Origin of the sequence: Phytopseudomonas straminea, from assembly GCF_900112645.1 — a bacterium.
GTDB lineage: Bacteria > Pseudomonadota > Gammaproteobacteria > Pseudomonadales > Pseudomonadaceae > Aquipseudomonas > Aquipseudomonas straminea.
Window position 1 is genome coordinate 1 of sequence record NZ_FOMO01000014.1, and the last position, 89,433, is coordinate 89,433.

Consider the following 89,433-nt stretch of genomic DNA (forward strand, 5'->3'; position numbering starts at 1 on the left):
AACCACTTGCGAATCTCTGGCTGAGTGTTTCGAAACGAGTGATGTTGACCGGTCTGCTCGCAATAACTAACCAGTTCAACTTTGGCAACATCGACACCAATGATGAATGGCTTCGCTGGCATTGCCATCAGTTGAGCTCCCACGCTATGGTTTTTAGGCTCGGAGGGGTTCACCAAGAGGCGCTGACTTGCTCCTATCGTCGCTTGCAAACGATGCATTCTTTATCGGCGCTTTGGTGAAGGGGTGGGGCGAGGTCTCCTACCGTCTGTACTGCTGCGAACAGTCAGAATTGGCTTTGTCGTCCCACCACCCCTTCGAGTATCACCATACAAGGGGCTTCAGCCCCGAGCTCTTTGTTTGCCTTGATAAAAAGCTCGGGGCTGAAGCAGATCGCCGCCCGGCCCCTCCTACGGGTTACGCGAACGGCTGCTTCTGCCTTGTAGCAGCCTGTTGATGTCGCTTAAAAAGACCGCAAACAGATCCTTAAAGCAAAATGCCCTTGTCCCGAGCCCGCTCGTGGCAAAGCTGCAGCACCTGACGACGCTCGTCGTTTTCCATGCGGCTCCAGCGGGTGATCTCGTCGACGTTGCGCTGGCAACCGATGCAGATGTCCTCTTCATCCAGCGCACAGACATGCACGCAGGGCGAGGCGACCGGGCGTTCGAGGCTTTGCATCAGTCGTCCTGCTCGGCCAGTTCAGTGGCGTAGCGCTTGGCGTTGTGCACGTAGTGGGCGGCGCCGGCTTCGAGCATCTTCTTCTGCGGTTCGGTGAGCTCACGCACCACCTTGCCCGGCGAGCCCACCACCAGCGAGCCATCGGGAATTTCCTTGCCCTCGGCGATCAGCGCGTTGGCGCCGATGATGCAGTGCTTGCCGATACGCGCACCGTTGAGCACCACGGCGTTGATGCCGATCAGGCTGTAATCGCCTACCGTGCAGCCATGCAACATGGCGTTGTGGCCAACGGTCACGCCGGTACCCAGGGTGAGTGGCGAGCCTGGGTCGGTGTGCATCACCGCGCCGTCCTGCACGTTGCTGTTCTGGCCGATATGAATGAGTTCGTTGTCGCCACGCAGCACGGCGCCGAACCACACGCTGGCGCCCTCGTCCAGGCGCACGTTGCCGATCACCGTGGCGTTGGGGGCGATCCAGCTTTGTGGATGCTGTTCGACGCGGGCTTTGCCCAGGCGGTATTTCATGACGGGAGTCTCGCAGGCAGGTTCACTTGAGGTGAATGTAGTGCTCGGGCGGGCGGCGCATGTCGATGTCAGCGTCGTAAACCAGGTTGACCAGCTCGACCAGCATGATCGCCGTCAGCCCCCAGATCTTGTACTCGCCGTAGCGATAGCTCGGCACGTACCAGCTTTGGCCGAGGTAATCGATGCGGTGAGTAACCTCGCGGGGGTCATTGCGAAAGAACTCCAGCGGCACGGAAAACACCGCGGCGATCTCGCCATCGTTGGCCTGGTAGTCGACGAAATCCGGCACCACGCCGACATAGGGCGTGACCTGAATGCCATGGCGCGACACCAGGGTGCCCAGCGGCCCGACGATCTCTACCAGCCCCGGCGGCAAGCCGATTTCTTCTTCGGCCTCGCGCAGGGCGGTTTCTATCAGGTCATTATCTTCCGGATCACGCCGGCCACCTGGAAACGCGACTTCGCCGCCATGGGTGGACAGGCCGCTGGCGCGCAGCGTGAGCACCACTTCGGGCTCGTCGCTGCGGGTGATGGGCACCAGCACCGCCGCTTCGGGAAAGCCCTCCTGGATTTCCATGAAACGTGGGCTGTAATTACGAACGCGTTGGAGTAACTCGTCCAGCATGGGCATTCTCGGCATTCTTCTGCGCCGGATAATGGCATGAAAGCGTGGCGCTGCCCAACCCTGCGCTGCCAGAGTCAGCGCAGGGCCAGTGCATCAGCTCTTGAGGCGATAACCGGTTTTGAAAATCCACCCTACGGTCAGGATACAGGCCAGCAGAAAGCCCAGGATCATCCCCAGGCTGACCATCACGTTGACGTCCGACACGCCGTAGAAGCTCCAGCGAAACGCGCTGATCAGGTACACCACCGGATTGAACAGGGTCACCGTCTGCCATACCGGCGGCAGCATGCTGATCGAGTAGAAGCTGCCGCCGAGAAAGGTCAGCGGCGTGACGATCAGCGCCGGGACGATCTGCAGCTTTTCCCAGCCATCGGCCCACACGCCGATGATGAAGCCGAACAGGCTGAAGGTCAGCGCCGTGAGCACCAGGAAGGCCAGCATCCACACCGGGTGCAGAATCTCGAAATCGACGAACAGCCGCGCCGTGGCGAGAATGATCAAACCGAGCACGATGGACTTGGTGGCCGCCGCGCCGACGTAACCGACGAGAATCTCCAGGTAGGAAATCGGCGCCGACAGCACTTCGTAGATGGTCCCCGAATACTTGGGCATGTAGATGCCGAACGAGGCGTTGGAAATGCTCTCGGTCAGCAGTGCCAGCATGATCAGGCCGGGAATGATGAAGGCGCCGTAGCTGACGCCGTGCACCTGGGTCATGCTCGAACCGATGGCCGAGCCGAACACCACGAAGTACAGCGAAGTGGTGATCACCGGGGTGGCGATGCTCTGCAGCAGAGTGCGCCAGGTGCGCGCCAGCTCGAACAGGTAGATGGCGCGGATCGCGTAGAAATTCATGCCTGCTCCTTCACGAGACTGACGAAAATATCTTCCAGCGAGCTCTCGCTCGACTGCAGGTCCTTGAAGGCGATGCCATGCTGGGCCAGGGCCTGCAGCAGCTCGGCGATGCCGGTGTCGTCCTGCTGGCCGTCGAAGCTGTAGACCAGCTCATGGCCGTCATCACGCAGTTGCAGGTCATCGCGCTGCAGCGCTGGCGGCAGCTCGGCGAGCGGCTGTTGCAGGTGAAGGGTCAGCTGCTTCTGGCCGAGCTGGCGCATCAGGGTGTCCTTGTCCTGCACCAGGATGATCTCGCCCTTGCGGATCACTCCGATGCGGTCGGCCATCTCCTCGGCCTCCTCGATGTAGTGGGTGGTGAGGATGATGGTCACGCCGCGCTCGCGCAGCTTGCGCACCATGTCCCACATGTTGCGGCGCAGCTCGACGTCGACGCCGGCGGTCGGCTCGTCGAGAAACAGGATCTCCGGCTCGTGGGACAGCGCCTTGGCGATCATCACCCGGCGCTTCATGCCGCCGGACAGCTCCATGATCCGCGCGTCCTTCTTTTCCCACAGCGACAGGTCGCGCAGCAGTTGCTCAAGGTAGGCGTTATCCGGCGACTTGCCGAACAGCCCGCGGCTGAAACGCACGGCCGCCCAAACGCTCTCGAAACCTTCGTTGAACAGCTCCTGAGGCACCAGGCCGATCTTCGAGCGCGCTGCGCGGTAGTCGCGCAGGATGTCGTGGCCGGCGACCATGACCGAACCGCTGCCCGGATTGACGATGCCGCAGATGATGCTGATCAACGTGGTCTTGCCTGCTCCATTGGGGCCGAGCAGCGCGAAGATCTCGCCCTTGCGGATATCCAGGTCGATGGATTTGAGCGCCGGGTGGCCGGACGCGTAGGTCTTGTTCAACTGCTGAATGGAAATGACCGGTTGCACGATACGCCTCGATCCTGAAAACAGCGGCCCATTGTAAAGAAATGTTGCCCTGGGCGCTGCGCCGCCCGGCGATCACGGCCATGCCGACACGAGCTCGGCTGCTGCCTTCAGCAGCCAGGCTGGCGAAAGATGATCGCGGCGCCATGCACCGAATTCGGAACACGGGCACGACAACCGAGTCCGATACACGGCACACTCACCTACTTCACCGCGAACCCTTCACACACAAGGATCATGCAATGGCTTTCAAACACCTGATTGGCGGCGCCGCTCTGCTCGCCCTGCTCGCCGGCTGCAGTTCGACCGACACAGCACCCACCCAGGCGTCGAAACCCGCCAACAACAATGGCAAGTGCAGCGCCGAAGCTGCCCAGAACCTGCTCGGCCAGATGGCCAGCGCCGAAGTGGTCGAAAAGGCCCGTGAACAATCCGGAGCCCGCACCGCCCGCGTGCTGTCGCCTGGCGACATGGTGACCCTGGACTACGATTCCCAGCGCCTGAACATCGACATCACCGAAGCCGAAATCATCGAGCGCATCACCTGCGGCTGATTCGCCACAGCGCCAGGCATCTGCGGCACAATCGGGCCACTTCCATATCACCAGGGATTGGATCTGGCCCATGCAGATCGATGAAGAACTGACGCTCAAGAAGCTGGAAATCTTCCTGGCGTTCATGCGCAGCGGCAACCTGGCCCGTGCCGCCAGTGAGCTCAACACCAGCAACGTCAGCGTGCACCGCGCCATCCACTCGCTGGAAAACGCCCTGCGCTGCCCGCTGTTCAAGCACCAGGGCCGCAACCTGATTCCCCTGGAAAGCGCCTACGTACTCGAAGAAAAAGCCCAGAAGCTGATCCAGGACGCCCAGGACATGGTGCGCCTGGCCCGCGAGGCCGCTGGTTTCAGCGCCGAGCGCTTCAAGCTCGGCTCGCTCTACTCACTGACGGTCAAGACGGTTCCGCAATTGATCATGGGCCTCAAGCTGCGCCGTAGTGAGCTGAATATCGATCTGATCCTCGGCTCCAACGTCGACCTGATGTACAAGCTCAAGAACATGGAGCTTGACGCCATTCTCATCGCCCTCGATGACAGCGTCAGCGACCCGGACTGCGAACAGCTGCCGCTGTTTTCCGACGATATCTTTCTGGCGGCGCCCAACGATTCGCCCTTCGCCGAGCACACCGATGTGGATCTGGCGGCCCTGGCCGACGACACCTTCATTACCCTGACCCAGGGCTACGCGACTTTTCGCGATGGCGAGCGGGTCTTCGAGCAGGCTGGTTTCGAGCCCAAGGTAGCGATGCAGGTGAAAGACATCTTCACCCTGCTCAGCATGGTCAGCTCCGGCGTCGGCTATGCGCTGCTACCGGGGCGTGTGGCAGCGGTCTATGAGAACCGTATGAAGTTGATTCCACTGCAGGCCAAATACCAGATGCAGCAGCACATTGGCGTGGTGTTTCTCAAGACCCGGGAACGCGATCCGAACCTGCTGGCACTGCTCGCCGAATGCCGGATGTACAGCCGCCAGGCCTGATGTGCAGCAGGGCACCCCGATTTGCCGAACCGCGACATCCACCGGAATAAAAAAGCCCGCCATGACGGCGGGCAAACAGCATCAACCCATCAAGCCACGCATCAGGAAGTACAGCAGCGATGGCCCCAGCAGGCAGCCCAGCGCGGTATAGAAGGCCGCGGTCAGGCAGCCATAGGGCACCAGCTTCGGATCGGTGGCTGCCAGGCCACCGGCCACACCGCTGGAGGTACCCATCAAGCCACCGAAGATCACCGCGCTGCGCGGATTGTTCAAACCGATGTAAGGCGCCACGAAGGGCGTGGCCACCATCACCAGAATCGCCTTGATCAGCCCCGCGGCAATGGACAGCGCCATCACGTCGGAGCTGGCGCCCAGCGCCGCGCCAGTCACCGGGCCGACGATATAGGTCACCGCGCCGGCGCCGATGGTGGTCAGGCTGACCACATCGCTGTAGCCGAAAGCCATGGCCACCGCCACACCTGCGACGAAGGACGATCCGACGCCGACGAACAACGCCAGCACCCCGGCAAACCCAGCGCGCTTGAGCTCGTCGACACTGACGCCAAAGGCTGTGGCGACGATGGCGAAGTCGCGCAACATGGCCCCGCCCAGCAGGCCAAGGCCGGCGAACAGGGGAATGTCGACCAGACCCTTCTGCCCACCGGTGTAGATGCCGCCGATATAGGACAGCACCAGTCCGAGCAGAATGGCGATGGCCGAACCATGCAGACGCCCCTTCGTGAGCGTGTTGGAAAGCCAGTAGGACAGCCACATGGTGACGCCGATAATGGCGAAGCTGCTGAGCATGGCGTAGCTGTCGACCACTTTCATCATCGATTCATACATGGAGGTCACCGTGGCGCTTTGTTCAGGGGCTGGGAAACAACCTTCGCCTCGACGGCCTGCGTCGGTTGCTGGCCGAGCCGGCACAGCACGGGCACCAGAGCGAAACCGAGAACGACAGCGAGGGTGCCTGCGATGATCGCCATCGGCCCACCGCTCAGCGCGCCGTAGACGTTCTGCTGGGCCGCCATGGCCACTACGATGGGAATGTAGATGGCGCTCCAGAACTCCACGCCCTGCTCGGACTTGCTACTGAGCAGGCCGCGCTTGCTCAGGTAACTGCCGAGGAATATCAGCAATATCATGGCGATGCCTACCCCGCCGACATTGGCGGGTACACCGATCAGTTTGCCCAGCAGTTCGCCGACGAAGATGCCGGCCAGCGTACAGATCGCCAGGAAGGCGACACCATAGATGATCATTGTTGTTGTCCTCGTTTTACGTGTCGAAGTGTTGTTGTTTTTGTGCTTCGCCAAGCACGCTGGCCCCGTGGTAGAGGCTCACCTCCTGACGCCCGTGGCGCCAACTGGCTGTTGTTGCTCACTCGATTGCTAATGGTCCGAACCACGGCTTACAAGGTGAAGATCAATTGCTCCTGAAAGATAGAAGTGTGTTCACCGGCAGTCCGCTCCCTGCACCTGCAGGTGGCGACCAAAGGCCGCCACCTGCGCGGCTTACATCCAGCCTGGCACCACGAATATCAGCCAGGCCAACAGGGGGCCGAAAGCTACCACCAGCCCGCTGTAGACCAGGAAACGACGGAACAGCGCTTCACGCTCTTCCTTCGCCGCTGAAGCCACCACCAGCGCACCGTTGGTGGAGAACGGACTGACGTCCACCACCGTGGAAGATATCGCCAGCGCGCAGATCACCCCGGCCGCGCCGAGCTGGCCCTGCATCAGGAACGGCACCGCCAGCGGAATGGTGGCGCCCAGCACGGCTGCCGAAGACGCAAAGGCCGAGACAATGCCACCGACATAGCAGACCAGCAGCGCCCCCAGGAGCGGAATGCCGATGGCACTGACGCCATGGCCGACGAAATCCACCGCACCGGCCTTCTGCAACACGGCCACATAGGTCACCACACCGCTGATCAGCAGCACCGTGGACCAGCTGATGCCATCCACCGCACCTTTTTGCGCAGACGGAGAAACCAGCGCGATGGCGACCGCGACGGTGATCGCCACCAGACCGACGTTGAGGTCGTACACCAGCGCCGCGATACCCAGCCCCAGCAGCCCGACCAGGGTGATCAGGTGATCGCGGTTGATGCGCACTTCATCCAGCGCCTGCGGGTTGTTGGAAAGCGTGCCGCCGCCTGCACTGACCACCGCGCCATGACCTTCGATGGCGAACTGCCGCGACGACGCCTGCACACCGGCGATCAACGGCTCATCTGCCACGGCACGGCCACGGCGCAGCAAGGCGATGCCGCCAAAGGCGAAGAAGCAGATGAACGCCATCAGCAGGTTGAAGCCCAGGCTGGTGAGAAATACCGCCATTTCGGTAACGTCCAGCCCCGCCTTCTGCACCACCTGATTGGTGATGCCGCCATACACACTGATCGGCGAGAAGCCGCCCGCCTGAGCGCCGTGGATCACCAGCAACCCCATCATCAGCGGGTTGATTTCGTACTGTTTGGCAAAGCGCAGCGCGACCGGTCCGATGATCGCCACCGCCGCCGGCCCCAGCGCACCGAACGCGGTGAGCACCGCGGTGACGATGAACATTACCCACGGAATGGCCACGATATGGCCGCGCACGCCTTTGACTGCCCAGTGCACCAGCAGATCGATGGTGCCGTTCTTCTGGGCGATGGCGAACAGATAAGTGATGCCGACCAGCGTCAGGAACAGATCAGCGGGAAAGCCTGCGAGAATCTCCTTGCCAGTGGTGCCGACCCAGATGCCGCCCACGATAAAGGCCAATGCAAAGCCGACTGCGCCCATGTTGATGGGCAGCGCCGTGGCCACGATAAACATGATCACCAGACCGACGATGGTTGCGATTTCCGGACTCATACGCCCTCCGAATACACCTGGTTCGGTTGACTCGACGACGACGCACCACTCATGGGTGCTGTCTGCCCTTGCGATTGCGCGCGCCTGCTCATGCGCGCCTCCGGACTACGCCTACTGGTGACACAGGAATCTGCGGAGTACTGAAACCGGCCTGGGGGAATATGGCGAAGGGGATTCTTCGGTAGGTGATCATTGTTCTTATCCTCGTGACGCATCGAAGTTATTGTTCTTGTGCTTCGGCAATCGGACGTTTGTTATCGGCTCTGGCTCACCTCCTGGCGCAACAGCGCCTCCAGGGTATCCAGGCGCGCGCCCTGAAAGGCAACGACCATTGCCGGCTCGAACACACGCCGGGCCAGGCCACTGAGCACGCTGCCGGGCGGCAGTTCGAGGTGCAGCCGCACGCCCCGCTCGAACGCCGTTTGCAAAACGCCAGCCCAGTCGACGATCCGGCACATGTTGTTGGCCAGGTCGTCACGCAGGGCCTCGGGCTCGCTCAACAGCCGCGCGGTACTGCCGCTCAGGTAGCGAACGGCAGGTCGCCGCAGTTCGACATCGGCGAACGCTTCGCCCAGCCTCGCCGCCGGTTCGGCGAGCAGCAGGCAATGCGAGGGCACGCTGACCGCCAGCGGCTTCACCGCCCCAGCCCCGGCCGCCCGGGCGCGCTCCCCCACAGCCTGCATCGCCGTGTGACTACCGGCGATCACCAGCTGGTTTTCGGCATTGATGTTGGCCAGGAACACCGGCGACTGCGGGCCATTCACCTCGGCCAGCAAGCGCTCGATGGTATTCAGGTCGAGGCCGAGAATTGCCGTCATGCCGTAGCCCTCGGGATACGCCTGCTGCATCAGCTGGCCACGCAGGGCCACCAGCCGCAGCGCATCGGCGAAACTCAGGGCCTCGGCGACCACCGCTGCGGCATACGCGCCGATGGACAGGCCCGCGACGTAATCGGCCGCCAGACCACGGGCCTTCAACAGTCGCGCTCCCGCCACCCCGGCAATCAGCAGGCACAGCTGGACGGCGCGGGTGCCTTGCAACGCCTCGGCAGAATCCAGCTCGGCAAGGGGCTGGCCGAGCACTGCTTCGGCTTCCGCGAGGCACGCGGCAACGATGGGGTCAGCCGGCAAGCTGTGCAGCATGCCGGGCTGCTGGGCGCCTTGCCCCGGAAAAGCCCACAGCGCGCTCATGCCGCCACCTGCTCGAGTTGCCACGGGTCGCTGACCAGCAGCGGGCCGTTCTGGGTTTTCAACAACACGCGCGGCGCCTCGCCGGCCCATTCACGCAGCGCCACGGCGCCATGGGGTGTTTCCAGTTGCAGGTCGATACACCCCGGCGCGCCGTCCAGCAGGTGGCACAGGGCACCGGCCCACGCCCGAGACAGAGGGTGGGGGGCGCGCAGCGACAGGTCGAGGTCGCTGTCCGGGTGCGCGGCAGCGATGCCGCTGGCCAGCTCGAAGCCCAGGCTACCAGTGACGCCCCAGGCCAGGCCCTGGGCGTCGAGACGTGGCGCCAATTGGCTGAGAGCCCGCAGCGCCGGCCAATTGGGCTGGGCATGACGGCGCCAGCGCCCGGCCCTGGCCACCGCCTGGGGGCTGACCAGACGACTGATGTCGGTCAGGCGCATCCAGGCCGCATACCGTTGTTCACGCGCAGCGCCGCGTACACCCACCGCGACCCAACCAGGCTCGGCCGGCGCACGACGCACCACCACCGGCACATGCCCGCCCAGGGCAGCGCGAGCCCAGACCGGCGCCTCCTGGGGCAGGTGCTCGGGGCGCAGGCCCCAGAGCAGGTCATGTGGACGGGGGCAATGCATGATCGGCTCCTACCACTGCGCGCGCAGCAATTCGCGGACCTGCGAAGAGGCCGCACGGTTGGTGGCGCCCAGACGGTTGCGCAAGTCACGGGGGCTGGCGGCGATATCGGCCAGCGCGCGGCCCAGGGCACCCTGCACATGGGTCAGGTCGGCAGCCGTAGGCTGCGTAACCTGCTCGACGTCGAGCACTTCGGCGAGCAGGCCGAGCGAGGCGTAGTTATCCAGGTCATAAGCCATTGGCGGCACGCTGGCGGCCAGCGCTTCCAGCTCATCGACGCTGCGCAGGGTGATGCGCGCGGCAGCGGCCTTGCCCATGGCGTGCACCATCACCCCGGCATCGCGCAGGGCGATCAGCCGATTGGCTTGGTAGCCGTGGGCGAGAAAGGCGCCGGACATGGCCTTGCCGACCAGCAAACCGACCACCCCATGGCCGGCCAGACGGGCACGGGCATAGGCGTCCACTGCGCCGGCCAGGGCCTGATGAATGCCGTAGGCTTCTTCGCGGCGGCCATAGGCCTGGCTCGGCACGTCGACGATGGCGATCAGTGCGCGCTTGTACGCCTTGTCGCGATCCGCCTCGATGGCCTCGTCGACCGCCTGGGCCAGGCCCCAGCCTTCGAGCAGGCCGACCTCGCCGTTGCGAGCCCGGGGAAAGGGGTTGCCGGCATCGGCGATCACCGCCAGATAGCGCACCGGCTGGCCGGCCAGCTCGCCGTCGGCTACCCGTAGCGAGGCGGGCAGCCCGGAAATCGGCTGCGCGTTGCCGGCCAAGGCGTTGAACCAGTGCAGGCCGCGTTGTTCCAGTGCAGTGGTCATGGTCATGCTCCCTGGTAGGCGCTGCGCACGGCAGCGGCATCGGCCTGGATCGAGGTGTCGACGTCACGCAGGCGCTGCAGGAACCAGGCATGGCGACGGCTGCGCTCAAGCTCAGGTTTGCCCTTGGCGAACAGCCCATGCAGCTCGCTGCGAATGGCCTCAACGTCATCACTCACGTAGCCATCGACCAGGCCGCTGGCGTGGCGCTGCTCGCCACCGGTCAGGCTCCAGATAAACGGACGGTCGCGCGAATCGTATTCGTCCAGCCCGGCCTCCTGCTCGATCACTTGCGGGCCATTGAGGCCCAGGCGCGCCTCACGGGTGACCAGCAGGTAGCTGCACAGCCCGGCGGCGATGGACATACCGCCGAAGCAGCCGACCGGGCCGGCCACCAGGCCGATCACCGGCTGGTACTGGCGCAGGTCGACGATGGCGGCCTGGATCTCGGCGATGGCGGACAGGCCCAGATTGGCTTCCTGCAGGCGCACGCCACCGGTTTCCAGCAGCAGCACGGCGCGGGTCGGCGTGCCGTTACGGTTGTCTTCGGCGGCCAGTTCCAGGGCGCCCGCGATCTTCGCGCCACCTACTTCCCCCAGGCTGCCGCCCTGGAAGGCGCCTTCGATGGCGATCACCACCGCGGGTTGGCCGTCGAGCGAACCCTTGCCGACCACCACGCCGTCATCGGCTTGCGGCACGATGCCCTGCTTCGGCAGCCAGGGTGACATCAGCCGGGCGAAGGGATCGACCAGCTCACGAAAACTGCCGGCATCGAGCAGCGCGCGCGCCCGCTCGCGGGCACCAAGCTCGGTAAAGCTGCGCTGCGCCAGCAGGCGCTGGATGTTCTGATCAGCCATGGTTGAGTTCCTCCAGGCCCTGCTCCAGACGCAAGCGCACCACGCCGGGAGTAGCGCCGAAATCGTGGATGGCGATGTTCAGCGCCGGCAGTTGCTGCTCGCCGAACATGCGCTCGAACAGCAGTTGCCAACGCGGTGCGCTGCCGTTGACCGAGGTCACCACCTGGATCGCCAGGGTGCCGGCCTGGCCGGGCTCGAGCATCACCTCCAGGTCGCCGGAACCGACGCAGCCCACCAGCGCGCGGCCCTGAGCCGGTTGGCCGGCGGGAAATCGAAAAGACAGGGTTTCCATTTCACAGACTCCCAAGCTGCGCCGGCAGGCCATGCTGCAGGCGGTCGAGGAACAGGGTGGCGGCGAGCAGATCGGCAGCGCCGCCAGGCGATGCGCGCAGATGCAGCATGTCGCGTTCGAGGTCACGCAAATGGCGACGGCCGTCGAGGCTGGCGCAACCGCCGGCAGCGAGCACCGCGCGGGCGCCGCTCTGCACGCTGACCAGCCCGGCCATGCCGGCGCGATAGAGCACGCAGGTGTCGGCCAGCTGGGTCATGATCGCCAGCAGCGCATCGAGACGGGCGTTCTGCTCACCTGCACCGGCGGCACGGCTGCGCGCCAGTTGTGGCAGCGCCTGCTGGATCACCGCAGGGAAACCGAGCTGCGCCTCCTCGCGCGCCCCATGCACGCCGTACAGACGGCAAACCTGGGCACCATGACTATCGCCAGTGACGGGCGCAGCGCGGTCGTTGAGCAGGGCCAGACGCGCAGCGCGCAGGGCGACCTGTGCAGGCGCCAGCTCACTGGGATCCAGCGCGGCGGCAGCACTAAGCAACCCCAGCGCCCAGATCGCGCCGCGATGGGTGTTGACGCCGCCGGTGACGCGCAGCATCTCCACCTCGCCTTCGCGGCCGATGCGGCCGACGTCCTCGCGCAGTTGCAGGCCGATCGCACCGCGATGCTGCGCCGCCTCGGCCATGGCCTTGAAGCTCGGCCACAGGGCCAGCGCCGAGGCATGCATAAGCCCCAGGTGCAGGTCGGTATGGGCGCCGCTGCCACGCCGGTCGACCAGCCCCGGCTTGGGCGACAGGTCGGCCTCGTCGATCAGCGCGTCTACCGCTAAATCAGCCAACCAGTCGCTCACTGAGAGCTTTGGCTGTAATGCATTGAGTGCATTCATCACCAGCTCCTGAACTTGGCGGGCGGGTTGTAGAGGCCACCCGACCATTCGACCAACTCGGCGATGCTCTTGGCCGCGAGCAGTTCGCGGCTGGCATCGGTGCGGCGAATGCCGAGGTCTTCGGGCAGCGCGATCAGCCCTTCGCGGCGCATGCGTGCGGTTTCTTTCGGGTCATGGCGCAGGCCGATGGCGGTGACGCCGGCGACCGCGGCGATCATCGCCTGGCGCTCTTCCAGGGAGCGCGCCTTGTACAGGTAGGCGATGCCTTCCTCGGTGAGCAGATGGGTGACGTCGTCGCCGTAGATCATGATCGGCGCCAGGGGCATGCCGGCCTTCTTCGCCACGTCCACGGCATCCAGACGCTCGACGAAAGTGGGCTTGCCGCCCTCCTGGAAGGTCTCGACCATCTGCACCACCAGCTTCTTGCCGCGTTCGAGCAGGGTCACCGGGCCTTCGCCGCCTGGCGTGGCCATGTCCAGCCAGGCCGGCGTACTGTGGCGACGACCGCGCGGGTCATGGCCCATGTTCGGCGCGCCGCCGAAACCGGCCAGGCGGCCACGGGTGACGGTGGAGGAATGGCCATCGCCGTCCACTTGCAGGGTGGCACCGATGAACAGGTCGACCGCGTACTGCCCAGCCAGCTGGCACATCAGGCGGTTGGAGCGCATCGAGCCATCGCGACCGGTGAAGAACACGTCCGGGCGCTGGGCGATGTAGCCCTCCATGCCCAGTTCGGTGCCGAAGCAGTGCACACTCTCCACCCAGCCGCTCTCGATGGCCGGGATCAGCGTCGGGTGCGGGTTGAGCGTCCAGTTGCGGCAGATCTTGCCCTTCAGGCCCAGGGATTCACCGTAGGTCGGCAGGATCAGCTCGATGGCGGCAGTGTTGAAACCGATGCCGTGGTTGAGCGACTGCACGTTGTGTTTTTCGTAGATGCCACGGATCGCCATCATCGCCATCAGCACGTGCACCGGCTTGATATGGCGCGGGTCGCGGGTGAACAGCGGCTCGATGTAGAACGGTTTGTCGGCCACCACCACGAAGTCGACCCAGGACGCCGGGATGTCGACCCGCGGCAGTTCGTCGACGATCTCGTTGACCTGGAAGATCACGATGCCGTCGCTGAACGCCGTGGGTTCGACCAGCGCGGGGGTGTCTTCGGTACTCGGGCCGGTATAGATGTTGCCGTGGCGGTCGGCCTGGAAGCCGGCGACCAGGGCGACGTTGGGGATCAGATCCACCAACAGGCGCGAGTAGAGCTCGATGTAGGTGTGAATGGCGCCGACTTCCAGCAGGCCGTCTTCGAGCAGCTGGCCGATACGCAGGCTCTGCGGGCCGGCGAAAGAGAAGTCGAGCTTGCGGGCGATGCCGCGCTCGAACAGATCGAGATGCTCGGCGCGACTAACGCTGGGCATGATCATGTGCAGATCGTGGAGGCGACTGGGATCGACCTGGGCCAGCGAGCGGGAGAGGAAATCCGCCTGCTTCTGGTTGTTGCCTTCGAGCACCACGCGGTCACCAGGCGCGATCAAGGCTTCGAGGGCCGCGACGATCTTGTCGCCCGGCAGCACCACACCATCGGCGAGATGACGCACCTGGTCGAGCCGCCGTACTTTCTCGGCTCGGCGCCGCGACCATTGCGGCGGTGGGGATATTGTTGTTGTCATTGAAGACTCCACGAGTTCCGCTGTCGTGGAGGCACCTTAGAAGTCGCGGCGAACGCCATCAATCAAGCCCGACGGTAGATCGTTACGCTCAGATTAACAATCCATGGCGGTTAACAGCCGCGGCGTAGACCGGGCATACTGCGCCACCGTTCTCCCCTCGCCCGGCTCGTCATGCGCATTCACGTCACCTTCATCGATCGCGTTGGAATCACCCAGGAAGTGCTCGCCCTGCTAGGCAGTCGCAACCTCAATCTCGACGCCGTGGAGATGGTGCCGCCCAACGTCTACATCGACGCACCGACGCTCAGCGCCGAAGTGCTCGACGAACTGCGCGATGCACTGTTCAAGGTGCGCGGCGTGCAGGCGGTGACGGTGGTCGACATCCTGCCGGGGCAACGTCGGCGCCTGCAGCTCGACGCCTTGCTGGCCGCCATGAGCGATCCGGTGCTGGCGGTCGATGGCGGCGGCCGTGTGCTGCTGGCCAACCCGGCGCTGATTGCCCTGTGCGGCCGGGAGCCGGAGGGCGAAGCGTTGGGCGAGCTGTTCGCCGACGCCGATCTGCATCAGGCGCTGCTCGACCAGCAGTTTCGCCTGCCGCTGCGCGAGGTGACGCTCAACGGCCAGGCGTTGTTGCTCGACGCCGCGCCGATCAGCGAAACCGCCGAAGCCGGCCAGTTGGCGGGTGCCCTGCTCACCCTTTACGAGCCCAGCCGCATCGGCGCGCGCCTCGCCGCGCTGCACCACGATCATGCCGAGGGATTCGATTCGCTGCTGGGCGACTCGCTGCCCATCCGCACCCTCAAGGCTCGCGCCCAGCGAGTGGCGACGCTCGATGCACCACTACTGATCCACGGCGAAACCGGCACCGGCAAGGAGCTGGTCGCGCGTGCCTGCCATGCCCTGAGCCCACGCCATGGCGCACCGTTCCTGGCACTCAACTGCGCGGCTTTGCCGGAAAGCCTCGCCGAGAGCGAACTGTTCGGCTACGCCCCCGGCGCCTTCACCGGCGCCCAGCGCGGCGGCAAGCCCGGGCTGCTGGAGCTGGCCAATCACGGCACGGTCTTTCTCGACGAGATCGGCGAGATGTCGCCGTACCTGCAGGCCAAGCTGCTGCGCTTTCTCAGCGACGGCACCTTTCGCCGGGTCGGTGGCGACCGCGAAGAGCGCGTGAACGTGCGCATCATCAGCGCCACGCACCGCGATCTGGAACGCATGGTCGCCGAGGGCGAATTTCGCGAGGATCTGTTCTACCGCCTGAACGTGTTGAACCTGCAAGTGCCGCCGTTGCGAGAACGCGGCCAGGACATCGTGCTGCTGGCTCGTCATTTCATGCAGCAGGCCTGCGCGCAGATTCAGCGCACCCAGTGCCGCCTGACGCCGGACACCTATCCGGCCCTGCTCGGCAATCGCTGGCCAGGTAACGTGCGTCAGTTGCAGAACGTGATCTTCCGGGCTGCCGCCATATGCGAAAGCAATCTGGTGCAGGTCGATGATCTGGACATTGCCGGCACGGCAGTGGCTCAGCAGCAATCGGGAGGGGAAGTGATCAGCCTGGAGGCGGCTGTATCGGCATTCGAGAAGGAGTTGCTGGAACGGCTCTACGTCAGCCATCCCTCGACGCGCCAATTGGCGGCACGCCTGCATACGTCACACAGTGCGATCGCCACGCGCCTGCGCAAATACGGAATCAAGGCCACTCGCTAGGGCCTGGCCATGGGCGGGTGTTCCCAACCCCTTGGGGTAGAAACACCCACGCCGATGAGCGCTTACTGGCTGGCGCCGCCGCCAGTGCCACCTGCACCGCCGCTACCACCGGTGCCGCCACCCATGCCGCCGCCGGTGCCGGTACCTGTCCCGGTGCCCGAACCGCCGGTGCCGCCACCGTTGGTACCGGTGCCGCCAGGCATCGGATCGGAACCAGCGCCCGTGCCATTGCCGGTCCCCGTTCCGGTGCCCGGGGTGGTGCTGGTGCCATCGGTACCAGGCGCAGGAGTGCCCGGGGTCATCATGCCGTTATCGGTAGGCGGGGCACCCGGTGTGGTCGACGGCTGCGGCGTAGTGGTGCCCGGGGCCGGCGCGCTGGAATCCGCAACGGCAGGCAGAACGGCACCGGCTAGCAGGCCGCTAAGTACGAGGGCAGGAATCTTCATCTTGTTCATTGTCGTCACCTTTCATCCAGTTGGTGGGCAAGCTCATCCGCTTTCTTCAATGAAAGCGAACGCTCCCTACACCCGACTGGCCGAGGTTCGACAACGTTCGTAAATCAGGATAAACGGTCGTTTTCCTGCAACATCTCGACAAATTCGCCGATCCACGGCTCCGCATCCTGCTCCGGCGTGACGCTTTCGCTGGCATCGATACGCAGCATCGGCAGCACTTCGCGCACGCCCAGTTCGCCATACAGTTCGCGGGCCTGTTCGCCGCCTGCGCAATAGGTATCGCCATAGCTGGAGTCGCCCAGGGCGATCACCCCGCCCGGCAGACCACTCCAGGCCGGCAGCTGATCGCGGATATGGTGATACAGCGGTTGCAGGTTATCCGGCAGCTCACCCATGCCGGTGGTCGACGTCACCACCAGAAAGGCTTCAGGGGCGAAAGCCTTGACCTCATCCAGTGTAGCGCGCGGGTTGTGCCAGGCTTGGATACCGGCCTTTTTGAGCAGCGACTCGGCATGCCGGGCCACTTCTTCAGCAGTGCCGTAAACCGAACCGGAAAGAATCGCGACTTTCATGAAAACTCCATCGATTAGAACTGCGCGCCATTATGCCGTATCACGCGGCGCTGCCGCGCACAGCGAAGCGGCATTAGGAGTACCTCTGATAGACTGGCGAAAATCGACGGGGGCGCTTGTGATGATCAATGCCAACTTGCTGCAACGGGTGGTCGAGGCTTCAAACGACGGCATCGTGGTCGCGGAACAGGAAGGCGATGACCACATTCTCATCTACGCAAACCCAGCCTTCGAAGCACTGACCGGCTACAACGGCGAAGAGATCCTCTATCAGGACTGCCGATTCCTGCAGGGCGAGGAGCGCGATCAGCCCGCCTTAAAGCTGATCCGCAAGGCCATCCACAGCCGCCAGCCCTGCCGTGAGGTGATTCGCAACTACCGCAAGGACGGCAGCACCTTTTGGAACGAGCTGTCGATCACCCCGGTTTTCAACGAAGCCGATCAGCTGACCTACTACATCGGCATCCAGAAGGACGTCAGCGAACACGTCGCCAATCAGCAGCGGGTCAAAGACCTCGAAGCCGAGCTGATGCAGGTGCGCGCCGAACTGGCAACGCTTAAAAACGCTCGGTAGCGGTAACGAAAGGGGTTGCGAGTTGTCACAAGGGAGCCCCACTCCCTTGCGTAGAAGCAGTCATGCAAGACTCGTCGCTGTTAACCCCGCTCGAAATGGAATTCATTCAACAGCTTACGGAAAGCGCTCCCACACCCGCCGAGCCAGAACCGGTTCTGCAGGTCGATGCTGCACGTCAGACCGCTGAGCTGCTGGCCAGTTGCGCTGCCAAGGAGCAGTTGACCATCGAAGCGCACATCGACAATCAACGCCTGACCTTCAAACCGCACCTGGTCACCGATGCCCATAACACACCGCATCTGGAGCTGGGCGTGCCGCAGATTTTCGAGGAAGGTTCCTTCAACCGCGCCTGGCGCCTGCCACTGGACCCGCCGCAGCCGTTACTGCGCCGTGACGGCCAGCCGAGCAGCCTGGAGATTCATGAACTTTCACTGAGCGGCCTGCTGGTGGCGCAAACCGCCAAGGCCTCGCCGCCGGAGCGCTTCAGCCTGGGTTTGGATATCGAGGATATCGAGCCGGTGATCCTGCAGGGCAGCCTGGTGCGCATTACCGACGAGGGTATGCTGGCCTACGAACTGGCGCTCGACGAAGACAGCAGCGAGCGCCTGCAGGCGCACCTGTACCAGCAGCACCGCAAGCTCTACCCCGAAGCGCACAGCCTATAAGAGGCCACTCAGGTATCCAGCCGCCCCGTCAGAAACTGCCGCAGACGGCGTCTGATCAGTCGCCCGTCGCTTCCCAGGCAAGCGATGGCCGAGCCGCGGAAGGTATCCTCCAAGAGATCGGCACCCTCGCCTACGATGGCCAGCGGGCATTCCAGGCTCATCGACAGGCGCTCCAGCTGTTGCGCGGTGTCGGCGGCCGGCGCTTGATTGGAAAACACCACCACCGCCACCGGTTGCATCTTGTCGCATACCTGCGGCAGCTCTTCCAGCGCTTGCCCAATGCCAAGTACATGCACCGCGGCGTCGGCCGGATTGAGCAACAGCCCGGTCACCAGCAACTCCAGCTCGCGGCAGCGCCCCGGCAACGCCACCAGCAACAGGCGACGGCCTGGCTCGTCCCGCAGGTTGTGCAGGCGCTGCAACACCCGGGTGCGCAGGTAGGTGTCGAAGAACAGCCACTCGCTGCCGTAGCCCGGCCGCCCGTAACGCAGCAGCAAACGCTGCCAGAGCGGCATGATGATGTCTTGAAAGGTCACTGCTTGCGGATAGCTGGAAAACACCTGGCCGTAGACCCGATCAAGCTCGGCCTCGTCGAATGCCTGCACAGCCGCCAGCAGTCGCGTTTGCCACTGCGCCCACTCACCCGAGGTGGCCGATTCGTAAGTCGGCGTGATGCTGGCCTGAGTGGTTTCATTGCGCGCCAGGATGCGCCCAACCTTGCTAACCGGCACGCCGCGCTCGATCCACGCCAGTACGCTGCGCACCATTTCCACGTCTGCCGGGGAATAAAGCCTGTGGCCACTGTCGGTGCGAACCGGCTGAATGAGGCCGTAACGCCGCTCCCAGGCGCGCAGCGTCACCGGGTTCACGCCAGTCAAGCGCGCCACCTCGCGGATCGGGAACAAGTCCTCTTCCTTAAAGGCATTGACGTTGAAAGGTGCGGAACCAACCAGATCGGACATAGAAAAAACCGTTGCTGAGGTCAGGATTTCACAAGTCTACTCCAGCTCGGGCCGCCATTGACGTTACTTGTACAAGCCCTGTACAGGCGATAAGAACTCCCGACTGCTGTGCTCCCTAACGAATCCAGACTGCCCAAGCCGGTGCAAAGTTGAAGTGAATCGCGGGTAGCTGACTGGCGAATGCCGCTTTGGCCGACGAACGGCAAATTGCCTCTCGTCCCTGTAGATGCAGGCACCTGGCCATATTTTTCAGTTTGCCCGCAAAGGCCTCTAGCTAATTGGCCGGAAATAGGAATAATCCTTGCTGCAATCACGACGCGGCTCAACACCCCGAACCGCGTCTATCGCCTGGCCCTACCCTGGTCATGTGCTCAGCAGGAGATACACGATGTCTACCGAACCGGTCACCCTCATGGTGGCGCGCCGCGTCGCTGGCGAGCGCTATCACGACTTCATCGCCTGGCTGCGCGAAGGCGAACAACTGGCTACCGACTTTCCCGGCTATCTGGGTTCGGGCGTACTCGCCCCGCCGCCCGGCGACGACGAATTCCAGATGATCTTCCGCTTCACCGACGAGCACACCATGGCCACCTGGGAGCACTCCGCTTCGCGCCGGACCTGGCTGGAGCGCGGCAAGGGCCTGTTCGCCCAACCCCACGAACATCGTGCCCTGGGTCTGGATGCCTGGTTCGGTAGCGGCATGCGCCAGCCGCCGCGCTGGAAGCAGACCATCGCCATCTGGCTGGCGTTCTTTCCGGTTTCGCTATGTTTCAACCTGTTGTTTGGCGGTCTGCTGGCCGATGTGCCACTGGTCACCCGCATATTGCTAAGCACCCTGGCGCTGACGCCGCTAATGACCTACCTGTTCATTCCGCTGGTCACCCGCATGCTCACCCCGTGGCTGCAAGGTACCCGCAGTCCAACAATACCGCGCCGCGCGAGCCCTTCGGCAAACAGTTGAATCAGTACGCCGTCGCCTTACGGTGACGGCATTTCACTTTCACGTAGAAGTCGAAGGGTTGTACAGGTTGTACGGCTGCTATAACGTTGTACAACCTGATTAGCCGGCATGCATTGCGGCGCCTCCTTCGTTCACCTGCGGTCGACTTCTATGAGCGCCAGCAACGCCCCGATTCTGATCACCGGTGCCAGCCAGCGCGTCGGTCTGCATTGCGCCGAACGCCTGCTCGACGACGGCCATCAGGTGATTCTCACCTTTCGCAGCGAAAGACCTGCTCTGCTACGCCTACGCGAGCGCGGTGCGCTGACCCTGCAAGCCGACTTTCGCGACGAAGCCAGCATCCTGGCCTTCATTACCGAGCTGAAAAGCCATACCGATAGCCTGCGCGCCATCGTGCACAACGCCTCGGCCTGGTTCGCCGAGGCGCCCGACGAGGAGGCCTCGGCCTTCACGCAGCTGTTCACCGTGCACATGCTGGCGCCCTACCTGATCAACCTGCACTGCGCCGAGTTGCTGCAGCGCAGCGAGCAGGCAGACATCATCCACATCAGCGATGACGTGGTGCGCAAGGGTTCGAGCAACCGCCCGGCCTACTGCGCCAGCAAGGCCGGCCTGGACAGCCTCACCCTTTCGTTCGCGGCCCGCTTCGCGCCCGGTATCAAAGTCAACGGCATCGCCCCGGCGCTGTTGATGTTCAACGAAGAAGACGACGCCCAATACCGCGCCAAGGCCCTGAGCAAATCCGCCCTGGGTTTCGAACCCGGCCCCCATGTGATCTACCAGAGCCTGCGCTACTTGCTGGACAACCCCTACATCACTGGCACCACCCTGACCGTGAACGGCGGCCGACATCTCAAATGAGCCGCTTTGAGGACCCGACGATGAACCCATTACTGCCCAACCATTACCGTGAAATCCTCGTTGGCCTCGGCGAGAATCCCGAGCGCGAAGGCCTGCTCGACACGCCCAAGCGCGCCGCCAAGGCCATGCAGTACCTGTGCAACGGCTACGAGAAGAGCCTGGAGGAAGTCGTCAACGGCGCGCTCTTCAGCTCGGAAAGCGATGAGATGGTGATCGTCAAGGACATCGAACTTTATTCGCTGTGCGAGCACCACCTGCTGCCTTTTATCGGCAAGGCGCACGTGGCTTACATCCCCACCGGCAAGGTGCTCGGCCTGTCGAAGATCGCGCGTATCGTCGACATGTACGCGCGCCGCCTGCAGATCCAGGAAAACCTCACCCGGCAGATCGCCACCGCCATCGAACAGGTCACCCAGGCCGCCGGCGTGGCCGTGGTGATCGAAGCCCAGCACATGTGCATGATGATGCGCGGCGTGGAGAAGCAGAACTCGGTGATGAGCACCTCGGTGATGCTCGGCGCCTTCCGCGAGTCCTACAATACCCGTCACGAATTCCTGCAACTGATCGGACGGAGCAAGTAAACATGCCCAGACTCGAACCCGGCATGGCGCGCATCCGCGTCAAGGACCTGCGCCTGCGCACCTTCATCGGCATCAAGGAAGAGGAGATCAACAACAAGCAGGACGTGTTGATCAACCTGACCATCCTCTACCCTGCCGTCGACGCGGTGCGTGATAACGACATCGAGCATGCACTCAACTACCGCACCATCACCAAGGCCATCATCGCCCACGTGGAAGGCAACCGCTTCGCCCTGTTGGAGCGACTGACCCAGGAGATTCTCGACCTGGTGATGACCCACGAGGCCGTGCGCTATGCCGAAGTGGAGGTCGACAAGCCCCACGCGCTGCGCTTCGCCGAGTCGGTATCGATCACCCTCGCCGGGCATCGCTGAGCCATCGGCCGCCCGGTTGCCGAGCGGCCTGCCGGCTTCTATCATCGCCGCCATCCCTCCCGGAGAGAGCATCGCCATGAACGACCAACAACGCCTCGAACTGGAAGCTGCCGCCTATCGCCGCCTGGTTCAGCATCTGCGTGAACGCCCGGACGTGCAGAACATCGACCTGATGAACCTAGCCGGTTTCTGCCGCAACTGCCTGTCCAAATGGTACAAGGCCGCAGCCGACGACCTGGAAATCGCCATCACTCCGGATCAGGCCCGCGAAGAGGTCTACGGCATGCCCTACGCCGAGTGGAAAGCCAAGTACCAGACCGAAGCCAGCCAGGAGCAGCAGGCTGCCTTCAACGCCAAGAACCCAAAAGGATCCGCATGAGCCACCTGAACGATTTCCGCACACGCCTGGGCGCCGAGCATTTCGCCTTCGCCGAAACCCTAGCTTTTATTGCTGAGCATTACGACTACCAGCAGAGCGCCTTTCGTAACGGCGAAATGGAAAACGCTGCTGGGCAGAACGAAGGTTCGTGCAAGACCTTGGGCCTGGCCCTGCTCGAAGGCCTGAGCGATCAGGAAGCCCTGCAGTGCTTTGGCGAGCACTACCGCAGCGTTTTGGCCACGCCCGAAGGCAGTGACCATGGCAACATCCGCGCCCTGATGAAGAGCGGCTTGGCCGGCGTTGCGTTCGACCAGCAACCATTGACTCGCAAAGCCTGACGATCTCCCCTCACCCGCCAGCACGCCTGGCGGGCATTCCCCGCCCCAAATCATCACGCCCACAGCCAATCGCCCCTGCCGGCCGTAGAGCCAGAGCGGTGAAAAAGGTGCGGGTGATGGAAACAGAGTCGTGAATCGCACAGCGCAGCCCCGACGAATGCGGGGCTGCGCTGTGAGCGGGATGCCAGCGTTTACAGCAGCTTGCGATCCTTGCCAGCTGCGATGCGCAGGCGCAGGGCGTTGAGCTTGATGAAGCCCGCCGCGTCGGCCTGGTTATAGGCACCGCCGTCTTCTTCGAAGGTGGCGATGTTGGCATCGAACAGCGAATCGTCGGACTTGCGGCCGGTGACGATGACGTTACCCTTGTACAGCTTCAGGCGTACCACGCCATTCACGCTGGCCTGGGAGGCGTCGATCATCTGTTGCAGCATCAGACGCTCCGGGCTCCACCAGAAACCGTTGTAGATCAGGCTGGCGTATTTCGGCATCAGCTCGTCTTTCAGGTGCGCGACTTCGCGGTCGAGGGTGATCGACTCGATGGCGCGGTGACCTTTGAGCATGATGGTGCCGCCGGGGGTCTCGTAGCAGCCACGGGACTTCATGCCGACGAAGCGGTTCTCGACGATGTCCAGACGGCCAATGCCGTTCTCGCCACCGATGCGGTTCAGCTCGGCCAGCACCTGGGCTGGGGTCATTTCCTTGCCATCGATGGCAACGATGTCACCCGCGCGATAGGTCAGCTCGATGTAGGTCGGAACGTCCGGCGCCGCTTCCGGCGACTTGGTCCAACGCCACATGTCTTCTTCGTGCTCGGTCCAGGTGTCTTCCAGCACGCCGCCTTCATAGGAGATGTGCAGCAGGTTGGCGTCCATAGAGTACGGCGACTTCTTCTTGCCGTGGCGCTCGATCGGGATGGCGTGCTTCTCGGCGTAGTCCATCAGCTTCTCGCGCGACAGCAGATCCCACTCGCGCCACGGGGCGATGACCTTGACGCCTGGCTTGAGCGCGTAGGCGCCCAGCTCGAAACGTACCTGGTCGTTACCCTTGCCAGTCGCGCCGTGGGAGATGGCGTCGGCGCCAGTCTCGTTGGCGATCTCGATCAGGCGCTTGGCGATCAGCGGACGGGCGATGGAGGTACCCAGCAGGTACTCGCCTTCGTAGATGGTGTTGGCGCGGAACATCGGGTAAACGAAATCACGCACGAACTCTTCGCGCAGGTCGTCGATGTAGATTTCCTTGACGCCCATGGCCTGGGCCTTGGCGCGGGCCGGCTCGACCTCTTCGCCCTGGCCGAGATCGGCGGTGAAGGTCACCACTTCACAGTTATAGGTATCTTGCAGCCACTTGAGGATCACCGAGGTGTCCAGGCCACCGGAATAGGCCAGAACTACCTTTTTGACGTCCGCCATGCCATCCACTCCACGGGGTTGTTCGAAAGCCCGTGATTCTACTGCCCATGGCCGCCGATTTACAGGGGTGCGACAGGCGATGGCGTCGAAGCGACAGGCTCAGGAGGTGGAAGCCGGAGTTGCCGGCACCGGCGGCGCTGCGGGTGCGGCCTGCTCGGTCGGCTGCACCGGCGTCTCCGGCACCCTGTCCAGGCGCACGGACACCCGGCGGTTCTTGTCACGGTTGGCAGGACTGTTGTTGGGCACCAGCGGATAACGCTCGCCATGAAAACGCATGATGATGCGTTCGTCTGGCACGCCCTGGGCCTTCAGGTAATCCATCACGGCCAGGGCACGGCGGCGCGACAAGTCGCGGTTGGTCAGGCGATTGCCGCTGTTGTCGGAATGCCCGTCCAGCTCGATGCGGTTGACCGTGGGGTCGGCCTTCATGAAATCGAGAATGATCTCAAGCTTGGCCTTGGCCATGGCATCGAGTTCGGTGCCACCGCCAGGAAAACCGATGTTGGACTGGCGCACCTGGTCGAAATTGACCGGCAGCAGCTTGGTCGTGCAGTTGAGGTAATCCTCGTAGGCCTTGCGAAAACGCACCGGCAACAGCCGCACTTCCAGGCTCTCTCCGCCCATGGAAGTGCGATGGCGTACCAGCGGGCTGCGCCCCTCCAGCAGGCCGGTGAGCAGGCGCCCGGCCTGTTCCTGGCTGCTGTTGAACGGCACCTCGCCACTGACCACGCTGACTGCGCCCAGATTGATGTCGCCGCGCCCCGGCTGCCACGGCGCCGCGGCCGCCAGCAAGGTGGCCGAGCCGCTGCCCAGCCAGCGCTCCCGTACCTGCAGGCGGAAGGTGGCCTGCTCGCCAGCGCGCCGCACGAATTCTCCAGCACCGAAATCGGTGATTGGCTGGCTAAGGCGGCACTCGAACTTGTCGCCAGCCACCTGCCACTCGACCTTTTCCAGGCGGGTCTGGAAGCTGATCGCCATGGCAGGCAGGCTCACGCCAGCACTGACGATCAATCCGATGAGAAGGAAAAGAGGCTGACGCACAGCGAGCTCCGGGAAAAACGACCACGTACCCTCTGGGTATCGGTGGCCACCGGGAAAACTTGAGTGCGCAGCCCGCCTATCTGCGGCGTGCCCCCGCCGCCCTTTTCCGGTAGCATTCCGGGCATGTTTTCGCCCCGCCTGGAAGCCTCAATGACCGACCGCATCACCCTGCTGCGTCCTGACGACTGGCACATTCACCTGCGCGACGGCGCCGTACTGCCGCACACCGTTGCCGATGTGGCCCGCACCTTCGCTCGCGCGATCATCATGCCCAACCTGGTTCCGCCGGTGCGCAACGCCGTCGAGGCGGGCGAGTATCGCCAGCGCATTCTCGCCGCACGGCCAGCCGGCAGCCAGTTCGAGCCGCTGATGGTGCTTTACCTCACCGACCGCACCACCGGCGACGATATCCGCGCTGCCAAAGCCAGCGGTTACGTGTATGCGGCGAAGATGTACCCGGCGGGCGCTACCACCAATTCCGACTCCGGCGTCACCAGCCTGGACAACATCAGCGGCGCCCTCGAGGCTCTGGCCGAAACCGGCCTGCCGCTCTTGGTGCACGGCGAAGTGACCCGCTCGGAAATCGACGTGTTCGACCGTGAGAAAGCCTTCATCGACGAGCACCTGTGCCGCGTCGTCGAGCGCTTCCCGACGCTCAAGGTGGTGTTCGAGCACATCACCACCGCCGATGCCGCGCAATTCGTAAAAGAGGCACCGGCCAACGTCGGCGCCACCATCACCGCCCAGCACCTGCTGTACAACCGCAACCACATGCTGGTCGGCGGCATTCGCCCGCACTTCTATTGCCTGCCGATCCTCAAGCGCAACACCCACCAGCAGGCGCTGCTCGATGCGGCCACCAGCGGCAGCCCGAAATTCTTCCTGGGCACCGACTCGGCGCCCCACGCCAAGCACGCCAAGGAAAACGCCTGCGGTTGTGCCGGCTGCTACACCGCCTATGCAGCCATCGAGCTGTACGCCGAGGCGTTCGAGGAGCGTGGTGCGCTGGACAAACTGGAAGGCTTCGCCAGCCACTTCGGCCCGGACTTCTACAACTTGCCGCGCAACACCGACACCATCACCCTAGTGCGTGAACCCTGGGTCGCGCCGGCCAGCCTGCCGTTCGGCGAGCAGACGGTGATTCCTCTGCGCGCCGGCGAACCCCTGCGCTGGCGCCTGCTGGAGGCCGGTCAATGAGTGAAGAACTGTACGACGACGAACAGGACCTGCCGACCAGCAGCGGCGCACGCCACCCAATGGCCGCGCGCTTCCGTGGCTACCTGCCGGTGGTCGTGGATGTCGAGACCGGCGGCTTCAACAGTGCAACCGACGCCCTGCTGGAAATTGCCGCCACCACAGTCGGCATGGACGAAGGTGGCTTCCTGTACCCGGACCACACCTACTTCTTCCGGGTCGAGCCGTTCGAGGGTGCCAATATCGAACAGGCAGCGCTGGATTTCACCGGCATCAAGCTCGACCATCCACTACGCATGGCGGTCAGCGAAGAGCATGCGCTGACGGAAATCTTCCGTGGCCTGCGTAAGTCCCTCAAGGCCAACGGCTGCAAGCGTGCGATTCTGGTCGGCCACAACAGCAGCTTCGACCTCGGCTTCCTGAATGCCGCGGTCGCCCGTTGCGACCTCAAGCGCAACCCCTTCCACCCCTTCTCCAGCTTCGACACCGCGAGCCTCGCCGGCCTCGCCTACGGCCAGACCGTCCTGGCCAAGGCCTGCCAGGCCGCCGGCATCGAGTTCGATGGCCGTGAAGCCCACTCCGCCCGCTATGACACCGAGAAGACCGCCGAGCTGTTCTGCGGCATCGTCAATCGCTGGAAGGAAATGGGCGGCTGGGAAGACTTCGACGAGTGAATGCCATGAAAAAATACCAGATCTTCATCGATGGTCAGGCCGGCACCACGGGCCTGCAGATTCGCCAGCGCCTGGCCAATCACCCGCAGATCGAGGTGGTCACCATCGATCACGACAAGCGCCGCGACGTCGACGCCAAGCTCGCACTGATGCGCTCGGTCGACGTCACCGTGCTGTGCCTGCCTGACGACGCCGCCAAGGAAACCGCCGCCCAGGCCCGCGAAGTCGGCTGCCGTGTGCTGGACGCCAGCTCCGCCCACCGCACCGCCAGCGACTGGGTATTCGGCATGGCCGAACTGGCCAAGGGTCAGCGCGAAGCGATCGCCAACGCCCGCGCCGTCAGCAACCCGGGTTGCTACGCCACCGGCGCCATCCTGCTGCTGCGCCCGCTGATCGATGCTGGCCTGCTGACTGCCGATCGCGAGCTGTGCATCAACGCCGTATCCGGCTATACCGGTGGCGGCACCAAGATGGTCGAGCGCTACGAGCGCGAAGGCGCGCCGGTCTACGCCGCCTACGGCCTGGGCTTCGATCACAAGCACATTCCGGAGATCCAGCACTGGAGCGGCCTCAAGGCGCGCCCGATCTTCCAGCCGGCGGTCGGCAGCTATGACCAGGGCATGCTGGTGATGATTCCGCTGCAGGGCAGCAACGGCGCCGAGCTGCACAAAGCGCTGGCCGCCTACTACCAGGGCGAGCAGTTTGTGCAAGTGCAGCCCTACAACGAGATTGCCGCGGACACCGCACCGTTCATCACACCCCACGGCCTGAGCGGCAGCAACCGTGCCGAGCTGCAGGTGTTCGGTGCGAGCAATGGTCAGCAGGCGCTGCTGGTAGCCAAGCTGGACAACCTGGGCAAGGGTGCCTCGGGGGCTGCGGTGCAGAACCTGAACATCATGCTGGGGCTCGAAGAAGGGCTGTGTACGCAGATCGACTGAGCCCTGCCCGCCGCCCCGAAAAACCGGCCACAGGCCGGTTTTTTTATTGCCTGCGCGTCAGCTGTTCGGCCGATTTTCAAGGCCGTTTGCCGGCGCAGAGTACCGCCTGTCCAAAGTGTGCCAATCAAGAGTCGGTTTATCTTTGACACGCATTCTCATTAACATTAGTATCCTTCGCCATCAGTCTCAGCCAAGCGACGGGCCAAGCCTATGTACGTCTGCCTCTGCGAAGGTGTCACCGACGGTCAGATCCGCGAAGCAATCTACGAAGGTTGCTGCAGCTACCGTGAAGTCCGTGAAACGCTGGGCGTTGCCAGTCAGTGTGGCAAATGTGCGTGCCTGGCCAAGCAAGTGGTGCGCGACACGCTGAGCGAAGTGCAGCAAACTCAGGGCGTGATGGCCTATTCGGGAAATTTTGTTGCGGCTTGAATCGCCCTGTTTTGAAGAACCGGATCTCGCATCCGGTTTTTTTATGCCTGAAATTCAATGAGTTAGCGCCAAGACGCACAACTTAAACACTCTCATTTATATTTATTTTCACTTATATTTCAATAACTTACGTTTGACAGCCGTATTGTGCAAGCCCAGAATTCGCCATCGGTTACTCAATTTCGGTGGGCATGCACATGAAAGGCGACAAGAAAGTCATCCAGCATTTGAACAAGATACTCGGCAACGAGCTGGTCGCGATCAACCAGTACTTCCTGCACGCCCGCATGTACGAAGACTGGGGCCTGACCAAGCTGGGCAAGCACGAGTACCACGAATCCATCGACGAGATGAAGCACGCCGACAAGCTCATCAAGCGCATCCTGTTCCTTGAAGGTCTGCCGAACCTGCAGGACCTGGGCAAGATCTTGATTGGTGAGAACACCCAGGAAATGCTCGAGTGCGATCTGAAGATCGAGCACAAGGCGCATATCGACCTGAAAGAAGCCATCGCCTACTGCGAAAGCGTCGGCGACTACGCCAGCCGCGAACTGCTCGAGGACATCCTCGAATCCGAGGAAGAGCACATCGACTGGCTGGAAACCCAGCTGAGCCTGATCAAGGCAGTTGGTCTGCAGAATTACCTGCAATCGCAGATGGACGAATAATCGTCGACTGCAACGAAAGACGGGAGCCAAGGCTCCCGTTTTTTTTGCCTGCACTGGGCATAAAAAACCGGAGAGCCTTAAGGGCACTCCGGTTTTTTCTACTAGTGACTCAGGGAGCTTGCGAGCTAGAGCCATGCAAGGCGAAAACTGGCGAAAAAGCGGAGTGTACTTTTGTACATGGGCATTTTGAGTCAGTTTTCAACGCAGCAGGGCCGACGCGCAGCTGCTCAACAAATCACTTCTCGACGAAGGCGCGCTCGATCAGATAGTCACCCGGCTCACGCATGCGCGGCGAAATCTTCAGGCCGAAGCTGTCGAGCACTTCGCTGGTTTCGTCGAGCATGCTCGGGCTGCCGCAGATCATCGCGCGGTCGTCCTGCGGGTTGATCGGCGGCAGGCCGATATCGGCGAACAGTTTGCCGCTGCGCATCAGGTCGGTCAGGCGGCCCTGATTCTCGAACGGCTCGCGGGTCACTGTGGGGTAATAGATCAGCTTTTCCTTCAGCGCCTCGCCGAAGAATTCGTTCTGCGGCAGGTGCTCGGTGATGAATTCGCGGTAAGCCACTTCATTCACGTAGCGCACGCCGTGAACCAGGATCACCTTCTCGAAACGCTCGTAGGTTTCCGGGTCCTGAATCACGCTCATGAACGGCGCCAGCCCCGTGCCGGTGCTGAGCAGGTACAGGTGCTTGCCGGGGTTGAGGTCATCGAGCACCAGGGTTCCGGTGGGCTTCTTGCTGATGATGACTTCGTCACCTTCCTTGAGGTGCTGCAGTTGGGAGGTCAGCGGGCCATCGGGCACTTTGATGCTGAAGAACTCCAGATGCTCTTCCCAGTTCGGGCTGGCGATGGAATAAGCACGCATGAGCGGACGGCCATTTTCCTGCTGCAGGCCGATCATCACGAACTGGCCATTCTCGAAGCGCAGGCCCGGGTCGCGGGTGCACTTGAAGCTGAACAGCGTGTCATTCCAGTGGTGAACACTCAGAACGCGTTCGTGGTTCATGTTGCTCATGTACGGTGGCTCCTGAAAAGTCGGGGCGCTGATGTTAAAGCGCAATTGCGCGGCATTCTAATCGCGCCCAGAATATCTGTTAAATGAATTATCAAGATATGGGTTATCGGTTATATAGATATGCGATTTACACTTCGTCAGCTCCAGGTCTTCGTTGCCGTCGCTCAGCAGGAGAGCGTGTCCCGGGCTGCTTCCCAGCTCGCCCTGTCGCAATCGGCCGCCAGTACCTCGATCACCGAACTGGAACGGCAATCGAGCTGCCAGCTGTTCGACCGCGCCGGCAAGCGCCTGAGCCTCAATGCCTTGGGCCGCCAGTTGTTGCCCCAGGCGGTCGCCCTGCTCGATCAGGCGAAGGAAATCGAAGACCTTCTGAACGGTAAATCCGGCTTCGGTTCACTGGCAGTGGGCGCCACCCTGACCATCGGCAATTACCTGGCCACTTTGCTGATCGGCGGTTTCATGAAGGTCCACCCGGAAAGCCAGGTGAAATTGCACGTGCAGAACACCGCGCATATCGTGCAACAGGTGGCCCACTACGAAATTGACCTGGGTCTGATCGAGGGCGACTGCAACCACCCGGACATCGAGGTGCAGAGCTGGGTCGAGGACGAGTTGGTGGTGTTCTGCGCGCCGCAACACCCATTGGCGCAACGCGGCCAGGTGGGCATTCGCGAATTGAGCGGCCAAGACTGGATCCTGCGTGAACAGGGCTCCGGCACCCGGCTGACCTTCGACCAGGCCATGCGCCACCACTCCACATCCCTCAACGTGCGCCTCGAGTTGGAACACACCGAGGCGATCAAGCGCGCCGTAGAGTCCGGCCTGGGCATCAGCTGCATTTCACGGCTGGCGCTGCGCGATGCCTTTCGCCGCGGCAGCCTGGTACCGGTGGAAACACCGGACCTGGATCTGCGCCGGCAGTTCTATTTCATCTGGCACCGGCAGAAATACCAAACTGCCGCCATGCGCGAATTTCTCGACATGTGCCGGGCACTGACCGCCGGCATTCGCCGCAGCGACGAGATCGTATTGCCCGAAGTCCGCTAGCCAAGCAGGATAAGCGCCCACACGCTACCGATCAGCGTCAGGGCCACCAGTTGGGCGGCGCTGCCCATGTCCTTGGCGGTTTTGGACAGCGGATGCAGGTCCAGGGAAATGCGGTCGATGGCCGCTTCGACCGCCGAATTGAGCAGTTCGACGATCAGCGCCAGGAGGCACACGGCAACCATCAGCGCGCGCTCGACGCGGCTTACGTCGAGCAGCAGCGCAACGGGAATCAGCACCACGTTGAGCAGCACCAGCTGGCGGAACGCCGCCTCGCCAGTGAAAGCGGCGCGCAGTCCATCGAGCGAATAGCCTGCGGCGTTGAGGACGCGCTTTAAACCGGTTTGACCTTTGAACGGTGACATGGGCATCGGACTATGACGGGAAAGGCGCGCAGGGTACGCGAGCACACCGTGAAAATCTCGTGAAATGCGCCAGCAACGCGTCAGGCGGCCGGCACGCTCTCCAGTTGCTGCAACAGCAATGCCGCCTGGGTGCGGGTGCGCACGCCTAGCTTGCGGAAAATGGCCGTCACGTGAGCCTTGACCGTCGCTTCGGAAACGCTCAGTTCATAGGCAATCTGCTTGTTCAGCAGCCCTTCGCAGACCATGGTCAGCACACGGAACTGCTGGGGCGTCAGGCTGGCCAACCCGGCGCTGGCGGCCTTGGCCTCGCTGGACAGGCTGACCGCCTCCTCGCTTTGCGGCGGCCACCACACCTCGCCTTCCAGCACCTGGCGCACCGCCTTCTGAATCACTTCGAGGGAGCTGGATTTGGGAATGAAACCGCTGGCGCCGAACTCACGGGCACGTACCACTACCGCTGCTTCTTCCTGAGCGGAGATCATCACCACCGGAATCTGCGGGTATTGCCCACGCAGCAGCACCAGCCCGGAGAACCCGTAGGCGCCGGGCATGTTGAGGTCGAGCAGAACCAGATCCCAATCGGTCTTCTCGGCCAGCCGGGCTTCCAGCTCGGCGATGCTGGCGACCTCCACCAGGCGCGCGCCAGCGCCCAGGCCCATCGTCAGGGCCTGCTGCAGCGCACTGCGAAACAGCGGATGATCATCAGCAATCAGGATTTCGTAAGCGACCATGGCAGATCCTGTTCTTCTTATAGGCATACCGTGCTGCAGACCCCATTTGCCTGACAGCGTGACGTACGGTGCCCACCAGCATGCCCAGCGCAGGCGGGGTGGTCAAGCGCAGCGCTTTGCGGCAAAGTCTGCGCCTTTTTTGCAGGAAGCTTTCGATGCCCAACCACGAACTGCGCGCCGACCTGTTGATGCTGCTTACCGCGCTGATCTGGGGTTCGTCCTTCGTCGCCCAGCGCCTGGGCATGGATGCCGTCGGCCCCTTTCTGTATAGCGGCCTGCGTTTCGCCCTGGCGGTGATCGTGCTGTTGCCGGTGATCATGCTACTGCGCCGCCGTAGCGCCCAGTCGGCCTCGCCCATCAATCGCCCGGTGCTGCTCGGCGGCAGCCTGATGGGTGCGGTGCTGGCCCTAGGCATCAACCTGCAGCAGGTCGGCCTGCTGTTCACCAGCGTCACCAACTCAGGCTTTATCACCGGCCTCTATGTAATCATGGTGCCGCTGCTTGGCCTGCTGCTGGGGCACAAGACCGGGCTGGGCATCTGGCTCGGCGCCTCGCTGGCGGTGATCGGTATGTTCCTGCTCAGCGTCGGCGACGGTTTCCACGTCGCCTCCGGTGACCTGCTGCAACTGGCCGGCGCCTTTGTATGGGGTATCCATGTGCTGCTGGTGAGCTTTTTCGCCACCCGCCATGACGCCCTGGTGCTAGCCCTGGTGCAGTTCATCACTTGCGCTCTGATCAGTCTCGCCCTGGCGCTGCTGTTCGAACCACTGCCCGGCGCCGATATCGCCCGCGCACTGCCGGCCATCGCCTACGGCGGCATCCTCGGTGTGGGCGTGGGCTTCACCCTGCAGGTGATTGCGCAGAAACATGCCATCGCTTCCCACGCGGCGATCATTCTGTCCCTGGAAGCCGTGTTCGCTGCCATCGCCGGCGCACTGTTGCTCGGCGAGGCGTTGTCTTCACGAGGCTATGTCGGCTGTGCGCTGATGTTCGCCGGCATGCTGCTCGCCCAACTGTGGCCCAAGCCGGCTGCGGTCAGAGAAATGGTTTGAGACGCTGGTGTAACGCGTCGTCGAGATCCACCGCGCGCGGCGCCTTGGAGGCCAGGTAATGCGCACTGAACACGTCGAGATAAGCGTTCAAGGCATCGGCGGCGCGCTCATCACCGGCCAACTCCAGGCACATCGCCGCGACCTCGGCAGTGCACAGGTGATCGTCGCGCTTGGAACGCCGTAGCCGGTAGCGCGACAAGGTCTCCGGTTGCAGGCTGAGCACCGGCAGGCTGTCCAGGTACGGGCTCTTGCGAAACATCTTGCGCGCCTGGGTCCAGGTGGCGTCGAGCAGTACGAACAGCGGGCGCTTGCCTTCTGTAGCCTCCACAGAGGTCACCACCCGTTCAGGCTCGGCATATTCGCCGGGAAATACCAGATAAGGCTGCCATTGCTCGTCATCGAGCAGGGCCGGCAGCGCCGGATCGACTTCGGTGCGCGACCAGCCAAAGGCCGAGGTATCGGCCACCACATCGGCGATCAGCCATCCGGTATTGCTCGGTTTCAGCGCCTCGACATCGTGCATCACCAGGCACACGCCCGCGCGGGCAGAAACCTGCGGCTTCCACGCACACAGGCAATGGCTGCTGGCCAGACGGCACTGCTCGCAGCGCGCCGCCCGCGAGCCCCGGGCCAGAAAGGGTTTGACGCTGCGCGCCAGACGCGCGGCGCGCAATGCGTGAACGGCGTGGCTCATGGGCGCACGCTCAGTTTGGTGAAGATCACGCGGTGCAAAGCAGGAGAACACATGATGGGGCGCATCGCCTGACAAAAAGGGCGCGTAGTCTAGCTGTGCCACACCGCTCAATACCACGCCGCGGCGACAACAAGCTTGGTAACATCGGGCATCGGTTGCCGGCCTGGTTCGCCAGAACGAACATAACCAGAAGAGCCCGGTCTATTAACGCTCACTGCCTTCAGGAGTCTGCCCCATGCAGCGTATTGCTCTATCCGTTCTTCTTACCAGCCTGCTCCTGCCCGCTGCCCACGCCGCCTCGCTCAACGATTACGAGCTGACCAAAACCCTGGAAAAAGTGGCCAAGGAAAGCAGCGTCGGCACCCCGCGCGCCATCAACGAGGACATCCTCGACCGCGGCTATACAGTCGAAGGTAACCAGCTGATCAACCACCTCAGCGTACGCCCTGCCCATGGTGCACAGATGCGCAGCAACCCCGATACCGTGCGTGCACAGCTGACCAACAGCGTGTGCAGCAACCCCGGCTTTCGCAAGCTGCTGGCCAGCGGAGCGGTGCTGCGTTACGAGTTCAGCGAGATCCAGAGCAATCGTCCCATCACCACCGAGCAATTCGGCAAGGCCGACTGCCGCCTGTAAGTCATGTGAGCGTGGTAAAACCCAGGGCATTGACGCATTAAGGAGTAGCGCAATGAACGATCACAGCAATGGCACCCTACCGCTAGGCGGCGATGCACTGGCAGCCGAAGTGGATGCCCTGGCGGCGCGGATAACTCCCGCCGGCAGCGTCAACACCGCGCTGTACCGGGAGATGCTCGCCACCGTGGCGCGCATGGCCCAGGCCGACCGCAACCGCTGGGACGCCAAGATCATGCTGCAGACCCTGCGTGAACTCGAGCGCGCCTTCGCCATGCTCGACCGCTTTCGCCATCGCCGCAAGGTCACCGTGTTCGGCTCGGCACGCACCCAGCCCGGCCATCCGGTCTACGCCCTGGCACGGGAACTGGGCAAGACCTTGGCCCGCCATGACCTGATGGTGATCACCGGCGCCGGTGGCGGCATCATGGCCGCAGCCCATGAAGGCGCGGGCCGCGACAACAGCCTGGGCTTCAACATCACCCTGCCCTTCGAGCAATCCGCCAATGCGGTGATGAAAGGCAGCGACAACCTGCTGTCCTTCCACTTCTTCTTTCTGCGCAAGCTGTTCTTCGTCAAGGAGGCCGACGCCCTGGTGCTCTGCCCCGGCGGTTTCGGCACTCTGGATGAAGCGCTGGAAGTCATCACCCTGATCCAGACCGGCAAGAGCCCGCTGGTGCCGGTGATCCTCCTCGACGAACCGGATGGCACCTTCTGGCAGGGTTTGCTCGATTACATCCGGCAAAACCTGGACAGTAACGGCTACATCCTCTCCAGCGATATGAATCTGATGCGCCTGGTACACGACGCCGAGTCAGCAGCCCAGGAAATTGATCGCTTCTACGCCAATTACCATTCCAGCCGCTGGCTGCAGGATCAGTTCGTGGTGCGCATGCGCCATGCCCTAAACGACGCGGCACTGGCGTACCTGAACCTTCAGTTCAGCGATCTGTGCAAGCAGGGCGAAATCCAGCAACAGCAAAGCAGCGACGAACTCGTCGACGGCCCCGAGCTGTGCAAATTGCCAAGGCTGCTGTTCACTTTCAGTGGGCGCAATGCCGGACGGCTGCGCGAATTGCTCGACGTGATCAACAAGCCGGAACACTGGCTGAGCTGATACATCGGGATGGGAAGGGACGTCTAGGCGTCAGGATGGCGAACCGAACGGCTCAACCTTGAAGATCAGTCGTCGAAACCGCCGCGCAGCAGCTGACCGACCAGATCCATCGGATAGCCGCGATACACCAGAAAACGCATCTGCTTGGCCCGTTCGCGCGCATCGCCAGGCAATTGACCGGCAAACTTGCGTTGCCAGGTTTCCCGCAAACCTTCGCGCCAATCGATACCGCTCTCGCGCAGCGCCTGCTCTACATCCGCGCGGGCCAGGCCACGCTGGGAAAGGTCATCGCGGATGCGCTGCGGGCCGAAACCCGAGCGCGCGCGATAGCTGATGAAACTCTCCAGATAACGCGCCTCGGACAACAGCCCTTCTTCGCTCAGGCGATCAAGGGCTGCTTCGATATGCTCGTCGCTGGCGCCGCGCTGGCGCAACTTGCGCGACAGCTCGACACGCCCGTGTTCGCGGCGCGCCAGCAGATCCATGGCGGCATGCCGTACCGCGGCGACGTTATCCAGAACAGCGGGCATCAGAAGTCGGCTTCGGTATCCACCAAGTCAGCAGCTGCGGCATTGGCCTTGGCAGGGCCAGAGACCACCAGCAGTTTGTCACGGATCTGGCCTTCGATTTCGCGGGCTACTTCCACGTTGTCTTCCAGGAACTTGGCGGCGTTGGCCTTGCCCTGACCGATCTTGTTGCCCTTGTAGCTGTACCAGGCACCGGACTTCTCGACCAGGCCCTGCTGCACGCCGAGGTCGATGATCTCGCCGTTACGGTAAATACCCTTGCCATAGAGAATCTGGAACTCGGCCTGGCGGAACGGCGGAGCGACCTTGTTCTTGACGACCTTGACGCGGGTTTCGCTGCCGACCACTTCGTCGCCCTCTTTCACCGCACCAGTACGGCGGATGTCGAGGCGAACCGAGGCGTAGAACTTCAGGGCGTTACCACCGGTGGTGGTTTCCGGGCTGCCGAACATCACGCCGATCTTCATGCGGATCTGGTTGATGAAGATCACCAGGCAGTTGGCGTTCTTGATGTTGCCGGTGATCTTGCGCAGCGCCTGGCTCATCAGGCGAGCCTGCAGGCCGACGTGCATGTCGCCCATCTCACCTTCGATTTCTGCTTTCGGTACCAGGGCCGCCACGGAGTCGACGATGATCACGTCGATGGCGTTGGAACGCACCAGCATGTCGGTGATTTCCAGGGCCTGCTCACCAGTGTCCGGCTGTGAGACCAGCAGGTCGTCGACGTTGACGCCCAGCTTGCCGGCGTAGTCCGGGTCCAGTGCGTGCTCGGCGTCGACGAAGGCGCAGGTTGCGCCTGCCTTCTGGGCTTCGGCGATGACCTGCAGGGTCAGCGTGGTCTTACCCGAGGATTCCGGACCGTAGATTTCCACGATACGGCCTTTCGGCAGGCCACCAATACCCAGTGCGATGTCCAGGCCCAGGGAGCCGGTGGAAATGGACGGAATGGCCTGACGGTCATGATCGCCCATGCGCATGACCGCGCCTTTGCCGAACTGTTTCTCGATCTGGCCCAGGGCAGCCGCCAACGCGCGCTTCTTGTTCTCGTCCATTGTATTCCTCACGTGATCAGAAGGGCCTGACGGCCAATAACTGTATAAGTAGCCAGTATTATTCCACAGGGTTCGGCACTCGCCTACCCCGCAGCGGGATTTTCTTCGACCAGTAGTCGCAACAACCCCTGCAACGCCGCTTCCACAGTTTGCAAACGCACGGCATCGCGGTCCCCGGGGAATTGGAAGCGCCGACTGAACAGGGTGTCGCCATCGCCCCAGGCGATCCAAACGGTACCGACCGGCTTCTCCAGGCTACCGCCGCCCGGCCCGGCGATACCGCTGACCGCCGTAGCGTAGCGCGCGCCACTCTGGGCCTGGGCGCCGCGCACCATGGCCTCGACCACCTCGCGGCTGACTGCGCCTACCGTAGCGAAGTGCGCTTCGGGCACGCCCAGCTGGCGGGTTTTCTGGGCATTGGAATAGGTGACGAAGCCAGCCTCGAACCAGGCCGAGCTGCCCGCCACACGGGTAATGGCTTCGGCAATACCACCACCGGTGCAGGACTCGGCGGTGGTGACCTGGGCACTCTTTTCCAGCAGGGCTTGGCCGAGACGGGCGGCGAGCCCGGTGATGGGCTGATCGTCGATATTCATCTGCGCTCCGGGGTTAAAGCGGGAGGGGTCGATACCGTACACTACGCGCTTTTGCGATTCAGCCGGACACTCGACACGATGAGCCAAAGCGACCTCTCCAGCCACACCCCGATGATGCAGCAGTACTGGAGACTGAAGAATCAGCACCCGGACCAGCTGATGTTCTATCGCATGGGTGACTTTTACGAGATCTTCTACGAAGACGCCAAGAAGGCCGCCAAACTGCTGGACATCACCCTGACCGCCCGCGGGCAGTCGGCGGGGCAGTCGATTCCGATGTGCGGCATTCCCTTCCACTCGGTCGAAGGCTACCTGGCCAAGCTGGTCAAGCTCGGCGAGTCGGTGGTCATCTGCGAGCAGATCGGCGACCCGGCCACCAGCAAGGGCCCGGTGGAACGCCAAGTGGTGCGCATCATCACTCCGGGCACCATCAGCGACGAAGCGCTGCTCGACGAACACCGCGACAACCTGCTGGCTGCCGTATTGGGTGACGAGCGCCTGTTCGGCCTTGCCGTGCTGGACATCACCAGCGGCCGCTTCAGCGTGCTGGAGATAAAAGGCTGGGAAAACCTGCTGGCCGAACTCGAGCGCCTCAACCCGGCCGAGCTGCTGATTCCCGATGACTGGCCCCAGGGCCTGCCGGCCGAGAAGCGCCGTGGCTCGCGTCGTCGCGCGCCCTGGGACTTCGAGCGCGACACGGCCCAGAAGAGCCTGTGCCAACAGTTCGGCACCCAGGACCTCAAAGGCTTCGGCTGCGAAACCCTGACCCTGGCCATCGGTGCAGCCGGCTGCCTGCTGGCCTATGCCAAGGAAACCCAGCGCACCGCCCTGCCCCACCTGCGCAGCCTGCGCCATGAACGCATCGACGATACGGTGATCCTCGACGGCGCCAGCCGCCGCAACCTGGAGCTGGACGTCAACCTCGCCGGCGGCCGCGACAACACCCTACAATCGGTGGTGGACCGTTGCCAGACCGCCATGGGCAGCCGCCTGCTCGGCCGCTGGCTGAACCGCCCGCTGCGCGATCGCACAGTGCTCGAAGCCCGTCAGGAGTCGATTGCCTGCCTGCTGGATCGCTACCGTTTCGAAACCCTGCAGCCGCAGCTCAAGGAAATCGGCGACCTGGAGCGTATTCTCGCCCGTATCGGCCTGCGTAATGCGCGCCCGCGGGATCTGGCGCGCCTGCGCGATGCCCTTGGCGCCCTGCCCGAGCTGCAACAGGCCATGGCCCAGCTCGACTGCGCCCACCTGACCGCGCTGGCAGGCACCATCAGCACCTACCCGGAACTGGCCGAGCTGCTCGCGACGGCGATCATCGACAACCCGCCCGCGGTGATTCGCGATGGTGGCGTGCTGAAAACCGGCTATGACGCCGAACTCGACGAGCTGCAGTCGCTCAGCGAGAACGCCGGCCAGTACCTGATGGATCTGGAAGCCCGCGAGAAGGCCCGTACCGGCCTGGCCAACCTCAAGGTCGGCTACAACCGCGTGCACGGTTACTTCATCGAGCTGCCGAGCAAGCAGGCCGAGTCGGCGCCGGCCGACTATATCCGTCGCCAGACCCTCAAGGGTGCCGAGCGCTTCATCACTCCCGAGCTCAAGGAGTTCGAAGACAAGGCACTTTCAGCCAAGAGCCGCGCGCTGGCCCGTGAGAAGCAGCTCTATGAAGAACTGCTGGAGCGGCTGATCGGCCACCTCGGCCCGCTGCAGGACAGCGCCGCCGCGCTGGCCGAATTGGACGTGCTGAGCAATCTGGCCGAACGTGCCCTGAACCTGGACCTCAATCGTCCGCGCTTCGTCGACGAGCCGTGCATGCTGATCGAGCAAGGCCGCCACCCGGTGGTCGAGCAGGTGCTGACCACACCGTTCGTCGCCAACGACCTGAAGCTCGACGACGCCACGCGGATGCTGATCATCACCGGCCCGAACATGGGCGGTAAGTCGACCTACATGCGCCAGACCGCACTGATCGTGCTGCTCGCCCATATTGGCAGCTTCGTGCCGGCGGCGCGCTGCGAACTGTCGATGGTCGACCGCATCTTCACCCGCATCGGCTCCAGCGACGACCTGGCCGGCGGTCGCTCGACCTTCATGGTGGAAATGAGCGAGACCGCCAACATCCTGCATAACGCCAGCGACCGCAGCCTGGTGCTGATGGACGAAGTGGGCCGCGGCACCAGCACCTTCGACGGCCTGTCGCTGGCCTGGGCAGCTGCCGAGCAGTTGGCCAACCTGCGCGCCTACACGCTGTTCGCCACCCATTACTTCGAGCTGACCGTATTACCGGAAAGCCAGCCGGCAGTGGCCAACGTGCACCTCAACGCCACAGAGCACAACGAGCGCATCGTCTTCCTGCACCACGTTCTGCCCGGTCCGGCCAGCCAGAGCTATGGTTTGGCCGTGGCGCAATTGGCAGGCGTGCCGGCGCCGGTGATCCTGCGTGCCCGCGAGCATCTGGCGCGCCTGGAAACCACCAGCCTGCCCCACGACCTGCCGCCGCAAACTCCGGGACAACCAGCTGCACCGATGCAGAGCGATATGTTCGCCAGCCTGCCGCACCCGGTGCTGGAAGAGCTGCAGCTGGTCGATCCGAATGATCTGAGCCCGCGCCAGGCACTTGAACTGTTATATGCATGGAAGGCGCGGGTCTAACGCCAGAGCCAACTAGCTGATAGAATCCCGCGCGCTCCGGGAGCGCTGCGGCCTTTAGCAGGCCGTTGAAAACGTAGGCGAGGCAGGCAAGACAAGGCAAAAACGGCCGAAAAAGCGCAGTTTACAGGCTGTAAATGAGCATTTTTTGGCCGTTTCTAACGCAGTATTGCCAACGCAGGTAGTTTTCGACGGCTTGTTAGCCTGGCCCGCAGCCCATTCCAGAGCCTAAGAGCGGCCGTTCAAGAAACCGCTCGCTGCCGTAGCCCGAGGAGAAAACTAGAAATGACCTTCGTCGTCACCGACAACTGCATCAAGTGCAAGTACACCGACTGCGTGGAAGTCTGTCCGGTGGACTGCTTCTACGAGGGCCCGAACTTCCTGGTGATCCACCCGGATGAATGCATCGACTGCGCGCTCTGCGAGCCGGAGTGCCCAGCGCAGGCCATCTTCTCCGAAGACGAGATTCCCGATGGCATGCAGGAATACATCGAGCTCAACGCCGAGCTGGCGGAAGTCTGGCCGAATATCACCGAGCGCAAAGAAGCCTTGCCCGATGCCGAAGAATGGGATGGCGTGAAAGACAAGCTTCAGCACCTCGAGCGCTGAGCGAGGCGGCACAAGCCGCTAACAAAAATGCCGCTACCCCAGAGGGTGCGGCATTTTTTATGGGCGCTTGAAAAGTCGCCTGCCGCCGCGCTCGTAACAGCACGGTGACGCCTGGCGGCTATTCAGAATCGCGGATAAGCAACGCGGCTTGAGCACTTTTCTGCAGGCAAAAAAAGGGGCGGTTTTACCCGCCCACTCTTTTGTCCCTATTCCCTGAAACTCCCAACTCATCATCCTGATGAATCGCTTCCCGCGATGTCCTGATCGTTGTCCCTAACGACCTGCGCTTGTCCCTAAGCACGGTTCAGATATTAACGGCCTCGAGATTTATCACAACGCCCTCTCAACCGACGCAGGCAGCCAAGACACTCAAGCATCCAATAAATAAATCCTTTATTTACAATAACTTGAAAATATAGATGGCTCAGCGTCAGTTTCCCAACGCGAAACCGTCACCCAGGCTTACAGGGCTTGTAAGCAATCACTTACATGATCTGGGCGAAAACGTGCGGAACAATGGAAGCGATGCAAGCTCACACCGGTGCGGCGAGCGGATGGAAGCTGAAGTAGTAGCGAAGGGCGTCGACCATCTCCAAGTAATCCTGAGGCGGCGACTGCAGCGTGAAACCCGAATCGAAGCTGCCAGGCGTCACGTCTTCCTGGCACCACAGGCAGGTGGCTGTGAAGTCGATATGGCGAAAGCCGTCGCAACCCGGAATTTTCAGGCGCAGATCGAAGCAGCCCCCCACCAGCACCGGCAGTTGGCTGATCAGCATCAGGCCGTCTGCCGATACATTGCCCAGGTAACCGACCGGTTTGTCGGTAAAGGCATTGAAGACCTTCAGGTAGTAAGGCAGCTGGTGCCGTTCGATATGGCGGTTGGCGTTCATGATGGCAGAGCGCTATGAGTGTGAGGCGAGTATGCCGCCTGCCCAACTGACTGACCAGTGCTCAGTGACAGCGGCCTGACAACTGGTCGCGAAGCTGGCTGCGTGCGGCGTTCAGCTGCTCGTCGCTGTAATAGTGGCGCTCGCCACTGGCGCCTTGATGAAAGTAACGTCGCCCCTCGGGCATCGAAGCCAATTGCGCACGCAACTGAGCGCACTCCTTGACGAGCTGCGCCTGCTGCTCACGGCGGGCTTGAGCAGCCTGGGCCTGTTCGTCGCGGCGCGCCTGGAAGTAGCGCTCGGCACGCTGCTCGCGCTCCTGGGTGGCGGCGTCGCGTTCGATTACCTGGGGCTTTACCTCGACAGTTTGAGCATTGGCAGCCTGGGGCTGCTGACCGAAATGCACCTGACCGTTTTCATCGACCCAGCGATAGACCTGCCCGAAGGCCAGGCAGGGCAATAACAGCAAACCAACCAGAGCACGCGTCACGGCCTTCTCCAGGCAATCAGTCCCGTGCCGTCAAAGCGTGCCGGCAGGCGACACCTTGGCGGGCTCCGAGACGCCTTGATGGCCGAGCTGGCGCAGGGTTTCCAGCCGCGCGCGGGCACGGAAGGCATATTCGCTGGTGGGGTAACGGCCGATGATGAACTGGTAGGTCTGCGCCGCATCGAGGTACAGGTTCTGCCGCTCAAGGCATTGGCCGCGCAGCAGGGAAATCTCTGGCTGTATATAGCTGCGCGAGCGGCTCGAGCGCTCGGCCTGGGACAGATACAGCAGGGCGTCTTCGCAATCGCCCCGGTCGTAGGCCTGATAGGCCTTATTCAGATGGTGATCGAGCGACATGCGGGTGCACCCGCCAACGACCAGGACACAGCACAGCAGCAACAGAATACGCATGGGTTTCTCCTCCAATGAGCAGCGTATCGGCGCGGCCCGCAAAAACTGAACAGTCGCAACATGCTGCATTGGCTTGGACGACTAACGATGGGTAGCGGTCTTCTAGGCTGATTCAGGTCAACGCATGCCCACCGAGGATGGGCTGCAATGCCAGACAACCACTTCGCGAGGTCGCCCCCATGAAACTCGAAACGCTACTGGTCGTGATCGACCCCAGCCAACCCAGCCACCCGGCTCTGGAACGTGCCGCCTGGCTGGCCCGTCGTGCCGGGGCGCGCGTGCATGTGCTGCTGGTCGAGTATAGCCCCGCGCTGGATGGCAGCACCCTGGAGCAGAGCTTGCAGAGCAGAGCCCGGGAAGCCCTTATCGAGCAACGCAGCAGCTGGCTTCAGGAGATGCTGGCGCCGCTGCAAGGCGAAGGGCTGGCCGTGAAGCAGGACGTTCGCTGGGGCAAGCGGCTGCATGAAACGGTGCTGGAAGTGGCCGAACAGCTGCAACCGGATCTGGTGCTCAAATCCGCTGCCCACAACAACCTGCTGCGCCGCTTGCTGCTCACTGACAGCTGCTGGCAACTGATGCGCCACTGCCCTTTCCCGCTATGGTTGGTGCACCACGCGCAGTGGCGCGGCAACAACCTGTGCACCGCCGTCGACCCACTGCACAAGGACGACAAGCCGGCCGCGCTGGATCATCACCTGATCGACACCAGCCAGGCGCTTGCCAAGGACCTCGGCATGCATGCCGATGTCGTGCATTGCCACGCGCCACTGCCGCGCACTCTGCTCAACAACGCCGAGCTGCTGGCCACCTATCAGCAGTACGTCAACGATGATGCGCAGCAGCATCACCAGGCCTTCGAAGACCTGATTCGTCAGCACGGGATCGAGCCGGACGCCGCTCATCTGCTCGAAGGTGCGCCGGAGAACATGCTGCCGCGCTTCGTACGCAAGCACGAAATCGATCTGCTGGTGATGGGCGCCATCGCCCGCGGGCGGCTGGATACCATCCTGATCGGCCACACCGCCGAGCGTCTGCTCGAGTCGGTGGACTGCGACCTGCTAGTGGTCAAGTTGCCGGTGGAAAAGTAGTGCAGTGGAACAATGACTACAGCGCGGCGGCGTAGTAGCCTCGCGGTCTGCTTCAATAAAGGAGTCCGCGCATGACCGTTCGCCGCACCAAAATCGTCGCCACCCTCGGCCCAGCCAGCAACTCGCCACAGATGCTGGAAAAGTTGATCCTGGCCGGGCTGGATGTTGCCCGCCTGAACTTCTCCCACGGCACGCCGGAAGAGCACAAGGCACGCGCCCAGCTGGTACGCGACATCGCCGCCAAGCATGGCCGCCATGTGGCTCTGCTGGGTGACCTGCAGGGCCCGAAGATCCGCATCGCCAAGTTCGCCAACAAGCGTATCGAGCTGGAAGTCGGTGATCGCTTCACCTTCTCCACCAGCCATCCGCTGACCGAAGGCAACCAGCAGGTAGTCGGCATCGACTACCCGGATCTGGTCAAGGATTGCGGCGTCGGCGACGAGTTGCTGCTCGACGATGGTCGCGTGGTCATGCGCGTTGAAAGCACCACCCCCGACACCCTCGAATGCGTCGTGCTGATCGGCGGCCCGCTGTCCGACCATAAAGGCATCAACCGTCGCGGTGGCGGCCTGACCGCCCCGGCCCTGACCGAGAAGGACAAGGCCGACATCAAGCTGGCTGCTGAAATGGACCTGGACTACTTGGCCGTTTCCTTCCCGCGCGATGCCGCGGACATGGAATACGCCCGCCAGCTGCGTGACGAAGCCGGCGGCAAAGCCTGGCTGGTCGCCAAGATCGAGCGCGCCGAAGCGGTAGCCAACGACGAAACCCTCGACGGCCTGATCAAGGCCAGCGACGTGGTGATGGTCGCCCGAGGTGACCTCGGTGTGGAAATCGGCGACGCCGAGCTGGTCGGCATCCAGAAGAAGATCATTCTGCATGCACGTCGCCACAACAAGGCGGTGATCGTCGCGACCCAGATGATGGAGTCGATGATCCAGAACCCGATGCCGACCCGTGCCGAGGTGTCCGACGTGGCCAACGCCGTGCTCGACTACACCGACGCAGTCATGCTGTCGGCCGAGAGCGCCGCTGGCGCCTACCCGCTGGAAGCCGTGCAGGCCATGGCGCGTATCTGCCTGGGCGCAGAGCGTCACCCGACCGGCAAGAGCTCCAGCCACCGCATCGGCAAGACCTTCGAGCGTTGCGACGAGAGCATCGCCCTGGCGGCCATGTACACCGCCAACCACTTCCCAGGCGTGAAGGCGATCATCGCCCTGACCGAAAGTGGTTACACCCCGCTGGTCATGTCGCGCATCCGCTCCTCGGTGCCGATCTACTCCTTCTCCCCGCACCGCGATACCCAGGCGCGCTCGGCGATGTTCCGTGGCGTGTACACCATCCCGTTCGACCCGGCGGCCCTGCCGGCCGGCGAAGTCAGCCAGGCGGCGGTGGACGAGCTGCTCAAGCGCGGCCTGGTCGAGCAAGGCGACTGGGTGATCCTGACCAAGGGCGACAGCTACCACACCATCGGTGGCACCAATGGCATGAAGATCCTGCATGTCGGTGACGTTCTGGTCTGAGGATTGGCGCAGTAACAGGAAGGCCCGCATCGATGCGGGCCTTTTCATTTGTGCAGCGTTCAGGCGTGAGGCAGAAACAGGTCGCTGAACAGCTGGCTGCGCGGCAGGCCAGCCAGGTACAGGCGCCGCGAAAGCGCCTCGACGGTTTGCGGGCCGCCACAGAGCAGCGCTACCGTTTGCCGCGATGCGGGTCGCAGATTGCCCAGAAATGCCGGCAAGGCGGCCGTCTCGATCAGCTCGACCTGTACCTGCGGGTGCCGACTGGCGATGCCCTGCAGGGCGTCGGCCAGGTAATGCTCAGCAGGCGTGCCGGCCACATGCACCACGCGAATCGGCCCCTGATGATCCTGGCGCAGCGCCTCGCGCAATACCGCCCACAGGGGCGCCAGGCCGGTGCCGGCGCCGAGCAGCCACAGCGGTTTTTCCTGCCAGTCCGGGTCGTAGTGCAGGGATGCGCCGCTGAGTGCGCCCAGACGCAGGCTGGCGCCGACCTGCAGTTGGCGCACGGAATCGCAGAAGGCGCCGGGCCGGCCGCAATCGATATGAAACTCCAGCCAGGCATCCTCACAGGGCAAAGAGGCCAGCGAGTACGGCCGGGCGATGCCGTCCGCTGTCCACAGCAGCAGATGCTGACCCGCTCGATAACGCATGGGGTGCTGCGGCAGGAGGCGCAGGCGCACGACGCGCTCGCTCAACCAGTCCAGCGCCTGAATCTGCGCCGGCATGGCATCACGGGTGGGATCGAAAACCTCCAGTTGCAGCGGCTCGATCACGCTGCACTGGCAGGCCAGACACCAGCCCTGCTCGCGGCGCGCCATATCCAGCGCATCGGGTTTGGCATCGTGCGGCTCACCGGCGACGCAGCGTACCAGGCAGGCCTGGCAGCTGCCGGCGCGGCAGCTGTAGGGCACCGGCACACCGGCGGCGAGTAGCCCATCGAGCAGATTGCTGGCCGGGGCGACGTCCCAGCAGCGGTCACTCAGTCGCAGCTGGGGCATCGGTCAGCTGCCAGGTCGAGGCGCTGCGGTTGCGACCGCTACGTTTGGCCTCATAGAGGGCCTGATCAGCCCGGTGCAGGGCATCGTCGAGATCGTCGTACAGGGTCACCAGGGTCATTCCCACGGAAAGGCTGAGGTTGGTCACCTTAACATTAACCGGCTCGCACTCACTGAAGGCCACGCGCAAGCGCTCGCAACAGGCCATGAAAGAGTCGGCATCGGTATCGGGAATCAGCAGCACGAACTCCTCGCCGCCGTAGCGGGCAATCACATCGCCCTCGCGCAGGCAGGCGCTGGCCACCCCGGCAAACGCCTGCAGCACGCGATCACCGGCGGCATGGCCATAGCGGTCATTGATGCTCTTGAAGTGATCCAGGTCGATCAGTGCCAGGCCATGCTGGCTCAAGGGTGTCAGGCTCTCGAGCGCCTGGGCGGCCATGCGCAGGAAGTGGCGGCGGTTAAACAGGCCGGTGAGCTCGTCGGTGGCCACCATGTCTTCCAGCTGGCGCATCATGCCACGCAGGGTTTCCTGGTGCGCCTTCAGCGCGAAGCGCCGATTGCGCATGCGCTGGCGCATCTGCTGCATGTACCAGGCGAACAGGTTCAGCCAGATCAGCACCAGCGCCAGCATGCCGGTCTGCAGCACCGCCAGGCTGACATCGCGCAGGGTACCGGCCTGGTGCTCGTAGAGGTTGATGCCCACGAAACCGACGAACGCCAGGAAGGCGCAGCGAAAGAACACCCAGGTGCGCAGCTGGAACAACCCGAACAGCATCGACATCGGGTAGACCACCAACAGGGCGCCACGCCCATAGTCGATCATGGCTACCAGGGTCGTGGTCAGCACCAGGCTGATCAGCACCTGCGCCTCGGTGAGGCTCGGGTCGTTGAAACGTAGATTGCGGCCACTCAGGAACAAACCCAACAGCAGCGCCTGGGTGGCGAAGGTGGCCACCAGCACAGCGGCGACGGCGATGCCTGGCGCCCGGAACAGATCGCAGAAATAAGCCAGCAGTACCACGACGGAAATCGTCAGGTAGGTGGCGACAGCCAAGGCGAAGCGCTTGATCAGCAGACGCTGCAGGGTCTTTTGATTGAGTGGACGGTTGCTGGAGGTCATGGGCTCCCTCCCATACTGGCAACTGGCCTCTACTGTAACTGGGCGCTCGTAAAAAACCTAGAGATTATGTGGAGTTATCGCAGCCGCCCAACGGGTGTCCCGTGCCCTGCCCGCGCGGTATACTGCGGCGCCTTTTTGAACCAGCCGGCCATGTTCCGGCATTTGAAGTTCCTGCCCTACAAGGGAGCGCCCCACATGACCGTGATCAAGCAAGACGACCTGATCCAGAGCGTCGCCGACGCCCTGCAGTTCATCTCCTACTACCACCCCGTCGACTTCATCAAGGCGATGCACGAAGCCTACCTGAAGGAAGAGTCGCCGGCCGCGCGCGACTCCATGGCGCAGATCCTCATCAACTCGCGCATGTGTGCCACCGGCCACCGTCCGATCTGCCAGGACACCGGCATCGTCACCGTATTCGTCAAGGTCGGCATGGACGTGCGCTGGGACGGCGCCACCATGAGTCTGGATGACATGATCAACGAAGGCGTTCGCCGCGCCTACAATCTTCCCGAGAACGTGCTGCGCGCCTCGATCCTGGCCGACCCGGCAGGTGCCCGCAAGAACACCAAGGACAACACCCCGGCAGTCATCCACTACTCCATCGTCCCTGGTGACAAGGTGGAAGTGGACGTCGCGGCCAAGGGCGGCGGCTCCGAGAACAAGTCGAAGATGGCCATGCTCAACCCGTCCGACTCGATCGTCGACTGGGTACTGAAAACCGTGCCGACCATGGGCGCCGGCTGGTGCCCGCCTGGCATGCTCGGCATCGGCATCGGCGGTACCGCCGAGAAGGCCGCGGTGATGGCCAAGGAAGTGCTCATGGAGCACATCGACATCCATGAGCTGCAGGCCCGCGGCCCGCAGAACAAGATCGAAGAACTGCGTCTGGAGCTGTTCGAGAAGGTCAACCAGCTGGGCATCGGCGCCCAGGGCCTGGGCGGCCTGACCACCGTGCTCGACGTGAAGATCATGGATTACCCGACCCACGCCGCTTCGCTGCCGGTGTGCATGATCCCCAACTGCGCCGCCACCCGCCACGCCCACTTCGTGCTCGATGGCAGCGGCCCGGCCGAGCTGGAAGCGCCGTCCCTGGACGCCTACCCGGAAATCGTCTGGGAAGCCGGCCCGTCGGCGCGCCGCGTCGACCTCGACACCCTGACCCCGGAAGACGTGCAGAGCTGGAAGCCGGGCGAGACCATCCTGCTCAACGGCAAGATGCTCACCGGTCGCGACGCCGCGCACAAGCGCATGGTCGAGATGCTCAACAAGGGTGAAGAACTGCCGGTCGACCTGAAGGGCCGCTTCATCTATTACGTGGGCCCGGTCGACCCGATCGGCGACGAAGTGGTAGGCCCAGCCGGCCCGACCACCGCCACGCGGATGGACAAGTTCACCCGGCAGATCCTCGAGCAGACCGGCCTGTTGGGCATGATCGGCAAATCCGAGCGCGGCCCGACCGCCATCGAAGCGATCAAGGACAACAAGGCCGTGTACCTGATGGCCGTCGGCGGCGCCGCCTACCTGGTCGCCCAGGCGATCAAGAAGTCCAAGGTGCTGGCGTTCGCCGAGCTGGGCATGGAAGCGATCTACGAGTTCGAGGTCAAGGACATGCCAGTCACCGTCGCCGTCGACAGCAACGGCGAGTCGGTGCACATCACAGGCCCTGCGATCTGGAACAAGAAGATCGCCGAAAGCCTGGCGGTGGAAGTGCAGTAAGCATCGCCCTGCGATAAACAAAAGCCCGGCCTAGTGCCGGGCTTTTGCGTTCTGGGATTCGAGCGTCAACCGTCCCCGGGTATCGCTACGCTCAACGCTGGGCTACAGACAGCTCGTAGGATGGGTGAAACCCATCAACGCTCGATGGGTTACACCCATCCTACAGGCCTGTGGTCGAACGCAGCGATACCCAGGTCGGCCATCCAGTCAGAACTCTAGGGTGCTGGAGAGCTGCACCTGGCGCGGCTCGCCGACGGAGACGGCAAGGTTGTTCACCGACGAGCTGTAGTAGGTCTTGTCGAACAGGTTCTTCACGTTGAGCTGCAGCTTGAGCTTGTTGTCGCCCAGGCGCGTGTCGTAGCTGGTGAAGGCATCGGCCACGGTGTAGGACGGCAAGGTGAAGCTGTTGGTCGCATCGCCTTCCCGGTCACCCACATAGCGAGCGCCCACACCGGCACGCACACGGTCGCCACCGAACACCTGACCGAAGTCGTACACGCCGTACAGCGACGCGGTGTGCCGGGCCACGTTCTGCAGGCCATTGCCCTTGAGCTCCGGGTCCTTGGTCACCTCGGCATCGGTAAAGGCGTAAGTGCCAATCAGGCTGAGGTCATCGGTCAGCTGCCCGGTCACATCCAGCTCGACGCCGCGGGAGCGCACTTCGCCGGCGCCAGTCGCCACTGTGAGCCCTGTAGCATTGTCGGTCTGGGTCACCAGCACGTTTTCCTTGACGATATCGAACAGCGCCAGGGTGCCGGTGATGCGTCCGGGCCTATCCAGCTTGGCGCCGATCTCCCAGCTCTTGCCCTCCTCTGGCGGCACACCGTTTATGGAGACCCCATTGGTCAGCGGTGCGATGGTCGAGTTGGGCTTGAACGATTCGGTGTAGCCGCCATACAGCGACAGCTCGTCGTTAAGTTTGTACACCAGGCCGACCCGCGGCACCCAGACCTGACCGTCGATATCGGTGTTCTTGTTGAACGGCCGGCCACGCCCGGCGAGTTGGTCATAGAGCTGATAGCGGGCGCCTGCCACAAAGATCCATTGCTCGTTGAGGTGCACCGAATCCTGGAAGAAGGCGGACTGGGTAACCACGCGATCGGTCTGGTCGCTGTCCGATGCAGCCACGGTGGTGGGCACCGGCACGTTGCCGTAGACTGGGTTGAACGGGTCGAAACGAATGGCGGTGTTCTGGCGCAGCAGGTCCTCGCGGTAGAACTTGCGGTACTCATGGTCCACGCCCATCAAAAGGTCGTGCTGCATGCCGCCGAGTTGCACGGTGCCGTCCAGATCGAAGGTGGCGAAATGCGAGGTGCTGACCGCGCCGCGGGTGCCATCCAGGCGGCGAACATAGGCGTTACTGCTATCGGAGGGCGGCTCGCGAAAGATCCGCGCCTGGTAGTCGTCGTAGGTATCACGGTTGTAGCTGTAAGCGAAGTGGGCTTTCCAGTCTTCGTTGAGCTGGTGCGAGAGGTCGAAGATGGTCAGGTTCGAGCGGCCGTCGGTGACGTTATAGGCCTCGTCCATGCGCCGCTCGGCGGGAATGTCCAGTGGCTTGCCGTGGCGAAAAATGGTGCCGCGGTCGAACGGCACCGAATACTCGCGGTATTCGTGACTGAGGCTGATGGTCGTGTCCTCGCCATACCAGGCCAGCGAGGGCGCGAAAGTCTTGTCACGGTTGTGGCCGAAGTCGCGCCAGTAATCGGCATCGTCATAATCGGCGACCAGCCGGTAAGCCAGGCCGCTTTCGCCCAGCGGGCCGGTGACATCCAGGGTGCCGCCGCTGCCGTTCTTGCCGTGGCCGTAGGTCGAGGCGCGGCCAGTGATGGCGCGGTAACTCTCCAGCTGCGGCTTCTTGCTGACCACGTTGATTACGCCGCCCGGGTCGAGAATGCCGTAGAGCATCGACGACGGCCCCTTGAGCACTTCGACGCGCTCGGCGGTGGCGGTGAAGTTGCGGCCCTGGATGGTACGCATGCCGTCACGCAGGATGGAGCCGTCGCGGTTATCGCCGAAACCGCGCTTCATCACCGCATCCAGGGTGCTGCCCAAGGTGTTGGACTGGGTGATGCCACTGACGTTGACCAGCGCCTCGTCGAGCGTCTGCGGCTGTTGATCCTGCAGTACCTGGGTCGGCACCACCGCGACGGCCTGGGGGATTTCCAGCAGCGGCGTGTCGCTGCGCGTCAGCGAAGTGGTTTCCGGCGGCTGGTAGCTGGAACTCGGCGTGCGCTGCGACTGGATGTTCACCGCACCGAGGTTCACCGCGCCGTCGGCGGGCAGCGCATGCAGGGTAACGGTGGTGGCGCCGACTCGGGCGAAGGTGAAGCCGGAGCCGGCCAGCAACCGGGCCAGCGCCTGCTCGGCGCTCATGCGCCCCTCGAGCGCTGGCGCCTGTAACGCGTAGGGCGCTTCGTCGGTGTACACCACATTGAGGCCGGTGACGCGGCTGAAGGCGTCGAGCGCCCGTGGCAGCGGCTGCGCAGCGATGGCGAAGTCATAGGTCGCGGCCTGATCGGCGCTGACCTGGGCCTGGGCCGGCTGCGCCTGGGGCAGGATGGCCGAGCCCAGCAGGCAGGTGGCCAGACCGATGTGTTTCAAGGAGGCATCCTGCCGGCGCATGGTGCGGTGGTTCATGGTGGTGTTCATCCAGAGGCGGGCTGTCAGTGCGAAAAAGTCGCATTCAAAGCACTACACGAATGCCGCGCGGCTCTACCTCACCCCGGCCTGAAAATATTTTTCAGCGCAGGATGATCAGCCGGCCAAGCACCTTGTGCTGCTCGAAGCCCACCACGCCCTGCAGGGCATCGAGAATCGCTTCGGGATCCTGGCTGGCGAAGCTGCCGCTGACCCGCTTGCCGCGCAGCGCATCGTCGAGCAGCACGATGCGCCCCGGGTAGTAACGGCGCAGCTCATCAAGCACCTCGCCCAGCGGGGCGCGATAGAAACTCAGGCGGCCATCGCGCCAGGCGGTCAGCGCAGCGGTATCGACAGCCAGGGGATTGCCGCTGACGCCATCCCGGTAACTGACCTGCTGATCAGCCGTCAGCACTCGCGGGGCTTCCAGTGGCCCGCCGCGCACCGCCACCCGCCCCTGCTGCACCGAAACCCGCGCGCCCTCGCCCAGGCGCCGCACCTCGAAACGCGTACCGAGCACCCGCGACTCGCCACCGGCCGCGGCAACGGTAAAGGGAATCTCGCCCCGCACCACGCTGAAGTAAGCCGCTCCACGGCGCAGTTCGACGTGCCGCTCAACCGCGCTGTAGCGCACGGCGATGGCGCTGTCGGCGTCCAGCACCACGCTCGATCCGTCGCTTAGCGTCACGGTGCGCACCTCACCCGGCGCCGAGACCATATCCGCGCCCAGGTCATCGACCCAACGTAGCGGCTGCCAGCCGCCGGCCCACACCACTAGCAGCAGGCAGGCGGCCATCGCCAAGGTCGGCGCCCAGTAGCGGCGCTGGCGCTTCGACGCACTCAGGTACTGCTGCAGGGCGGCGTGCTCCTCATTGGCCAGTTGCTGGGCAGCCGGGCGACTGAGGTGCCAGAGCGACTGCATGCGCACGAAGGTATCGACATGCTCGGGCGCAGCGGCCAGCCATTGCTCAAACGCCATCTGCACGCCATCGTCGGGCTGGCCCTGCAGGCGGCCAAGCCATAGCCAGGCGTCCTGCTCGATAGGCGACAGCGGTGGGGATGACTCGAGGCTCATGGCGCAGCGCTTCCGTGTGAATGGCTGGCCGGCGTATCGATGACGCTGGCCTTGCAAGCTTCCAGGGCGCGCATCATATGTTTTTCCACCGCGCTCTGGGAAAGCGCCATGCTGCGGGCGATCTGCCCGTAGGTCTTGCCGTGAATGCGGTTGAGCAGAAAGATGTGCCGGGTGCGCTCTGGCAAGGCGCGCAAGGCGGCCTCCACGCGGCGCAGATCACTGCCGGCTTCCAGAACAGCATCCGGGGAAGCAGCACCGTCATCACACTGTGATGGCAGTAGCCCTGCCTCGCTACGGGAACGGGCGCCCTCGCTACGCAAATGATCGATGGCCAGGTTGTGGGCGCTGCGGATCAGGTAGCTGCCCAGATCTTCGAGGGGGGCGCTGGGCCGCCGCCAGAAGCGCAGGAACAGCTCCTGCAACAGATCAGCCGCCGTGGCCCGACAGCCGACACGACGGCGCAGCACCGCTTCCATCTGTTCTCGCCGGGCAAGAAAGGTGCGCAGGAAATCATCGCGCTGCGGTGCAGGCGCAGCGGCTGGATCCGGTTGGTGGGTATCGGGCAAGGACGGCAGGTCGACCATGAAGGAAAGCGGCTCGTGGCGATGCCGACAGGAGCGTGGCGGCAAGCGGAGCGAATGATAATGCTTATCAAATAAATTCGGTAGTGCCCCAATACGCCGGCGGAACGATCCGTCATCGCCCACGGCCTAAGCCACACGCGCCTATAGGAGTTGCCCATGACCTTTTCCATCGTCGCCCGCTGCCCACGCACCGGCCAGTTCGGGGTTGCCGCCGCCACCGCCATGCCCGCCGTAGGCAAACTGCTTAGCCATGCCGGTGCCGGTGCCGGCGCGGTGGCGACCCAGGCCCAGGTCAATCCGTATCTGGGGCTCGACGGCCTGGCGCTGTTACGTGACGGCCATTCGGCGCCAGCAGCCCTGAAAAAGCTGATGGGCACCGACCCCTGCATGCAGCTGCGTCAGTTGGCGCTGATCGACCGTAATGGCGACAGCGTATGCTGGACGGGCAGCGATTGCATTCCCTGGGCTGGCTCGCTGTCCGGCGAACAGTTCTCCGTGCAGGGCAATCGCCTGGCCGGGCCGCAAGTGCTCGATGCCGTAGCCGATGCCTTTCGCCGCGGCGAGGAACGCCCGCTGGTTGAACGCCTGATCGATGCCCTGGAAGCCGGTGATGACCGCGGCGGCGACCGCGAAGGCGAGTCCTCGGCGGTCATCTATATTGTCGACCGCGAGGAGTATCCGCTGTGGGACATCCGCGTCGACCATCACCGCGACCCGGTCGCCGAGCTGTGGCGCCTGCACGCGGTGTTCGCCCGTGAGGTGTTGCCGGAAATTCTCGATATGCCGACCCGAGAAAACCCAGCGGGCAAGGCGGCCGAAGATTCGGTATGAGATCTCGCGCTAGTGCGCTGGAGCCGCAAAGCGCTTGCGATAGTCACCCGGCGACAGACCGACCAATCGGGTGAACACACCGCGGAAGGCGCCGCTGTCGCGGTAGCCCACCTGCCACGCCACCTGATCGATGCTCTGGCGAGTGAATTCCAGCAGATCCCGCGCCCTGGCCACCCGCAATTGCTGACAGTACTGGGTCGGGTTCAGGCCCGTGGCCGCCCGGAAGCGACGCAGAAAGGTGCGCCCGCCCAGACACGCCCGCTCAGCCATCTCGCCTAGGCTCGCCTCCACCGTGGCCTGCCCCTGCAACCAGTGCTGCACAGCTAGGATCGGTGCATCGCCATGGTCGAAAACCGGCACGAAGTGACTGAAGTGCAGCTGCGAGGTGCGGTTCAGGTCGACCACCAGAAAGCGCGCGGTTTCCGCCGCGATGGTGGCGCCGAGCAACCGGTTGATCAGCGCCAGGCCCAGATCCGTCCAGGCCATCAGGCCGCCGGCGGTGATCAGGTCACCGTCCTCCACCAGCATGCGCTCGGGCAGCACGCGAACGTGCGGGTACTGCTGGGCCAGCTCGTTGCCCAGCGCCCAGTGAGTGGTCACCGAGCGGCCGTCGAGCAGCCCGGCCTCGGCCAGCGCAAAGGCGCCGGCACATACCGAGGTCAGGGTCACGCCCGCCGTATGCTGGTCGCGAAGCCAGCTCAGATAAGGCTCGCCCAGCAAACGCCCCGGCGCCGGCTGCAAGCAAGGCGGCACGATGATCACCCGCAGGTTGCTCTGCTCGTCTGGCCGCCGGCCATGCGGTTGGCTACCGTGAACAGGTCGCCCAGGCCATGCACCGCCGCCAGTTGTACACCGGAGTACAGCAGCAGGCCGATCTCCAGGTAGCGCTTCATTGTCAGTTTTTCCCCGTAGATTGTCGGCCCTGCCCGTGCCGGAAGTGGCGTGCCAGCGCTAAGGTGTAGGCCATATATCCCACGGAGAACACCATGAGCAAGCGTGCCCTGATTCTGATCGACATCCAGAACGACTACTTCCCTGGCGGCAAGTGGTCGCTGCACGAAATGGACGCCGCCACCGCCAAAGCCGCCCGCGTACTGGCCGCTGCCCGCGCCGCCGGTGACACGGTGGTGCATGTGCGCCATGAGTTCGAGAGTATGGACGCGCCCTTCTTCGCCCCCGGCTCCAGCGGCGCGCAAATTCACGCCGAAGTGCAGCCGCTGGCCGGCGAAGCCGTGGTGCTCAAGCACAAGGTCAATGCCTTTCTCGGCACCGACCTCAAAGCGCTGCTCGACAAGGCTGGCGTGGAGCAAATCACCCTGGTCGGCGCCATGAGCCATATGTGCATCGACGCCGCCGCCCGCGCCAGTGCCGATTTCGGTTACGCCACCACGGTGATTCACGATGCCTGCGCAACCCGTGATCAGGAGTTCGAAGGCAAACAGGTGCCGGCCGCCCAGGTGCAGGCCGCTTATATGGCGGCCCTGGCATTTGCCTATGCGACGGTGGTGTCGACCGAGCAGTATCTGGCGGACTGAACACGCGCTCGTAGGAGGCGCTTTAGTCTGTAGGATGGGTCGGGCCGTGTAGGTGCTAACCCATCGGCAAATTGATGGGTTGCCACCCATCCTACATGCGCGCGACGCCACACTCCTTGATGACGCTGCAACTCCGTAGCCTGCGGTTGAGCGCAGCGATACCCAGGGCAATCGCTCCCGGGTATCGCCTCGCTCAACGCCGGGCTATAAACACCTCACGCCAGCTCTCTACGCAGCTGCCGCGCCGCCGCGACCATATTGATCAACGCCGCCTCGGTCTCCGGCCAGCCGCGGGTCTTCAGGCCGCAATCCGGGTTGACCCATAGGCGCTCAGCAGGAATGCGCCGCACCGCCTTGCGCATCAGCTTGACCATCTCGGCGGTGTCCGGCACCCGCGGCGAGTGGATGTCGTAAACGCCCGGGCCGATTTCGTTGGGGTATTCGAAGGCCTCGAAAGCGTCCAGCAACTCCATGTCCGAGCGCGAAGTCTCGATGGTGATCACGTCGGCATCCATGGCGGCGATGGACTCGATCACGTCGTTGAACTCGCTATAGCACATGTGGGTGTGGATCTGGGTGTCGTCGCGCACACCGCTGGCGCACAAGCGGAACGACTCGGTCGCCCAATCCAGGTAGCGCTGCCACTCGGCCTTGCGCAACGGCAAGCCTTCCCGGAACGCCGCCTCGTCGATCTGGATGACCTTGATACCGGCCGCTTCCAGGTCCACCACCTCTTCACGCAGCGCCAGGGCCAGTTGGCGAGCCTGCACCTCGCGGCTGACGTCCTCGCGGGGGAACGACCACATTAGCATGGTCACCGGGCCGGTCAGCATGCCCTTCATCACCTTGCCAGTGAGGCTCTGGGCATAGCGGATCCACTCCACGGTCATGGCTTTCGGGCGGCTCAGGTCACCGTAGATGATCGCCGGTTTGACGCAACGCGAACCGTAGCTCTGCACCCAGCCGAAGCGGGTGAACAGGTAGCCGTCGAGCTGCTCGGTGAAGTACTCGACCATGTCGTTGCGCTCGGCCTCGCCGTGCACCAGTACGTCCAGGCCCAGGCGTTCCTGAATCTCCACCGCATGGCGAATCTCGGCGTGCATGGCATCGGTGTAATCACCCAGCGACAGCTTGCCCTGCCTGAACGCCTGACGGGCCAGGCGAATCGCCGAGGTCTGCGGAAAGGAGCCGATGGTGGTGGTGGGGAATGGCGGCAGGGCCAGGCCAATGCGCTGCTTGGCGATACGCTGGGCGAAAGGCGAACGGCGCTGGCTGTCGCCCGTTTTAACCGCGGCGAGACGCGCCTGCACCTGGGGTTTGTGAATGCGTGGCGACGCCGCCCGGCCGGCCTGCACGGCGCGGCTTTCGGCCAGCGCCTTGTGTACCTCGGGGGCATCGGGCTGGTTGACGGCCCGCGCCAGCACCGCCACTTCGGCGCACTTCTGGGTGGCGAAGGCCAGCCAGCTTTTCAGTTCCGCATCCAGGCCATCCTCACGGGCCAGGTCTACCGGGCTGTGCAGCAGCGAGCAGGACGGCGCGATCCACAGGCGTTCGCCAAGCCGACTGTGGGCATGGCCGATCACCGCCAGGGCCTTTTCCAGATCGCAGCGCCATACATTGCGGCCATTGACCACACCAAGGGACAGCACCTTGTAGGCCGGCAGGCGGTCGAGAATGGTCGGGTACTGCTCCGGCGCGCGCACCAGGTCGATGTGCAAACCGTCCACCGGCAGGTTGGCGGCCAGGCCGAGATTGTCTTCCAGGCCGCCGAAGTAGGTGGCGATCAGCTTCTTCAGTGGCTCGCGCTGCAAGATGTTGTAAGCGCGTTCGAAGGCATTCTTCCAGTCCTGAGGCAAATCGAGCACTAGGATCGGCTCGTCGATCTGCACCCACTCCACGCCCTGCTCGGCCAGGCGCCGGAAGATCTGCCCGTATAGCGGCAGCAGGCGTTCGAGCAGCTCCAGCTTGTCGAAACCCTGAACATCGCCCTTGAGCTTGCCCAGCCACAGGTAGGTCAGCGGCCCGATCACCACCGGCTTGACGTTGTGGCCAAGAGCATGGGCCTCGGCCACTTCCTCGAACAGCTGCTCCCAGCTGAGAGCGAACTGCTGGTCGGCGGTGAATTCGGGCACCAGGTAGTGGTAGTTGGTATCGAACCACTTGGTCATCTCTTGGGCGTGAGAACCACCGCAGCAGGCATCGCCACTGACGCCACGGGCCATGGCGAACAGCGTCTGCAGGGTCGGTTTGCCGCCCGCCGGGCGGAAGCGCTCGGGAATCACGCCGAAGGTCAGCGAGTGCGCCAGCACCCCGTCATACCAGGCGAAATCGCCGACCGGCAGCAGCTCGATGCCGGCGTCCTTCTGCACCTGCCAATGGCGCGCCCGCAGCTCGCGGCCAACGGCGCGCAGGCCGGCTTCGTCCAGTTCAACTTTCCAGAACGCCTCCTGGGCTTTCTTCAATTCACGGTCACGTCCGATTCGGGGGAATCCGAGGCTGTGGGCCAGGGCCATGGTGATCTCTCCACTGCATAAATGATGGCGTGCATTGTCGAGACTCGGCCCAAGTGAAACAAACTCAACGTGCTAACGTTAAAAACAAGTTTCCCTCATGTTTCATCGATATGGCTCATGCGCCTCGCTCAGCGGCTTGAGGTAAACGGTGGAGTTCGGGCAAGCTGGCTGCAGCCCTGTGGACACGACCGGCATGCCTGAGCTTCCCGACGACCCCGCCCAGACCGAGCGCACCCGCGAAACCGTGCTGCGCTATCACTACAGCTGGAAATACCGCGACCTCGACGCGGTGATGGCGCTGTATCACCCCGAGATCGAGTACCACGACTTCTTCCTCAACCGCGCCATGGGCCTGGCCGAGCTGCGCAACTACGTGCTCAGCACCATGCCGCGCCACCCGGACGAGGCGCTGGAACACACCGACCGCATCCGCATCGACGGCCATACCGCGTTCATCCAGTACCGCACCACGCTGCATGGCGGCGAGGGGCTGGTGTCGTTTCGTACCGCCGAGGCCATCACCGTGCGCGACGGGCTGATCTGGCGGGTCAACGAATACGCTTCGCTGGTGCACGAAGGCCCCGATGCGCGGGCTCCGATCCAGAGCAGTGCGGCGATCAGCAAGCTGGGCCTGTCGACCCGCCAGCTGGGCTTCATGGCCCAGGACCTGCAGGATTACTTCCAGCAGCGCCAGCCCTTTCTCGACCCGGCCCTGAGCCTGCAGCAGGTGGCCAGCGCCACCGGCTACAGCCGCAACCAGATTTCCTACCTGCTCAACCAGGTGCTCGGCCAGAGCTTCTACCGCTACGTCAACCAGGCGCGCCTGCAGCACCTGCTAGAACGCCTGCAGGCCGGCAGCGATCTGCGGCGCATGGACGAACTGGCCTTCGAGGCCGGCTTCAACTCCCTGACCGCCTTCTACAGCACCTTCCGCCGGCATACCGGAATGACGCCCAAGGCCTACCTGAAGGACCTGTACGCGCGGGCACGCACGCAAGACAACGCCTGAGTCGGTCACTAGTCTTGCCCCATACATCTTGTGTGGAAGCGGTGCATGAACGACTGGCGCAACATCAGCCTGTGGATGGATCAACTCGATGAGCCCCTGACGCCGCGCCCGTCACTGCCCGGTGATCTGCAGGTCGACGTGGCCATCATCGGCGCGGGCTACACCGGCCTGTGGACGGCCTACTACCTCAAGCGCCAGGCGCCCAATCTGCGCATCGCCATCCTCGAGGCGAAGATCGCCGGCTTCGGCGCTTCCGGTCGCAACGGCGGCTGGCTGATGGGCAACCTGCTCGGCGAGGATCGCCTGCTCGCCGGCCTCGGCCCACAGGCACGGCGGGAATCCTACGACCTGCTGCACGGCATTCCCGACGAGGTCGGCCAGGTGCTGGAACGCGAAGGCATCGACTGCGACTACCGCAAGGGCGGCGTACTGTATTGCGCAGCCCGCTACCCGGAGCAGGAGTTGCGCCTGCGCGAGTACCTGCGCGGCTACCGCGAAGAGGGGCTGAACGACGACGATTACCGCTGGCTGCCCGCCGAGGAGTTGGCCCAGCAACTGCGCATTCCCGGTGCCTACGGGGCGATCCACACACCCCATTGCGCGACCATCCAGCCGGCCCGCCTGGTTCGTGGCCTGGCGCGTTGCGTCGAAGCCATGGGCGTGAGCATCTATGAAGGCACCCCTGCCCTCAGCTGGCAGGCCGGTAGCGTGCGCTGCGAGGCCGGTGAGGTGCGCGCCGACTGGGTGGTGCCGGCCGTCGAGGGCTACTCACCCAAGCTGCCGCCACTGGGCCGCCATCAGATTCCGGTGCAGAGCCTGATCGTCGCCACCGAACCGCTGCCGGCCTCGACCTGGGCGGAAATCGGCCTGGAGCGCGGGCAAGCGTTTTGCGAAGCCAGCCGCCAGGTCACCTACGGCCAGCGCAGCCGCGACGACCGACTGATTTTCGGCGCACGCGGTGGCTATCGCTTCGGCAGCAAGCTGCGCAGCGACTTCAACCTCAACGACGAGGAGCGCGGCCTGCGCCGCTACCTGTTCAGCGAACTGTTCCCGCAATTGCGCAACGTGCGCATTACCCACGCCTGGGGCGGCAACCTGGGCATGGCGCGGCGCTTCCACCCGCACATGCTCTGCGACCGCAGCGCCGGCATCGCCCTGTCCGGCGGTTACGGCGGCGAAGGCGTGGGCGCCAGCAACCTCGGCGGGCGCACCCTGGCCGACCTGATTCTCGGCCACAGCACCACGCTCACCCGCCAGCCCTGGGTACGCCACGACACCCGCGTGCAGGACCTGCCGCGCTGGGAGCCGGAGCCGTGCCGCTGGCTGGGTTACAACGCGATCATCCGCAGCTTCGTGCGCGAAGACCGGTTGCTGGCCGACCCGTCCAGCCGGCCCTGGCAGCGCTACATGGCTCAGCGCATCGCCAGCCTGATGGAAGGCTTCATGAAGTGAACGCCCTCAAAACCTGTTCACGATCTCGCGAGCTAGAGCCATACAAGGCAAAAACAGGCGAGGAAGCGGAGTTTACGAGCTGTAAATGAGCATTCCGAGCCTGTTTTTAACGCAGTAGGGCCGACGCGCAGCAGATCGTGGACGGTTTTCACCCACTAGCAAGGTTAAAGTCATGACCATCACCCACTTCCGTGACACCGCCAGCGTCACCCTCGACGAACACAACCCGGTCGCCGTGCCGCTCAGCGAACCTGCCGCCATCACCTCGGTGACCTGCGTGGAGCGCGACGATGGCGTGGAAACCGGCATATGGGAATGCACCCCCGGCCGCTGGCGCCGGCAGATCGTGCAGCAGGAGTTCTGCCACTTCATCGCCGGGCGCTGCACCTTCATCCCCGACGTGGGCGAGCCCATAGAAATCAAGGCTGGCGACGCCCTCATGTTGCCGGCCAACACCACTGGCGTGTGGGACATACAAGAAACGCTGCGCAAGACCTATGTACTGATTTTCTGACTGCTGCCTCCACAACATCGACAACAACAGTTGAGGTTTCCCATGCTGAAAACGCTTATCCCGCTAATGCTCGTCGCCTCGGTCAGCCAGGCGGCGCAGGACGTGCGCATCTACAACTGGACCGACTACATCGCCCCCGACACGCTGAAGAATTTTCAGCAGGCCAGCGGCGTGACGCCCCACTATGACGTTTACGACAGCAACGAAACCCTCGACGCCAAGCTGATGGCCGGCCGCTCCGGCTATGACGTAGTGTTCCCCTCCAACCACTTCATGGCCCGGCAGATACAGGGCGGTGCGCTCAAGGAACTGGACAAGAGCCAGCTGCCCAACTGGAAGAACCTCAATCCGACGCTGCTCAAGGCCCTGGAAGGCAACGACCCAGGCAACAAGCACGGGTTCCCTTACCTGTGGGGCAGCACCGGCATCGGCTACAACGTCGAGAAGGTCAAGGCCTTGCTCGGCGACGACGTGCCGCTGGACTCCTGGGACCTGATCTTCAAGCCCGAGCTGATGGCCAAGCTGAGCAAATGCGGCGTGGCGATTCTCGACAACGGCCCGGAAATGCTGCCCATCGCCCTGCACTACCTGGGCCTGCCGCACCACAGTCAGAAGCCCGAGGACTACAAGAAGGCCGAAGCGCTGCTGATGGAGATGCGCAAGAACGTCGCCTATTTCCACTCCTCCAAATACGTGGGCGAGCTGGCCAACGGCGACGTGTGCATGGCGGTCGGTTTCTCCGGCGATATCATGCAGGCCAGCGCCCGTGCCAAGGAGGCCGGCAACGGCGTGAACATCGCCTACGTGATCCCCAAGGAAGGCGCGCCGATGTGGTTCGACATGGTCTCCATGCCCAAGGACGCACCCAACGAAAAGGCCGCCTACGCCTTCATGAACTACCTGCTGGAGCCAAAGGTAATTGCCGGCATCAGCGATTACGTGCATTACGCCAATGGCAACAGCCAGGCCGACGCGCTGGTCGACCCGGCGCTCAAGGCCGACACCACCGTCTACCCACCCGCTGACGTCATGGAAAAGCTCTACGCCCTGGAGGCCATGCCGCTGAACATCGACCGCATCCGCACACGGATCTGGACCAAGGTGAAAAGCGGCACCTGACACGCTTGCCAAGGGTTGGCGCTCGCAGGAGCGCCAACCCGGCAGTCAGATCCACAGATCATTGATCGCCGTACGTTCCCCGCCCTCTGCCCCGGTGTTCAGCACGCCGCGCGGCTCGATCAGCAGCAACTTCACCTCCTCCTCGGCATAGGGTTTGTGCTCCACGCCCCTGGGCACCACGTACAGCTCGCCGCTGCCCAGGGTTACCGAACCGTCGCGAAAATCCAGGCGCAACTGGCCGTCGAGCACCAGAAAGGCTTCGTCGGTTTCGGCATGGGCATGCCAGATGAAATCGCCCTGCAGGCGCACCACCTTGAACTGGTAGTCGTTCATTTCCGCAACCACCCGCGGTGACCATTGTTCGGCGATCAGGTCGATCTTGCGGATCAGGTTGATGGATTGTTTGGCAGACGAAACTGGCGGGTTCATGGAGCGTTCCTCGGTTGGTTTTCACCACTCTAGCGAGGGGCCCCAGGCGCTATCTTGTACGATCCTGCAACTTCTGCATGGCCAGCCAGCGCGCCGGGGCCAAGCCGAAGCTGGCCACGAAATGCCGGGTCATATGGCTCTGGTCGAAGAACCCGGCAATCAACGCCGCATCGGCCAGGCCGACACCCGACAGGGCCAGGTCGCGGCAGCGCGCCAGGCGGCGCATGGTCACGTAGCGATAGGGGCTGGTACCGAACAGAGCACGAAAATCCCGCGACAGGCTCCAGCGATCCCGCCCGCTGACGCGCTCCAGCTCGTCCAGGGTCACGCTCGCGCCGTTGCGGCTGTGGATGTACTCGCGCGCCCGTTGCGTGGCGGGATAATCGAAGGCGCGGCGCCCACGGGGCTTGCCGGCAACCGCCTGCAGGGCATGGGCCAGGTCGTAGATCGCGTCGTCTTCCTGCAAGGATTCCAGCGGGTCGTCCATTGTCTGCAGGAAGCGCTGCGTCGCCCGGCGCAGGCGCACGTCATCGCTCAAACCACCCTGGATGAACGGCAGTGGCTGACCGCCCAATACCTGCTGGATCAGCACCGGGTCGATATACAGCATGCGGTAATGAAAGCCGGCGTCGGTGCCGGCCATGCCGTCGTGGAGCTCATCCGGGTGCAGCACCAAAGTGCCGCCGGGCAGGCTGTGACACATGGCGCGCCGGTAACGAAAACTCTGCACACCGGACAGCGTGCAGCCGATGGCGTAAGCGTCATGGCGATGAGGGTCGTACCCATGGCCGCTGAAATACGCCTCGATGCGCTCCACCCGCCCCTGATCAGGGCTGCGCAGCAACCAGTCGCTGCGGCTTGTCGATTTGCCCATGTCGTCTTTCTCCGTGCCGCTCCCAGGCAGACGACACGGTAAACCGTCGGGCGCTAAAAAGCTCGTGGCTCGATAACCCGGGCGACGTCAAGGCATCTGTCGCGCCGCCCTCCTCACTGCGACCACTGCGGGTCCGTGGTGAAGGCGATGGTCAGCCAGCGGTTCGGGCCTTCGTCACCGATGGCCTGGCCGATGACGTCGCGCACGGCGTCCCACTCATCGAGGGTTTGCGCCGGCCAGTCGACCGGTACGATGAAGTACAGCTCGATCTGCCGAGCGCGGCCAACTCGCGCAACATAGGCCTGGTGGCTGATGAAACCGTACTGCTCGACGATGCCCTGGGCCACATCATCCACATGTTGTTTGAGCGTCGGTGGGGTGACCAGCAGGATATCCGCCAGTGCCTGGCGAATGGTCGCCAGCGGCATCGGCAGGATCACCAGGCAGATCAATGCCAGCACCGCCGGGTCGATGTATGGGCCAAGCCAGGCGTATCGCGTCTGCTCGATCAGGTAGCCGACGACGAAGGCAATCAGCAGGGCGAGGGAAATACACCCGGACATCACCCAGCCTTTGGCGTCGAGGGCAAGGAAGTCCGAGCGGATACGCCGGTTGGCGCGAAACTCGTAGCTGGCGAACGCGAAGCAGATCAGCGTGGCGACACCGGCATACAGCGCCGCCAGGCCGAACGCCAACGGCGTACCGCCGGACAGCAGATTGGCCAGAGCGTTGATCAGTGCATAGGCCACCACCCCACACAGCAGCGTACCGTTGAGGGCAAGCACCATCGGCTCCAGGTGCCAGAAGCCCATGTTGAAACGCTCGGCCAGCCGGCGGCTGGCCTCGTTCTGCGTGGTGTGCCGGAGAATCAGCGTGGAAACCACCAGGGCCAGGCCGCTCATGCTGGCGTCGGCCAGGGAGTAGACGCCATCGAAGACGATGGAAAACGACCCCGAGAGCAGGCCGATGACGACGCCGAAGGCCGCCACCAACAACGTCATGGCAATCGAGCCACGCAGGATGCCCTGCTCCGTATTCATCTGCGCCCTCCTGCGTTTCAGGGCTGCAAGGGTACCGCGAGGCGGTAGACCTTGCAGCCGCCCTGCCTCAGACCAGACTGCTGACCGGCTTGTGCAGGTTACGGCGCCCGAAGGTCAGCATGATGACCACCAGGACGCAGCCGACCAGGATCGCACCCGAGGACAGCACGAAGATGCTGAAGCGATCATTGCCTTCAATGAACAGGCTCAGCAGGGTCGGCGCCGCGGCGGCCGATGCCACCTGCACCACACCTACGATCTTGGTGAGGCGGCCGGTCGGGTCGTGGGTGACCACCGAGGACATGTAGTACGACAGCGCCAGGTTCCAGCCGAAGTTCATCAGGAACACGGCGATCGCCAGGTCCGAAGCCACGTGGATACGCGTTGCAAACATGTAGATGGCAGCGAGCACGGCCAGCGAGCCGAGCAGGATCATCGGCATGCGACCCAGGTGGCGACCGGCGATGCTTGGCAGCGCCGCACCCGGCAGGCCGCCGAGCAGACCGATGCTGATCGCCCAGCCAATGTCCACCGGTGCGATGCCCGCCTCGCTGGCGATACCCTCAACGAAACCCCACAGTGAGTAGATAGACAGCTGCAGGAACAGCATGCCGAGCAGCGAGCAGACGCCAATCAGGGTCAGCCCGGACAGCATCGGCTCGCTGGAGACGATCTGGTCTTGCTCACTCTGCTTGGTCGGCAGGCAGAAGCACACCAGGCAGAGCAGCACGAACCAGGCCACCAGATAGTAGATTGCCCCCGTAAACCCCTTCCACTCGGCGATCATTGGCAGAATCACCGCGCTGCTGGCGAATAGCGCGGTCTGCACGAACAGCAGAATGCCGAACGAGCGATCCGGCCCATTCATGCGGCCCAGACAATAGATGGCATAGGAATACAAGATTCCGGAGCAGACGCCGGAGATGCAACGCAGTACCAACAGCATGTCTAGCTCGGTGACGCTGGCGGTGGCTACGTTGGCAAATAGCAGCACGAGAGACGTGCTCAGGGCGATGGTGCGTGGCCCGAGAAAGCGCAGCATCGGCACATACAGCAACGTGCCGACGATGGAGCCGCACATCTCGGCGGACATGGTCCAGCTCTGCTGGAGCAGAGTCAGGGTCAGACGTTCGGTCAACAGACCGATGAAAATCGGCTGCACGCCGATGACGATGATCGAAGCAGCCGCGATGAAAATACAGGCGGCACGTACAAGGTTCTGGTTGGCGGTGTTCATGGTCGTTACCTGCCGGCTGGGCCACCGGGTGGCCTGCCGTTTCAGTGAAATTCAGGAATGGCGAAAAGGAAAGCCGGTCAGGCGAGTCGGTAGCAGTGAATGACCACCTGATCGGCGGCGGGATAAACCACCTTGCCGATCAGCGCACTGCGGGTCAGCCAGTCCAGTCGCCCGCTCGCCACCTGAAAGCGCGGCGAACAGGTGCATTGGTACTTCTGCTCGTCGACCGGCCAGATGCCTTGCGCGTCGAGTTCGCGGGCCTTGTCGCTGAGCACGATCACGCCGACGTTGTGGATGTTGATCCGCTCGCCGCGGTCGCTGAGCAGGCTGTAGCGGGCATCCAGCTCACCCACGCCGTCGCTGCGCTGCAGGTAGAAGTCGGCGCCGCCGGCGAGCACTTCGCCACGTACGTCCAGGCCTTCGAAATGCCCACCGAGGATGGGAAAATTGCTGCGCTGGCCATCCGTGCAAGCGCCCAGCCCTTCTCCTGCGGCGATCAACACATGGATGCTCATTACCCATTCCAGAGTCGGCACGCCGAGCCCGGTTTGCGCTGTGGTTGTCATCACGCACTCCTGCGCCCCAGAGGGCGCTGCTGGCTCGGTTTCAGTAGCGGTAGGTCATGTACAGTTCGAGGGCGCTGAACTGGTCGTCGTCGCCGAAGGCCTGCTTGGCCGCCGACTTGGCGTTCACCCAGTTGTAGGCCACCGAACCGTAGAAGCTCGGGGTGGGCGTCCAGTCGAGGAACACCACGGTCTCGTCGGCGAAGCGGCGATCATCCACGGCGGCACCGCGGAAATTCTTCTCGTCGAGCCAGAACTGGTAATGGATGGTGCCCAGGGCCAGGGTGTCGGTCAGGCGGGTACGGATCGAGAACTGCTGAACCCGTTCGTTGCTGTTGAACAACAGGTAGTTGCCCACCACGTCGCCGACCAGCCAGCTGCTCCAGTCCACGAAGCCCTTGCTGAGCGGATCCCAGGCCTTCTGAGTGTTGTCGGTCAGGTCGTCGTCGCCGGAGAACACCGCGTAGCGGTAGCCCAGCGTCGGGGTCAACGGCAGATCCTGAAACAGATAATCGGCTTGCGCGTACCAGGCATTGGCATCGAATTTCAGCGTGGAGTCGCCACCGCGCTGCACGGCGTATTCGCCGTTGAGGGTCAGGTTCGGCACACCCGGCAGATGACCACGCAAGGCGCGGACGTTGAACACCTCCATGCCGTCGCGGCGTACCGCGTTGCTGCTTTTGCTCGCCTCCGTGTCGACCTTCATGGCCATCGCGCCGAGGGTTACCTGGCCGTCGAGATCGTAGTCCAGGTTGCCACCGGTCATGCGGTAGTCGCCGTAATGATCATCGGTGCGCAGGGTGAACGCCTGGGCCTTCACCGGGCCGTGGCTCCAGTCGAGAATCGCCGAATCCTTGAAGGCCGTGCGCGGGCCGAGCCAGTAGGCGCCATCGCCGAACAGGTCGAGGTTACCGTCCATGACGATGAAGCCGGTGCCGATGGTGTAGTTCTGCCGGCCGGCGGTGAACTTCCAGTCGCCGGCGCGAAAACCGACGTAGGCCTCTTCTGTGTTGATGCGGTTGTCGGAGCTGCGCGTGGTGCCAGCGGCATCGCCGTCACCGAAGGTCCAGGCGCCAACCGCCGAGGCACCGGCCAGCAGGCTGACGGTTTCATTGAGGGAGTAATCGAGGGTGATGCCTGGCTTGAGGTAAGCCTCCTGCCAGTTGATCTTGGTGCCTTTGTCTTCGCCGTTACGGGCGTCAGCCACACCTGCGCCGAAGTTGACGCCGCGGGTGGAGACGGAGGCCGCGCCGAAGGTCAGGTTGAGTTCGCCTTTGAGGTTTCCTTCTTCGAACTGGTAACCCGCCAGAGCCGGTTGGCTGGCCAACGGAATGCCGAGTGCGAGCAACACGCAGGGGATACGCTTGGACGTGTACATATGAAGCTCCTGTGTATTTTTTTTGTATTACAGGGCAGTGAGTGGTGGCCAATTCGACCACCTATTACCTGACGCAGCAGGCAGGAGCGCCGGCGAACCCGCGCTCTTGGATCTTGTTCTGTTGAAGCAGCGTTGAATCAGCCGCGCAGTTGAGCGGTGATGGTCCTGAGCATTTGTACGGTGTCGATATCCAGCTCGGTGACGGCCTCGGGCAGCGACGACTGCTTGACGATCACCACCTCGGAGTCGAAGTCGACGAACAGGTACTGGCCATGGATGCCGCTGGCCATGATGGCCGGGCTGTGGTCGTTGAAGACGTACCACTGGCTGCGGTAGGAGGCGCCCGGGGTCCACTCGGAGAAGTCCTTGTGCACGCCGTAGATAGCCGGATCGGAACCGGCGGCAATCGCCTCGATCACCGCCTTGTCGATGACCAGCTTGCCGTCGACCTTGCCGCCGTTGCCAAGCATCAGGCCGAAACGGCCCATGTCGCGCAGGGTGGCGTTGAAGCCGGCACCGGCGACGCTGCGGCCCCAGGGGTCGGCCATGAAGTAGGCGTCGCGCTCGCAACCCAGTTGCTGCCATACCGCTTGCAGTTGCTCGGCGCAGCCCACGCCACTGGCGCGCTCCATCACCCAGGCCAGCACTTCGGTGGTGGCGGTCACGTAATGGAACAGGCCGCCATGCTCGCAACGCTTACGCAGCGACGGCAGGTACTGGTACAGCGATTCGTACTGGGCATATTCGGGCAGCGCCGGCTTGAAACCGCAGGCATAGCCGTACTGGGAGCTTTCCGAAGCCGGATCGTCGTACATCTCGGTGTAGTGAACGCCAACGGCCATATCGAACAGATGGCGCACGGTGGCGTCGCCAAAGGCGCTGCCGGCCAGCTCGGGCACGTAATGCTGGGTCTGGGCGTTGGGGTCGAGCACGCCGTCGTGGACCAGTTGCTCACCGAGCACGCCAATCAGCGACTTGGTGACGGAGAACATGATGTGGCGGTCGCTGGCGACCTGGCCGTTGAAATAGTTTTCATAGACCACGCGGCCCTTGTGCAGAACCAGGAAGCTGTCGGTCTTGCTGGCGCGCAGGTGGTCGAGCACGCTCACGGTGCGTCCGCAGCTGCTCTGGAATGTCAGACCTTCGACTTCTGCCGGCGCATGGGCCAGTACCGAGCTTGGCCGCGAACCAGCGGCGACCTCGATGGTGGGACGCAGGCGAGCCAGGTTACGGAAGCCCCAGCGGTTGAACGGCGGCGACATCCAGTTGGCCCAGGTCACGCGCTTTTCCGGCTCGGCAGGAAAGCCCTGCATCAGTACGGGCTCTTGTTCTTGTTTGTCGTACATCTCACTGACTTCCGTATTACGGGAAACCAGGGAGCGGTCGAGGATATGGTTCATCTGACTCATCCTGGAAGTGGCCCTGCGTGCGGCAGGTACGGGAAAATAATTAATCCTATTAATTGTTTTAGTCAATAAAATATTTTCGCGAAAAAACCTAGCCAGCTATCATTCCCGCTAACCCCACGAACCCAGGAGCGACGGTGAGCGGATTACGCGAACGTCAGAAGGAATTACGCCGCCAGGCCATCTCGGCAGCCGCCGTGTCGCTGTTCCAGCGCCAGGGTTTTCGCGAGACCACCATCGAGCAGATCGCCCGCGATGCCGGCGTATCGGCGCCCACGGTGTTCAAGTACTTCGGCAGCAAGCACGAGATCATCCTGGAGATGATCAAGGAGTCCGATCGCCGTGCGCTGATCGACGTGCACAAGCGTATTCCCGAGTTCGACGACCCGGTCGACGCGCTCTGCCACCTGGAAAACATCCTTGTCAGCTATGCCCTGGAAATGTTGCCGCCGGCGCTCTGGCGCGAGCTGTTACCACTGGTGCTGGTGGGCGGCGATGGCGGCCTGCCGGAGGCCTACCGGCAGATGAACCGCGGCCTGCAGGGCGAGATTGCCAACGTGGTGCGCGAACTGCAGGAGGCCGGCAAGCTACGCGCCGACCTGGACGTGGAGCTGGCGGCGTTCCTGCTCAACGACTACTCCCATCTGCAACTGCTGCGCCTGACCGCCAGCGACGAGCCGGACATGCAGGCCCACTCGGCCACCGTGCGGGCCTCCACACGGCTGATTTTCGAAGGCATGCGCGCCTGAACCCCGCAGCGCACGCGTCATACCGTGCGCCAACAGCAGTTGCCCAAACACTGAGCCGCGGCCCGCCAATCATCTTCAGACTTCGTTAAGGTTCGGCCCCGATAGTGTCTCCAACGCCTAGTCACTGGAGCGCTGTCGATGATCGATACCCAATGGAACCTTGCCCTGCCGCTGCACATTGGCCCGTATGCCGGGCGCGATCTGTCGCTGTCGCTGGTGCCGCAACAACACGCTGATCGTGAATCGCTGGAGTGGTTCGTGCGCGAGTGCTTCGCCACTGTGCACCACGCCGACATCCGCCATTTCATGCCTACCCTGATGGCCCTGCGCGATTCGCACGGGACCTTCTGCGCTGCCGCCGGCGTGCGCACCGCCGACAGCGGCGCGCTGTTTCTCGAGCAGTACCTGCAGCAGCCGATCGAGCGCGTGGTGTCGCGGCTCGCAGGTGCCCCGGTGGAGCGCCAGCAGATCGTCGAGGTCGGCAATCTGGCCGCGCGCAGTGGCGGCAGCGCCCGACTCATCATCGTGGTTATGACCTGGCTGCTGGCCCATCGCAAGCTCGACTGGGTGGTCTTTACCGGCGCCGCTTCGCTGATCAACAGCTTTCAGCGTCTGGGCCTCAACCCGCTGTTGCTCGGTGATGCCGACCCGCAGCGCCTGGGTAGCGAACAGCACAGCTGGGGCAGTTACTACGCGCAGCGTCCCCAGGTGTTCACCGGCAGCATCCGCGCCGGTCTCGCCCATCTGCAGGTCAGCGGCATGGCCGCACGCCTGGGCCTGCCGGCCTTCGATATGGAGCAAAGTCATGCAGCCTGAACTGACTGACTTCAAGGCCCTGCTACTGCTGCACGCTCATTGCCAACCGTCGTGCGCGGCGCTGCGCGACGACAACGGGAGCATCGACTACGCGCAGCTGTGGAGCGAGATCGAAACCCATAAGGCGCTCCTGCTCGCCCAACCCGGCAAGACCTTCGCGCTGTTGATGAACAACAGCCCGCAGATGCTGCTCTGGGACCTGGCCGCGCTGTTCGCCGGCATTCCCTGCGTGACCCTGCCGCCGTTCTTCACCTGGGCGCAGACCGCCCATTGCCTGGAGCAGAGCGGCGTCGACCTGCTGCTGACCGACGCGCCGCTGGCCGAGCAACTGGGTGATGCAGGCTTCCGCCAAGCCGGCGGTTTCTGGGTACGTGAAACCCCGGCCGGCGAATCATTGCCGGCCGGCACCGCCAAGGTTACCTACACCTCGGGGACCACCGGCACCCCCAAAGGCGTGTGCCTGAGTGCCGAATCCCTGTTGCGTGTGGCCCAGGAACTGTACGCCGCCAGCCGTCCGGCCGCGCCGCGCAATTACCTGGCACTGCTGCCGCTCGCAGTACTGCTGGAAAACCTCGGCACCTACGCAGCCCTGCTAGCCGGCGCCAGCGTCACCCTGCTGCCACAACCAAGTCTGGGCATCGAAGGCGCTACCCGGGTCGACTGGCCGCGCCTGCTCGGCCAACTGGTGCGCCAGCAGGCGCAGAGCCTGATCCTGGTGCCGCAGCTGCTGCTCGGCCTCATCATAGCAGTGGAGCACGGGCAGGTGGACGCCGGGCAATTTCACTTCATTGCGGTCGGCGGTGCGCGGGTCAGCGACGAGCTGCTGGAACGTGCTGCGCAGCTGAATCTGCCGGTCTACCAGGGCTATGGTCTTTCCGAATGTGCCTCGGTGGTGTGCCTTAACACCCCGGCCTATAACCGCCCTGGCAGCGTCGGGCGCCCCCTTCCCCATGTCGAGCTGCGCATCGCCGAGGATGGCGAGGTATGGGTACGCGGCTCGGCGCTGCTGGGTTATCTGGGCGACGCGCCATTCAGCAGCGACTGGCTGGCCACCGGAGATATCGGCGTGCTCGATGCCGACGGTTACCTGTTTCTGAAGGGCCGCAAGAAACATCAGTTCACTACCAGCTTCGGGCGCAACGTCAATCCGGATTGGGTCGAGGCCGAGCTGACCCAACGCGGGGTGATCGCCCAGGCCTTCGTCCACGGTGAAGCCATGGACCACAACATCGCGCTGCTCTGGCCGCTCGACCCGCAGTGCAGCGACGAGGCCCTGGAGAACAGCGTTGCCTGGGCCAACATCGAACTGCCTGACTATGCACGGGTGCACCAGTGGCAGCGCTTGCCCGAACCCTTCACCCCTGCCAACGGCCTGCTCACCAGCAACGGCCGACTGCGCCGCGAGGCCATTCTGGCCCGCTACGCCCATCGTTTTTCCACCCCAGTTGCCCAAAAGGAGCAGCCATGAATTTCTTCGACGAACTGCAGAACACCACCACCGCAGAGCGCCAAGCGCTGTTCGCCACGCCGGTGATCCGCGACGCCCTGGCCGGCCAGGTGAGCCTGGAGGGCTATCGCGCCTTCCTGACGCAGGCCTACTACCACGTGCGCCATACCGTGCCGCTGATGATGGCCTGCGGCGCGCGCCTGCCGGCACGCCTGGAATGGCTGCGCGGCGCGGTGTGCGAGTACATCGAGGAGGAGTATGGCCACGAGCAGTGGATCCTCAATGACATCCGCGTGTGCGGTGGTGATGCTGAGCAGGTACGCGATGGCCAGCCATCTCTTCCCATCGAGCTGATGGTCAGTTTTCTCTACGACCTGATCGCCCGCGGCAATCCGGTCGGCCTGTTCGGCATGGTCAACGTGCTTGAGGGCACCAGCATCGCCCTGGCCACTCAAGCCGCCGGCGCCATACGTGAAGGCCTGCAGCTGCCGCCTACGGCATTCAGTTACCTGGCTTCCCACGGTTCGTTGGACATCGGCCACATGGACACCTATCGCAGCCTGATGAACCGCCTCGACGACCGCGCCGACCAGTTGGCAGTGATCCACGCCAGCAAGGTGGTCTACCAACTCTACGCTGAAATGTTCCGCGGCCTGCCACGCCTTGAAACGGCTCATCGGGAGACCCGCCATGCGGCTGTCTGATTGCCGGGTGGTGCTTACCGGCGCCAGCGGTGGCATCGGCATGGCACTCGCCGAACAGCTGTGCGCCGAGGGTGCCCAGGTGCTGGCCGTAACGCGCCAGCCCCAGGTGCTCGAAGCCCTGCAGCGCCAGTACCCACAGCGCATCCACCCGGTGGAGGCGGACCTGCGTGACGCCGCCGGCCGCCACGCCGTGCTCGATGCCGCGCGGCGCATGGGCGGCGTCAACCTGCTGCTCAACGCCGCCGGAGTCAACCGCTTCGCGCTGTTCGAGCAGGTCGATGACGAGCAGATCGACGACCTCCTGACCGTAAACCTCATTGCCACCCTGCAGCTGACCCGCGCCCTGCTGCCGACCTTGCGCAATCAGCCCCATGCGCTGATCGTCAACGTCGGTTCCACCTACGGCTCCATCGGCTATCCGGGCTACGCGGTGTATTGCGCCAGCAAATTCGCCCTGCGTGGTTTCTCCGAAGCGCTGCGCCGCGAACTGGCCGACACCGAGGTCGATGTGCTCTACGTGGCGCCCCGGGCGACCCGCACCGGCATGAACAGCAGCGCCGCCATGGCCCTCAACGAGGCGCTCAACAGCCGCATTGACGAGCCCCAGCGCGTGGCCATGCAGGTGACCAGCGCCATCGAGCGCAATCTGGCCGAGCTCTATCTGGGCTGGCCGGAAAAACTTCTGGTACGCCTCAACGGCTTGCTGCCGGGCCTGGTCGACCGGGCGATCCGCAAACAACTGCCGATCATCCGCCGTTTTATCCACTCCACCGAGATGCCTCCACGATGAAAAAGACGCTGCTTCATCTCACTTTGGCCCTTGCCGCCCTGAGTGCACAAACCGGCGCCTGGGCGCTGGACGCCGCCGGTACCCAGCAACTGCAGGCCATTCAGCAACGCTGGGCGCAGATCCAGTACGACACCCCGGATGACCGCAAGGAGGCCGAGTTCGAGAAGCTGGCGGTGCAGGCCGAAGCCTTCACAGCCGCCGAACCGAAAGCCGCCGAAGCGTGGATCTGGAAAGGCATCGTCACCAGTAGCTGGGCCGGTGCTCAGGGTGGCCTCGGTGCGCTGGGCAAGGTCAAGCAGTCGCGCAGCGATCTGGAAAAGGCCCTGCAGCTCGACCCCGACGCCCTGCAAGGCTCGGCCTACACCAGCCTGGCGGCGCTATACGACCGGGTGCCCGGTTGGCCCATCGGTTTCGGCGATGCCAAGAAGGCCGATGAGCTACTGCGTCAGGCCCTGCTGATCAACCCGAACGGCATCGACAGCCTGTATTTCTGGGGTGATCATCTGGCCCGCGAAGGCAAATATGCCGAAGCCAAGCAAGCATTGCTCAAAGCTCAGCAGGCCGCGCCACGCCCGGGTCGAGAACTGGCCGACCAAGGACGTCAGCGCGAGATATCTGCTTTACTCAACGACGTCGAGCGCAAGATCGATTGATACCTCCATTGATGGAAGTTGGCTGATTAAGGACACGCATGCGACTGCTCCTGGTTGAAGACGATATCCCCCTTGGCGAGGGCCTGCGTAACGGGTTGCAAGCCGAGGGTTACACCGTCGACTGGCTATACGACGGCGCCAGCGCGGCGCATGCCCTGCTCAGCGAAACCTTCGACCTGTTGGTTCTAGACCTGGGCCTGCCGCGCCTTAGCGGCATCCAGGTATTGCAGCAGCTGCGCAAGAACGGCTCGCAGCTTCCGGTGCTGATTCTCACCGCCCGGGACGAACCTCGTGATCGCGTCGCCGGGCTGGACGCCGGCGCCGACGATTACCTGGCCAAACCATTCGACCTCAACGAACTCAAGGCGCGTATCCGTGCCCTGTTGCGCCGCAGCGCAGGGCGTGGCCAGGCGCTGGTCGAACACGCTGGTATCACCCTCAACCCCGCTAGCCAGCAGGTGCAATACCAAGGCAACCCCGTTGCGCTGACGCCCAAGGAATACCTGCTGCTGCACGAGCTGCTGGCGCATCCGGGCAAGGTGTTCACCCGCGAGCGCCTCGTACAGCTGCTCTACGGCTGGGACGAGGAAGCGGAAAGCAACACCCTGGAGGTACACATCTCGCATCTGCGCAAGAAGCTGTTCAGCGAGCTGATCAAAACCGTACGCGGCATCGGCTACCTGGTGGAGGCCTGAGATGACTTCACTGCGTCGCCGCACACTGGTCTTGGTACTGGGCCTGTTGTTGCTCGGTACCCTGACCATCAGCCTTTACAATTTTCACGACAGCCGCCATGAAATCGGCGAGATTTACGATGCCCAGCTGGCGCAGAGTGCACGGCTGTTACAGGGCGCCATCCGCGCCCAACTGCCGGACGAGCAGCGCCAGGCGCTGTATCGCGCCTTCAATGCGGCCCTGAGCCAGGCTGGCAACCACCGCATCGGCCACCCCTATGAAGGAAAGATGGCCTTTCAGGTGTGGGACAAAGAGGGCAACAGCCTGATTCGCTCCTCCAGCGCACCGGCATTCGAGCGCCCGCTGACCACCCCCGGGTTTTCCGATCAGCGCCTCTACGACGTCAACTGGCACGGTTTTCTGCTACCTGATGAACGCCACGGTCTGCTGATCTGGGTCGGTGAGCGCGAGGATGTGCGCCAGGACCTGGTCAATCGCATCGTGCGCCACACCCTGATCCCCAATCTGATCGGCATCATCGTGCTCTCTGCGCTGATCTGGCTGGCCATCGGCTGGGGCCTGCGGCCCTTGCAGAACATGGCGCAGATCATCCGCAAACGTCACGGCGGCTCTCTTGAACCGCTGCAACTGACACCCCTGCCCCGTGAGTTGGAACCCATGCAGGCGGCGCTCAATCGGCTGCTCTCGCAGATCGAGCAGTTGCTGCAGCGCGAACGGCGCTTTATCGGCGATGCCGCCCACGAAATGCGCACGCCCCTGGCGACCTTGCGCATCCATGCCCAGAACGCCCTGCAGGCCACCCAGGCCGAACCACGAGACAAAGCCCTGAACCATCTGGTTGGCGGCGTTGACCGCCTGACCCGGGTGGTCAACCAATTGTTGACCCTTGCCCGCGTCGAGCCGGAAATCGCCCGCCAGGCCTGGCAACCCGTGGACCTGGAAAGTACCGCTCGCGAGACGCTGGTAGAGCTCACCCCGTGGATGCTCGGCAGGGGCCTGGAGCTGGCCCTGGACGTGAAGCCCGGCAGTTACCTGATTCACGGCAATGCGCAGCTGGTCGCAATTGCCCTGCAGAATCTGGTCACCAACGCCGCCAACTTCTCGCCGCAAGGCGCCGAGGTAGAGGTAACTCTAGCGGCCGACGACGAACAGCAAGTCAGCCTCAGCGTGCGAGATCACGGCCCGGGCATCGACGAACAGAAAATGGAGCGGCTGTTCGAGCGTTTCTACAGCCGCGACAACCCTGGCGGTGCCGGTCTGGGCCTGTCCATCGTGGAGATGATCGCCAGTCATCTGGGCGGTCGTATCAGCCTGAGCAATCACCCTGACGGCGGCCTGCTCGCGACCCTGACATTCGCACGCCATTTGGAGGTGACCTGAAGGCCGAGCACCGTGCTTCTTCAGACTCCCTTAAGGCAATTCACCAAAACTATTTCCACAAGGCCGGACAAGGTTGTCCGGCCAGTCACTCGCAGAGGTCGACATGAACCAACACAACAGCTCATCGCCCCGGCAACTCTCAACTGGCCAGGCCACCTATAGCGCAGCCAGTCGTCATCTGCACTGGCTGATGGCCGCGCTGGTGGTACTCGCCTACATATTGATCAACGGTCGTGGCTGGTTTGAAAAAGGCAGCGCCCTGCGTACGCTGTTTGTCCAGGGCCACTTCTGGGTAGGCTTGCTGGTTCTGGCATTGGTACTACCGCGCCTGCTGGCGCGCTTCTCCAAGCCGGTGCCAGCGATCGAGCCGCCCCTCAGCCCGATGATCAACCTGTTCTCCAAGCTGACCCACGTAGCGCTCTATGCTTTCCTACTGTTGCAACCGCTGATGGGCGTACTGGTGGTCCTGCTCGAGCGCGGCGGCATCCCCTTGGGCAGCATGATGGTGCCCTCGCCTTTCGCACTCGACAAAGCGCTGGCCCACAATATCGAGGAGCTGCACGTGCTGGTCGGCACCGCGTTCTACTACGTGATCGCCCTGCATATCGCCGCGGCGCTCTGGCACCACTTCGCACGCCGCGACAACGTGCTCAAACGCATGCTGTAGACGGGTTGCAAAGGGCTGAGAGGTAGTCTGGCGGCCCTGAGTCAGATTAAAAAAATATGTATTCTTTATGCACCAACTGTTGTTTCTGGATCGATTTTGGCGGTAAATCGCGTCCAGATATTTCAGGTGGCGGGATCGACGCCTGGGCAAGCAGCGTAAAAAGCAGATCCGTGAGCCAAATCGGCTCGCGCTGCGCAGGCGCTTGCTGACCCTCGTGGTACCCCGCCCGCATCGAGTGCACGCTGCCAGGTCTTGCCTGGCAGCGTGCCTTGGCTTTCGACGGGTAGAGAGCATCGCAGGCATGGCACACCGCTTTAGTGCTCACTCCACGACTGCCGGCTGTCAGGCCATACAATCGGTCGACAACGCCCTGCGTTGCCTGGAACAACCCACTTTTTCCTTGAGCCAGACGTAACCCCCCATGTTCGAACTATTCAGCGGGCTTGATGCCTGGTTGGCGCTGAGCCTCGCACTCGCCCTGCTCTTCGTCCTAACCTTCGAATTCATCAACGGTTTCCACGACACGGCCAACGCCGTGGCCACGGTCATCTACACCAAGGCCATGCCGCCAAACCTGGCGGTGATCATGTCCGGCATCTTCAACTTCCTCGGCGTGCTGCTCGGCGGCGTCGGCGTGGCCTATGCCATCGTCCACCTGCTACCGGTGGAGCTGCTGATCAACGTCAACACCAGTCGCGGCCTGATCATGGTGTTCTCACTGCTGGCTGCGGCCATCACTTGGAACCTGGGCACCTGGTATTTCGGCATCCCGGCGTCCAGCTCGCACACCCTGATCGGCTCGATCCTCGGCGTCGGCCTGGCCAACGCGCTGCTCACCGATATTCCCCTGGGTGACGGCGTGAACTGGCAGAAGGCGATCGATATCGGCCTGTCGCTGGTGTTCTCGCCGGTGGCTGGCTTCGTGGTCGCCGCCCTGCTGTTCCTGGCGCTCAAGTATTGGATGCCGACGCCCAAGGTGCACAGCACGCCGGTGGTGCGCAAGGAAACCAAGGGCAAGAACAAGCCGCCGTTCTGGAACCGCCTGGTGCTGATCGTTTCGGCCATGGCGGTGAGCTTCGTGCACGGCTCCAACGACGGCCAGAAAGGTATCGGCCTGATCATGCTGGTGCTGATCGGTATCGTGCCGGCCAAGTTCGTGCTCGACCTGAACAGCACCACCTACCAGATTTCCCGGACTCGCGATGCGGCCGTGCACCTGGGTGAGTTCTATCAGCGCAACGCGCCGACCCTGAGCGAATACCTGGCCCTGGGCCAGGCTGCCAATACCGAGCTGCCCAAGCAGTTCCGTTGCGACCCCAAGCTCACCGAGCCGACCATCAACGGCCTGCTGCGCACCCTCGATGGCGTCAACGACTACCGCGACCTCAACGAAGAGGCGCGCATCGACATCCGTCGCTACCTGCTGTGCCTCGACGACTCGGCGAAGAAGGTCGGCAAGCTGCCGGACCTGCCGGCACGCGAGAAGGCCGACCTCGACAAGCTGCGCAAGGACCTGACCGCCACCACCGAATACGCGCCGTTCTGGGTGATCCTCGCCGTGGCCCTGGCCCTGGGAATCGGCACCATGGTCGGCTGGAAGCGCGTGGTGAAAACCGTCGGCGAGAAGATCGGCAAGCAGGGCATGACCTACGCCCAAGGCATGAGCGCGCAGATCACCGCGGCCTGCGCCATCGGCCTGGCCAACGTGTATAGCCTGCCGGTGTCGACCACCCACGTATTGTCCTCGGGCGTGGCCGGCACCATGGTCGCCAACCGCAGCGGCCTGCAGGGCAGCACCATCAGCAACATCCTGCTGGCTTGGGTGCTCACCCTGCCTACCTCGATGGCCCTGGCCGCCGGCCTGTTCTACGTCTCGACGCTGATCTTCGGCTGATCGAATAAACGAGGCACCCGTTCCGGGTGCCTCGTCCCTTCTCCAATCGTTACTTGCAGCTCCAGCGCATGCTCTGCGCGAGGATATGCGGGTGGCTGTCGATCGGTTCCCACTCGTCGAGGAATTCGAAACCGTGCCGGCGGTAGAACTGCACGGCCCTGATGTTCTCCGGGGCAACTTCGAGAAACAGCGCCTCCAGGCCCAACACCACGGCACGTGCCTTTACCGCTGCCACCAGCCCGTCCGCCACGCCGGAACCGCGAGCAGCCGGCTCGACCCACATGGCGATCAACTCATAGCGGGCTGGGTCGCGAAAACCCGCGCCCACCAGGCCGACCGGCCTGCCCTCGTCGAGAGCCAGCCAGAACCGCGTCCTCTCCCCCGCCGCCCGCACCTGCCAGTGGGCATCGCTGTCGGCCACTGCCGTCTGGTAGCTCACTCCGAACGCGGTAGGCGTGTCCTGCAAGGCGGCCAGGCGGATCCGTTTCAGTAGCTGCCAGTCGTCCTTGTGGGTGGCGCGGATATCCATGGGTCTTCCGATCCTCCAGATTGAAATTCAGATCAGCCAGGCGCTTCACATCGAGCAACCCGCCAGCAGACCTACAATGCCGTACCGACGGCCATCACTGCCAGCAAAAGGCACCAACCGAAGCCGCCAACGGGAAAGAGAGACTCCATGAAGCACAGCCTCAAACAACTGGCGATTGCATTGGCCGTCATTGTCGCAGCGCTGGGTGCGCTGTTCGTCGCCATTGCCTACTGGGCCGTGCCGACCGCCGAGGTGCGCAACGAGTCGGCCGCTGCCGTGCAGGTGGTGGCCCAGTGGCGTAACCAGAGCCACGACCTGGGCGCGATCCGGCCTGGGCAGACCGAGGTTTTCAGGGTGCCTGGCGAGGGCGGTATCACCTTCAGCGTGACCTATGCAGATGGCCGCCAGGTGATCAGCCCGGAGATGTACTACACCCTGACCACCACCGTGCGGGCAGTGGTCAGTGAACAGAGCATCAGCGTCGATAGCGAGCTGGGGCTGGCGACCGCTGACCAGAATCCGCGCAACGCGCCTGGTCAGAAGCGGTAGCGCGCCAAGCCGCGTTGATCAGCCCAGCGATTCGAGCCCCAGTGCCTTCGCGCACTCGGCCAGCGAGCGGCGCTGGGTTTCGGCGTACAGCGCCAACTCGTCGTGCACCGTGGCGCCGAGGGCGGCATGGAAGGCCTGCTGGTTGGAGGTGGCGTCGTAGCTGACCTGGGCGTCGTCACCGAGGTTGGACTGGAAGATGCCAGCAGCGCTCACCGGCAGAAAATCCTCGTAGACCAGCGGCTCGAAATGCACATGGCCGGCCTCGATCAGGGCGTCCAGGCTGCGCGGTGCGGTTTCGTCTCGGCGCGCGGCCTTGCCGGCTTCGGTGACGAAGTAGCGGAAGTAGGCCAGGCCTTCGCGGCGCATGGCCAGGTAGCTATCCGGGAAGGCTTCGAAGCGTTGCTCCAGCAAGTCTGCATAGCGCTGGGCATTGGCTTCGCTGGGGAACACGCCCAGGTCGTCGCGCGCTTCGTTGAGCAGCCGGTCGTACAGCGCGCGACCGGCAGGGGTCAGGGCGGCACCGCGCTGCTCGATCTCGCCAAAGCGCGCGGTGTGGCTGCCGGCCGCGCCGGGCTGGCCGACGAAGGCCACGCGTTCCTGCAGCGCCTTGAAGCTGGTCTGGCGCAGCAGGATCGGGCACTGGCGCCGGGGCGGGCCCTCGACCACCGCCTTGGGCGTGATGCCGCGCCGGGGCATGGCCGCCTGCACTTCATCGATATCTAGTGTGCGCGGCGTCAGGTGATTGATGTGCGGCCCCTTGAAGGCCACCACGTCGGCGATCAGGCGGTGCTGGCCGTGCAACCTGTCGTACTCGGCGGCGCTGACGGTGGCCTCGGTGTGCCAGCGAAAGGTCTCCAGGGCTTGCTTGACGAACTCCTCGGCATCGGCGGCATTCAGGCCGCCCTGGGCTTCGCATTGTTCGATCAGCGCCCGCGCGCGCGGGGTGAAGATGTCGCGCTTGGCGAGAATCTCGGCGGCCAGGGCACGCAGTGCTTCGTCCTCGATCAGCTCCAGACGCAACAGCGAGGTGAACACGCGAAACGGGCTGACCTGCAGGTCGGTTTCATGCACAGCGCGAAAGGCGGTGGAATGCACCGGCACGCCGGCCGAGCTAAGGTCGTAGTAGCCCACCGGCTGCATGCCCATGACCGCGAACAGGCGGCGGATGGTCGACAGCTCCTCGGCAGTGCCGACGCGAATCGCGCCGTGGCGCTCCATGGCGAGGCGCTCGATTTCACCGGTCCACTCCAGCTGCTGCTTCAGCGCTGTAGAGCCCGCCAGCACCTGGGCGTTGGTGTCTGCCACCAGGTCGAGCAGGTCGCCATACAGCGGCACTTCGGCGCGGTACATGGCGGACATGGCGCTGGAAAACTGCGCACGGATTTGCGAGGGATCGACGAATCCTGAGGTGTTCATAGCGGGCGAATCTCCTGTCGCGCTTGTCGGTTGGCCCTGGCGGCGCTCGCGGGCCCTGAAGGTGGCGAATGCGCTCAGCCGAGGTTGGCCAGGCAGTGTTCGATGATATCCAGGCCATGCTCGAACAGCGCCGGCTCGATGGTCAGCGGTGCCAACAGGCGCACGATATGGCGGTTCTTGCCGCTGGGCATCAGCAACAGGCCCCTGGCCCGCGCTGCCTCCAGCAGTTCGGCCAACTGCGTAGTGCCGGGCTGGCCGTCGCGGGTGAGCAGCTCGATACCGCGCATCGCGCCAACCCCGGTAAGCCGGCCCAGGTACGGCGACAGGCCCGTGGCGCGCCACTGCTCGTAGCGGCGCAGCAGCGCCTGTTCCTGGGCCTCGCCCCAGGTGGCCAGGTTGGCGTCGGTCATCTGCCGCAGGCTGGCCAGGGCCGCCGCACAGGCGATGGGGTTGCCCGAGTAGGTGCCGCCGAGCCCGCCTTTGGGCAGCGCGCCCAGCAGCTCGGGGCGGCCAACCACGGCGCCCAGCGGCAGACCGCCGGCGATGCTCTTGCCGAGCAGCAGCAGGTCGGGCTCGATGCCCAGGCGGGTGAAGGCGAAGCGCTGCCCGGTGCGGCCGAAGCCGGACTGGATTTCATCAAGCATCAGCAGCACACCGTGCTCGTCGCACCAGCGGCGCAGGCGCTTGGCGAAGTCCGCATCCAGAGCCAGAAAACCGCCCTCGCCCTGCACCGGCTCGATGATGAAGCAGGCAACATCGTTGACGTCCACCTCGACGCTGAACAGCCGGTCGATGGCCTTGAAGGCTTCGTCCGCGGTCACGCCGGTGTCCGCGCTCGGGTACGGCACGTGATAGACGGGCCCCGGCAGCACACCGACTTTCTGCTTGTACGGCGCCACCTTGCCGTTGAGGTTGAGGGTGGCCAGGGTGCGACCGTGGAAGCCGCCGTCGAAGGCGATCACCACGCTACGGCCGGTCGCCGCGCGCACCACCTTCAGGGCATTCTCGGCGGCTTCGGCGCCACTGTTGGTGAGCATGCCCGCCAGCGGATAGCTGACCGGCACGAAGGCCGCCAGCGCGTCCATCAGCTCCCGGTAGCCCTGGTGCGGTACGGCGTTGAAGGTCGAATGGGTCAGCCGCCCGGCCTGCTCGGTGATGGCACTGACCACCTGAGGGTTGCAGTGGCCGAGGTTGAGCACGCCGATGCCGCCGACGAAGTCGATATACGACTTGCCCTCGGTGTCCCACACTTGGGCGTTAAGGCCATGGGACAGCGTGATGGGATGCACCACGGAAAGGGACGAGCTAATGGGCGAGTGACTCATGAATTACCTACCTGGGCCGCCATCACCGGGGCGCGATGACAGGCAGCAGTGCCTGGAAACGATGCCCCTATAAAAGCGATTCAGGCGCCCATGCCACAAGCGAAATAAAGTGCTGCCGTCATTCCTTAAATTCAGGAACTTGCTGAACACCGCCCTTACCGTCCCTGGCCTTTTCCAGAATCCAGTCGATCAACGCCCTGACCTTCGGCACCTCGGCGGACTGCTCGGCGAAGGCGATGAAGTGCGCCCCCTGACTGGGTTTGTAGTGCTGCCAAGGGATCACCAGCTTGCCTTCCTGCAGCTCGTCCAGCACCAGAAAGCGCGGCACCAGGGCCACACCACAGCCGGACTCGGCCGCGCGGATGCACATGTAGAAGGTATCGAAGCGCGGCCCGTGGTAGCTGTTTTCGGTGCTGATGCCCTGCTCCTCGAACCATTCGTGCCAGGCACCGGGGCGCGAGGTGCATTGCAACAGCACCAGGCTGGCCAGGTCGCCAGCGTCGAATAGCGGCTCGCTGGGCAGCAGATCCGGCGCGCACACCGGGATCACGTCCTCGCCGAACAGCTCGATGCAGATGGCGCCCGGCCAGGAGCCGGTGCCATAGAAGAACGCCACATCGGCCTTGGCCTGCACCAAGTCGAAAGGCTCCAGTTCGTTCTTGATGTCCAGATGGATGTTGGGGTTGCGCCGGGAAAAACCCTTCAGGTTCGGCACCAGCCAGCGCGCCCCGAACGTCGGTTGGGTAGCGACCTTGAGCACCTCGGTCTCGCCACCGTAGGAGAGAATGTAGCGGCTGGAGATATCCACCTGGGTGAGGATCTTGTTGACCTCGGCCAGGTAAAGCTCGCCGGCCGGCGCCAGTTGCAGGCGGCGGCGCACGCGATGAAACAGCGGGTGCTGGAGCATGTCCTCGAGCTGCGCCACCTGCTTGCTCACCGCGCTCTGCGTCAGGTGCAATTCCTGGGCGGCGCGGGTGAAGCTCAGGTGCCTGGCTGCGGCCTCGAAACATTGCAGGGCGGTCATGGTTGGCAGCAGGCGTTTGGACATGGGTTTCTCGAGGTCAGACGGGGCGACTTGATTCCATGACGGAATGATATGGTGCGTAAACGTCGTTTGTTGAGCGCAGATTCGGGATTAATACTGATCCTCATCCCGGATTTCAACTTCACGACTCAGGAGATCGTCATGGTCAACTCGCTACTCGAACGTCTCGGTGTCAGCGCCAGCGCCTACCAGAACGGCAGCCACGCGGTTTACACGCCGATCGACGGCAGCCAGATCGGCAGCCTGACCCTTGAGGGCGCCGATGCCGTGCGCGCCAAGATCACCGCCGGCCACAACGCCTTTCTGGCCTGGCGCAAGGTGCCGGCGCCGCGCCGTGGCGAGCTGGTACGCCTGTTCGGCGAGGTGCTGCGCGAGCACAAGGCCGACCTCGGCGAACTGGTGTCCATCGAAGCCGGCAAGATCACCCAGGAAGGCCTGGGCGAAGTGCAGGAAATGATCGACATCTGCGACTTCGCCGTCGGCCTGTCGCGTCAGCTCTACGGCCTGACCATCGCCTCCGAGCGCCCCGGCCACCATATGCGTGAAACCTGGCACCCGCTGGGCGTGGTCGGGGTGATCAGCGCCTTCAACTTCCCGGTCGCCGTGTGGGCGTGGAACACCACCCTGGCCCTGGTCGCCGGCAACGCGGTGATCTGGAAACCGTCGGAAAAGACCCCGCTGACCGCCCTCGCCTCTCAGGCGCTATTCGACAAGGCTCTCGCCCGCTTCGGCAACGACGCTCCGCAAGGCCTGGCGCAACTGGTCATCGGTGACCGCGAAGCCGGCGAATTGCTGGTCGACGACCCGCGCGTGCCGCTGATCAGCGCCACCGGCAGTACCCGCATGGGCCGTGAAGTCGCCCCTCGCGTAGCCGCCCGCTTCGGCCGCAGCATCCTGGAGCTGGGCGGCAACAACGCCATGATCCTCACTCCCAGCGCCGACCTTGACCTGGCCGTGCGCGGCATCCTGTTCAGCGCCGTGGGCACCGCCGGCCAGCGCTGCACCACCCTGCGCCGCCTGATCGTCCATCGCTCGATCAAGGACGAGGTAGTCGCCCGCGTCAAAGCCGCTTATGCCAAGGTACGCATCGGCGACCCACGCCAGGGCAACCTGATCGGCCCGCTGATCGACAAGCAGGCGTTCAGCGCCATGCAGGACGCCCTGACCAAGGCCCGCGACGAAGGCGGCCAGGTGTTCGGTGGCGAGCGTCAGCTGGCCGACACCTTCCCCAACGGCTACTACGTGAGCCCCGCCATCGTCGAGATGCCGGGCCAGACTGCAGTGGTGCGCCATGAAACCTTCGCGCCGATCCTCTACGTGCTCGCCTACGACGACTTCGAGGAAGCGCTGCGCCTGAACAACGAAGTACCCCAGGGCCTGTCCTCGTGCATTTTCACCACCGACGTGCGCGAGGCCGAAGCCTTCCAGGGCTCGGCCGGCAGCGACTGCGGCATCGCCAACGTCAACATTGGCACCAGCGGTGCGGAGATCGGCGGCGCCTTTGGCGGCGAGAAGGAAACCGGTGGCGGTCGCGAGTCCGGCTCCGATGCCTGGAAGGCCTACATGCGCCGCCAGACCAACACCGTCAACTACTCCCGCGAACTGCCGCTGGCCCAGGGCATCGTGTTCGACTGATTGGCACCCGCCATGTCGATCTGGATCGGCATGGCGTTTCCCACAAAGACGGATAACCAGTAGCTGTTGACCGTTACACAGCGGCCCCTGCCTGCGTGCAGCAAAGGCAGAGGAGCCAGTGACTGCAGCCCAATAAAAACAAAAGAGGCTCGCGATGCGCACTCCCCCCTTTTCGCGTACTGCCCCAAAAACAAAGGAGTTTGACCTTGGACGCCCGTAAGGAAGTGACCAGGGAGGCGCCGTCCTTTGCTGTGGCAGTGGCTCCCCTGATAATTACCGCCATCTTGCTGATGGTTCAGTTCTTCCTCTTCGAGGATTTCACCCCCCATGTACCGCTCGCCTTGGGTGTGCTGCTGTGCGGACTGTTCGCAGTAGGCCGGGGCATGCCCTGGTTCAGTATCGAAGCCTCGATGTTCAAGGTGGTGCGTATCGGCATCCCGGCCATCTTCATTCTGATGTGCATCGGCATGCTGATCGGCTCGTGGATCGCCTCCGGTACCGTGCCCACGCTGCTCTATTACGGTTTCAGCTACCTGTCTGGTGGCAGCTTCCTGGTGGTGACGTGCCTGCTCTGTTCGTTGATCTCACTGATGACCGGAACCTCATGGGGCACCGTGGGCACGGTAGGCCTGGCACTGATGGGCGTAGGCGAAGGGCTGGGCGTACCGGCCTACCTGACCGGCGGTGCGATCGTCTCCGGCGCCTTCTTCGGCGACAAGATGTCACCGCTTTCGGAAACCACCAACCTGACCCCGGCCGTGTGCGGTACCGATCTTTGGAGCCACATCAAGGGCATGCTGCCGACCACCGTACCGGCCATGCTGATTTCCCTGGTGCTCTACGCCTGGATCGGTTCCGGCTACGCAGCTCAGGCGGAGGATGCCAGCGGTATTGAGCTGATGCGTTCTGGCGTAGAGCAGCATTACCGTATCGGCCTGTTGACCATGCTGCCACCGCTGGCGGTGATCATCCTGGCCATGCGCAAAGCGCCGGCCCTGCCAGTGATGTTCGCTGGCGTAGTGCTGGCCGCCGTTGTGGCGGTGTTCTACCAGGGTGTCAGCCCCAAGGAGCTGACCAATATCCTGCATAACGGCTTCGTCAGCCAGACAGGGATCGCCTCAGTGGACAAGCTGCTGTCCAAGGGCGGCATCATGTCGATGACCTGGGTCATCACCCTGACGCTGATCGCACTGGCTTTCGTCGGCGCCCTGGAGGCCCACGGCACGCTCGACGCCCTACGCAAGAAGCTCGATCAGGTGATCAAGAATCGCTTTGGCCTCGTGCTGAGCAGCTACACCAGCGTACTGGGCGTTGGCACCCTGGTCGGTGATGTCTACACCTCGCTGGTACTACCCGGGCAACTGCTCAAAGACAAGTACGCCGCCATGGGCTACAAGCCGACGGTACTGTCGCGCAGCATCGAAGATTGCGGCACGCTGTGTTCACCGCTGATTCCCTGGAACATGGGCGGGGCATTCGTCTCATCCTCGCTGGGCATACCGACCCTGCTGTATGCGCCAGTCGCGTTCGCTTGCTGGCTGTCGCCGGTGATCGGACTGATCTGGGCGGCCACCGGAAAGTTCATACCTAGGGTCGAGCCGCAGGCACCAGTTCAAAGCAATACCGATGGTCTTTTCAGTCCAATCCGGGTACTGGAAAAATAACGGCCCCAACCTGGGCGGGCTGCCACACCAAAACGTAAGAGAGCAGGTCCTTTCGCAGCGTCGCCGGAAATGGGCCTGCTACCGCGCTAACCGATGTTGAAGGGAGTGGGTGAAATGACAGTTTTCCAGCAACAGTGCCTCTGGGAAGTGGCAACGCCAGCGCCCATTGACGCCGGTGTAATGGTTGGCGAGGTTAAAGTCGATGTCTGCGTGATCGGCGGCGGAATCACCGGGCTGTCGGCGGCGTTGCAACTACTTGAGGCAGGCAAGCGCGTGTGCGTGCTGGAGGCCTTCGAAGTCGGCCATGGCGGTTCGGGGCGCAACGTCGGGCTGGTCAACGCCGGCACCTGGATCAAGCCCGACGACGTGGAAGCCACGCTGGGCGAAAAGGTCGGTAGCCGCCTCAATAAGGTATTGGGCGATGCGCCGGCCAAGGTGTTCGAAGCCATCGCTCGCTACCAGATCGACTGCCAGGCACGCCATCAAGGCACCCTGCACATGGCCCACAACGCCGCAGGCCTGGAAGACCTCAAGGCCCGCGAATCGCAGTGGCGCCGCCGTGGCGCGGATGTCGAGCTGCTGACCGGCGCCACCTGTGTGGAGCATTGCGGCACCGACAAGATCACCGGCGCCCTGCTGGACCGTCGCGCCGGCACCATCAACCCCATGGGCTATACCAAGGGCCTCGCCGGTGCCGTGCTGCGCCTGGGTGGTGTGCTGCACCAGCAATCGCCGGTGAGCGAGCTGCACAGGCAGGCCGATGGCTGGCTGGTGCGCACGGCCCTGGGCACGGTCACGGCCGAGAAGATCGTGATTTCCACCGGTGCCTACACCGAGGGCGACTGGACCGAGGTGCAGCGCAACTTCTTCCGCGGCTATTATTATCAGGTCGCCTCGAAGCCGCTGAGCGGCACGGCGGCCGACAGCGTGCTGCCCCACGGCCAGGGCTCGTGGGACACCCGCACGGTGCTCAGCAGCATACGCCGTGATGACCAGGGCCGCCTGCTGCTGGGCAGCATGGGCAAGTCCAACAACAAGCCGGACTGGTTCGTGCGCAGTTGGGCGGACCGCATCCAGGGCCATTACTTCCCGCAGCTCGGCAAGGTCGATTGGGAAATGCACTGGACCGGTTGCATCGACTTCACCCCGGATCACCTGATGAAGCTGTTCGAACCGGCGCCTGGCGTGGTCGCGGTGACCGGCTACAACGGCCGCGGCAACACCACCGGCACCGTGGTGGGCCACGCCCTGGCCGACTACCTGCTCAAAAGCGACACCAGCGTGCTGCCCATTCCGCTGTCGCGGATGAAAGCGCTGCGTACCGCCGCGCTGCGCGCCTGCTACTACGAAGCGGGCTTCTCGCTGTACCACGCCGGCCAGTGTCTGCGGGTGATCCTCTAGAACCTGTTCACGGTTTCTCTAGGCGACACTGATGAGGCTGCTACAAGGCAAAAGCGGCCATCTAACGATCCGGTAGGAGGGGCTTTAGCCCCGAGCTCTTTGCGCCCTAATACAGCTCGGGGCTAAAGCCCCTTGTATGGTGATACTCGAAGGGGTGGTGGGACGACAAAGCCAATTCTGACTGTTCGCAGCAGTACAGACGGTAGGAGACCTCGCCCCACCCCTTCACCAAAGCGCCGATAAAGAATGCATCGTTTGCAAGCGACGATAGGAGCAAGTCAGCGCCTCTTGGTGAACCCCTCCGAGCCTAAAAACCATAGCGTGGGAGCTCAACTGATGGCAATGCCAGCGAAGCCATTCATCATTGGTGTCGATGTCGCCAAAGTTGAACTGGTTAGTTATTGCGAGCAGACCGGTCAACATCACTCGTTTCGAAACACTCAGCCAGAGATT

General features: G+C 63.6%; 94 protein-coding genes and 2 pseudogenes. 45 read left to right on the forward strand and 51 right to left on the reverse strand.

Going from position 1 to position 89,433, the window contains the following annotated elements; genetic code table 11:
- The 6 genes and pseudogenes from BM279_RS23475 to BM279_RS21910 form a co-directional block, all read right to left on the reverse strand.
- A pseudogene (locus BM279_RS23475) lies at positions 1 to 218 on the reverse strand (hypothetical protein); the annotation flags it as partial.
- A 265-nt stretch (positions 219 to 483) separates the two neighbouring features.
- On the reverse strand, positions 484 to 675 hold the full coding sequence (locus BM279_RS21890) for a DUF1289 domain-containing protein (RefSeq protein ID WP_093507356.1): 192 nt from the start codon (positions 673 to 675) through the stop codon (positions 484 to 486).
- The gene (locus BM279_RS21895; RefSeq protein WP_093507358.1) at positions 675 to 1,199 is read right to left on the reverse strand and encodes a gamma carbonic anhydrase family protein; all 525 of its coding nucleotides are present in this window, start codon (positions 1,197 to 1,199) and stop codon (positions 675 to 677) included. Before BM279_RS21895 ends, BM279_RS21890 begins: the two co-directional genes overlap by 1 nt.
- A gap of 22 nt (positions 1,200 to 1,221) precedes the next feature.
- Complete coding sequence (locus tag BM279_RS21900) at positions 1,222 to 1,824, reverse strand: CoA pyrophosphatase (protein WP_093507510.1); 603 nt, start codon at positions 1,822 to 1,824, stop codon at positions 1,222 to 1,224.
- Positions 1,825 to 1,917: 93 nt separating this feature from the next.
- A complete protein-coding gene (locus BM279_RS21905) occupies positions 1,918 to 2,679 on the reverse strand; it encodes an ABC transporter permease (RefSeq protein WP_013790475.1) in 762 nt (253 codons plus the stop codon).
- Entirely contained in the window at positions 2,676 to 3,602 is a 927-nt protein-coding gene (locus BM279_RS21910) for an ABC transporter ATP-binding protein (RefSeq protein WP_093507360.1), read from the reverse strand. The genes BM279_RS21905 and BM279_RS21910 overlap by 4 nt, the downstream gene beginning before the upstream one ends.
- Before the next feature lie 239 nt (positions 3,603 to 3,841).
- On the opposite strand from BM279_RS21910, the gene BM279_RS21915 reads away from it, so the two are divergent.
- Together BM279_RS21915 and BM279_RS21920 are read left to right on the forward strand one after the other, a co-directional pair.
- Positions 3,842 to 4,153 carry an I78 family peptidase inhibitor gene (locus BM279_RS21915; RefSeq protein WP_013790473.1) on the forward strand — a complete coding sequence of 104 codons (312 nt, stop codon included), beginning with the start codon at positions 3,842 to 3,844 and terminating at the stop codon, positions 4,151 to 4,153.
- 70 nt (positions 4,154 to 4,223) lie between these two features.
- Positions 4,224 to 5,135 (forward strand): LysR family transcriptional regulator, encoded by a 912-nt coding sequence (locus BM279_RS21920; RefSeq protein WP_093507362.1) that lies wholly within the window; start codon positions 4,224 to 4,226, stop codon positions 5,133 to 5,135.
- Positions 5,136 to 5,216: 81 nt separating this feature from the next.
- Here the strand turns inward: BM279_RS21920 and madM are convergent, their stop codons facing one another.
- From madM to mdcA, 10 genes are all read right to left on the reverse strand, one after another.
- Complete coding sequence (gene madM, locus BM279_RS21925) at positions 5,217 to 5,981, reverse strand: malonate transporter subunit MadM (protein WP_093507364.1); 765 nt, start codon at positions 5,979 to 5,981, stop codon at positions 5,217 to 5,219.
- 5 nt (positions 5,982 to 5,986) lie between these two features.
- Positions 5,987 to 6,400, reverse strand: a complete 414-nt coding sequence (gene madL / locus BM279_RS21930) for a malonate transporter subunit MadL (protein WP_093507366.1) — start codon at positions 6,398 to 6,400, stop codon at positions 5,987 to 5,989.
- 252 nt (positions 6,401 to 6,652) lie between these two features.
- Positions 6,653 to 7,999, reverse strand: a complete 1,347-nt coding sequence (locus BM279_RS21935) for an SLC13 family permease (RefSeq protein ID WP_093507368.1) — start codon at positions 7,997 to 7,999, stop codon at positions 6,653 to 6,655.
- 254 nt (positions 8,000 to 8,253) lie between these two features.
- Positions 8,254 to 9,189: a malonate decarboxylase subunit epsilon gene (gene mdcH / locus BM279_RS21940; protein ID WP_093507370.1), complete on the reverse strand. Its 936-nt coding sequence runs from the start codon at positions 9,187 to 9,189 to the stop codon at positions 8,254 to 8,256.
- On the reverse strand, positions 9,186 to 9,818 hold the full coding sequence (locus BM279_RS21945; protein ID WP_093507372.1) for a malonate decarboxylase holo-ACP synthase: 633 nt from the start codon (positions 9,816 to 9,818) through the stop codon (positions 9,186 to 9,188). The genes mdcH and BM279_RS21945 overlap by 4 nt, the downstream gene beginning before the upstream one ends.
- A gap of 9 nt (positions 9,819 to 9,827) precedes the next feature.
- Positions 9,828 to 10,634 carry a biotin-independent malonate decarboxylase subunit gamma gene (mdcE, locus tag BM279_RS21950; protein WP_093507374.1) on the reverse strand — a complete coding sequence of 269 codons (807 nt, stop codon included), beginning with the start codon at positions 10,632 to 10,634 and terminating at the stop codon, positions 9,828 to 9,830.
- 2 nt (positions 10,635 to 10,636) lie between these two features.
- Positions 10,637 to 11,488, reverse strand: a complete 852-nt coding sequence (locus tag BM279_RS21955; protein WP_093507376.1) for a biotin-independent malonate decarboxylase subunit beta — start codon at positions 11,486 to 11,488, stop codon at positions 10,637 to 10,639.
- On the reverse strand, positions 11,481 to 11,780 hold the full coding sequence (locus tag BM279_RS21960; RefSeq protein ID WP_093507378.1) for a malonate decarboxylase subunit delta: 300 nt from the start codon (positions 11,778 to 11,780) through the stop codon (positions 11,481 to 11,483). The genes BM279_RS21955 and BM279_RS21960 overlap by 8 nt, the downstream gene beginning before the upstream one ends.
- Position 11,781: 1 nt before the next feature.
- Positions 11,782 to 12,660: a triphosphoribosyl-dephospho-CoA synthase gene (locus BM279_RS21965; protein WP_093507380.1), complete on the reverse strand. Its 879-nt coding sequence runs from the start codon at positions 12,658 to 12,660 to the stop codon at positions 11,782 to 11,784.
- Positions 12,660 to 14,327 carry a malonate decarboxylase subunit alpha gene (gene mdcA, locus BM279_RS21970; protein ID WP_093507382.1) on the reverse strand — a complete coding sequence of 556 codons (1,668 nt, stop codon included), beginning with the start codon at positions 14,325 to 14,327 and terminating at the stop codon, positions 12,660 to 12,662. The genes BM279_RS21965 and mdcA overlap by 1 nt, the downstream gene beginning before the upstream one ends.
- Before the next feature lie 171 nt (positions 14,328 to 14,498).
- Here mdcA and BM279_RS21975 point away from each other — a divergent pair, with 171 nt between their 5' ends.
- Positions 14,499 to 16,031: a sigma-54-dependent transcriptional regulator gene (locus tag BM279_RS21975; RefSeq protein ID WP_093507384.1), complete on the forward strand. Its 1,533-nt coding sequence runs from the start codon at positions 14,499 to 14,501 to the stop codon at positions 16,029 to 16,031.
- A 62-nt stretch (positions 16,032 to 16,093) separates the two neighbouring features.
- Here BM279_RS21975 and BM279_RS21980 read toward each other — a convergent pair whose 3' ends face one another.
- Positions 16,094 to 16,486, reverse strand: a complete 393-nt coding sequence (locus tag BM279_RS21980; RefSeq protein ID WP_093507386.1) for a hypothetical protein — start codon at positions 16,484 to 16,486, stop codon at positions 16,094 to 16,096.
- 104 nt (positions 16,487 to 16,590) lie between these two features.
- Complete coding sequence (locus BM279_RS21985) at positions 16,591 to 17,058, reverse strand: flavodoxin (RefSeq protein ID WP_093507388.1); 468 nt, start codon at positions 17,056 to 17,058, stop codon at positions 16,591 to 16,593.
- 121 nt (positions 17,059 to 17,179) lie between these two features.
- Between BM279_RS21985 and BM279_RS21990 the strand changes: the two genes are divergently transcribed.
- Both BM279_RS21990 and BM279_RS21995 read left to right on the forward strand, forming a co-directional pair.
- On the forward strand, positions 17,180 to 17,632 hold the full coding sequence (locus BM279_RS21990) for a PAS domain-containing protein (protein WP_093507390.1): 453 nt from the start codon (positions 17,180 to 17,182) through the stop codon (positions 17,630 to 17,632).
- A gap of 62 nt (positions 17,633 to 17,694) precedes the next feature.
- Positions 17,695 to 18,297 carry a hypothetical protein gene (locus BM279_RS21995; protein WP_093507392.1) on the forward strand — a complete coding sequence of 201 codons (603 nt, stop codon included), beginning with the start codon at positions 17,695 to 17,697 and terminating at the stop codon, positions 18,295 to 18,297.
- Positions 18,298 to 18,305: 8 nt separating this feature from the next.
- Here the strand turns inward: BM279_RS21995 and BM279_RS22000 are convergent, their stop codons facing one another.
- Positions 18,306 to 19,259, reverse strand: coding sequence for a MerR family transcriptional regulator (locus BM279_RS22000; protein WP_093507394.1), 954 nt, complete (start codon positions 19,257 to 19,259; stop codon positions 18,306 to 18,308).
- Between the two features lie 388 nt (positions 19,260 to 19,647).
- Between BM279_RS22000 and BM279_RS22005 the strand changes: the two genes are divergently transcribed.
- From BM279_RS22005 to BM279_RS22030, 6 genes are all read left to right on the forward strand, one after another.
- Entirely contained in the window at positions 19,648 to 20,220 is a 573-nt protein-coding gene (locus BM279_RS22005) for a putative antibiotic biosynthesis monooxygenase (protein WP_093507396.1), read from the forward strand.
- Between the two features lie 150 nt (positions 20,221 to 20,370).
- Entirely contained in the window at positions 20,371 to 21,081 is a 711-nt protein-coding gene (gene folM, locus BM279_RS22010) for a dihydromonapterin reductase (protein ID WP_093507398.1), read from the forward strand.
- 20 nt (positions 21,082 to 21,101) lie between these two features.
- Complete coding sequence (gene folE / locus BM279_RS22015) at positions 21,102 to 21,662, forward strand: GTP cyclohydrolase I FolE (protein WP_093507400.1); 561 nt, start codon at positions 21,102 to 21,104, stop codon at positions 21,660 to 21,662.
- 2 nt (positions 21,663 to 21,664) lie between these two features.
- Positions 21,665 to 22,036, forward strand: coding sequence for a dihydroneopterin triphosphate 2'-epimerase (folX, locus tag BM279_RS22020; protein WP_070885581.1), 372 nt, complete (start codon positions 21,665 to 21,667; stop codon positions 22,034 to 22,036).
- A 76-nt stretch (positions 22,037 to 22,112) separates the two neighbouring features.
- A complete protein-coding gene (locus tag BM279_RS22025; RefSeq protein ID WP_093507402.1) occupies positions 22,113 to 22,415 on the forward strand; it encodes a DUF1244 domain-containing protein in 303 nt (100 codons plus the stop codon).
- Positions 22,412 to 22,753, forward strand: coding sequence for a HopJ type III effector protein (locus tag BM279_RS22030; RefSeq protein WP_093507404.1), 342 nt, complete (start codon positions 22,412 to 22,414; stop codon positions 22,751 to 22,753). The genes BM279_RS22025 and BM279_RS22030 overlap by 4 nt, the downstream gene beginning before the upstream one ends.
- Before the next feature lie 191 nt (positions 22,754 to 22,944).
- Here the strand turns inward: BM279_RS22030 and BM279_RS22035 are convergent, their stop codons facing one another.
- The gene (locus BM279_RS22035) at positions 22,945 to 24,162 is read right to left on the reverse strand and encodes an argininosuccinate synthase (protein WP_093507406.1); all 1,218 of its coding nucleotides are present in this window, start codon (positions 24,160 to 24,162) and stop codon (positions 22,945 to 22,947) included.
- Between the two features lie 99 nt (positions 24,163 to 24,261).
- Positions 24,262 to 25,203, reverse strand: coding sequence for a flagellar protein MotY (locus BM279_RS22040; protein ID WP_093507408.1), 942 nt, complete (start codon positions 25,201 to 25,203; stop codon positions 24,262 to 24,264).
- Positions 25,204 to 25,353: 150 nt separating this feature from the next.
- Here BM279_RS22040 and pyrC point away from each other — a divergent pair, with 150 nt between their 5' ends.
- The 5 genes from pyrC to bfr all read left to right on the forward strand — a co-directional run bounded on the left by pyrC (position 25,354) and on the right by bfr (position 29,106).
- Positions 25,354 to 26,400 carry a dihydroorotase gene (pyrC, locus tag BM279_RS22045; RefSeq protein ID WP_093507410.1) on the forward strand — a complete coding sequence of 349 codons (1,047 nt, stop codon included), beginning with the start codon at positions 25,354 to 25,356 and terminating at the stop codon, positions 26,398 to 26,400.
- Entirely contained in the window at positions 26,397 to 27,071 is a 675-nt protein-coding gene (gene rnt / locus BM279_RS22050) for a ribonuclease T (RefSeq protein WP_013790446.1), read from the forward strand. The genes pyrC and rnt overlap by 4 nt, the downstream gene beginning before the upstream one ends.
- A gap of 5 nt (positions 27,072 to 27,076) precedes the next feature.
- A complete protein-coding gene (gene argC / locus BM279_RS22055; protein ID WP_093507512.1) occupies positions 27,077 to 28,009 on the forward strand; it encodes an N-acetyl-gamma-glutamyl-phosphate reductase in 933 nt (310 codons plus the stop codon).
- A 210-nt stretch (positions 28,010 to 28,219) separates the two neighbouring features.
- A complete protein-coding gene (locus BM279_RS22060; protein WP_093507412.1) occupies positions 28,220 to 28,438 on the forward strand; it encodes a bacterioferritin-associated ferredoxin in 219 nt (72 codons plus the stop codon).
- A 197-nt stretch (positions 28,439 to 28,635) separates the two neighbouring features.
- Entirely contained in the window at positions 28,636 to 29,106 is a 471-nt protein-coding gene (bfr, locus tag BM279_RS22065; protein ID WP_027909810.1) for a bacterioferritin, read from the forward strand.
- A gap of 235 nt (positions 29,107 to 29,341) precedes the next feature.
- Here the strand turns inward: bfr and fpr are convergent, their stop codons facing one another.
- Entirely contained in the window at positions 29,342 to 30,121 is a 780-nt protein-coding gene (gene fpr / locus BM279_RS22070; protein ID WP_013790442.1) for a ferredoxin-NADP reductase, read from the reverse strand.
- Positions 30,122 to 30,241: 120 nt separating this feature from the next.
- Here fpr and BM279_RS22075 point away from each other — a divergent pair, with 120 nt between their 5' ends.
- Positions 30,242 to 31,168: a LysR family transcriptional regulator gene (locus BM279_RS22075; protein ID WP_093507414.1), complete on the forward strand. Its 927-nt coding sequence runs from the start codon at positions 30,242 to 30,244 to the stop codon at positions 31,166 to 31,168.
- Here BM279_RS22075 and BM279_RS22080 read toward each other — a convergent pair.
- Together BM279_RS22080 and erdR are read right to left on the reverse strand one after the other, a co-directional pair.
- Complete coding sequence (locus BM279_RS22080; protein ID WP_093507514.1) at positions 31,165 to 31,530, reverse strand: diacylglycerol kinase; 366 nt, start codon at positions 31,528 to 31,530, stop codon at positions 31,165 to 31,167. The genes BM279_RS22075 and BM279_RS22080 overlap by 4 nt on opposite strands.
- Before the next feature lie 80 nt (positions 31,531 to 31,610).
- Complete coding sequence (gene erdR, locus BM279_RS22085) at positions 31,611 to 32,261, reverse strand: response regulator transcription factor ErdR (protein ID WP_027909811.1); 651 nt, start codon at positions 32,259 to 32,261, stop codon at positions 31,611 to 31,613.
- 155 nt (positions 32,262 to 32,416) lie between these two features.
- Here erdR and BM279_RS22090 point away from each other — a divergent pair, with 155 nt between their 5' ends.
- Complete coding sequence (locus tag BM279_RS22090) at positions 32,417 to 33,313, forward strand: DMT family transporter (protein WP_093507416.1); 897 nt, start codon at positions 32,417 to 32,419, stop codon at positions 33,311 to 33,313.
- On the opposite strand, the gene BM279_RS22095 is transcribed toward BM279_RS22090, so the two are convergent.
- Positions 33,297 to 34,007, reverse strand: coding sequence for a tRNA-uridine aminocarboxypropyltransferase (locus tag BM279_RS22095; RefSeq protein ID WP_093507418.1), 711 nt, complete (start codon positions 34,005 to 34,007; stop codon positions 33,297 to 33,299). The genes BM279_RS22090 and BM279_RS22095 overlap by 17 nt on opposite strands.
- Before the next feature lie 235 nt (positions 34,008 to 34,242).
- Here BM279_RS22095 and BM279_RS22100 point away from each other — a divergent pair, with 235 nt between their 5' ends.
- Both BM279_RS22100 and BM279_RS22105 read left to right on the forward strand, forming a co-directional pair.
- Positions 34,243 to 34,644 carry a quorum-sensing-regulated virulence factor family protein gene (locus BM279_RS22100; RefSeq protein WP_093507420.1) on the forward strand — a complete coding sequence of 134 codons (402 nt, stop codon included), beginning with the start codon at positions 34,243 to 34,245 and terminating at the stop codon, positions 34,642 to 34,644.
- A 52-nt stretch (positions 34,645 to 34,696) separates the two neighbouring features.
- Positions 34,697 to 35,758 carry an LOG family protein gene (locus BM279_RS22105; protein WP_093507422.1) on the forward strand — a complete coding sequence of 354 codons (1,062 nt, stop codon included), beginning with the start codon at positions 34,697 to 34,699 and terminating at the stop codon, positions 35,756 to 35,758.
- 65 nt (positions 35,759 to 35,823) lie between these two features.
- Here the strand turns inward: BM279_RS22105 and recX are convergent, their stop codons facing one another.
- The 3 genes from recX to BM279_RS22120 all read right to left on the reverse strand — a co-directional run bounded on the left by recX (position 35,824) and on the right by BM279_RS22120 (position 37,933).
- Positions 35,824 to 36,288 carry a recombination regulator RecX gene (gene recX / locus BM279_RS22110; RefSeq protein WP_093507424.1) on the reverse strand — a complete coding sequence of 155 codons (465 nt, stop codon included), beginning with the start codon at positions 36,286 to 36,288 and terminating at the stop codon, positions 35,824 to 35,826.
- Complete coding sequence (recA, locus tag BM279_RS22115; protein WP_093507426.1) at positions 36,288 to 37,337, reverse strand: recombinase RecA; 1,050 nt, start codon at positions 37,335 to 37,337, stop codon at positions 36,288 to 36,290. The genes recX and recA overlap by 1 nt, the downstream gene beginning before the upstream one ends.
- An 83-nt stretch (positions 37,338 to 37,420) precedes the next feature.
- On the reverse strand, positions 37,421 to 37,933 hold the full coding sequence (locus BM279_RS22120; RefSeq protein WP_093507428.1) for a CinA family protein: 513 nt from the start codon (positions 37,931 to 37,933) through the stop codon (positions 37,421 to 37,423).
- A gap of 78 nt (positions 37,934 to 38,011) precedes the next feature.
- Between BM279_RS22120 and mutS the strand changes: the two genes are divergently transcribed.
- A complete protein-coding gene (gene mutS / locus BM279_RS22125; protein ID WP_093507430.1) occupies positions 38,012 to 40,585 on the forward strand; it encodes a DNA mismatch repair protein MutS in 2,574 nt (857 codons plus the stop codon).
- Positions 40,586 to 40,867: 282 nt separating this feature from the next.
- The gene (gene fdxA, locus BM279_RS22130; RefSeq protein WP_013790430.1) at positions 40,868 to 41,191 is read left to right on the forward strand and encodes a ferredoxin FdxA; all 324 of its coding nucleotides are present in this window, start codon (positions 40,868 to 40,870) and stop codon (positions 41,189 to 41,191) included.
- A gap of 533 nt (positions 41,192 to 41,724) precedes the next feature.
- Here the strand turns inward: fdxA and BM279_RS22135 are convergent.
- From BM279_RS22135 to BM279_RS22145, 3 genes are all read right to left on the reverse strand, one after another.
- Positions 41,725 to 42,081, reverse strand: a complete 357-nt coding sequence (locus tag BM279_RS22135; protein ID WP_013790429.1) for a PilZ domain-containing protein — start codon at positions 42,079 to 42,081, stop codon at positions 41,725 to 41,727.
- A gap of 61 nt (positions 42,082 to 42,142) precedes the next feature.
- On the reverse strand, positions 42,143 to 42,568 hold the full coding sequence (locus BM279_RS22140) for a DUF4124 domain-containing protein (protein ID WP_093507432.1): 426 nt from the start codon (positions 42,566 to 42,568) through the stop codon (positions 42,143 to 42,145).
- A 30-nt stretch (positions 42,569 to 42,598) separates the two neighbouring features.
- Entirely contained in the window at positions 42,599 to 42,976 is a 378-nt protein-coding gene (locus BM279_RS22145; RefSeq protein ID WP_013790427.1) for a tetratricopeptide repeat protein, read from the reverse strand.
- 179 nt (positions 42,977 to 43,155) lie between these two features.
- On the opposite strand from BM279_RS22145, the gene BM279_RS22150 reads away from it, so the two are divergent.
- Positions 43,156 to 44,064, forward strand: a complete 909-nt coding sequence (locus BM279_RS22150; protein WP_093507434.1) for a universal stress protein — start codon at positions 43,156 to 43,158, stop codon at positions 44,062 to 44,064.
- 71 nt (positions 44,065 to 44,135) lie between these two features.
- Positions 44,136 to 45,587, forward strand: coding sequence for a pyruvate kinase (gene pyk / locus BM279_RS22155; RefSeq protein WP_027909819.1), 1,452 nt, complete (start codon positions 44,136 to 44,138; stop codon positions 45,585 to 45,587).
- Between the two features lie 59 nt (positions 45,588 to 45,646).
- Here the strand turns inward: pyk and BM279_RS22160 are convergent, their stop codons facing one another.
- Together BM279_RS22160 and BM279_RS22165 are read right to left on the reverse strand one after the other, a co-directional pair.
- Entirely contained in the window at positions 45,647 to 46,585 is a 939-nt protein-coding gene (locus BM279_RS22160) for an iron-sulfur-binding ferredoxin reductase (RefSeq protein ID WP_093507436.1), read from the reverse strand.
- The gene (locus tag BM279_RS22165) at positions 46,563 to 47,705 is read right to left on the reverse strand and encodes a GGDEF domain-containing protein (RefSeq protein WP_093507438.1); all 1,143 of its coding nucleotides are present in this window, start codon (positions 47,703 to 47,705) and stop codon (positions 46,563 to 46,565) included. Before BM279_RS22165 ends, BM279_RS22160 begins: the two co-directional genes overlap by 23 nt.
- 195 nt (positions 47,706 to 47,900) lie before the next feature.
- On the opposite strand from BM279_RS22165, the gene BM279_RS22170 reads away from it, so the two are divergent.
- The gene (locus BM279_RS22170) at positions 47,901 to 49,424 is read left to right on the forward strand and encodes a fumarate hydratase (RefSeq protein WP_093507440.1); all 1,524 of its coding nucleotides are present in this window, start codon (positions 47,901 to 47,903) and stop codon (positions 49,422 to 49,424) included.
- A gap of 207 nt (positions 49,425 to 49,631) precedes the next feature.
- Here BM279_RS22170 and BM279_RS22175 read toward each other — a convergent pair whose 3' ends face one another.
- From BM279_RS22175 to BM279_RS22185, 3 genes are all read right to left on the reverse strand, one after another.
- A complete protein-coding gene (locus tag BM279_RS22175; RefSeq protein WP_093507443.1) occupies positions 49,632 to 52,061 on the reverse strand; it encodes a TonB-dependent siderophore receptor in 2,430 nt (809 codons plus the stop codon).
- Positions 52,062 to 52,164: 103 nt separating this feature from the next.
- Positions 52,165 to 53,136 carry a FecR family protein gene (locus BM279_RS22180; protein WP_093507446.1) on the reverse strand — a complete coding sequence of 324 codons (972 nt, stop codon included), beginning with the start codon at positions 53,134 to 53,136 and terminating at the stop codon, positions 52,165 to 52,167.
- Positions 53,133 to 53,720, reverse strand: a complete 588-nt coding sequence (locus tag BM279_RS22185; RefSeq protein WP_093507448.1) for an RNA polymerase sigma factor — start codon at positions 53,718 to 53,720, stop codon at positions 53,133 to 53,135. Before BM279_RS22185 ends, BM279_RS22180 begins: the two co-directional genes overlap by 4 nt.
- 156 nt (positions 53,721 to 53,876) lie before the next feature.
- Here BM279_RS22185 and BM279_RS22190 point away from each other — a divergent pair, with 156 nt between their 5' ends.
- Positions 53,877 to 54,551 carry a DUF1028 domain-containing protein gene (locus BM279_RS22190; RefSeq protein ID WP_093507450.1) on the forward strand — a complete coding sequence of 225 codons (675 nt, stop codon included), beginning with the start codon at positions 53,877 to 53,879 and terminating at the stop codon, positions 54,549 to 54,551.
- A 9-nt stretch (positions 54,552 to 54,560) separates the two neighbouring features.
- On the opposite strand, the pseudogene BM279_RS22195 reads toward BM279_RS22190, so the two are convergent.
- Positions 54,561 to 55,444, reverse strand: a pseudogene (locus BM279_RS22195) (GlxA family transcriptional regulator).
- Between the two features lie 93 nt (positions 55,445 to 55,537).
- Here BM279_RS22195 and BM279_RS22200 point away from each other — a divergent pair.
- Positions 55,538 to 56,086, forward strand: coding sequence for a cysteine hydrolase family protein (locus BM279_RS22200; RefSeq protein ID WP_093507452.1), 549 nt, complete (start codon positions 55,538 to 55,540; stop codon positions 56,084 to 56,086).
- A gap of 215 nt (positions 56,087 to 56,301) precedes the next feature.
- On the opposite strand, the gene metE is transcribed toward BM279_RS22200, so the two are convergent.
- Positions 56,302 to 58,599, reverse strand: a complete 2,298-nt coding sequence (metE, locus tag BM279_RS22205) for a 5-methyltetrahydropteroyltriglutamate--homocysteine S-methyltransferase (protein ID WP_093507454.1) — start codon at positions 58,597 to 58,599, stop codon at positions 56,302 to 56,304.
- A 193-nt stretch (positions 58,600 to 58,792) separates the two neighbouring features.
- On the opposite strand from metE, the gene BM279_RS22210 reads away from it, so the two are divergent.
- From BM279_RS22210 to BM279_RS22225, 4 genes are all read left to right on the forward strand, one after another.
- Positions 58,793 to 59,608: an AraC family transcriptional regulator gene (locus BM279_RS22210; RefSeq protein WP_093507516.1), complete on the forward strand. Its 816-nt coding sequence runs from the start codon at positions 58,793 to 58,795 to the stop codon at positions 59,606 to 59,608.
- Positions 59,609 to 59,653: 45 nt separating this feature from the next.
- The gene (locus BM279_RS22215; RefSeq protein ID WP_093507456.1) at positions 59,654 to 61,060 is read left to right on the forward strand and encodes an NAD(P)/FAD-dependent oxidoreductase; all 1,407 of its coding nucleotides are present in this window, start codon (positions 59,654 to 59,656) and stop codon (positions 61,058 to 61,060) included.
- Between the two features lie 172 nt (positions 61,061 to 61,232).
- Positions 61,233 to 61,574, forward strand: coding sequence for a cupin domain-containing protein (locus tag BM279_RS22220; RefSeq protein ID WP_093507458.1), 342 nt, complete (start codon positions 61,233 to 61,235; stop codon positions 61,572 to 61,574).
- A gap of 42 nt (positions 61,575 to 61,616) precedes the next feature.
- Positions 61,617 to 62,693, forward strand: a complete 1,077-nt coding sequence (locus tag BM279_RS22225) for a polyamine ABC transporter substrate-binding protein (protein WP_093507460.1) — start codon at positions 61,617 to 61,619, stop codon at positions 62,691 to 62,693.
- Between the two features lie 45 nt (positions 62,694 to 62,738).
- Here BM279_RS22225 and BM279_RS22230 read toward each other — a convergent pair whose 3' ends face one another.
- The 7 genes from BM279_RS22230 to BM279_RS22260 form a co-directional block, all read right to left on the reverse strand.
- Positions 62,739 to 63,122, reverse strand: coding sequence for a cupin domain-containing protein (locus tag BM279_RS22230; RefSeq protein ID WP_093507462.1), 384 nt, complete (start codon positions 63,120 to 63,122; stop codon positions 62,739 to 62,741).
- 49 nt (positions 63,123 to 63,171) lie between these two features.
- Positions 63,172 to 63,996: an AraC family transcriptional regulator gene (locus BM279_RS22235; protein WP_093507464.1), complete on the reverse strand. Its 825-nt coding sequence runs from the start codon at positions 63,994 to 63,996 to the stop codon at positions 63,172 to 63,174.
- A gap of 113 nt (positions 63,997 to 64,109) precedes the next feature.
- Positions 64,110 to 65,036 carry a cation diffusion facilitator family transporter gene (locus BM279_RS22240; protein ID WP_093507466.1) on the reverse strand — a complete coding sequence of 309 codons (927 nt, stop codon included), beginning with the start codon at positions 65,034 to 65,036 and terminating at the stop codon, positions 64,110 to 64,112.
- Between the two features lie 67 nt (positions 65,037 to 65,103).
- A complete protein-coding gene (locus BM279_RS22245) occupies positions 65,104 to 66,273 on the reverse strand; it encodes an MFS transporter (RefSeq protein ID WP_093507468.1) in 1,170 nt (389 codons plus the stop codon).
- Between the two features lie 77 nt (positions 66,274 to 66,350).
- Positions 66,351 to 66,839, reverse strand: a complete 489-nt coding sequence (locus tag BM279_RS22250) for a DUF3237 domain-containing protein (protein ID WP_093507470.1) — start codon at positions 66,837 to 66,839, stop codon at positions 66,351 to 66,353.
- Between the two features lie 40 nt (positions 66,840 to 66,879).
- A complete protein-coding gene (locus tag BM279_RS22255; protein WP_093507472.1) occupies positions 66,880 to 68,214 on the reverse strand; it encodes an alginate export family protein in 1,335 nt (444 codons plus the stop codon).
- 137 nt (positions 68,215 to 68,351) lie between these two features.
- Entirely contained in the window at positions 68,352 to 69,614 is a 1,263-nt protein-coding gene (locus BM279_RS22260) for a serine hydrolase domain-containing protein (RefSeq protein ID WP_093507474.1), read from the reverse strand.
- A 143-nt stretch (positions 69,615 to 69,757) separates the two neighbouring features.
- Between BM279_RS22260 and BM279_RS22265 the strand changes: the two genes are divergently transcribed.
- From BM279_RS22265 to BM279_RS22305, 9 genes are all read left to right on the forward strand, one after another.
- Positions 69,758 to 70,369 carry a TetR/AcrR family transcriptional regulator gene (locus BM279_RS22265; protein WP_093507476.1) on the forward strand — a complete coding sequence of 204 codons (612 nt, stop codon included), beginning with the start codon at positions 69,758 to 69,760 and terminating at the stop codon, positions 70,367 to 70,369.
- A 138-nt stretch (positions 70,370 to 70,507) separates the two neighbouring features.
- On the forward strand, positions 70,508 to 71,185 hold the full coding sequence (locus tag BM279_RS22270; RefSeq protein ID WP_093507478.1) for a thermostable hemolysin: 678 nt from the start codon (positions 70,508 to 70,510) through the stop codon (positions 71,183 to 71,185).
- Positions 71,175 to 72,653, forward strand: coding sequence for an AMP-binding protein (locus BM279_RS22275; RefSeq protein ID WP_093507480.1), 1,479 nt, complete (start codon positions 71,175 to 71,177; stop codon positions 72,651 to 72,653). The genes BM279_RS22270 and BM279_RS22275 overlap by 11 nt, the downstream gene beginning before the upstream one ends.
- Entirely contained in the window at positions 72,650 to 73,336 is a 687-nt protein-coding gene (locus tag BM279_RS22280; RefSeq protein WP_093507482.1) for an iron-containing redox enzyme family protein, read from the forward strand. Before BM279_RS22275 ends, BM279_RS22280 begins: the two co-directional genes overlap by 4 nt.
- Positions 73,323 to 74,126 carry an SDR family oxidoreductase gene (locus BM279_RS22285; protein ID WP_093507484.1) on the forward strand — a complete coding sequence of 268 codons (804 nt, stop codon included), beginning with the start codon at positions 73,323 to 73,325 and terminating at the stop codon, positions 74,124 to 74,126. The genes BM279_RS22280 and BM279_RS22285 overlap by 14 nt, the downstream gene beginning before the upstream one ends.
- Complete coding sequence (locus BM279_RS22290; protein WP_093507486.1) at positions 74,123 to 74,779, forward strand: tetratricopeptide repeat protein; 657 nt, start codon at positions 74,123 to 74,125, stop codon at positions 74,777 to 74,779. The genes BM279_RS22285 and BM279_RS22290 overlap by 4 nt, the downstream gene beginning before the upstream one ends.
- Before the next feature lie 38 nt (positions 74,780 to 74,817).
- A complete protein-coding gene (locus tag BM279_RS22295; RefSeq protein ID WP_093507488.1) occupies positions 74,818 to 75,474 on the forward strand; it encodes a response regulator in 657 nt (218 codons plus the stop codon).
- A gap of 1 nt (position 75,475) precedes the next feature.
- A complete protein-coding gene (locus tag BM279_RS22300; RefSeq protein ID WP_093507490.1) occupies positions 75,476 to 76,855 on the forward strand; it encodes an ATP-binding protein in 1,380 nt (459 codons plus the stop codon).
- A 103-nt stretch (positions 76,856 to 76,958) separates the two neighbouring features.
- Positions 76,959 to 77,522, forward strand: a complete 564-nt coding sequence (locus BM279_RS22305; RefSeq protein WP_093507492.1) for a cytochrome b — start codon at positions 76,959 to 76,961, stop codon at positions 77,520 to 77,522.
- 46 nt (positions 77,523 to 77,568) lie between these two features.
- Here the strand turns inward: BM279_RS22305 and BM279_RS23285 are convergent, their stop codons facing one another.
- Complete coding sequence (locus BM279_RS23285) at positions 77,569 to 77,910, reverse strand: hypothetical protein (RefSeq protein WP_143103631.1); 342 nt, start codon at positions 77,908 to 77,910, stop codon at positions 77,569 to 77,571.
- A gap of 33 nt (positions 77,911 to 77,943) precedes the next feature.
- Here BM279_RS23285 and BM279_RS22310 point away from each other — a divergent pair, with 33 nt between their 5' ends.
- Positions 77,944 to 79,416, forward strand: a complete 1,473-nt coding sequence (locus BM279_RS22310; RefSeq protein ID WP_093507494.1) for an inorganic phosphate transporter — start codon at positions 77,944 to 77,946, stop codon at positions 79,414 to 79,416.
- Between the two features lie 49 nt (positions 79,417 to 79,465).
- Here BM279_RS22310 and BM279_RS22315 read toward each other — a convergent pair whose 3' ends face one another.
- A complete protein-coding gene (locus tag BM279_RS22315) occupies positions 79,466 to 79,945 on the reverse strand; it encodes a GNAT family N-acetyltransferase (protein WP_093507496.1) in 480 nt (159 codons plus the stop codon).
- Positions 79,946 to 80,092: 147 nt separating this feature from the next.
- Between BM279_RS22315 and BM279_RS22320 the strand changes: the two genes are divergently transcribed.
- The gene (locus BM279_RS22320; RefSeq protein ID WP_093507498.1) at positions 80,093 to 80,494 is read left to right on the forward strand and encodes a hypothetical protein; all 402 of its coding nucleotides are present in this window, start codon (positions 80,093 to 80,095) and stop codon (positions 80,492 to 80,494) included.
- Between the two features lie 18 nt (positions 80,495 to 80,512).
- Here the strand turns inward: BM279_RS22320 and hglS are convergent, their stop codons facing one another.
- The 3 genes from hglS to BM279_RS22335 all read right to left on the reverse strand — a co-directional run bounded on the left by hglS (position 80,513) and on the right by BM279_RS22335 (position 84,283).
- The gene (gene hglS, locus BM279_RS22325) at positions 80,513 to 81,910 is read right to left on the reverse strand and encodes a 2-oxoadipate dioxygenase/decarboxylase HglS (RefSeq protein ID WP_093507500.1); all 1,398 of its coding nucleotides are present in this window, start codon (positions 81,908 to 81,910) and stop codon (positions 80,513 to 80,515) included.
- A gap of 74 nt (positions 81,911 to 81,984) precedes the next feature.
- A complete protein-coding gene (locus tag BM279_RS22330; protein WP_093507502.1) occupies positions 81,985 to 83,235 on the reverse strand; it encodes a 2-aminoadipate transaminase in 1,251 nt (416 codons plus the stop codon).
- A gap of 118 nt (positions 83,236 to 83,353) precedes the next feature.
- Positions 83,354 to 84,283 carry a LysR substrate-binding domain-containing protein gene (locus tag BM279_RS22335; protein WP_093507504.1) on the reverse strand — a complete coding sequence of 310 codons (930 nt, stop codon included), beginning with the start codon at positions 84,281 to 84,283 and terminating at the stop codon, positions 83,354 to 83,356.
- A gap of 138 nt (positions 84,284 to 84,421) precedes the next feature.
- Here BM279_RS22335 and amaB point away from each other — a divergent pair, with 138 nt between their 5' ends.
- From amaB to amaA, 3 genes are all read left to right on the forward strand, one after another.
- The gene (gene amaB / locus BM279_RS22340; protein WP_093507506.1) at positions 84,422 to 85,915 is read left to right on the forward strand and encodes an L-piperidine-6-carboxylate dehydrogenase; all 1,494 of its coding nucleotides are present in this window, start codon (positions 84,422 to 84,424) and stop codon (positions 85,913 to 85,915) included.
- Positions 85,916 to 86,121: 206 nt separating this feature from the next.
- Entirely contained in the window at positions 86,122 to 87,579 is a 1,458-nt protein-coding gene (nhaC, locus tag BM279_RS22345) for a Na+/H+ antiporter NhaC (protein ID WP_244154203.1), read from the forward strand.
- Between the two features lie 114 nt (positions 87,580 to 87,693).
- Positions 87,694 to 88,980, forward strand: coding sequence for an L-pipecolate oxidase (gene amaA / locus BM279_RS22350; RefSeq protein ID WP_093507508.1), 1,287 nt, complete (start codon positions 87,694 to 87,696; stop codon positions 88,978 to 88,980).
- A 225-nt stretch (positions 88,981 to 89,205) separates the two neighbouring features.
- Here amaA and BM279_RS23480 read toward each other — a convergent pair.
- Positions 89,206 to 89,433: hypothetical protein (locus tag BM279_RS23480; protein ID WP_208604559.1), on the reverse strand; the 228-nt coding region annotated here is incomplete at its 5' end.

Coding starts and splice junctions, on each gene's coding strand:
- BM279_RS21890 (WP_093507356.1), bottom strand. CDS start 675: ATGCAAAGCCTCGAACGCCCGGTCGCCTCGCCCTGCGTGCATGTCTGT.
- BM279_RS21895 (WP_093507358.1), bottom strand. CDS start 1,199: ATGAAATACCGCCTGGGCAAAGCCCGCGTCGAACAGCATCCACAAAGC.
- BM279_RS21900 (WP_093507510.1), bottom strand. CDS start 1,824: ATGCTGGACGAGTTACTCCAACGCGTTCGTAATTACAGCCCACGTTTC.
- BM279_RS21905 (WP_013790475.1), bottom strand. CDS start 2,679: ATGAATTTCTACGCGATCCGCGCCATCTACCTGTTCGAGCTGGCGCGC.
- BM279_RS21915 (WP_013790473.1), top strand. CDS start 3,842: ATGGCTTTCAAACACCTGATTGGCGGCGCCGCTCTGCTCGCCCTGCTC.
- BM279_RS21920 (WP_093507362.1), top strand. CDS start 4,224: ATGCAGATCGATGAAGAACTGACGCTCAAGAAGCTGGAAATCTTCCTG.
- madM (WP_093507364.1), bottom strand. CDS start 5,981: ATGTATGAATCGATGATGAAAGTGGTCGACAGCTACGCCATGCTCAGC.
- madL (WP_093507366.1), bottom strand. CDS start 6,400: ATGATCATCTATGGTGTCGCCTTCCTGGCGATCTGTACGCTGGCCGGC.
- BM279_RS21935 (WP_093507368.1), bottom strand. CDS start 7,999: ATGAGTCCGGAAATCGCAACCATCGTCGGTCTGGTGATCATGTTTATC.
- mdcH (WP_093507370.1), bottom strand. CDS start 9,189: ATGAGCGCGCTGTGGGCTTTTCCGGGGCAAGGCGCCCAGCAGCCCGGC.
- BM279_RS21945 (WP_093507372.1), bottom strand. CDS start 9,818: ATGCATTGCCCCCGTCCACATGACCTGCTCTGGGGCCTGCGCCCCGAG.
- mdcE (WP_093507374.1), bottom strand. CDS start 10,634: ATGACCACTGCACTGGAACAACGCGGCCTGCACTGGTTCAACGCCTTG.
- BM279_RS21955 (WP_093507376.1), bottom strand. CDS start 11,488: ATGGCTGATCAGAACATCCAGCGCCTGCTGGCGCAGCGCAGCTTTACC.
- BM279_RS21960 (WP_093507378.1), bottom strand. CDS start 11,780: ATGGAAACCCTGTCTTTTCGATTTCCCGCCGGCCAACCGGCTCAGGGC.
- BM279_RS21965 (WP_093507380.1), bottom strand. CDS start 12,660: ATGAATGCACTCAATGCATTACAGCCAAAGCTCTCAGTGAGCGACTGG.
- mdcA (WP_093507382.1), bottom strand. CDS start 14,327: ATGACAACAACAATATCCCCACCGCCGCAATGGTCGCGGCGCCGAGCC.
- BM279_RS21975 (WP_093507384.1), top strand. CDS start 14,499: ATGCGCATTCACGTCACCTTCATCGATCGCGTTGGAATCACCCAGGAA.
- BM279_RS21980 (WP_093507386.1), bottom strand. CDS start 16,486: ATGAACAAGATGAAGATTCCTGCCCTCGTACTTAGCGGCCTGCTAGCC.
- BM279_RS21985 (WP_093507388.1), bottom strand. CDS start 17,058: ATGAAAGTCGCGATTCTTTCCGGTTCGGTTTACGGCACTGCTGAAGAA.
- BM279_RS21990 (WP_093507390.1), top strand. CDS start 17,180: ATGATCAATGCCAACTTGCTGCAACGGGTGGTCGAGGCTTCAAACGAC.
- BM279_RS21995 (WP_093507392.1), top strand. CDS start 17,695: ATGCAAGACTCGTCGCTGTTAACCCCGCTCGAAATGGAATTCATTCAA.
- BM279_RS22000 (WP_093507394.1), bottom strand. CDS start 19,259: ATGTCCGATCTGGTTGGTTCCGCACCTTTCAACGTCAATGCCTTTAAG.
- BM279_RS22005 (WP_093507396.1), top strand. CDS start 19,648: ATGTCTACCGAACCGGTCACCCTCATGGTGGCGCGCCGCGTCGCTGGC.
- folM (WP_093507398.1), top strand. CDS start 20,371: ATGAGCGCCAGCAACGCCCCGATTCTGATCACCGGTGCCAGCCAGCGC.
- folE (WP_093507400.1), top strand. CDS start 21,102: ATGAACCCATTACTGCCCAACCATTACCGTGAAATCCTCGTTGGCCTC.
- folX (WP_070885581.1), top strand. CDS start 21,665: ATGCCCAGACTCGAACCCGGCATGGCGCGCATCCGCGTCAAGGACCTG.
- BM279_RS22025 (WP_093507402.1), top strand. CDS start 22,113: ATGAACGACCAACAACGCCTCGAACTGGAAGCTGCCGCCTATCGCCGC.
- BM279_RS22030 (WP_093507404.1), top strand. CDS start 22,412: ATGAGCCACCTGAACGATTTCCGCACACGCCTGGGCGCCGAGCATTTC.
- BM279_RS22035 (WP_093507406.1), bottom strand. CDS start 24,162: ATGGCGGACGTCAAAAAGGTAGTTCTGGCCTATTCCGGTGGCCTGGAC.
- pyrC (WP_093507410.1), top strand. CDS start 25,354: ATGACCGACCGCATCACCCTGCTGCGTCCTGACGACTGGCACATTCAC.
- rnt (WP_013790446.1), top strand. CDS start 26,397: ATGAGTGAAGAACTGTACGACGACGAACAGGACCTGCCGACCAGCAGC.
- argC (WP_093507512.1), top strand. CDS start 27,077: ATGAAAAAATACCAGATCTTCATCGATGGTCAGGCCGGCACCACGGGC.
- BM279_RS22060 (WP_093507412.1), top strand. CDS start 28,220: ATGTACGTCTGCCTCTGCGAAGGTGTCACCGACGGTCAGATCCGCGAA.
- bfr (WP_027909810.1), top strand. CDS start 28,636: ATGAAAGGCGACAAGAAAGTCATCCAGCATTTGAACAAGATACTCGGC.
- fpr (WP_013790442.1), bottom strand. CDS start 30,121: ATGAGCAACATGAACCACGAACGCGTTCTGAGTGTTCACCACTGGAAT.
- BM279_RS22075 (WP_093507414.1), top strand. CDS start 30,242: ATGCGATTTACACTTCGTCAGCTCCAGGTCTTCGTTGCCGTCGCTCAG.
- BM279_RS22080 (WP_093507514.1), bottom strand. CDS start 31,530: ATGTCACCGTTCAAAGGTCAAACCGGTTTAAAGCGCGTCCTCAACGCC.
- erdR (WP_027909811.1), bottom strand. CDS start 32,261: ATGGTCGCTTACGAAATCCTGATTGCTGATGATCATCCGCTGTTTCGC.
- BM279_RS22090 (WP_093507416.1), top strand. CDS start 32,417: ATGCCCAACCACGAACTGCGCGCCGACCTGTTGATGCTGCTTACCGCG.
- BM279_RS22095 (WP_093507418.1), bottom strand. CDS start 34,007: ATGAGCCACGCCGTTCACGCATTGCGCGCCGCGCGTCTGGCGCGCAGC.
- BM279_RS22100 (WP_093507420.1), top strand. CDS start 34,243: ATGCAGCGTATTGCTCTATCCGTTCTTCTTACCAGCCTGCTCCTGCCC.
- BM279_RS22105 (WP_093507422.1), top strand. CDS start 34,697: ATGAACGATCACAGCAATGGCACCCTACCGCTAGGCGGCGATGCACTG.
- recX (WP_093507424.1), bottom strand. CDS start 36,288: ATGCCCGCTGTTCTGGATAACGTCGCCGCGGTACGGCATGCCGCCATG.
- recA (WP_093507426.1), bottom strand. CDS start 37,337: ATGGACGAGAACAAGAAGCGCGCGTTGGCGGCTGCCCTGGGCCAGATC.
- BM279_RS22120 (WP_093507428.1), bottom strand. CDS start 37,933: ATGAATATCGACGATCAGCCCATCACCGGGCTCGCCGCCCGTCTCGGC.
- mutS (WP_093507430.1), top strand. CDS start 38,012: ATGAGCCAAAGCGACCTCTCCAGCCACACCCCGATGATGCAGCAGTAC.
- fdxA (WP_013790430.1), top strand. CDS start 40,868: ATGACCTTCGTCGTCACCGACAACTGCATCAAGTGCAAGTACACCGAC.
- BM279_RS22135 (WP_013790429.1), bottom strand. CDS start 42,081: ATGAACGCCAACCGCCATATCGAACGGCACCAGCTGCCTTACTACCTG.
- BM279_RS22145 (WP_013790427.1), bottom strand. CDS start 42,976: ATGCGTATTCTGTTGCTGCTGTGCTGTGTCCTGGTCGTTGGCGGGTGC.
- BM279_RS22150 (WP_093507434.1), top strand. CDS start 43,156: ATGAAACTCGAAACGCTACTGGTCGTGATCGACCCCAGCCAACCCAGC.
- pyk (WP_027909819.1), top strand. CDS start 44,136: ATGACCGTTCGCCGCACCAAAATCGTCGCCACCCTCGGCCCAGCCAGC.
- BM279_RS22160 (WP_093507436.1), bottom strand. CDS start 46,585: ATGCCCCAGCTGCGACTGAGTGACCGCTGCTGGGACGTCGCCCCGGCC.
- BM279_RS22165 (WP_093507438.1), bottom strand. CDS start 47,705: ATGACCTCCAGCAACCGTCCACTCAATCAAAAGACCCTGCAGCGTCTG.
- BM279_RS22170 (WP_093507440.1), top strand. CDS start 47,901: ATGACCGTGATCAAGCAAGACGACCTGATCCAGAGCGTCGCCGACGCC.
- BM279_RS22175 (WP_093507443.1), bottom strand. CDS start 52,061: ATGAACCACCGCACCATGCGCCGGCAGGATGCCTCCTTGAAACACATC.
- BM279_RS22180 (WP_093507446.1), bottom strand. CDS start 53,136: ATGAGCCTCGAGTCATCCCCACCGCTGTCGCCTATCGAGCAGGACGCC.
- BM279_RS22185 (WP_093507448.1), bottom strand. CDS start 53,720: ATGGTCGACCTGCCGTCCTTGCCCGATACCCACCAACCGGATCCAGCC.
- BM279_RS22190 (WP_093507450.1), top strand. CDS start 53,877: ATGACCTTTTCCATCGTCGCCCGCTGCCCACGCACCGGCCAGTTCGGG.
- BM279_RS22200 (WP_093507452.1), top strand. CDS start 55,538: ATGAGCAAGCGTGCCCTGATTCTGATCGACATCCAGAACGACTACTTC.
- metE (WP_093507454.1), bottom strand. CDS start 58,599: ATGGCCCTGGCCCACAGCCTCGGATTCCCCCGAATCGGACGTGACCGT.
- BM279_RS22210 (WP_093507516.1), top strand. CDS start 58,793: ATGCCTGAGCTTCCCGACGACCCCGCCCAGACCGAGCGCACCCGCGAA.
- BM279_RS22215 (WP_093507456.1), top strand. CDS start 59,654: ATGAACGACTGGCGCAACATCAGCCTGTGGATGGATCAACTCGATGAG.
- BM279_RS22220 (WP_093507458.1), top strand. CDS start 61,233: ATGACCATCACCCACTTCCGTGACACCGCCAGCGTCACCCTCGACGAA.
- BM279_RS22225 (WP_093507460.1), top strand. CDS start 61,617: ATGCTGAAAACGCTTATCCCGCTAATGCTCGTCGCCTCGGTCAGCCAG.
- BM279_RS22230 (WP_093507462.1), bottom strand. CDS start 63,122: ATGAACCCGCCAGTTTCGTCTGCCAAACAATCCATCAACCTGATCCGC.
- BM279_RS22235 (WP_093507464.1), bottom strand. CDS start 63,996: ATGGGCAAATCGACAAGCCGCAGCGACTGGTTGCTGCGCAGCCCTGAT.
- BM279_RS22240 (WP_093507466.1), bottom strand. CDS start 65,036: ATGAATACGGAGCAGGGCATCCTGCGTGGCTCGATTGCCATGACGTTG.
- BM279_RS22245 (WP_093507468.1), bottom strand. CDS start 66,273: ATGAACACCGCCAACCAGAACCTTGTACGTGCCGCCTGTATTTTCATC.
- BM279_RS22250 (WP_093507470.1), bottom strand. CDS start 66,839: ATGACAACCACAGCGCAAACCGGGCTCGGCGTGCCGACTCTGGAATGG.
- BM279_RS22255 (WP_093507472.1), bottom strand. CDS start 68,214: ATGTACACGTCCAAGCGTATCCCCTGCGTGTTGCTCGCACTCGGCATT.
- BM279_RS22260 (WP_093507474.1), bottom strand. CDS start 69,614: ATGAACCATATCCTCGACCGCTCCCTGGTTTCCCGTAATACGGAAGTC.
- BM279_RS22270 (WP_093507478.1), top strand. CDS start 70,508: ATGATCGATACCCAATGGAACCTTGCCCTGCCGCTGCACATTGGCCCG.
- BM279_RS22275 (WP_093507480.1), top strand. CDS start 71,175: ATGCAGCCTGAACTGACTGACTTCAAGGCCCTGCTACTGCTGCACGCT.
- BM279_RS22280 (WP_093507482.1), top strand. CDS start 72,650: ATGAATTTCTTCGACGAACTGCAGAACACCACCACCGCAGAGCGCCAA.
- BM279_RS22285 (WP_093507484.1), top strand. CDS start 73,323: ATGCGGCTGTCTGATTGCCGGGTGGTGCTTACCGGCGCCAGCGGTGGC.
- BM279_RS22290 (WP_093507486.1), top strand. CDS start 74,123: ATGAAAAAGACGCTGCTTCATCTCACTTTGGCCCTTGCCGCCCTGAGT.
- BM279_RS22295 (WP_093507488.1), top strand. CDS start 74,818: ATGCGACTGCTCCTGGTTGAAGACGATATCCCCCTTGGCGAGGGCCTG.
- BM279_RS22300 (WP_093507490.1), top strand. CDS start 75,476: ATGACTTCACTGCGTCGCCGCACACTGGTCTTGGTACTGGGCCTGTTG.
- BM279_RS22305 (WP_093507492.1), top strand. CDS start 76,959: ATGAACCAACACAACAGCTCATCGCCCCGGCAACTCTCAACTGGCCAG.
- BM279_RS22310 (WP_093507494.1), top strand. CDS start 77,944: ATGTTCGAACTATTCAGCGGGCTTGATGCCTGGTTGGCGCTGAGCCTC.
- BM279_RS22315 (WP_093507496.1), bottom strand. CDS start 79,945: ATGGATATCCGCGCCACCCACAAGGACGACTGGCAGCTACTGAAACGG.
- BM279_RS22320 (WP_093507498.1), top strand. CDS start 80,093: ATGAAGCACAGCCTCAAACAACTGGCGATTGCATTGGCCGTCATTGTC.
- hglS (WP_093507500.1), bottom strand. CDS start 81,910: ATGAACACCTCAGGATTCGTCGATCCCTCGCAAATCCGTGCGCAGTTT.
- BM279_RS22330 (WP_093507502.1), bottom strand. CDS start 83,235: ATGAGTCACTCGCCCATTAGCTCGTCCCTTTCCGTGGTGCATCCCATC.
- BM279_RS22335 (WP_093507504.1), bottom strand. CDS start 84,283: ATGTCCAAACGCCTGCTGCCAACCATGACCGCCCTGCAATGTTTCGAG.
- amaB (WP_093507506.1), top strand. CDS start 84,422: ATGGTCAACTCGCTACTCGAACGTCTCGGTGTCAGCGCCAGCGCCTAC.
- amaA (WP_093507508.1), top strand. CDS start 87,694: ATGACAGTTTTCCAGCAACAGTGCCTCTGGGAAGTGGCAACGCCAGCG.